The organism is Pedobacter zeae (assembly GCF_014196715.1).
GTDB lineage: Bacteria > Bacteroidota > Bacteroidia > Sphingobacteriales > Sphingobacteriaceae > Pedobacter > Pedobacter zeae.
In genome coordinates this window covers 691,469-803,151 of the sequence record NZ_JACIEF010000004.1, presented here as the reverse complement: position 1 = coordinate 803,151, position 111,683 = coordinate 691,469, and the positions used below count along the sequence as shown (strand labels likewise).

At 40.1% G+C, this 111,683-nt stretch carries 103 protein-coding genes and 1 tRNA gene (1 of these 104 cut by a window edge); 51 read left to right on the top strand and 53 right to left on the bottom strand.

What is annotated here, in order from left to right; all coding sequences use genetic code 11:
* Nucleotides 1-195 precede the first annotated feature (195 nt).
* Entirely contained in the window at nt 196-642 is a 447-nt protein-coding gene (locus GGQ60_RS22020) for a cupin domain-containing protein (RefSeq protein WP_229685185.1), read from the top strand.
* A 64-nt stretch (nt 643-706) separates the two neighbouring features.
* Nucleotides 707-1,312: a VIT1/CCC1 transporter family protein gene (locus tag GGQ60_RS22015; RefSeq protein WP_229685184.1), complete on the top strand. Its 606-nt coding sequence runs from the start codon at nt 707-709 to the stop codon at nt 1,310-1,312.
* Nucleotides 1,313-1,534: 222 nt separating this feature from the next.
* On the opposite strand, the gene rlmF is transcribed toward GGQ60_RS22015, so the two are convergent.
* From rlmF to truA, 5 genes are all read right to left on the bottom strand, one after another.
* Nucleotides 1,535-2,500, bottom strand: a complete 966-nt coding sequence (gene rlmF, locus GGQ60_RS22010) for a 23S rRNA (adenine(1618)-N(6))-methyltransferase RlmF (RefSeq protein ID WP_183768416.1) — start codon at nt 2,498-2,500, stop codon at nt 1,535-1,537.
* 142 nt (nt 2,501-2,642) lie between these two features.
* Nucleotides 2,643-3,911, bottom strand: a complete 1,269-nt coding sequence (gene dctA / locus GGQ60_RS22005) for a C4-dicarboxylate transporter DctA (protein WP_183768415.1) — start codon at nt 3,909-3,911, stop codon at nt 2,643-2,645.
* A 13-nt stretch (nt 3,912-3,924) separates the two neighbouring features.
* A complete protein-coding gene (locus tag GGQ60_RS22000; protein ID WP_183768414.1) occupies nt 3,925-4,950 on the bottom strand; it encodes an isoaspartyl peptidase/L-asparaginase family protein in 1,026 nt (341 codons plus the stop codon).
* Nucleotides 4,951-5,007: 57 nt separating this feature from the next.
* Nucleotides 5,008-6,777, bottom strand: a complete 1,770-nt coding sequence (locus tag GGQ60_RS21995) for an ABC transporter ATP-binding protein (RefSeq protein ID WP_183768413.1) — start codon at nt 6,775-6,777, stop codon at nt 5,008-5,010.
* A gap of 181 nt (nt 6,778-6,958) precedes the next feature.
* Nucleotides 6,959-7,711, bottom strand: a complete 753-nt coding sequence (truA, locus tag GGQ60_RS21990) for a tRNA pseudouridine(38-40) synthase TruA (protein ID WP_183768412.1) — start codon at nt 7,709-7,711, stop codon at nt 6,959-6,961.
* A gap of 192 nt (nt 7,712-7,903) precedes the next feature.
* Here truA and GGQ60_RS21985 point away from each other — a divergent pair, with 192 nt between their 5' ends.
* The 5 genes from GGQ60_RS21985 (at nt 7,904) to GGQ60_RS21965 (ending at nt 15,336) form a co-directional block, all read left to right on the top strand.
* Nucleotides 7,904-8,371: a DUF4293 domain-containing protein gene (locus GGQ60_RS21985; protein WP_183768411.1), complete on the top strand. Its 468-nt coding sequence runs from the start codon at nt 7,904-7,906 to the stop codon at nt 8,369-8,371.
* A 279-nt stretch (nt 8,372-8,650) separates the two neighbouring features.
* Entirely contained in the window at nt 8,651-10,501 is a 1,851-nt protein-coding gene (locus GGQ60_RS21980; protein ID WP_183768410.1) for a DEAD/DEAH box helicase, read from the top strand.
* A gap of 166 nt (nt 10,502-10,667) precedes the next feature.
* Nucleotides 10,668-12,512 carry an alpha-L-fucosidase gene (locus GGQ60_RS21975; RefSeq protein ID WP_183768409.1) on the top strand — a complete coding sequence of 615 codons (1,845 nt, stop codon included), beginning with the start codon at nt 10,668-10,670 and terminating at the stop codon, nt 12,510-12,512.
* A gap of 70 nt (nt 12,513-12,582) precedes the next feature.
* A complete protein-coding gene (bshC, locus tag GGQ60_RS21970) occupies nt 12,583-14,169 on the top strand; it encodes a bacillithiol biosynthesis cysteine-adding enzyme BshC (protein ID WP_183768407.1) in 1,587 nt (528 codons plus the stop codon).
* An 81-nt stretch (nt 14,170-14,250) separates the two neighbouring features.
* Nucleotides 14,251-15,336: an Ldh family oxidoreductase gene (locus GGQ60_RS21965; protein ID WP_183768405.1), complete on the top strand. Its 1,086-nt coding sequence runs from the start codon at nt 14,251-14,253 to the stop codon at nt 15,334-15,336.
* A 143-nt stretch (nt 15,337-15,479) separates the two neighbouring features.
* Here GGQ60_RS21965 and GGQ60_RS21960 read toward each other — a convergent pair whose 3' ends face one another.
* From GGQ60_RS21960 to GGQ60_RS21915, 10 genes are all read right to left on the bottom strand, one after another.
* A complete protein-coding gene (locus tag GGQ60_RS21960; RefSeq protein ID WP_183768403.1) occupies nt 15,480-18,158 on the bottom strand; it encodes a glycoside hydrolase family 3 N-terminal domain-containing protein in 2,679 nt (892 codons plus the stop codon).
* Nucleotides 18,159-18,160: 2 nt separating this feature from the next.
* Nucleotides 18,161-19,582, bottom strand: a complete 1,422-nt coding sequence (locus GGQ60_RS21955; protein ID WP_183768401.1) for an alpha-L-fucosidase — start codon at nt 19,580-19,582, stop codon at nt 18,161-18,163.
* Nucleotides 19,583-19,636: 54 nt separating this feature from the next.
* Nucleotides 19,637-21,229 carry a SusD/RagB family nutrient-binding outer membrane lipoprotein gene (locus GGQ60_RS21950; RefSeq protein ID WP_183768399.1) on the bottom strand — a complete coding sequence of 531 codons (1,593 nt, stop codon included), beginning with the start codon at nt 21,227-21,229 and terminating at the stop codon, nt 19,637-19,639.
* A gap of 19 nt (nt 21,230-21,248) precedes the next feature.
* On the bottom strand, nt 21,249-24,515 hold the full coding sequence (locus tag GGQ60_RS21945; RefSeq protein ID WP_183768397.1) for a SusC/RagA family TonB-linked outer membrane protein: 3,267 nt from the start codon (nt 24,513-24,515) through the stop codon (nt 21,249-21,251).
* Between the two features lie 121 nt (nt 24,516-24,636).
* Nucleotides 24,637-25,827 (bottom strand): ROK family protein, encoded by a 1,191-nt coding sequence (locus tag GGQ60_RS21940; protein ID WP_183768395.1) that lies wholly within the window; start codon nt 25,825-25,827, stop codon nt 24,637-24,639.
* A gap of 147 nt (nt 25,828-25,974) precedes the next feature.
* A complete protein-coding gene (lepB, locus tag GGQ60_RS21935; protein ID WP_183768393.1) occupies nt 25,975-27,168 on the bottom strand; it encodes a signal peptidase I in 1,194 nt (397 codons plus the stop codon).
* Nucleotides 27,169-27,288: 120 nt separating this feature from the next.
* Nucleotides 27,289-28,023, bottom strand: coding sequence for a 4-hydroxy-tetrahydrodipicolinate reductase (gene dapB, locus GGQ60_RS21930; protein ID WP_183768391.1), 735 nt, complete (start codon nt 28,021-28,023; stop codon nt 27,289-27,291).
* 246 nt (nt 28,024-28,269) lie between these two features.
* Nucleotides 28,270-28,980, bottom strand: a complete 711-nt coding sequence (locus tag GGQ60_RS21925; protein WP_183768389.1) for a DUF5683 domain-containing protein — start codon at nt 28,978-28,980, stop codon at nt 28,270-28,272.
* On the bottom strand, nt 28,980-29,888 hold the full coding sequence (locus tag GGQ60_RS21920) for a ParB/RepB/Spo0J family partition protein (RefSeq protein ID WP_183768387.1): 909 nt from the start codon (nt 29,886-29,888) through the stop codon (nt 28,980-28,982). Before GGQ60_RS21920 ends, GGQ60_RS21925 begins: the two co-directional genes overlap by 1 nt.
* 7 nt (nt 29,889-29,895) lie before the next feature.
* The gene (locus tag GGQ60_RS21915) at nt 29,896-30,699 is read right to left on the bottom strand and encodes a ParA family protein (RefSeq protein ID WP_183768385.1); all 804 of its coding nucleotides are present in this window, start codon (nt 30,697-30,699) and stop codon (nt 29,896-29,898) included.
* A 180-nt stretch (nt 30,700-30,879) separates the two neighbouring features.
* Between GGQ60_RS21915 and GGQ60_RS21910 the strand changes: the two genes are divergently transcribed.
* Nucleotides 30,880-31,401 carry an NADPH-dependent FMN reductase gene (locus GGQ60_RS21910; RefSeq protein WP_183768383.1) on the top strand — a complete coding sequence of 174 codons (522 nt, stop codon included), beginning with the start codon at nt 30,880-30,882 and terminating at the stop codon, nt 31,399-31,401.
* Nucleotides 31,402-33,198: 1,797 nt separating this feature from the next.
* A complete protein-coding gene (locus tag GGQ60_RS21905) occupies nt 33,199-34,950 on the top strand; it encodes a HAMP domain-containing sensor histidine kinase (RefSeq protein WP_183768381.1) in 1,752 nt (583 codons plus the stop codon).
* A 116-nt stretch (nt 34,951-35,066) separates the two neighbouring features.
* On the opposite strand, the gene GGQ60_RS21900 is transcribed toward GGQ60_RS21905, so the two are convergent.
* The 3 genes from GGQ60_RS21900 to GGQ60_RS21890 all read right to left on the bottom strand — a co-directional run bounded on the left by GGQ60_RS21900 (nt 35,067) and on the right by GGQ60_RS21890 (nt 37,456).
* Nucleotides 35,067-35,543, bottom strand: a complete 477-nt coding sequence (locus GGQ60_RS21900) for an acyl-CoA thioesterase (RefSeq protein WP_183768379.1) — start codon at nt 35,541-35,543, stop codon at nt 35,067-35,069.
* Nucleotides 35,544-35,733: 190 nt separating this feature from the next.
* Complete coding sequence (locus GGQ60_RS21895) at nt 35,734-36,987, bottom strand: DUF2130 domain-containing protein (RefSeq protein WP_183768377.1); 1,254 nt, start codon at nt 36,985-36,987, stop codon at nt 35,734-35,736.
* An 88-nt stretch (nt 36,988-37,075) separates the two neighbouring features.
* The gene (locus tag GGQ60_RS21890; protein WP_183768375.1) at nt 37,076-37,456 is read right to left on the bottom strand and encodes an OsmC family protein; all 381 of its coding nucleotides are present in this window, start codon (nt 37,454-37,456) and stop codon (nt 37,076-37,078) included.
* Between the two features lie 187 nt (nt 37,457-37,643).
* Here GGQ60_RS21890 and GGQ60_RS21885 point away from each other — a divergent pair, with 187 nt between their 5' ends.
* The 10 genes from GGQ60_RS21885 to GGQ60_RS21840 all read left to right on the top strand — a co-directional run bounded on the left by GGQ60_RS21885 (nt 37,644) and on the right by GGQ60_RS21840 (nt 44,209).
* Nucleotides 37,644-38,009: a YtxH domain-containing protein gene (locus GGQ60_RS21885; protein WP_183768373.1), complete on the top strand. Its 366-nt coding sequence runs from the start codon at nt 37,644-37,646 to the stop codon at nt 38,007-38,009.
* Nucleotides 38,010-38,100: 91 nt separating this feature from the next.
* Nucleotides 38,101-38,847, top strand: coding sequence for a YdcF family protein (locus GGQ60_RS21880; protein ID WP_183768371.1), 747 nt, complete (start codon nt 38,101-38,103; stop codon nt 38,845-38,847).
* A gap of 196 nt (nt 38,848-39,043) precedes the next feature.
* Nucleotides 39,044-39,538, top strand: a complete 495-nt coding sequence (locus tag GGQ60_RS21875) for a hypothetical protein (protein WP_183768369.1) — start codon at nt 39,044-39,046, stop codon at nt 39,536-39,538.
* A 14-nt stretch (nt 39,539-39,552) separates the two neighbouring features.
* Nucleotides 39,553-40,218 carry a hypothetical protein gene (locus tag GGQ60_RS21870; RefSeq protein ID WP_183768367.1) on the top strand — a complete coding sequence of 222 codons (666 nt, stop codon included), beginning with the start codon at nt 39,553-39,555 and terminating at the stop codon, nt 40,216-40,218.
* A complete protein-coding gene (locus GGQ60_RS21865; protein WP_183768365.1) occupies nt 40,199-40,996 on the top strand; it encodes a sensor histidine kinase in 798 nt (265 codons plus the stop codon). Before GGQ60_RS21870 ends, GGQ60_RS21865 begins: the two co-directional genes overlap by 20 nt.
* Nucleotides 40,997-41,123: 127 nt before the next feature.
* Nucleotides 41,124-41,777, top strand: a complete 654-nt coding sequence (locus tag GGQ60_RS21860; protein ID WP_183768364.1) for a response regulator transcription factor — start codon at nt 41,124-41,126, stop codon at nt 41,775-41,777.
* Between the two features lie 288 nt (nt 41,778-42,065).
* Nucleotides 42,066-42,368, top strand: a complete 303-nt coding sequence (locus GGQ60_RS21855) for a hypothetical protein (RefSeq protein ID WP_183768362.1) — start codon at nt 42,066-42,068, stop codon at nt 42,366-42,368.
* Between the two features lie 56 nt (nt 42,369-42,424).
* Nucleotides 42,425-42,976 carry a hypothetical protein gene (locus GGQ60_RS21850; protein WP_183768360.1) on the top strand — a complete coding sequence of 184 codons (552 nt, stop codon included), beginning with the start codon at nt 42,425-42,427 and terminating at the stop codon, nt 42,974-42,976.
* Between the two features lie 7 nt (nt 42,977-42,983).
* Nucleotides 42,984-43,805, top strand: coding sequence for an HTTM domain-containing protein (locus GGQ60_RS21845; protein WP_183768358.1), 822 nt, complete (start codon nt 42,984-42,986; stop codon nt 43,803-43,805).
* On the top strand, nt 43,790-44,209 hold the full coding sequence (locus GGQ60_RS21840; RefSeq protein ID WP_183768356.1) for a thiol-disulfide oxidoreductase DCC family protein: 420 nt from the start codon (nt 43,790-43,792) through the stop codon (nt 44,207-44,209). Before GGQ60_RS21845 ends, GGQ60_RS21840 begins: the two co-directional genes overlap by 16 nt.
* A gap of 73 nt (nt 44,210-44,282) precedes the next feature.
* Here GGQ60_RS21840 and obgE read toward each other — a convergent pair whose 3' ends face one another.
* From obgE to GGQ60_RS21825, 3 genes are all read right to left on the bottom strand, one after another.
* Nucleotides 44,283-45,278 carry a GTPase ObgE gene (obgE, locus tag GGQ60_RS21835; RefSeq protein ID WP_183768354.1) on the bottom strand — a complete coding sequence of 332 codons (996 nt, stop codon included), beginning with the start codon at nt 45,276-45,278 and terminating at the stop codon, nt 44,283-44,285.
* A gap of 172 nt (nt 45,279-45,450) precedes the next feature.
* A complete protein-coding gene (locus GGQ60_RS21830; protein WP_183768352.1) occupies nt 45,451-46,026 on the bottom strand; it encodes an adenylate kinase in 576 nt (191 codons plus the stop codon).
* Between the two features lie 384 nt (nt 46,027-46,410).
* Nucleotides 46,411-47,208, bottom strand: coding sequence for a DUF4382 domain-containing protein (locus GGQ60_RS21825; RefSeq protein ID WP_183768350.1), 798 nt, complete (start codon nt 47,206-47,208; stop codon nt 46,411-46,413).
* A gap of 255 nt (nt 47,209-47,463) precedes the next feature.
* Between GGQ60_RS21825 and GGQ60_RS21820 the strand changes: the two genes are divergently transcribed.
* The 4 genes from GGQ60_RS21820 to GGQ60_RS21805 are packed head-to-tail and all read left to right on the top strand — an operon-like array spanning nt 47,464 to nt 50,537.
* Entirely contained in the window at nt 47,464-47,697 is a 234-nt protein-coding gene (locus GGQ60_RS21820; protein ID WP_183768348.1) for a hypothetical protein, read from the top strand.
* A 10-nt stretch (nt 47,698-47,707) separates the two neighbouring features.
* On the top strand, nt 47,708-48,550 hold the full coding sequence (locus GGQ60_RS21815; RefSeq protein WP_183768346.1) for a hypothetical protein: 843 nt from the start codon (nt 47,708-47,710) through the stop codon (nt 48,548-48,550).
* Nucleotides 48,551-48,554: 4 nt separating this feature from the next.
* Complete coding sequence (locus GGQ60_RS21810; protein WP_183768344.1) at nt 48,555-49,229, top strand: response regulator transcription factor; 675 nt, start codon at nt 48,555-48,557, stop codon at nt 49,227-49,229.
* Entirely contained in the window at nt 49,230-50,537 is a 1,308-nt protein-coding gene (locus tag GGQ60_RS21805; RefSeq protein WP_183768342.1) for a sensor histidine kinase, read from the top strand. It begins immediately after the preceding gene.
* 167 nt (nt 50,538-50,704) lie between these two features.
* Here the strand turns inward: GGQ60_RS21805 and GGQ60_RS21800 are convergent.
* From GGQ60_RS21800 to GGQ60_RS21790, 3 genes are all read right to left on the bottom strand, one after another.
* Nucleotides 50,705-50,778: transfer RNA gene (locus GGQ60_RS21800), tRNA-Arg, on the bottom strand.
* A 99-nt stretch (nt 50,779-50,877) separates the two neighbouring features.
* Complete coding sequence (locus tag GGQ60_RS21795) at nt 50,878-51,342, bottom strand: redoxin domain-containing protein (RefSeq protein WP_183768340.1); 465 nt, start codon at nt 51,340-51,342, stop codon at nt 50,878-50,880.
* Between the two features lie 84 nt (nt 51,343-51,426).
* On the bottom strand, nt 51,427-52,335 hold the full coding sequence (locus GGQ60_RS21790) for an SDR family oxidoreductase (protein ID WP_183768338.1): 909 nt from the start codon (nt 52,333-52,335) through the stop codon (nt 51,427-51,429).
* Nucleotides 52,336-52,496: 161 nt separating this feature from the next.
* Between GGQ60_RS21790 and atpD the strand changes: the two genes are divergently transcribed.
* Both atpD and atpC read left to right on the top strand, forming a co-directional pair.
* Nucleotides 52,497-53,999 (top strand): F0F1 ATP synthase subunit beta, encoded by a 1,503-nt coding sequence (atpD, locus tag GGQ60_RS21785; protein ID WP_183768336.1) that lies wholly within the window; start codon nt 52,497-52,499, stop codon nt 53,997-53,999.
* Between the two features lie 81 nt (nt 54,000-54,080).
* Nucleotides 54,081-54,326: an ATP synthase F1 subunit epsilon gene (atpC, locus tag GGQ60_RS21780; protein ID WP_183768334.1), complete on the top strand. Its 246-nt coding sequence runs from the start codon at nt 54,081-54,083 to the stop codon at nt 54,324-54,326.
* Between the two features lie 118 nt (nt 54,327-54,444).
* Here the strand turns inward: atpC and GGQ60_RS21775 are convergent, their stop codons facing one another.
* A complete protein-coding gene (locus tag GGQ60_RS21775) occupies nt 54,445-55,398 on the bottom strand; it encodes an alpha/beta fold hydrolase (RefSeq protein WP_183768332.1) in 954 nt (317 codons plus the stop codon).
* A gap of 379 nt (nt 55,399-55,777) precedes the next feature.
* On the opposite strand from GGQ60_RS21775, the gene GGQ60_RS23080 reads away from it, so the two are divergent.
* From GGQ60_RS23080 to GGQ60_RS21695, 17 genes are all read left to right on the top strand, one after another.
* Nucleotides 55,778-55,912 carry a hypothetical protein gene (locus GGQ60_RS23080; RefSeq protein WP_260300631.1) on the top strand — a complete coding sequence of 45 codons (135 nt, stop codon included), beginning with the start codon at nt 55,778-55,780 and terminating at the stop codon, nt 55,910-55,912.
* A 173-nt stretch (nt 55,913-56,085) separates the two neighbouring features.
* The gene (gene ilvE, locus GGQ60_RS21770; RefSeq protein ID WP_183768330.1) at nt 56,086-56,976 is read left to right on the top strand and encodes a branched-chain-amino-acid transaminase; all 891 of its coding nucleotides are present in this window, start codon (nt 56,086-56,088) and stop codon (nt 56,974-56,976) included.
* A 286-nt stretch (nt 56,977-57,262) separates the two neighbouring features.
* Nucleotides 57,263-58,945, top strand: coding sequence for a dihydroxy-acid dehydratase (gene ilvD / locus GGQ60_RS21765; RefSeq protein ID WP_183768328.1), 1,683 nt, complete (start codon nt 57,263-57,265; stop codon nt 58,943-58,945).
* A gap of 47 nt (nt 58,946-58,992) precedes the next feature.
* Nucleotides 58,993-59,559 (top strand): ORF6N domain-containing protein, encoded by a 567-nt coding sequence (locus tag GGQ60_RS21760; protein ID WP_183768326.1) that lies wholly within the window; start codon nt 58,993-58,995, stop codon nt 59,557-59,559.
* A gap of 21 nt (nt 59,560-59,580) precedes the next feature.
* A complete protein-coding gene (ilvB, locus tag GGQ60_RS21755; protein ID WP_183768324.1) occupies nt 59,581-61,329 on the top strand; it encodes a biosynthetic-type acetolactate synthase large subunit in 1,749 nt (582 codons plus the stop codon).
* Between the two features lie 40 nt (nt 61,330-61,369).
* Nucleotides 61,370-62,008 (top strand): acetolactate synthase small subunit, encoded by a 639-nt coding sequence (gene ilvN / locus GGQ60_RS21750; RefSeq protein ID WP_183768322.1) that lies wholly within the window; start codon nt 61,370-61,372, stop codon nt 62,006-62,008.
* A gap of 116 nt (nt 62,009-62,124) precedes the next feature.
* Complete coding sequence (locus GGQ60_RS21745; protein WP_183768320.1) at nt 62,125-62,502, top strand: glyoxalase superfamily protein; 378 nt, start codon at nt 62,125-62,127, stop codon at nt 62,500-62,502.
* A gap of 7 nt (nt 62,503-62,509) precedes the next feature.
* Nucleotides 62,510-62,971, top strand: coding sequence for a DinB family protein (locus GGQ60_RS21740; protein WP_183768318.1), 462 nt, complete (start codon nt 62,510-62,512; stop codon nt 62,969-62,971).
* Nucleotides 62,972-63,073: 102 nt separating this feature from the next.
* Nucleotides 63,074-64,555 carry a ketol-acid reductoisomerase gene (ilvC, locus tag GGQ60_RS21735; protein ID WP_183768316.1) on the top strand — a complete coding sequence of 494 codons (1,482 nt, stop codon included), beginning with the start codon at nt 63,074-63,076 and terminating at the stop codon, nt 64,553-64,555.
* A 110-nt stretch (nt 64,556-64,665) separates the two neighbouring features.
* Nucleotides 64,666-66,078, top strand: a complete 1,413-nt coding sequence (gene leuC, locus GGQ60_RS21730) for a 3-isopropylmalate dehydratase large subunit (protein WP_183768314.1) — start codon at nt 64,666-64,668, stop codon at nt 66,076-66,078.
* Nucleotides 66,079-66,175: 97 nt separating this feature from the next.
* On the top strand, nt 66,176-66,478 hold the full coding sequence (locus GGQ60_RS21725; RefSeq protein WP_183768312.1) for an antibiotic biosynthesis monooxygenase family protein: 303 nt from the start codon (nt 66,176-66,178) through the stop codon (nt 66,476-66,478).
* Between the two features lie 120 nt (nt 66,479-66,598).
* The gene (leuD, locus tag GGQ60_RS21720; RefSeq protein WP_183768310.1) at nt 66,599-67,183 is read left to right on the top strand and encodes a 3-isopropylmalate dehydratase small subunit; all 585 of its coding nucleotides are present in this window, start codon (nt 66,599-66,601) and stop codon (nt 67,181-67,183) included.
* Nucleotides 67,183-68,643: an ATP-binding cassette domain-containing protein gene (locus GGQ60_RS21715; RefSeq protein ID WP_183768308.1), complete on the top strand. Its 1,461-nt coding sequence runs from the start codon at nt 67,183-67,185 to the stop codon at nt 68,641-68,643. Before leuD ends, GGQ60_RS21715 begins: the two co-directional genes overlap by 1 nt.
* Before the next feature lie 4 nt (nt 68,644-68,647).
* The gene (leuB, locus tag GGQ60_RS21710) at nt 68,648-69,739 is read left to right on the top strand and encodes a 3-isopropylmalate dehydrogenase (RefSeq protein WP_183768306.1); all 1,092 of its coding nucleotides are present in this window, start codon (nt 68,648-68,650) and stop codon (nt 69,737-69,739) included.
* A 10-nt stretch (nt 69,740-69,749) separates the two neighbouring features.
* Nucleotides 69,750-70,910 (top strand): 2-isopropylmalate synthase, encoded by a 1,161-nt coding sequence (locus GGQ60_RS21705; protein WP_183768304.1) that lies wholly within the window; start codon nt 69,750-69,752, stop codon nt 70,908-70,910.
* A gap of 212 nt (nt 70,911-71,122) precedes the next feature.
* Entirely contained in the window at nt 71,123-72,373 is a 1,251-nt protein-coding gene (gene ilvA / locus GGQ60_RS21700; protein WP_183768302.1) for a threonine ammonia-lyase IlvA, read from the top strand.
* 169 nt (nt 72,374-72,542) lie between these two features.
* Complete coding sequence (locus GGQ60_RS21695; RefSeq protein ID WP_183768300.1) at nt 72,543-72,893, top strand: cupin domain-containing protein; 351 nt, start codon at nt 72,543-72,545, stop codon at nt 72,891-72,893.
* 154 nt (nt 72,894-73,047) lie between these two features.
* Here the strand turns inward: GGQ60_RS21695 and GGQ60_RS21690 are convergent, their stop codons facing one another.
* Nucleotides 73,048-73,608 (bottom strand): DUF4230 domain-containing protein, encoded by a 561-nt coding sequence (locus GGQ60_RS21690; RefSeq protein ID WP_183768298.1) that lies wholly within the window; start codon nt 73,606-73,608, stop codon nt 73,048-73,050.
* 135 nt (nt 73,609-73,743) lie between these two features.
* On the opposite strand from GGQ60_RS21690, the gene GGQ60_RS21685 reads away from it, so the two are divergent.
* A complete protein-coding gene (locus tag GGQ60_RS21685; protein ID WP_183768296.1) occupies nt 73,744-74,154 on the top strand; it encodes a hypothetical protein in 411 nt (136 codons plus the stop codon).
* A gap of 91 nt (nt 74,155-74,245) precedes the next feature.
* Here GGQ60_RS21685 and GGQ60_RS21680 read toward each other — a convergent pair whose 3' ends face one another.
* The 14 genes from GGQ60_RS21680 to hemA form a co-directional block, all read right to left on the bottom strand.
* A complete protein-coding gene (locus GGQ60_RS21680) occupies nt 74,246-75,238 on the bottom strand; it encodes an ABC transporter ATP-binding protein (protein WP_183768294.1) in 993 nt (330 codons plus the stop codon).
* A 177-nt stretch (nt 75,239-75,415) separates the two neighbouring features.
* Nucleotides 75,416-76,231, bottom strand: a complete 816-nt coding sequence (locus tag GGQ60_RS21675; RefSeq protein WP_183768292.1) for an outer membrane beta-barrel protein — start codon at nt 76,229-76,231, stop codon at nt 75,416-75,418.
* A 65-nt stretch (nt 76,232-76,296) separates the two neighbouring features.
* Entirely contained in the window at nt 76,297-77,058 is a 762-nt protein-coding gene (locus GGQ60_RS21670) for a hypothetical protein (RefSeq protein WP_183768290.1), read from the bottom strand.
* Nucleotides 77,039-77,608 carry an RNA polymerase sigma factor gene (locus GGQ60_RS21665; protein WP_183768288.1) on the bottom strand — a complete coding sequence of 190 codons (570 nt, stop codon included), beginning with the start codon at nt 77,606-77,608 and terminating at the stop codon, nt 77,039-77,041. Before GGQ60_RS21665 ends, GGQ60_RS21670 begins: the two co-directional genes overlap by 20 nt.
* A gap of 357 nt (nt 77,609-77,965) precedes the next feature.
* The gene (locus GGQ60_RS21660; RefSeq protein WP_183768286.1) at nt 77,966-79,123 is read right to left on the bottom strand and encodes a lipid A deacylase; all 1,158 of its coding nucleotides are present in this window, start codon (nt 79,121-79,123) and stop codon (nt 77,966-77,968) included.
* A gap of 179 nt (nt 79,124-79,302) precedes the next feature.
* Entirely contained in the window at nt 79,303-79,863 is a 561-nt protein-coding gene (locus GGQ60_RS21655; RefSeq protein WP_183768284.1) for a CopD family protein, read from the bottom strand.
* Nucleotides 79,864-79,995: 132 nt separating this feature from the next.
* Nucleotides 79,996-81,021, bottom strand: a complete 1,026-nt coding sequence (gene hemE / locus GGQ60_RS21650; protein ID WP_183768282.1) for a uroporphyrinogen decarboxylase — start codon at nt 81,019-81,021, stop codon at nt 79,996-79,998.
* Nucleotides 81,022-81,224: 203 nt separating this feature from the next.
* The gene (locus tag GGQ60_RS21645; RefSeq protein ID WP_183768281.1) at nt 81,225-81,740 is read right to left on the bottom strand and encodes a hypothetical protein; all 516 of its coding nucleotides are present in this window, start codon (nt 81,738-81,740) and stop codon (nt 81,225-81,227) included.
* Nucleotides 81,740-82,444 (bottom strand): response regulator transcription factor, encoded by a 705-nt coding sequence (locus GGQ60_RS21640; protein ID WP_183768279.1) that lies wholly within the window; start codon nt 82,442-82,444, stop codon nt 81,740-81,742. The genes GGQ60_RS21645 and GGQ60_RS21640 overlap by 1 nt, the downstream gene beginning before the upstream one ends.
* An 8-nt stretch (nt 82,445-82,452) precedes the next feature.
* Nucleotides 82,453-83,319, bottom strand: coding sequence for a sensor histidine kinase (locus GGQ60_RS21635; RefSeq protein ID WP_183768277.1), 867 nt, complete (start codon nt 83,317-83,319; stop codon nt 82,453-82,455).
* A gap of 101 nt (nt 83,320-83,420) precedes the next feature.
* Nucleotides 83,421-84,791, bottom strand: coding sequence for a glutamate-1-semialdehyde 2,1-aminomutase (gene hemL / locus GGQ60_RS21630; protein ID WP_183768275.1), 1,371 nt, complete (start codon nt 84,789-84,791; stop codon nt 83,421-83,423).
* 147 nt (nt 84,792-84,938) lie between these two features.
* Nucleotides 84,939-85,907, bottom strand: coding sequence for a porphobilinogen synthase (gene hemB, locus GGQ60_RS21625; protein WP_183768273.1), 969 nt, complete (start codon nt 85,905-85,907; stop codon nt 84,939-84,941).
* Nucleotides 85,908-86,097: 190 nt separating this feature from the next.
* On the bottom strand, nt 86,098-87,678 hold the full coding sequence (gene hemC / locus GGQ60_RS21620) for a hydroxymethylbilane synthase (RefSeq protein ID WP_183768271.1): 1,581 nt from the start codon (nt 87,676-87,678) through the stop codon (nt 86,098-86,100).
* A gap of 362 nt (nt 87,679-88,040) precedes the next feature.
* Nucleotides 88,041-89,267 carry a glutamyl-tRNA reductase gene (gene hemA / locus GGQ60_RS21615; RefSeq protein ID WP_183768269.1) on the bottom strand — a complete coding sequence of 409 codons (1,227 nt, stop codon included), beginning with the start codon at nt 89,265-89,267 and terminating at the stop codon, nt 88,041-88,043.
* A gap of 584 nt (nt 89,268-89,851) precedes the next feature.
* On the opposite strand from hemA, the gene GGQ60_RS21610 reads away from it, so the two are divergent.
* A complete protein-coding gene (locus GGQ60_RS21610; protein WP_183768267.1) occupies nt 89,852-90,679 on the top strand; it encodes an alpha/beta hydrolase family protein in 828 nt (275 codons plus the stop codon).
* Nucleotides 90,680-90,689: 10 nt separating this feature from the next.
* The gene (locus GGQ60_RS21605) at nt 90,690-91,130 is read left to right on the top strand and encodes a UPF0158 family protein (RefSeq protein WP_183768265.1); all 441 of its coding nucleotides are present in this window, start codon (nt 90,690-90,692) and stop codon (nt 91,128-91,130) included.
* On the opposite strand, the gene GGQ60_RS21600 is transcribed toward GGQ60_RS21605, so the two are convergent.
* From GGQ60_RS21600 to GGQ60_RS21570, 7 genes are all read right to left on the bottom strand, one after another.
* Nucleotides 91,111-91,464 (bottom strand): hypothetical protein, encoded by a 354-nt coding sequence (locus tag GGQ60_RS21600; RefSeq protein WP_183768263.1) that lies wholly within the window; start codon nt 91,462-91,464, stop codon nt 91,111-91,113. The two genes, GGQ60_RS21605 and GGQ60_RS21600, sit on opposite strands and share 20 nt — an antisense overlap.
* Nucleotides 91,465-91,482: 18 nt before the next feature.
* The gene (locus GGQ60_RS21595) at nt 91,483-92,754 is read right to left on the bottom strand and encodes a mechanosensitive ion channel family protein (RefSeq protein WP_183768261.1); all 1,272 of its coding nucleotides are present in this window, start codon (nt 92,752-92,754) and stop codon (nt 91,483-91,485) included.
* Nucleotides 92,755-92,990: 236 nt separating this feature from the next.
* The gene (ispG, locus tag GGQ60_RS21590; protein ID WP_183768259.1) at nt 92,991-94,970 is read right to left on the bottom strand and encodes a (E)-4-hydroxy-3-methylbut-2-enyl-diphosphate synthase; all 1,980 of its coding nucleotides are present in this window, start codon (nt 94,968-94,970) and stop codon (nt 92,991-92,993) included.
* A 347-nt stretch (nt 94,971-95,317) separates the two neighbouring features.
* Nucleotides 95,318-95,929, bottom strand: coding sequence for an RDD family protein (locus GGQ60_RS21585; RefSeq protein WP_183768257.1), 612 nt, complete (start codon nt 95,927-95,929; stop codon nt 95,318-95,320).
* Between the two features lie 113 nt (nt 95,930-96,042).
* Complete coding sequence (locus GGQ60_RS21580; RefSeq protein WP_183768255.1) at nt 96,043-97,026, bottom strand: toast rack family protein; 984 nt, start codon at nt 97,024-97,026, stop codon at nt 96,043-96,045.
* A gap of 5 nt (nt 97,027-97,031) precedes the next feature.
* Nucleotides 97,032-97,730, bottom strand: a complete 699-nt coding sequence (locus GGQ60_RS21575; RefSeq protein ID WP_183768253.1) for a PspC domain-containing protein — start codon at nt 97,728-97,730, stop codon at nt 97,032-97,034.
* A gap of 19 nt (nt 97,731-97,749) precedes the next feature.
* Nucleotides 97,750-98,439: an SDR family oxidoreductase gene (locus GGQ60_RS21570; protein WP_183768251.1), complete on the bottom strand. Its 690-nt coding sequence runs from the start codon at nt 98,437-98,439 to the stop codon at nt 97,750-97,752.
* Between the two features lie 146 nt (nt 98,440-98,585).
* Here GGQ60_RS21570 and GGQ60_RS21565 point away from each other — a divergent pair, with 146 nt between their 5' ends.
* The 5 genes from GGQ60_RS21565 to msrA all read left to right on the top strand — a co-directional run bounded on the left by GGQ60_RS21565 (nt 98,586) and on the right by msrA (nt 103,109).
* Nucleotides 98,586-99,320 (top strand): MlaE family ABC transporter permease, encoded by a 735-nt coding sequence (locus tag GGQ60_RS21565; protein ID WP_113949422.1) that lies wholly within the window; start codon nt 98,586-98,588, stop codon nt 99,318-99,320.
* Nucleotides 99,320-100,072 (top strand): ABC transporter ATP-binding protein, encoded by a 753-nt coding sequence (locus GGQ60_RS21560; RefSeq protein WP_183768249.1) that lies wholly within the window; start codon nt 99,320-99,322, stop codon nt 100,070-100,072. The genes GGQ60_RS21565 and GGQ60_RS21560 overlap by 1 nt, the downstream gene beginning before the upstream one ends.
* Nucleotides 100,073-100,341: 269 nt before the next feature.
* Nucleotides 100,342-101,223, top strand: a complete 882-nt coding sequence (locus GGQ60_RS21555) for an RsmD family RNA methyltransferase (RefSeq protein ID WP_183768247.1) — start codon at nt 100,342-100,344, stop codon at nt 101,221-101,223.
* 89 nt (nt 101,224-101,312) lie between these two features.
* Entirely contained in the window at nt 101,313-102,362 is a 1,050-nt protein-coding gene (locus GGQ60_RS21550; RefSeq protein WP_183768245.1) for a hypothetical protein, read from the top strand.
* A gap of 204 nt (nt 102,363-102,566) precedes the next feature.
* On the top strand, nt 102,567-103,109 hold the full coding sequence (gene msrA / locus GGQ60_RS21545; protein WP_183768243.1) for a peptide-methionine (S)-S-oxide reductase MsrA: 543 nt from the start codon (nt 102,567-102,569) through the stop codon (nt 103,107-103,109).
* Here msrA and GGQ60_RS21540 read toward each other — a convergent pair whose 3' ends face one another.
* The 6 genes from GGQ60_RS21540 to GGQ60_RS21515 form a co-directional block, all read right to left on the bottom strand.
* Entirely contained in the window at nt 103,110-104,198 is a 1,089-nt protein-coding gene (locus tag GGQ60_RS21540; protein ID WP_183768241.1) for an acyl-CoA dehydrogenase family protein, read from the bottom strand.
* Nucleotides 104,199-104,210: 12 nt separating this feature from the next.
* Nucleotides 104,211-104,837, bottom strand: coding sequence for a nicotinamide riboside transporter PnuC (gene pnuC / locus GGQ60_RS21535; RefSeq protein ID WP_183768239.1), 627 nt, complete (start codon nt 104,835-104,837; stop codon nt 104,211-104,213).
* A 282-nt stretch (nt 104,838-105,119) separates the two neighbouring features.
* A complete protein-coding gene (locus tag GGQ60_RS21530; RefSeq protein WP_183768237.1) occupies nt 105,120-105,518 on the bottom strand; it encodes a hypothetical protein in 399 nt (132 codons plus the stop codon).
* A gap of 11 nt (nt 105,519-105,529) precedes the next feature.
* On the bottom strand, nt 105,530-108,337 hold the full coding sequence (locus GGQ60_RS21525) for a DNA gyrase/topoisomerase IV subunit A (protein ID WP_183768235.1): 2,808 nt from the start codon (nt 108,335-108,337) through the stop codon (nt 105,530-105,532).
* Nucleotides 108,338-108,534: 197 nt separating this feature from the next.
* On the bottom strand, nt 108,535-110,220 hold the full coding sequence (locus GGQ60_RS21520) for a PNGase F N-terminal domain-containing protein (RefSeq protein ID WP_183768233.1): 1,686 nt from the start codon (nt 110,218-110,220) through the stop codon (nt 108,535-108,537).
* A 206-nt stretch (nt 110,221-110,426) separates the two neighbouring features.
* The gene (locus GGQ60_RS21515; protein WP_183768231.1) at nt 110,427-110,915 is read right to left on the bottom strand and encodes a cytidine deaminase; all 489 of its coding nucleotides are present in this window, start codon (nt 110,913-110,915) and stop codon (nt 110,427-110,429) included.
* A gap of 147 nt (nt 110,916-111,062) precedes the next feature.
* On the opposite strand from GGQ60_RS21515, the gene GGQ60_RS21510 reads away from it, so the two are divergent.
* Nucleotides 111,063-111,683 carry the beginning of a translocation/assembly module TamB domain-containing protein gene (locus tag GGQ60_RS21510; RefSeq protein WP_183768229.1) on the top strand. 4,371 nt of this gene lie beyond the right edge of the window, so only the first 621 of its 4,992 coding nucleotides appear in the window; its start codon is at nt 111,063-111,065; its stop codon lies beyond the right edge, outside the window.

Below are 111,683 nucleotides of genomic sequence, written 5' to 3'. Positions count from 1 at the left end.
TTGAAAGAAAGGCCTTATAAGAAAGATCTTGGTATTGCTGCTTAAATATTTTAAAATTTATTTGCAAAAACCATAGAATACGGGTTTAGTAACAAATTTAGTAACAAAGTTTAGATGCTTTTGGCAACATCAATACAAAACACCTAAATTTATATTTGAAGGCTAAAGCTTAAGGACTAAAAATGTTTAAAACAGATGGCCGGATATAAAAATAAAACCATGATTAACAAAGCATTGGCTCTACTATTTTTTACATTCTTTATTTCAATCGCCGCAAAAGCCCAAATACCCGATACCAGTAAATACATTTTGCAAAACGATGTTGAAGTGGCCAAAACCGAACCGGGTACTCATAATGGTGGTGGCGAAACCATAGGCTTTAACTTTTTCGCCAATGCCAAAAACCTGAAAACAGCCTTTAGGAAAAGAATATTGAAACCGGGCTCATCAATCGGTTATCACCTGCAAAAAGAGGATGAGATTTATTATGTGATCAGTGGAAATGGAACCATGCAAATGAATGGAAAAACCTTTGCAGTGAAGCCTGGTGATGCGATATTGACCCGTCCGGGCAGCTCGCATGGCATTGCGCCAAATGCCGGCAATGACCTGACCATTTTAATTGTTTATGAAAAGAAATAGATATTGCCTTTCTATATAGGATGGCATTTACCTGATTTATCCAACATGAAAATTATTCGATCCTATGATGGAACTGGAAAAGCATTACACAAATAGAACAGGTTGGTTAAGGGCTGCCGTACTGGGGGCAAATGATGGTATTATTTCTACTACCAGTCTGGTTATCGGTATAGCTGCTGCAAGTGATACGAGAAGCCCCATCGTACTGGCTGCTCTGGCTGGTATAGTAGCGGGTTCATTATCTATGGCTGCCGGCGAATATGTTTCGGTAAGCTCTCAGGCCGACATTGAAAAAGCAGATCTCGCGCGTGAAAAAATGGAACTCGAAAGTATGCCCGAAATAGAACTACGAGAACTCGCAAAAATATACGTAGCCCAGGGATTGGATGAAGATTTAGCCATGCAAGTAGCCGTACAGCTTACGGACAAGGATGCTTTGACCGCACATGCCCGGGATGAACTCGGCATTAACGAAATTACGCAGCCTAAACCCCTCCAGGCGGCTTTTGCCTCGGGCGCATCTTTTATCAGTGGGGCTATTTTACCTTTTTTGGTTGCTTTTTTTGCCCCGATAAAATCAATGGTTTTTTATCAATATGGCTTTGCGATTGTATTTTTAGCCTTATCTGGCACTATCGCAGCCAGGGCAGGGGGGTTCAAATGTGGTTAAAGCGGTAATTAGAATCTGCTTCTGGGGAACAGTAGCAATGGTCGTAACCGCTTTAGCTGGATATATTTTCGGGGTTAAAACAGGTTAATTAATTTTTAGTTGGCAGTTCTATGCCTTCAGTACGGTGAATCTGGAATTGAAAAGAAAAAGCCGGATTAAAAATTAATCCGGCTTTACGCTTATTTATTTGAAACGATTGTTAGTCGACTAATGACTCCGAACTTATTTCCATCCCTTAGCCCAGGCTTCCTGTGCCCTTTCATCGTGGAAAGTCCAGGCGACGAACCGGCTTATTTTTTGCCCCTGGCTCATTTGAACGGTTCTTACTTCAAAAGCATTTACCTTAATCAAAGCATTATAAATACTTTTTAGGTTAGCACTTTTCGAAACCAGTGAGGTAAACCACAAAACCTGGTTTTTAATCTGTGCACTCTGAATAATCATCTGCTCAACAAAAGCACGTTCACCTCCCGGGCACCAAAGCTCTGCTTTGTTTCCACCAAAATTCAGTACGTGTTTTACTTCCTTTTCGCCACCGCCCAGGTTACGCCATTTTTGACGGGTACCTTGTTCGGCCTCTTTTAATGAAGAATGGAAAGGCGGATTGCAAACCACGGCATCAAAACGCTCTGTTCGGCCCACAATACCTCTAAAAATACCCATTTTAGAACCTTGCAAACGTGCTTCGATAGCTCCCTGCAATGATTTATTGGCTTCCACAATCCTTTTGGCAGCTTCAACAGAAAGCGGATCGATATCTGAACCTACAAAGCTCCAGCCATACTCCCGGTGACCAATAATCGGGTAAATGCAATTGGCTCCAATACCAATATCCAGCACATTTATATTGGGTCCGGTCGGGTTTTTCCCCTTATTGCTCGAGCCTAAAAGATCCGCAACATAATGAATATAATCGGCCCTGCCCGGAATAGGTGGACAAAGGTAATCTTTTGGAATATCCCATTGCGAAACATCGTAATAGTGCTTCAATAAAGCTCTGTTTAATGCTTTAACGGCATTCTGATCTGCAAAGTCAATAGAATCGTCGTTGTGTTCGTTTTTAAAAACGAAGCGTTTTAATTCTTTTGAAGTAGCGGTAAGTTGTTTGAAATTGTAACGTGCACGGTGTTTATTGCGCGGGTGTAACTCGCTTTTCTCTTTGCGGTTATTTTGTTCGTCCTGAGCCAATGTGATCTGGTTTAATTAAACATGCTGTGTTGCCTGTTTCTGCTGCAAAGATAGGTTAAATAGTTTGGAGTTGGGCGTTTTTAGTTGGGAGGACAACTCCTTTGACTAAACAAACTCCAAACTGACAACTGCAAACCCCTAGCTAAGCCTCTTCTCCTTTTTCGATTGTTGCAGGTTGTATGGCTTTTAAATATTTCTCCTGGTCGAACTGATTTTCGCTCTTGGCAATTACAATAGTAGCCACACCATTGCCTATTACGTTGGTGATGGCCCTGGCCTCGCTCATAAAACGATCTACACCAATTAAGATCGAAATGTGTTCGATGGGCATAATCTTTAATGCTGTAAGGGTGGATACCAATACAATAAAACCACTTCCGGTTACTCCCGCAGCACCTTTCGAGGTTACCATTAATACGCCTAAAATGGTTATTTGCTGCCCCAGGCTTAAGTCGACCTGGAAAACCTGGCAAAGAAATATCACGGCCATAGCCAGGTAAATGGCTGTTCCGTCAAGGTTAAATGAATAGCCTGTTGGGATAACCAAACCGACTACCGATTTATCGCAACCCATGTTTTCCATTTTCTGCATCATACTCGGCAGGGCCGATTCGGAAGAAGAAGTACCCAGCACAATCAATATCTCCTGGCGGATATATTTCAGATATTGCCATAAGCTAAAGTGGTAATACCTGCAAATCCCATTTAAAACCACAAAAATGAACAATATGCAGGTAAGGTAAACTGAGCCCATTAATTTGGCCATGCCGATTATGCTTTGTAAACCATGCGTACCAATGCTAAAGGCCATTCCACCAAAGGCACCAATGGGTGCTAAGCGCATAATCACTTTCATGATTTTGAACAGCACCTTCGAAATTTTATCAAAGGCATTTAAAACACTTGTTCCTTCACCGCCCAATTTATTAAGCCCGTAACCAAAAAGTATCGCAAATAACAAGATCTGTAAAATATTGCCCTCGGCAAATGAGGCGATAATATTGTGTGGAATAATATGAATAAAAAATTCTGCCCAGTTCATGTCCTTGGCTTGTTCGGCATAACCGGCAATTTTAGCAGCATCGCCCGCTTTAGCTACCGTATTGGCACCAGGCTTTAACAGATTGGCCACCAGCAAACCAATGGCAATGGCAACTGTGCTCACTATTTCAAAATACAACAGCGCCTTACCACCTACCCTCCCTACTTTTTTCATATCGCCCATGTGTGCGATCCCCAAAACAATGGTAAAAAATATAATCGGGGCAATTAACATGCTGATGAGGTTAATAAAACCCTGGCTGATTAATTTAGCCGTTGGCGCAAATCCGGGAAAATAAGCCCCAACTAAAATGCCTATGGTAATGGCCACCAAAACCTGAAAGGTTAAATTCGAAAAGATTTTTTTCATGAATGACCTTGCTTTACTTATAAATACTCACTTCAACTTTACCATCATCAGTAATTGCTCCCCTATACATGCCTTCGGTATTAAAAGGCATTGCTACGTTACCCTTTTTATCTAAAGCAATCAAGCCACCATCGCCTCCCATTTTACCTACTTTATCCAAAACAATTTTCGAGGCTTCGGCAACCGGCAATCCTTTATATTCCATTAAATCGGAAATGGTTTTAGCCACTACATTGCGGATGTAGAACTCTCCCCAGCCCGTACAGGAAATCCCTGCTGTTTCGTTATTGCAATAGGTGCCTGCGCCTATAACAGGTGCATCGCCCACACGGCCATATTTTTTATTCGTCATGCCTCCGGTTGAAGTTCCGGCAGCCAAATTACCCGCTTTATCGAGTGCCACGCAGCCCACTGTACCGAATTTATAATCGTGGTTTTTTATACCTAAAAGTTCAGACTTTTTATTCCCATGATCAAGAACAGCTTTTGTTGAATCCTCTTTAATTGCTTTTTGAAGGCCATCCCAACGCTCTTTTGTCCAGAAATATTTTGGATCTACGATTTCCAAACCCACTTCTTTGGCAAACTGCTCTGCACCTGCACCTACCATCATCACATGTTCTGATTTTTCCATTACAGCCCTCGCTGCAGAAATTGGGTTTTTAATGGTGGTTACCCCTGCAACCGAGCCTGCCATTAAAGTTTTTCCGTCCATGATGGCCGCATCAAGCTCATTTTTACCATCGTGCGTAAAAACCGCACCTTTACCGGCATTAAAATGCGGATCGTTTTCCATGACGTGAATGGTCGCTTCTACAGCATCAAGACTGGTTTTTCCTGCTTTAATTTCGGTATAACCGGCCTGTAAAGCCTGTGTTAAAACCGCTATATACGCCGCCTCTTTTTCAGGGGTCATATTTTTTTTGAGGATAGTGCCAGCGCCACCATGAATCACCATGACATATTTTTTCTGTTGGGCAGCAACCTTTAAGGTTATACCCGAAAGTAAAAACAAGGCAATCAACTTTAATAATTTCATCTTCCTGTTGGATTTAAGAAGCTGTTAAATTAACAAAATCCTTGAAAATAAATGAGTTTAAACTTTGGCTATCCCCTTTGATGAAAACTGCAGGTCGTAAAGCTTTTTATAATAGCCGTTTAATTTTAACAGCTGCTGATGTGTACCTTTTTCTTTGATCTCACCTTTATCCAGCACAATAATCTGATCGGCTTTCTGAATGGTTGATAAACGGTGTGCAATTACAATTGATGTGCGGCCTTCCATCAGGTTATCAATGGCTTTCTGGATGAGGAGTTCGGTTTCGGTATCAACCGACGAAGTGGCTTCATCCAACACCAAAATGGCAGGGTTATGCACCAATGCACGGATAAATGAAATAAGCTGCGCCTGTCCGGCCGAAAGCGTAGCCCCCCTTTCCATCACATCGTACTGATAACCGCCGGGTAAACGCTCAATAAATTCGTGTGCACCGACTTTTTTTGCGGCATTAACGACCTGCTCCAGTGTAATTTCGGGATTATTAAGGGTAATGTTGTTCAGAATCGTATCCGAAAACAGGAAAACATCCTGCAATACGGTAGCGATGTGACTGCGTAAATAGCCAAGTTCAAAATCTTCAATTCGGATACCATCTACCGTAATGTCTCCCTTCTTCACTTCGTAAAAACGGTTCAGGATATTAATGGTAGAAGATTTACCTGCACCGGTGGCTCCAACCAAAGCAACAGTTTCGCCGGTTTTTACCTCGAAGCTCAGGTCTTTCAGCACATAGTTATCATCATTGTAAGCAAACCAAACCTTTTCGAACCTGATGTTACCAACCAATGCAGCAGGTTTTTGTGTGCCGTTATTCGGGGTAGTTTCATCCGTATCTAACACTTTAAAAACACGTTCGGCACCCACCATTCCCATCTGCAACGTATTAAACTTATCTGCAAGCTGGCGAATTGGCGTAAACACCATGCCCAGGTACATAATAAACTGCGTAATGGTTCCGGGGGTTACATCCAAAGGCTTTGAAAGGATACTTTTTGCGCCATACCATATCAGCAGCCCCAAAGACATAGCCGAAATTAACTCCACTACAGGAAAAAAGATTGAATAATACCAGTTAGAACGGATGTTGGCATCCCGGTAACGTTTATTAATGGCATAGAATTTTCTGTACTCCTGTTTCTCCCTGGCAAAATACTGTACGATAGAAACACCCGAAATGTGTTCCTGCAAAAAGGTATTCAGGTTGGAAACCTCATTCCTGATTTCCTGAAAGGCAACTTTGATGGCCTTCTGAAATTTGCGGGTAGCTATAATCAGCAGTGGAATAGGCAAAAGCACTACTAAACTTAATTGCCAGTCGGTGTATAACATTACGCCTACAATAACCACCACCTGCAAACTGTCGCCGATCATGGAGATTAACCCTTCCGAAAAGATATCGGCTATGGTTTCCAGATCCGAAACAGTCCTGGTAATCAACTGTCCAATAGGTGTTTTATCGAAAAATTTCAGGCGGAGTTTGGTAATGTGGTTAAAAACATTGATCCGCAGATCGCGGATAACAGACTGGCCTAAGGTATTGGTTAAAAGGGTGTGGTTATATTGGATTAAGGTCTGTAAAATGAGCATAAAAATCATTAGCATGGTCATATTCACCAGGCCAGGGTAATTTCCGCTTAAAATATAATGATCGAGTGTGTATTTAATCAGGAACGGACGCACAGGCGAAATGGCCGCCAAAAGAATGGTTAAAATAACCGACCATATAAAGATAGTGCGATAAGGCTTTACGTATTGAAAAATACGCTTCAGTAATCCGGTGTTGTATACGTCGCCTGTAACTGCCATTTTTAGGGTTTAGGGTGTAAGGCTTAGGGTTTAAGCTTACATCATCTTAAAAATTAAATAATATTTATATTTATTCTAATAATGGTTTCGGATCTTATTTACCGTGCCTCTGCTATACTTCTGCCTTAAGCCTACACCACTCTATAACGGTTGGTACCTTTTACCTTAAACCTTCCGCCTTTTACCTTAAATAAGGGTATTCTACCTTTACTAAATACAAGCCGCAGGCAGGTACCGATTGCCCGGCATTGCTACGGTTTTTACTTTCTATTATTGCGCTAAAAGCTGCTAAATCTATTTCCTTTTTACCGATCGATACCAAAGTTCCAATAATGGCCCTCACCATATTCCGTAAAAAACGATCGGCCTGAATGGTAAAAACCAATCCATCTTCCTCATGTTCGAAAACGGCTTGGGTTACTTTACAGTTGTTTGTAAAGGTTTGTGTGTGCGACTTGCTGAAGCATGAAAAATCGGTATAGTTTAATAACAATGCTGCAGCACTATTCATTGCTTCTATATCCAGTTTGTCTTTAACCAGCCATGACCTGTTAAGTTTAAAAGGATCTTTTTCGAAATGGATATAATATTTATAGGCACGCGCCGTAGCATCAAACCGTGCATGCGCCTCGTTATGCACCGGGATAATCCGCTTTGCCGCAATTTGATACGGCAAAAGGGCATTGATTCCTCCCAAAGCATTTAAAACTTTGTTTTCATCCATTTCTTCGATATCAAAATGTGCATAAAAATCTTTAGCATGTACACCGGTATCGGTACGGCCACAACCCAGCGTTTCGATGGGTTGCCGAAAAAAAACAGACATAGCCTTGTCTAACAACTCCTGAACAGTTATTGCATTCGGCTGGGTCTGCCAGCCATGATACAGGCTGCCATCGTAAGCGATTTGGATGAAATATCTTTTTTTACTCAAAGTGATGCAAAAATAGTGTTTAACAAGCAAAGGGCAAAGTGCAGCATGAAGCGTTTGGAGCTGGGTATTGGTGTAAATTCCTCCTTTAAATTGCAGTTAGTGCTCCTTATCGGTCTGCGCTTACCTTCAAGAACCTTAATCTTTCTTTCTTTTCGCAAAAAAGGCTAGATTTGTTCCCATATATTTACATTCATGATACAAAGAATACAATCGATATGGCTTTTTTTAGCGGCTTTAACTTTGGTTTTAATGTTGTTCTTGCCAATTGCAACAAAAACAGTTGATGGTTCGGAAGCAAAGATCTATACAAATGGCCTGCATCATTACGTTGAAGGAAAAACTGGTAAGGTATTGAATATTGAAGTTACTTTACCATTATTGATTTCCAATATTGTGGTTGCCCTTATCTGTTTCCTAAATATTTTCAATTATAAAAAACGTAGTTTCCAAAAACGCTTCGCCATTGTTTCGATCATATTAGTCGGTGGTTTTGCTTTTTGGTGCAGCATTTATGCAAAGGAACTTCCGGGTGGCATAGAAGGCGCCAGTTTTGGTGTTGGGGCTTATTTACCAGCTCTCGCTATCCTGTTTATTGTACTGGCCATTTTCGGAATCAATAAAGATGAAAGATTGATCAGGTCAGCTGAAAGATTGAGGTAATGACATCGCTCGCTATTACTACATAAATTTAACCGTATCAGAAATAAGTACAATTAGGCTGAGGTGTACGTATATTTCTGATATGGTGTATTAAATATTATTGGCTCAAGCACTTTCTGCCGCTCTTATTACCTCTTCCCTCCTCCATCTTCCACTACCCCACCATTCATTACTTCCTTATTACCAAATAATTAAGCTTAAAAACTATTTACTTGATTACCTGTGAAATACGGAATATTAACCGTATCTTTGCGGCTCAATTAAAAAATAAAAAGACGAATGACAAACCCATTTCAATTATTGGGGATAAGTGATGACGTCGTTAATGCCGTAAAAGACCTTGGATTCGAAAATCCAACGCCGATTCAGGAGCAAAGTATTCCTGTACTGTTAGAGGGCACTAACGATTTTGTTGGTTTGGCCCAAACAGGAACAGGAAAAACAGCCGCATTTGGTTTGCCGCTGTTAGAACTAATCGATTTTAAATTAACTAAACCACAGGCATTGATTTTATGCCCTACCCGTGAGTTATGTTTACAAATCGCTAACGACCTTAAAAACTTTTCTAAAAACATTGCTAATGCTCACGTAGTTGCCGTTTACGGTGGTGCGAACATTATGCAACAACTACGCGAAATACGCCAAGGCGTTCAGATCGTAGTGGCCACGCCCGGCCGTATGTTGGATATCATTGGCCGTAAAGCCATTGATTTTTCAAATGTTAAATATGTTGTGCTTGATGAAGCTGACGAGATGTTGAACATGGGTTTCCAGGACGACATCAACGACATTTTATCAACTACTCCTGATGACAAAAAAACCTGGTTATTCTCGGCTACCATGCCGTCGGAAGTTCGCCGTATAGCTAAAAACTACATGGACAACCCGATCGAACTAACTATGGGTACCAAAAATACCGGTAACGTAAACATCGATCACGAATACTACATTGTTCGTGCACGTGATAAATATGCAGCCTTAAAACGTATTGTTGATTTTAACCCTGATATTTTTGGGGTAGTTTTCTGTAAAACGAAATTAGATACCCAGGATATTGCGGAGCATTTAATTAAAGATGGTTACAATGCAGATGCTTTACACGGCGATTTATCGCAACAACAACGTGATAAGGTAATGCAACGTTTCCGCGAGCGTAATATGCAGTTGCTGATTGCTACCGATGTTGCTGCACGTGGTATCGATGTAAACAATGTAACGCACGTAATCAACTATTCTTTACCGGATGAGATCGAAAGTTATACCCACCGTTCAGGCCGTACCGGCCGTGCAGGTAAAACCGGTGTTTCTATCTGTATCATCAATTCTAAAGAACTGGGCAAAATCCGCCAGTTAGAGCGCATTATCGGTAAACAATTTACCAAAGCCGAATTGCCTACCGGTTTCGATGTTTGCGAAAAACAATTGTTCTCTTTGGTGCATAAAGTACACAATGTAGAGGTTAACAACGAACAGATCGATCAGTACATTCCACGTATTATGGACGAATTTGCTGATTTGAGCAAAGAAGACGTAATTAAACGTTTTGCTTCTCTAGAGTTTAACCGTTTCCTGGATTACTATTCGAAAGCGCCAGATTTAAATGCGCCAGCAGGCGATGACCGTTTTGCCGACAGAGGCGAAAGAAGTGGTCGCGGACGTGGTAGCGAGGGTTATACCCGTTTGTTTATCAACTTAGGTTCGGTAGATGAGTTTACCCGCGGTGATATGTTATCTTTCATTTGTAACAACGGAAAAATTGGTGGTAAAAGCGTTGGTAAAATTGATTTAAAAGGTGTTTTCTCTTTCTTTGAAGTAGAAGATGCAGTTGCCGACAAAGTTTTTGAAGGTTTTAAATCTGTTGAATTTAACGGTCGCCAGGTTCGTATCGAAAGAAGTGGTGATGGCGGTGGTGAAAGACGCGGTGGCGGTGACAGACGTGGTGGTTTCGGCGGGGAACGCAGAGGCGGCGGCGGTGGTTACCGTGGTGGCGACAGAAGATCAGGCGGTGGAAGACGTGAAGGTGGAAACAGCGGTGGCGGTTTCAGGGATTTTTCCGGTCGTAGCCGTGAAGATAAAGGTGGCAGCGGACGCAGAGAAGGCGGAAGCGGTGAGCGCCGTAAAAAATGGTAAATCACTAAACCAAATATTTTGACAAGCCGTCCCGATTTTTCGGGGCGGTTTTTTTTGGGGCCGGCACATGCAATTATTAGTGTTTTTAGTGCAAATAAACCCTGTTTTCCCTGTAAAATCAGCCCATAAAGCCTTATATTTAACGCTTATTGCACAACCAAATATTATGCGTTATTTAAAGCTTTTTATTATTTTTTTCCTGTTATCAGCTGGTCTTAATTTATCTGCTCGGCAAGCTGCTTCAAATCCAAAAATGCAATGGTTTGCCGATGCCAAACTGGGTATTTTTATCCATTGGGGTATTTATTCGGTAAATGGTATTTCCGAATCGTGGTCGTTTTTTAATAACTATATTAACCACGATGCTTACATGAAACAGCTTAATGGTTTTAACGCAGCCAAGTACCAGCCTGCAGAATGGGTAAATCTGATTAAAGAAAGTGGCGCAAAATATGCGGTCATTACCACGAAACATCATGATGGCGTAGCGCTTTGGGACAGTAAAATGCCGAATGCCACCACAACAGTAAAACATAGTGCTGCTAAAAAAGATTTAATTAGCCCATTTGTTGCCAACCTTAAAAAATCGGGGCTCAAGACCGGCTTATATTTTTCATTACCTGATTGGAGCTACATTGATTATGATGGTTTTACGCGCGATCGCAAGCGTTACGATTATAAACAGGATCCGGCCCGCTTTAAAAAATTCCAAAATTACTTTCAGGGACAGCTTAATGAACTTTCTAACCAATACAACCCTGATTTAATTTGGTTTGATGGCGACTGGGAACATAGCGCTGAAGAATGGCGTGCCAAAAACATATTGGAAAACCTGCGTAAAGTAAATCCAAACGTGATCATCAATTCGCGTTTAAATGGCCATGGCGATTATGATACCCCTGAACAAGGTGTGCCGGTGGTTAGGCCTGCTTCGCCAGAGTGGGAATTGTGTTATACCATGAACGACTCGTGGGGTTATCAGCCTTATGATAAGCACTACAAATCGCCGAATATGATTATCCGTACTTTGGTTGATTGCATCAGTATGGGAGGTAATTTATTGCTCGATATTGGTCCCAAAGCCGATGGAACCCTTGCAACCGAGCAAGTTGAAATTTTAAAAGGCTTAGGCCGCTGGACCCAAAAACACGCTGAAGCCGTTTATGGTACACAGGCAGGGATCCCAGGTGGGCACATCGATGGGAAAACCACTTTATCTAAAAACAAAGATGTATTATACCTATACCTCGATTATAAAACCAAAAATGGCATTTTACTATCGGGAATTAAGTCTAAAATCAACAAGATTGAAGTGGTTGGCAACAAAGCACAGCCCTATACCATTAAATTAAATGAAACCGATTACCTGCTTAATTTAAAAGATACTGATTTCGATAGCGATGTGACGGTTATAAAAGTATCATTAAATGGCCCTATTCAGCTTGCCGACAACAAACCAGGAACCCTTTCGCTGGCAGACTTATATGCTGCCCCCAAACAGCGCGGTTTAACCAATTTAAACCTGAGTAAGCTGGCCATTAATTTAAATGCCGGCATCAATGTATTTCAAAATACCAGTTTACCTGCTGATGGTTTAGATTTTAATCCGGGAATCAATAATGTCGATCAAAAAATCAGCAATTGGGTAATCAAAAATGCCGAAGCACTTTATAAAACGGGAAAAGGCATCCCTGCCGGCCATTACCAGGGCAATACAGCCCTTTCTGCCGATAAACAAACCCTCTACCTTTTTGTTGAAGGGAAACCTACAGGCCCTATTGCCATTAAAGGTTTAAAAAATAACATCAGCCGCGTCAGGATCGTTGGCGAGGGTACCATGCTTAACCACGAAATTTATAACAAACTGTACTGGAGCAAAATACCGGGTATTGTTTACATCCCGGTACCGGAAGATAAATTAGATAAGGAACTAACGGTAATTGCAGTACTGCTGGATGGCCCGATTGATTTGTACCGCGAAAAAGTTGGGGCAATAGAAAGTAATTTATAATTTATTTAACGAATGTAAAATAGTTAACGGGCTTTACAATTATCCTTAAATTGCATTACTTTCGCACATCATGCAGGCAAAATATATCTCATATCAGGAAACCGGATCATTTTCAAAGCTGGTTTTAGATTATATTAACAACAAAGAACAGCTCAAGGCTTTTTACAGTTACCGCCCTGATATGGCAGGTTTAGCCAGTGCAATGGAGCATCGCAATTTCCTGGGTAACCGCACTACTTTAGTTGAAGTATTAGAGGATCAGTACCAGCATTTACACCCCAATAAATCGGTCACCAAAAATATCGAACTTTTAGGCCTCGATAATACATTTACGGTAACTACCGGCCATCAGTTAAACTTATTTACCGGCCCCCTTTATTTTATTTACAAAATTGTAACCACCATCAATTTAGCCATTGAGCTGCAAATTGCACACCCGGATAAAAACTTTGTCCCCATTTACTGGATGGCTACCGAGGACCATGATTTTGATGAAATTAACCACGTAAGTGTTGATGAGAAAAACATCAGCTGGATACAGCAAACCAATGGTGCAACAGGCAGGTTAAGTACCAAAACCGTTGCTGCAGCGGTAACCGCTTACAAAGGTTATCTGGGCATTTCTAGAAATGGAAAACGCATTGCCAAACTGGTTGAGCAGGCTTACCTGCAACATGACAACCTGGCCGATGCTACCCGTTTTTTGGTGAATAGCCTATTTGAAAAATACGGATTGGTAATTGTGAATGCCGATGATGCCCGCCTGAAAAAACAATTTGCCAATATTATTGCTGAAGACATTATACACCACAACAGTGCCCGCAATATTGAAACAAGTTCTCAAAACCTGGAGGATTTAGGTTATAAAACGCAGGTGAATGGCCGAGATATTAATTTCTTTTACCTGAACGATAACCTGCGCGAACGATTGATTTTTGAACAGGGCAAATACCGGGTAAACCATACCGATATCAGTTTTACTGAAGCTGAGCTTTTAGCTGAAATCGAATCCCATCCCGAGCGGTTTAGTCCGAATGTAGTAATGCGGCCCATGTACCAGGAAGTGATTTTACCTAACATTGCCTACATTGGTGGTGGTGCTGAGGTGGCTTACTGGATGCAGCTGAAAGCCAATTTCGATTACTACAAAGTAGATTTTCCGGTTTTATTATTACGTAATTCGGCTTTAGTGATCGACAAACGCAGTGCAGAAAATTTATATAAGCTGGGTTTTTCTTTGGAAGATATTTTTCTGCCGGTTGAAGAACTGAAAAACATTTGGGTAAAGCGGAATACCACAGCTCAACTCAGCTTAGCAGATGAAACCCGGGCCATTAACAGCATTTTCGACCAGATTAAGTTAAACGCCTACAAAATAGATAAAACGTTATCGGTATCGACTGATACGGCCAAACAGCGTACCAACCATCTGCTGGCCAACCTGGAAAAGAAACTGTTCAGGGCCGAAAAACGCAAACACGAAATGGCGCTTCTACAGATAGATAATGTTAAAAAACGGCTTTTCCCGAATGGTACATTGCAGGAGCGCATACTGAATATTGCACCGATGTATGTAAATTACGGAGAGGATTTTCTATCCTCGTGCATTGAAAACTTTGAACCCCTTGGCGGCGATTTTACTGTCTTGTTACCATAAAATTAGTCCGGAGTCGGAAGTCCGAAGTCCGGTTTATTTGAAACCTATACCTGCTACCTGGTTCTTGATACTTTAAAAATAATGAACTTCATCACCTTTTCTGAAACCAACCTAAGGGCCTTTACCTACAACGTTTTTAAAAAAATGGGCTGCTCTGATGCACATGCCGAACTGGCTACCGATGTTTTGATCCGCTCTGATCTGCGTGGCATCGATTCGCATGGTGTGGCCCGCTTAAGCGGTTACATCAGGCTTTGGGAAAAGAAACGGATTAATGCTACTCCTGACATTAAAATTGTACACGAAACCCCAACAACAGCAACGGTAGACGGAGATGCGGGATTAGGCTTGGTTGTAGCGCCCTTTGCCATGCAGGTAGCCATAGAAAAGGCCGAAAAATATGGCAGTGGTTGGGTATCGGTAAAAAATTCGAACCATTACGGCATTGCCGGTTACCATGCTTTGATGGCTGTAGAAAAGGATATGATTGGTATCAGCATGACGAATGCCAGTCCGCTGGTTGCCCCTACCTATGCCAACGAACGTTTGTTGGGCACTAACCCAATGTGCTATGCTTTTCCGGCAGGCAAATACCCACCGGTTATTGTTGATATGGCCACCTCAGCAGCAGCCAACGGCAAGCTCGAAATTGCACAAAGGGCCAATAAAAGCGTTCCTGATGGCTGGGTTCAGGATAAAACGGGCGAAAACTCCACTAATCCAAACGAATTAAAAAATGGCGGTTCGTTGTTACCCCTGGGTAGCGATAAAGACCACGGAAGCCACAAAGGTTATGGTTTAAGTGCAACGGTTGATATTTTATCGGCAGTGCTATCGGGAGCCAATTACGGCCCCTGGGTACCCCCGTTTGTTGCTTTTTTAGAACCTTCGGCAAATCCGGTTGGCGAAGGCTTGGGCCACTTTTTAGGCGCCATGCGCGTAGATGGTTTCAGGCTGGCAGCGGACTTTAAAAACCACCTCGATAATTGGGTAGAACGTTTTAAAAATGCGAAAACCATCGATCCGGATAAAAAAGTAATTATTCCGGGCGAACCAGAGTACGAATTTGAGCAGGAAAGGAAAATCAGCGGTATCCCATTGATTGATGTGGTGGTTAACGACCTGAATGAACTGGCAAACAAATTGGGAATTGAAGGGCTGAAATAATCATCCTGCATTAACCGCAATCTGCCCGTAGAGACGCTACGCTTAACTTTACAGAAGCGCATCAATAAAAAAGCCGCAAAACTAACCAGGTCTTGCGGCAACATGTATGGGTATACCCACCATACCTAGGCCGAGAATTATCTTTATGGTTTCACCGTTAACGTTTCTTTTAAATGGAGTTCGCGGCTTGATGATCCGATCATCACCCTGAAATCGCCGGGTTCAATAACCGTTTTCAGGTTAGCGTCAAGCATCTGCAGCATTTCAGGTGTAATTTTAAAGCTGATGGTTTTGCTTTCTCCTGCTTTAAGTTTAACGCGTTCAAATCCTTTAAGCTCCAAAACCGGACGGACCACACTGGCCAACATATCGCGCAGGTACAATTGTGCCACTTCTTCACCATCTTTAGTACCTGTATTTTTAAGTGTAAAGCTTACTGTAGTACCCTCATTCGCGTTAATTGCTTTTTTAGCCAATGCGATATTACCGTATTCGAAAGTGGTGTAACTTAAACCATAACCAAAGGGAAACAGCGGCTCGCCACTTAAGTTATTGTAATCGTCGCCCCTGCCGGTTGGCTTATGATTGTAAACCAGTGGCAATTGTGCCTCATGAACGGGATAAGTAATCGGAAGCCTGCCAGCAGGATTGTAATCGCCAAATAAAGTCTCGGCTACAGCAGCTCCTCCTTCCTCTCCAGGATACCATACATTCAGGATAGCTGAAGCATCGTTGATCCAGTTTCCCATGGTTATCGCACTGCCACCAACCAATAATACCACTACGGGTTTACCTGTTTTAGCCATTTCCTGAATGAGTTGTTCCTGATTGCCGGGTAAATTGAGCATGGCACGGTCTAAAAACTCTCCTTCTTTTATTCCTGCAGCAACTACAATAACATCAGCTTTTTTAGCCATTGTTTTGGCTTCTTCCAGTACCTGTGCTTCTTTATCTTCAACGCCGTAGTTCCAGACTAACTTAATGTAGGCATTACCTTTAGGTTCTTTAAACTCGATCTTAATGGAATAAGCTTTACCAGCTTCAAAATTAAAACTTTCAATACGAGTATGATAAGAAGCCTTTTCCCACTGATCGATAATCAATTTTCCATCTATATACAGGCGATAGCCATCGTTGCCGGCTAAACCGATTTGATAAGTGCCGGTTTTTGGGGCCGTAATTTCACCCTGCCACCTCACTGAATAATTATCGGTTGCCAGTTTCTCATTGGGCGAATAAAGTGTCCACATGAAATCGACTTGTTTATCGGTTCTGGTCAGTACCGGTTCTCCGGAAAGATCAGTGGTGCTAAAATATTCGCCGGTTAAGCCTTTACTGTTTTTTGTGCTGAGGAATGCAGAATCAACTACAATGTATTTTTTACTTTCCCTAAAGCTTCCCTGAGCATAATTTACCTGAGCTGATTCACCAGCCCTGGATTTAATTCCGTCTAAAATGCTGATTTTACCCTGACCTGTTCCACTATAGCCTCCTAAACGGGCCTCAATTGCGTCTTGTCCCAGTACCAGGATATTTTTAGGCTGCTTTAGCGGCAATACATTTTGATTGTTCTTAAGCAGCACGAACGATTCTAAAGCTGATTTTTTGGCCAAAGCCTTAGCCGATAGATCATTGAGCGAAGCTTCCGCTTCCTTTTCTGAAACATAGGGATTCTCGAACAATCCCAATTCGAACTTGGCCCTCAACACCCTCGCAACGGCATCATCGATACGTGCCCTTGGAATACTTCCGTCTAAAAACGGTGGTTTAAAAAGCTTATAATGTTCATAATCGACCTGAAAAATAACATCAAGCCCCCCGTTTAAAGCCTGTACGGTAGATTGTGCATAGTTTTTTGAAGTATTGTGCAACACATTTGCCCCACCTACTGCACCGGCATCAGAAATCACAAAACCTTTAAAGCCCCAATCGTGCTTTAAGGTTTTGGTTAAAAGCCAGTAATTGGATGTTGCAGGCGTTCCATCCACACTGTTATAAGAGGTCATTACCGAACGGATACCTGCCTTTTTTACTCCTTCTTCAAATGCCGGGAAGTGTATTTCGCGTAAAAATCTTTCCGTTTTCTGGATCGGATAACTGTCCCTACCCCCATCGCCAACATTCGCAATCAGGTGTTTCGGTGTTACCACTACATTTTCTTTTTCGACGGCATCCATAAATGCAGCACCCATAACTTTGGTCAGGTAAGGATCTTCGCCATAGGTTTCTTCTACACGTCCCCAGCGTACATCGTCGGCCATGTTGATTACCGGGGCAAGGATGTCTCTTATGCCTCTCACTTTAGCCTCGTATGCTATCCGTTTGCCAATCTGGCCGATGGTTAAGGGATCAAACGTTGCAGCTAAACCAATCGATTGCGGAAAAGCCGTTGCATTTTTCCGGACTAAACCATGTAGAGCTTCATCAAATACCAGCATCGGGATACCCAGCCGGGTATCGTTTACCAGATAACGTTGTAACTGGTTAACTTTTTTAGCAAGGGTTAAGGCATTCTCGGTGGTATTGTAGCTCAGTAATTGCTGGGCCTCTCCCGCACCGCCAGATTGGGCACTGATCTGTAAGCCAAAAATCCCATTTTTGTAGTAACCTTTAGCTATGCCATCAACATCGCCTGGTACCATAAATAACTGCCAGAATTTTTCTTCAGGCGTCATTCTCGATACCAGGTCTTTCACCCTTAAATCGATACTGAGCTTAGGATTTTTGTATGGCAGGTATTGCACATTTTTATTTTGTGCAGAAACGCCAGCCGAAAATAATAATGCTGCAATTAAAGAAGTATTTCTTTTGAGGTTAAACATCTTTACTCTGATTCGGGGGTAAAAGAAAAGGCAAGCGCAATTTTCTCCTCCGTTTTAGGGAAGTCGAAATGTACTTTTCCATCTACCAGTTTCCACTTTACTTTTTGGTTATTACTTAAAAGGGTAATGGTTGTTCCTTTTTTGGGAATGCTGCCTTTCCACGAAATTTCTTTGACAGGATTAGTATCCAATAAGCTAATGCCATAAACAGTTTTACCATCTTTACTTTGCGTAAACCAGTTTTGCCCGTCATGATAGTTTTTGGTGATACGTGTTCCATAAATGGCAGCACCATTTTTCGAAGTCCACTGTCCAATTTCCTCTAATTTTTTAATCACATCATCAGGCAGCGTTCCATCCGCTTTCGGCCCAACACCCAATAACAAACTTCCGCCTTTGGCTACAATTTCTACCAGTTTATGCACTACTTCAGCAGCAGGTTTATATTGATCGTTAGGGACAAATCCCCATGCACCGCCTAAGGTCATACAGCTCTCCCAGGGATAATCCAATTGTTTTTCGGGGATTTTCTGTTCAGGGGTCTGGTAATTTTCGAACTGGCCATGTACAGTACGGTCGACCATAATTAAACCAGGCTGTGCTTTCCTGGCATCAGCAGCAATCTTTGGCATATCAATATCCTGGCTCCACTCCGGAATTGGCGCACCCCATGAAAGTACTTCTTCATTTACCGATGCTAAAGGCCTTACCCAACCACCATCTAGCCATAAAATATCGATGCTTCCGTAATTGTTCATCAACTCGCCAATCTGGTTCTGGGTAAAGCTTTTAAACATGTTCCAGCGCCATGGATTCTTTCTGATGTCGTAATTGTTATTTCTATTGGCGGTAGCATATTTATCCCACCAATAGTATTGCGAATGCCAGTCGGGCTTTGAAAAATAAGCGCCGATCATGAAATTCTGCTTCCGGAAAGCATCGAATACGTATTTGGCAACATCTTTTTTAGGGTTATTGGCAAATGGACCTTTTGCAATGCTGAAATCAGACTGTTTGGTATCGAACATGGCAAAGCCATCGTGGTGTTTAGTGGTAAAAACCAGGTATTTCATTCCAGCATCTTTACCTGCCTTTGCCCATTGTTCTGGGTTAAATTTGGTTGGATTAAATTTTTCATTTAATCCCCAATACCATTTCTTGTAATCATCGTACTTTATTGTACTGTCTCTGTCAATCCAGTCTTCCGAACAGATTGACCAAGATTCAATAATTCCAGGAACAGCATATAAGCCCCAGTGGATAATCATGCCAAACTTTTGGTCTTGCCAGTGTTCCAGTTTCTTTTTTACAGCTTCATCTTTTGGCCATTCGTATTTCGTTGACTCTTTGAGGATATCATTTCGTTGTGCAAAAGCGATATTGATGCAACAGATAAAAGCAATTAAAAGGCTACGGAGTTTCATATTGATATAATTAAAAATCCCGGCAGAAGCTGCCGGGATTTAATTTAAGAGGGATTAAGGCATCCAGAATATTTTAGTTTTGCGGGTATCTTTAGCTTGTACAGCCTGATAATTTGCGCTATTTAAAGTTTTCTCTTTTGCCGGATAAACCAATCTGGTTGGTGGTGTTTCGAAACCAACCTGCTTTCCGTTTGTTGGAAAAGTTAGCACAGGAAAACCGGTTCTTCTATATTCAGACCATGCTTCAATCGACTGAAGAACTCCAAAATGTGCCCATTTTTGAGTAGCGATCTTAGCTAGTTTGTCAGTCTGAGTTCCACCATAACTCGCAGTAGAAGCATTTACCCAAGTATCAACTGTTGCTGTAGAAGGTACATCAGCTTTGGTATAAGCACCAGGGTTAACGCTATTAAGATAATAATAGAATGCTACTGACTGTTTTAGACCAAGATCATAGGCCGTTTTTGCATCGGTAGTGCTTCCCCATCTTTCGTAAGCCTCAGCTTTTAACAAATTAACTTCCGAAGCAGTTATCAGGATTCCTGGCAATTTAATGTTGAAAACAAATGTTGCAGAATCTAATACAGCATATTTTCGCCAATTAGTTTCTTGCTCATTAGTTGTGAAGGTATTTGGCATAGCTCTGTAAGTTGGGTTTTGTACAAACTTCCCATTAATGGTTTCACCAAATTTTTCATAGATAACAGGAATACGAGGGTCATTAGCAGGTACCATTAAGGTATTTAACATATAGTCGGTTGCATACCAGCTTCCTTCAAAAAATGCGTCATGTAAATCATTGGTATTATTTGTTAAAGGTTGCAGTAAAATATCAGAGCTACCTGGGTTATACGTACCGACATTGCCGCCATCTACGAGAGGGAAGTTAGTCTGATCGCTTAACATTTGTAGAACTGCAGTTTTAGCAGTTGTTTCATCTGTTTTAGAGATACGCATTAATAACCTTAAACGCAATGAGTTTGCATATCTGGCCCACTTATTTACATCTCCCTTCAATAAAATATCTGCCTTTGCAAATGCAGCTGTAGAGGTTGCCGTCTTAAAATATGTACCTGCATTTGCTAAATCTGAAATAAAGGATATATAAAGTGCCTTTTGATCATCGTACTTTGCATTCTTTATCAAATCTTTAGCAGTTAAATTACCGGCTTCGGAATAAGGAATATCACCCCATAAATCGACCATTTTCGCTGCCTGTTCAATCATCACCACTTTAGCCGCTTGTAAAATTACTCTTTGTGCTGCTTGATCAGTGCTTGAAAGTGTGTTAAACTTTTTTTCCATTGCCCTATATAAGGCAACGGTTCCGCTCCCATTACCACCCGGAGTATAAAAGTCATCCCAATATTGCTGCGAGTAGCTATCGCTTTGCTGATAAATCGTATTGCCGTTAGAAATATAGGTAGTTTGTGCATACACCCCCGGCATCTGACTTAAAAATGTACGCACATTCCAATATTTTGCAGCTACACGGTCATTATTGAGCATTCCGGTAAATAATCCCGGTAAGTTCGGGTCTAAAACGTTTTCAGGATTATTAAATTTATCATCAATATCCTTTTTGCAACCAACTGCAACAGTTAGCGACAATAGAAGAAAACTTGCTTTTATGATTAACTTTTTCATAATATCTTATTTGTTTTGGCTAAAAATTTGCATTTAACGAGAAACCAAAGTTTCTAGATGCAGCTGTTGAGCCAACATCTACACCTTGCGACCACCATTTGTTTCCAAGTGGTGCCTCTGGATCCAGATCTTTCAGTGTTCTGTGGATGTAAAACAAGTTACGTCCGATCAATGAAAATCTTACATTAGAAATTTTTAGTTTTTTAGTGAATGAAGGTGGAATTTTATAGCTCAATACAATCTCTCTCATTTTGATGTAATTGTTATCAAAGATCTCTCCCTCGGTCAATGAACCTTCACCCCAGTTATAGGTAGTTAAGTAATAATCAGCAGCAGAAAGCACCTTGGTATTTGGCAATCCGGTGGTTTGGTTTACACCTTTTAAAACTACACCATCGTTGTAGGTTTTACCATTACTGGTGTAAGTTAACCCGCCGTTAGCCGCATCTCTGAACTCCATTGAATTCTCCAACATACCAGCACCTCTCATATATTTAAGGTTAGGCGCAATCATTTTACCACCAAAGCGATAGTCAATTGTAAAATCTAAAGCTAAATTGCCATAGCTAAACGTGTTTGAGAAACCTCCTATCGCTTTAGGCATAATGTTGCCCGCTTTAACATACGTAGAATTATCCATTACATAGTAACCATCGTCGTTTATTAAGTAATTGCCATTTGCATCAGTTTTTCTTGGACGGATGTAAATGTTACCTAAATCTTCGCCAGCTCTCGCCACAATTTTAGCGGTAGCCTGGTCTGATGAATAGAAATTGATCTCAGAATTGGCATCATACAATGAATTTACTTTTGATTTATTGGTTGAGAAATTTAAACGGGTATCCCACCTGAATTTTCCTGAAACCGGTGTTGCATTTAAAGCAATCTCCCACCCTTTATTACCTACCTCACCTACGTTAACGATCTGTTTTTGAGCACCATTAGTTGATGTAACATCTAATGGCAAGATTTGATTTTTGATTTTATTATTATAATAACTCACATCTAAACCCAATCTTCCATTTAAGAACCTGGTTTCTAAACCAAATTCAGCTTCATGTTTCTTCTCCGGCATCAGGCCTAAGTTACCGTAAGAAGATAATGATACAATAGATGGAACTGAACCATTGATGGTTTGTAAAGAGATTTGTTTATAAGAAATATTGGCTTCATAGATAGGAGGAGCATTACCTACCACACCATAAGAAGCTCTTAATTTTCCGTAGCTCCAGAATTTTGGTAATTTCCAAAGGTCACTAAATACAAAACCACTGTTTACTGAATAATAAGAATATTGATTGTTTCCGGGAGGAAGCGAAGAAACATATTCTTGTCTGGCTGTACCCTCAGCAAATAAGAAATCTTTATAACTTAAATTCACTAAACCTAAATAAGCATATTTAAGTAGTTCTTTACGTGCCTCAGTAGTTTCCTGAACATTAAATGAGTTAGCTAAAGCAAAGAAATTCTCAGTTACCAAACCATCTTTTGTATTGGATTTTAAATCTTTATAAGTTTCTTTTCTACCCTGATAACCTCCACTTACGGAAATACCGAAATCTTCACCGATTTTGTTCGAATAAGTTAACAAGGCATCTCCGTAAAGTACAGCATATTGCCCTTGAGTGGTCGTATATGATCCGGTACTTGTATTCGTGTTAAGTGCACTAGGAATTTCAGTAAACTGACGGTTTTCCGTTTTGGCGCTGGTATAGTCGTTACCAATACGTCCCCTCAATTTTAAATTCTTAGCCACATCATAGTTTAAAGTAAAACTAGATAATAACCTGTTTTCGTTCTCATCGTATTGGTTCTTCAATTGTTGCCAATAAAAATCCAGTAAATTGGTTGCCCTGATATTGAATATGAAAGGCTCAGGACGGTTAACCTGATCGAAGGTTGCGTATTTGTATCCGTTACTGGTTTGGAATTTCTCTTTCATTAAGCCCATATCTTCAGCACGGCTGAAGAAACCTCCGAAAGACCCCAACACCTGACCTAATTGATATGGTCTGTTTTTAGTAATCGTGTTTACATAACTTACAATTACATCGGCCGATAATTTCGGTGCAAGTTTAATGGTAGAGTTTAAGTTAAAGGTATTTTTAGAACCGGTATTTCCTGGCTGAGTACCCTTATAATCCAAACGGGAAGCAGAGAAACGATAGTTAACACCTTCTGTTTGGTTAGAAATTGCAATGTTTGCATTAGAAGTATACCCGTTTTGGTATACATCCCTGTAGTTATCTGGTTGAGGAGAATACGAACGGATTGAACCATCCCACCATCTTACCTGCTGGCCTTCCATTTTAGGTCCAAAATTCGCATAAGCCCTAAAGTATGGTCTGAAACCACTAGGAGATGCAGCATCAGGAATCCATCCCTCTTCGGTTGCACCATTAGCTACGTTGGTTTCGCGATCATAACCCGGGCCATAAGTGTTTTGAAATCTAGGCAAGAAGGCTACCTGATCAATAGAACCCTGGTAATTAAAATCAACGCCTAATCCCCTATTTTTTGATCCTTTTTTGGTGGTGATTACCACAACCCCACTTGCTGCATCAGAACCATATAATGCCGATGCACTGGCACCTTTTAATACCGTTAAACTTTCAATATCTGCTGGGTTGATGTCCAAAATACCGTTACCACGAACACGCTGATCATCCCAATAGTTATTGTTATTTGCGCCTGCTGCACCGTTTTGCCCATCATTTCTGATCATCACACCATCCACAACATATAAAGGTTGCTGGTTGTAGTTAATAGAGTTAATACCCCTGATCTGAACGTTTACCGCACTGCTTGCACCACCCGGAGCAGTTGTGATTTTTACCCCCGCAGCTTTACCATATAACGCTGATGCAAAATTGGTATTACCCGCTTCGGTTAGCTGTTTAGCCGTCACTGTACTTACTGCGTAACCAAGAGATTTTTCCTGGCGCTTAATACCTAATGCTGTTGTTACTACATTCACCTCATTGAGCTGGTTGGCACTTTCAGTTAGGGTAACATTTATGGTGGTCTGGCCGTTTACACTAATTTCCTGCCTGGCATAACCTATAGCAGTGAAAACCAATATTTCACCTGAATTTGCCGTTAATGAGAATTTTCCGTTCCCATCGGTTTGAGTTACTTTTGTAGTGCCTTTAATGGAAACACTTACGCCAGGCAGAGGGCCTGATGCGTCTTTTACCGTACCGGTAATGCTCTTCTGTGCAAAAGCACTTATTGTTATAAGACATAACAACAATATACTTAAACACTTTAAGTACGTTTTTTTCATATTTTTTAAGTTTAGTTTAAGATTAGTTTAAATAATTTGCGGCTTTGTATTCAGCCTTTTTGTCTTGTCATGCAATATTGGTTTTGGTTAAATATTTATATTTTCTTTGTTGATGTATTTTTTAATCGAACTGATGATGTTCAATTGTTAAGCTTGCTGCAGCTAATAATTCGGCTTCATCTGTGAGGGTAGAAAGCTTTATCTGGGTTTGCTCTGCAATGCGGGGTATACAGAATTCGTGTATAGCTTGCTGGATTGGCGGCAATAACATTTTGCCTGCTTTAGCACCTCTACCGCTTAAAACAACGCATTGCGGATTTAAAAGATGAATCAGGGTAGCAATCCCCTTTCCCAATTGAAAAACAGCTTTGGCTAAAACCGATATGGCTACAGGATCCTGCTGGGTTACGGCAGTTAAAAAGTGATCAGCCGGATGCTTACTTTTATCCTTAAACAACACCTTCATACTCGATTCGGCTCCTGCAGCAATCGCTTCTTCGGCTCTTTTAGCCATAACAAGCAAGGAAGTATCAACCTCCAGGCAACCTCTTCTACCGCAGGAACATAAATTGTCGCTCTCAGATAAGGGAATGTGACTGAATTCACCAGCACTTCCGGCACTGCCACGGTATAATTTTCCATTGATGATCATGCCCAAACCTGTTCCCCACCCGATATTGACCACCATTACTTCTTTTAAATTAATGGCTTCTCCAAAATTTAGTTCAGCTAACGCAATTAAACTCGAATCGTTATCAATATGCACTGGTAAAGCAATGTTTGCAGAAAGATATTTCTGCAAAGTAGTACCGTCTTTAACTTTAAGAAAAGAATGATTTATACCTTCATCTGCGTTAACAAAACCCGGCATACCAATACCAACGCCCAATATATCATTCCGGCTGATTTGAGATTCATCAATACTTTTATTGATAAAGTGGATAAGATGATCTACGCTGCTGTCTTTTGACGATATGTCGAATTCTAAGGATTGGATCGGGACAACCATCTTTCTGGAGAGATCGTAAATGGTTAACCTCGAAGTAAGCTGATCCATGGCGATCGCCACTATGTATTTTTTCAGTTTGGGGTTGATTAAAAACATTGCCGCCCTTCTCCCTCCGGTAGATGGGGCAAAACCTTCCTCCAAAAGAAAGCCTTCGGCAATTAAACCATTAACAACAGAAGTAACCAACGGTAAGCTCTTTTGTGTCAGCTTACTTAAATCTGTAAGTGACAGCGACTTTTTATAGTATAAATGCCTAATAATATCAGCTTTAAGCCGCTGATTTTTCTCCACTATAACAGACATATTGTTTGATTATAGTCAAACTTAAAAAATATTTTTAAAACATACCAAATCTTTTTAATTTTTTTTTTAAGTTAATTTCAAATGGAATAGAAACAAAAAGGGCGAATAATGTTCGATTATTCGCCCTTTTTAAAAAATTATATTTTTTTAATGTATCCCCATAAACAATCTGCTCCATCTTATTTTGTGTAAGAAAGAAGCCGTGCTATCCCAGCTCATCCAAACAAACAGGGCCTTACCAACAATATGATCTTCGGGTACAAAACCCCAATAACGCGAATCGGCTGAGTTATGACGGTTATCCCCCATCATCCAGTAATAATCCATTTTAAAGGTATAAGTGGTGGCTGGCTTATCGTTAATATACCACACCCCGGCCTTTTGCTCTACTTTATTACCTTCGTAAGTCCTGATTGCCCTGTAATACAAAGGCATGGTATTGCTGTCTATTTTAACGGTCCATCCCTTTGCAGGAATTTTGATCGGCCCAAAGTTATCCCTGTTCCAAACCCTGTTTGGATCGTTCGGAAAAACACCGCCCTGTACCGGTCCCGGAGCATCAGGACTTAAGGTTACCGATTTTACGAAATCGAAGGTTTTCAGTTTCTCTACAATTTCTGGCGAAGCATCAACAATATAGGTATTGGTAGCAACAGCAGGTGTATTACCCAGGTTAAGGTTAAACTCATCCAATGCTGCGTAATTAAAATCCATGGTTTTAAATTCGATGCGGTAAGGCATCATTCCGGTGTTTTTTAACGGTTCGTCTTTACCATTTACATTGGCAATACCATTGCTCATCGAAATGACGTCGCCAGGAATACCGATACAGCGTTTGATAAAGTTCTCACGTTTATCAACCGGACGGTCTACTATTGTATAGGTACTTCTTACCTGCTGCCGGCCTAGGCTACGCTCCAGGGCGTAATAACTTTCAGCCTGGTTTTCAACCGCAACCGTATCGCCTTCCGGAAAGTTGAACACCACTACATCATTTCTTTTAATTTTTGATAATCCGGGTAAGCGGTGGTATTTCCACTGCACGCCATCCCAGTAGGCCTTGGTTGAAGTTGTTAAGGGCATCGTATGGTGCGCAAAAGGGAAAGCAACCGGGGTCATCGGTATACGTGCACCGTAGTTTACCTTACTTACAAAAAGAAAATCGCCGATAAGCAAAGATCTCTCCATCGAACCGGATGGAATCGTGTAGGCCTCGATAAAAAATACACGTATAATGGTTGCTGCTACTACTGCAAAAATTATTGCATCAAACCACTCGCGGGTTTTAGTTTTTTTCTTCTTTGGGGCATCTTTTTTTCGTTGCCAGAATTTGTAATTCATATACCTTAATTTTGGTTTCGCGATTTATTAATCGGTTCCCTGTTATCTGTACTTCTTAAGTATGGTTTTACGGATCAAATGATCCAATACATTCTATGATGCTTTGTTTTTTTTTAAACTTTACTCAAAAATATCAGTAATATTAAAAAATCCTTTTTTATCTCTTACCCATTCTGCCGCCACTACTGCACCCAAAGCAAAACCAGCCCGGTTATGTGCGGTATGCTTAATTTCTATTTCATCTACCTCACTACTGTAAATTACGGTATGTGTACCCGGAATATTTTCAATACGGTGCGACTCGATCAGCAATTGCTCAGGTTTCGGAAACAGCTCTACACCTGTTCCCACCACTTCGTTTAACCACTCTTGTTTGCGTTCCAGGTTTTCAACAATCCCTTCTGCCAATGTAATAGCGGTTCCGCTTGGTGCATCCAGTTTTTGTGTATGGTGAATTTCTTCTACCTGCACTTCATAGGCCGGATAATTATTCATCAGTTTAGCCAGCGTCTGATTAAGCTTAAAGAACAAATTTACGCCAATACTGAAGTTAGACCCATAAAGCAAAGTATTGTTACTTTTATCGCAGTCATCTTTTACTTCCTGTAATTTACCGTACCAACCCGTTGTTCCTACAACCACAGGTACTTGAGCATCAAAACAGACATCAATATTTCTTAAAACCGAATCAGGCGTACTAAAATCAATAGCTACATCCGCCGCCTTTAAATTTTCGCGGGTTAAATCTTCCTGATTATCAATGGTTATTTTTAATACAATTTCGTGGCCACGTTCAACCGCAAATTTTTCGATAATCTGCCCCATTTTACCGTATCCTAAAAGCGCAAGTTTCATCTGTTTATAGTTTAGTTTTGTAATAAAGCGATCAGATTTTTCACCACTGCAGATGGTTTAACGGTATTCAAGAAGGTTTAAGCCGTTTATTCACCCCAAATGCGGTTTAAAAAATCATCATCGTTTCATCGGTTTATGTTTATTTCAGTTTATATTCTAATTTTTTGCACTCAACCTTCGCAATCAGGTTGGCAGATTATCACAATTCGAATGTTTACCTTGTTGATGATCATGGTGGTTTTAACATTAAAATGTAAGTGATAATTTTAATGCCGGTGCTGCATTGAAACCATACATCGAATTGGTATTAATCATTGATGGCATTACCCTAAAAGAAAGGTTATCATCAATGTTAAAGAAATGCAAACGGGCTGCAACATAGGCATCGATAATATTGGCGGCATAAAGTAACCCGTAAGAGAAGTACACAATCTGCGAATTCCGTTTGTACAAACTTTTCCCATCCAAAATACCCTGGTCGCTGTATTGTCTTAAATCTGACTTGTCTCCAGGATGAGTCTCCCGGTATTGTGCCTCTGCCAAAAAACGTTTATAGTTTTTCCTGCTATCGATTAGAGATAAAGTAAGCGCTGTGGCACCACCATAAATAGCTGCAATTTTGCCACCAGTGTACAGCTTCTGAAAAAACTGGCTTTTTCCGGCTCTAGTGCCATAACCGTCGTTAAGTATCTGAATATTATACAATTGACCCCATCCCGGGATGATCATGGACCTGAAAACAGCTTTCCTACCGGCCACCTTACCCGGATTTACATACTTAGCTTTCACTGAATCCCTTCTCGTCATCGGTTTTTTAGCCGTATCTACCGGTTTGGATAATTTAATTTTAGCCGTATCAGCAGGTTTTGATACCGAATCCTTAACCTGTGCGAAGGCTAAGTTTACAAAAACAAATGTAAATGCAGCAACCAGTATTAAAAGCTTAGTCTTTTGCATTACCAATCTAATAACTCCAGAATTCGGTTTAAGTCATCATTACTCATAAAAGGTATTTCTATTGCCCCCTTACCGTTCTGACTTACTTTTAACTTTACACGCGTAGCAAATTTAGAAGCCAGATCATCCTGCAGTTTCTGGTATTGAAAGGAAACCGCTCTTTCTTTTTGCTTCTCGCTTGCGGGTAAGGGAATATGCTGCAGGTTGCGGACAATTTCTTCTACTTTACGTACCGAAAGATTTTTATCAAGGATTTCCTGGTGGATATATAACTGTTTATCAACGCCATCAACATTAATTAAGGCTCTTGCATGCCCCATGCTGATTTTCTGATCGCGGATAGAAGCCTGTATGGCTGGCGGAAGTTTTAACAAACGCAGGTAATTGGTCACCGTAGTACGGTTTTTACCTACCCGTTCGCCTAATTGTTCTTGTTTTAAACCTACCTCATCAATCATCCGCTGGAAACTCAATGCTACTTCAATGGCATTTAAGTTTTCGCGCTGAATATTTTCGATCAGGGCCATTTCCAACATTTGTTGGTCGTTAGCGCTGCGGATATAAGCAGGCACCTGTGTTAAACCAGCCAGTTTAGAAGCCCTGAACCTGCGTTCGCCAGAAATTAGCTGATATTTATTGGCACTCAGTTTCCGCACCGTAATCGGCTGGATCAGGCCCTGTACTTTTATCGAATCGGCCAGTTCATTTAAGGCTACCTGATCAAATTCGGTACGGGGCTGGTAGGGATTGGTTTCAACTTCAGTTAAATTGACGTGACTGATATTGCCAATCTGCTCGGTTTCGCTAACAGCATTTACCTGCTGTTTTGGTGGATGAGCAGATTCGCTATCATCTAAAAGCGCACTTAACCCTCTTCCTAAACCTGTTTTTCGCTGAAAAGATGTCATTTATAATTTATAAAGTTGCTGTTCCTATGTTTTCTTCTTCTTTTAACAAACCGTTCTTTTTCACAATCTCGCGGGCCAGATTAAGGTAGTTAATGGCACCTTTACAGTTTGCATCGTGCATAATTACCGATACACCATAACTTGGGGCCTCACTTAAACGGGTATTACGCTGAATAATGGTTTCGAAAACCAGTTCGTTGAAATGTGTTTTAACTTCTTCTACCACCTGGTTCGATAAGCGTAAACGCACATCGTACATGGTTAATAAGATACCTTCAATCTCCAGGTCGGTATTTAAACGGTTCTGAACAATTTTAATGGTATTTAAGAGTTTACCCAGCCCTTCAAGCGCGAAATATTCGCACTGAACCGGAATAATTACCGAATCGGCCGCGGTTAAGGCATTAATCGTGATTAAACCCAATGAAGGCGAACAATCAATAATAATAAAGTCGTACTGATCTTTGATTTTCTCCAGCACCGCTTTCATTTTATACTCGCGGTTGTTCAGGTTAATCATCTCAATTTCTGCACCTACCAGATCAATATGGGCAGGTAGCAAATCTAAATTGGGTGTATCTGTTTTTTGGATAGCCAGTGTAGGATCGATATCATTAATGATACACTCATAAATGCTATCTTTAATATTCCGGGGATCGAAACCGATTCCAGAAGTCGAATTTGCCTGAGGATCAGCATCTACCAATAAAGTTTTGTATTCTAGTACGGCCAAACTCGCAGCCAGGTTTATAGATGAAGTTGTTTTACCAACGCCACCTTTTTGATTTGCTAATGCAATAATTTTGCTCATCTATGTATCCGAAATTTACTTAACGTTTATTTGGGCTGTGTTATTTATGCGTTTTAATAGGCAAAAAGTTCTATTTTTGCGTTATTTACGGCCTTTTTCACAATCAGCTAAGATACAAACTATATGGCAATTTTAGCAAGAAGCGTGTTTGGGTTTTACACATCTTATTAACAATTACCCATGATCACAATTATAGCTGCTACCAACAGGCCCAATAGCAATACGCTAAAAGTTGCTAAATATTACCAAAGGCAACTAAAAGAAAAAGGCATTGATACCCATTTGTTCAGTTTGGAGCACCTGCCCGCAGATGTTTTGAATACGGATATGTATGGCAAAAGATCAGAAGCTTTCCAGGAAATCCAGAACATGATTAACCAGACCGAAAAATTTTTGTTCATCATGCCCGAATATAACGGGAGTTATCCGGGGGTGTTAAAAGTGCTGATTGATGCTGCTAATTTCCCCGATAGTTTTTATGATAAAAAAGCTGCTTTAGTGGGTATTTCTTCCGGTAAATATGGAAATATCCGTGGGGTCGATCATTTTACCGGTGTTTGTCATTACATCCACCTTAACATTTTGCCCCTTCGCCTGCATATCCCAAACATTAAGGCCGAATTGGACGCTGAAGGCAATTTCCATCAGGCTGATACAATAAAATTCACCAACGAGCAGATCGAAAAGTTTATCAATTTTTAATAAAACAGCTTATCTCTGAAAATCGTTAGGTCGTCCCTTCGTGATTCCTTGGTAGCCAATTGCAAATTGGCATTTTCGTCCCGTAAAAACGTTTGGAGTTTTACGCACTAATATCGCTAAAGACCGCGCCGCCTAAACCCGACGGAAGCGGCACGAAGTACAGCATAACCAAATCCTACTGAACCTGCTTGATAGAAAGATTATTTTCTTCTTGCTTTGGAAAGCAAAACCTGTGTTTCATAGCAGCGTTAGTCCTGCTCTTCGCTTTACTCCGTTACACGCCGTGTTCGCGCCGATCAGGTTTAGGTACAAAAGGAAGTGCCACGACCTTAAAAATCTTTCTTTTAAGATATTTTTTTCATTTTCTGTGCCCTGCAGTCCCCAATATTGTTACCGGCCGGGCCACCTAAACCCGATGGAAGCGGCACGAAGTACAGCGTACAGCGGGACTGCATTAACCCAAATACACTGAACCTGCTTTCCAAAAAAGAAAGATTATTTTCTTCTTGTCTTGAAAAGCAAAACCTGTGTTTCATGGGAGCGTTAGTCCTGCTCTTCGCTTTACTCCGTTACACTCCGTGTTCGCGCCAATCAGGTTTAAGAACAAAAGGAAGTGCCACGACCTTAAAAGTCTTCCTTTTAAAATATTTTTTTCATTTTCTGTGCCCTACAGCCTCCAATATTGTTACCGGCCGGGCCACCTAAACCCGATGGAAGTGGCACGAAGTACAGCGTACAGCGGGACTGCATTAACCCAAATGCCACTGAACCTGCTTTCCAAAAAAGAAAGATTATTTTTTTCTTGTTTTGGAAAGCAAAACCTGTGTTTCATAGCAGCGTTAGTCCTGCTCTTCGCTTTACTCCGTTACACGCCGTGTTCGCGCCGATCAGGTTTAGGCACACAGAACAGTGCTGTAAACCGCAAGAATAATTCAAGCTCATCGTATTTCGGCGCTTTGCAACCTCAAATATTGTTACCGGCCGGGCCACCTAAACCCGATGGAAGCGACACGAAGTACAGCGTACAGCGGGATTGTATTAACCCAAATGCCACTAAACCTGCTTTCCAAAAAAGAAAGATTATTTATTCTTGTCTTGAAAAGCAAAACCTGTGTTTCATAGCAGCGTTAGTCCTGCGCTTCGCTTTACTCCGTTGCACGCCGTGTTCGCGCCGATCGGGTTTAAGAACAAAAGGAAGTGCCACGACCTTAAAAATCTTCCTTTTAAGATATTTTTTTCATTTTCTGTGCCCTGCAGCCCCCAATATTGTTACCGGCCGGGCCACCTAAACCCGATGGAAGCGGCACGAAGTACAGCGTACAGCGGGACTGCATTAACCCAAATGCCACTGAACCTGCTTTCCAAAAAAAGAAAGATTATTTATTCTTATCTTACAAAGCAAAACCTGTGTTTCATAGCAGCGTTAGTCCTGCGCTTCGCTTTACTCTATTGCACGCCGTGTTCGCTGCTATCAGATGAACATAAACAGTGCTTTGAAATTCGAAACCCACAATTTCATTTTGATAAAAACCCTTCCAAAATGAAAAGGTTTTTTACTTAATATCATCATAAAAACGCCATATAAAATTAATAATCAACAACTTAAACAACAATCCGATCTATTGGCATAGCTATTGACTATGGGCTAAACAGATGCTATTTATTTAACCTTTGTTATGTAATTTAGTCCATCAGGAAACAGATTTAATTATAAGCTACTTTACCACAAAAAGAGAGAAATTGCTTTGCGCTTCTTTGCGAAAGACTTTCTGCTCTTTGCGGTTAAACTAAAACACCATGAAAATTAAAACCAAGCTCCGCCTCGGATTCGGGTTTCTCTTTATAATCGTTTTATCCTTCGGGCTGATTGCTCTTTTTTACTTAAACGAGCTATCTGATAAATCGAAGGTAATCCTTAAAGACAATTACAAATCGCTCAACTATGTTGCCGCCATGCGCAATATTGTAGATCAGTATCCTTTTCCTTTAAGTGGCTCGCAACAGGCCATCTTTACCGAAAATTTAAAAAATGAAGGTAAAAACATTACCGAAAAAGGTGAAAAAATGGCCTACCAGCAATTGGAAGAAGCTTTTAAAATGCTGGAAAACCCACAGCCGGCAGTTGTTAAAGCAGCCCGAATTCGAGATCTACGCCAGGCGCTCCAACGCATAGAAGAGGTAAATATGAAAGCCATCTATGATAAGAATGAGCAGGCCAACGAAACTTCGTCAAGAGCGAACCTGTATATTATGATCGCGGCTACTTTAAGTTTTATTATTCTATTCACTTTTATCGTCAACTTTCCGGGTTTTGTGGCTAATCCATTGGCCGAATTCAGTGCGGCCATTAAACAGATCAGCCGTAAAAATTACAAACAGCGCCTGCATTTCGAAAACGGCGATGAATTTACCGAGCTGGCCAACTCGTTTAATGGTATGGTGGTTAAATTAAACGAATGGGAAAACAGCAACCTGTCTAAAATTAAATCAGAAAAATCGCGCATTGAGGCTATTATTGCACAGATGCAGGATGCCATTATCGGTTTAAATGAAAAAGGCGAAGTGCTGTTTTTAAACCACCTGGCAGCAAAACTGATGAACCTGGATGAAAATAAAGTAATCGGACAGAATGTTGCTGAACTGGTGCAGAAAAACGAGCTGTTAAAACGCATCATCAAGCCTGAAACAGAAGACAATACCTTAAAAATTTATGCCGACGAAAAAGAGTCTTATTTCCTTTTAGAAAACCGCGAAATTATTATCCCAAATTACGAAGAACAGGAAGAAAAAGCTTTAATTGCTTCATCAAAATCGGCTGGGAGCGTTTATATTTTGAAAAACATTACGCAGTTTAAGGAACTGGATGAGGCCAAAACCAACTTTATTGCTACGGTTTCTCATGAGTTAAAAACGCCGCTGTCATCCATCAAAATGAGCTTGAAACTCCTTAATGATGAGCGCGTAGGCACGATGAACGATGAGCAGCACGAACTGCTCAACCACATTAAAGAAGATAGCGACAGGCTTTTAAAAATAACCAGCGAGCTGCTCGATCTTTCGCAGGTAGAAACCGGTAACTTAAAGCTCACTTTCGCTCTTACCAAACCTGAAGATATTGTGCAATATGCCTTTGATGCTGTTAAATTCCAGGCAGAGCAAAAATTTATCAGCCTTGAACTGAATTGTGAAAAAAACCTGCCGAGTGTGAATGCCGATATCCAAAAAACGGCCTGGGTACTGGTTAACTTTTTATCTAATGCATTACGTTACAGTGCTGAAAAATCGAAAGTAATCATCAGTATTTCACAAAAAGACCAGTTTATTGAATTCTCTGTACGCGATTTTGGAAAGGGCATTGAAGAAAAATATCAAAAAAGATTATTCGACCGGTATTTCCAGGTACCTACCGACGGACAGAATAAATCGGGATCAGGATTGGGCCTGGCTATTTCCAAAGATTTTATCGAAGCCGAAAACGGAAAAATTTGGGTAAAGAGCGCAATTGGCGAAGGCAGCCAGTTTTGTTTTAGCCTGCCGGTTGTGGTTTAAAATTTGCTTTCGCCACAGAGGGTGTTAAATTATTTGCCACGGCGGCACAGAGTTTCATTTTACCATAAAGCAAACGAAGTTTTTCACACAGCACAGAGAATTAAATACCGGCATGGCTATGCGATATACGGCTCCATTTCCTTATCAATACTTTTACGCAGTTCCATTAATTTAATGGCGTAACCATGCATGGCAATTTCTTTTTCGGTTTTAGGCTTAAAGGCAGGGATCGCCTTTGGTTGCCCATTGTCATCTACGGAGACAAAAACAATAATACAATGTGTATTTTTAACAAAATCGGCCTGATCTACGGGTTTAGAAAAAGCATCAACCGCAATATGCATACTGGTTTTGCCGGTATAAATAATACGTGCTTCCATTTTAACTAGGTGCCCGATATGAACAGGATGAAAAAAACGGATTCCACCAACATAAACGGTTACACAATAGGTTTGGCTCCACTGCAAGGCACAGGCAAAAGCAGCCTGATCGATCCACTTCATCATCGTCCCACCATGTACCTTACCCCCGTAGTTAACATCAGAAGGTTCGCTTAAAAATTGCAGTTCGATATGATTTTTGGTTCTGGGCATCGTAATGTTGGGCTTAAATTGCGTCTTAATGTATTCGCTAAGATATTATAAAATAAGATATTTTCCTGCAATAAGCCATTCTGATCTGTAAGGTTTACAAAAAATAGTGCGGCGGATTTAAAGATGATTTCCGCAAATCAATTCCTTTTTCTGCGATTATCAGTGAAATCTGCGGGGAATAACCCCATGGCTATTCTAATAATAACGTATCATCATCTTCATCTGTTAAACTCAATTGCACGCTATCGCTACCTGCAATTCCTTCTATAGAACCACGGATATGGGTGGCGTTCAGCAATACTTTCTCCAGTTGTTTTTCACGGGCTTTCCATAAACGTTCCATTGCATCGCGCTCACGTTGTATGGATAATTTCATGCTCATAAAACCTTCCCTAATGGCTTTCCATTGTTCAGAAAACTCTGCCCCCATTAAGTAATCGTATAACATGTGCATTTTTTCGCCGCGGTTTTCCTGCGATTTTACTGCTCCTGCCAAACGCAGAATACCTTCGCGCAATACATAGGCTACGGCATTTACCTCTTCAAAAGAACAGATCCAAACTCCATCTCGTTGCCCAAAACAGTTCATGCCTTTTGGATAACATTGACTCACGATTACCGCAACATCAATACCCATGCTACGCATGTCTTTTTTTAATTTTTCGATCCAGTCGCCGCCAAAATCTTTGGTCCGCTTGCTTTCATAAATAATTTTACCGCATTCCTGTCCAAATTGGTTACGCACCACCTGCACACAGTCTGCCCCACGCACCCCTTTACCTACCTCTTCAATTAAATCGAAAGGATAATTGGTCCGGAGCAATTCTTCCAGGATCAATTCCTGTACCTCTCCCTGCAATTGCATACTACCTTGCTCGGCTTTGCGTTTCATTTCTTCGGCCAGTTTTTTCTGGTCGTCGAGTTGCTTTTCCAATTCCTTTAAGCGCAGTTGATGCTCAGTATCTTTAATGCTGTTTTTTTCTGCCTCCTGTTTGCGGATCTGTTCTACCAATTCGTTACGCTGCTCTTGCAATTTGCGTTGAAAAGCAAGTTCCATTTCTTCTTCCTTTACCTTCAGGCTTTCTTCGCGACGTAAAAAATCCAGCTCCCTTTCCCGGGCCAACCTTAGTTTTTCGGCATTCTCTTTCGCATTACCTTCCAGCATTTGCAGTTTGGTTTCAAAATCGGCCGAAATGCTTTTACGCAGGTTTTCCTCGAGATTATCCTTAAGCTTGGTTTTCTCTTCGGCCAGCTTAGCTTCAAACGCTTTTAACTGCTGCTGTTTTTCTGACTCAAAAACCTGTAGTTTACGTTGATATTCCTCATCTTTCTGCCTGGCATAAGCAGCCGCTTTTTCACGTAACTCTTTCTTATAATCTTCGGCCATGGCTTCCTCCATCGGAAAAACATGGGCACAGTTGGGGCATTTTATTTCGGTAGGCATAACTTATTTTTTACCACAGCGAACACTGGGGGATTAACAAAGATATTAAAGCTTTTTATGATTGTATAATGGAGTTTTACACCATTGCCTAAAGTACTTTTGATCTGATTTCATGACCGGCAGCCAGAATTTTACTCACCGGGCATTTCGTGGCTATTTCTTCCAGCCTGATTTTCTGCTCTTCGGTGAGCACTCCGGTGCAGGTAATTTCTTCCAGGAATATCGTTTCGCCGTTTTCGGCATCAATGTTTACTTCTACCTCAATTTTATCAACCGGCCATTCTTTTCTATCCACATACATTCTTAAAGTAATGGCTACACAGGAAGCCAAAGAGGCCATTAATAATCCCTTCGGTGCAAACCCTTTGTGTGTTCCACCTAATTCTAAAGGCTCATCTACTATTATATCGTGGGAACCATTTGTAACCGAGCAGGCGTAATGTTCCTTATTTATCGTCGCTTTTACCATTGTAATTCGTTTTAGTACCCCCAAATATTGCGCTTTAACTTTAAACTTAGGTAAAAGTCCGGTCTTTTTTTTGCAACGATTGAGAATCCTGAGGGCATTACCCAAACCCTGTTACCAGCACTTTCAAAATCAAAAAAACATCAAACATTATTAAAAGCGGATTGTTCAACTGTAAAACCACATGATTATGAAATACAGAAAGTTAATAGGAAAATATTTAAAGCATAAGCCAGATAACAGTGCAAAAATTGCGCTTGCTTTAGTAGCAGGTTTAGCTGCGGGTGCAGTAATTAGCATATTATTTGCGCCTGACAGCGGCGCAGGTACCCGTGGAAAAATTGCAGGTGGGGCCAGAAACCTGAGATATGGATTTCAGGATAAGTACAATCTTTTAAAAGAAAAAATATTTGGCGTAGAAGCCATTGAAGAAGATATTGTTCAGCATGAAGTACCTCATTTTAAACATACGGTTACTAAAAAACGTAAATCAGATGTGAAAGAGATTCTGGAAAACGCCAAAGAAAACGGACAGGTACAGGAAGGACAAGGGTAGATTTCCGTATAGATTAATTAATTTAATTAATAAAGGCCAAAGTCCTTTAACGGTTAAACAATTTCTTAGTTTTACAGGATAATAGCAATACATGTTTTTTATCCTTTCCAAAATTTTACTTTTCCTCATTAAGCCTATAGTGTGGATTTTTGTGCTTTTAATCTGCGCAATTACCTCAAAACAAGCTAAACAAAGAAGAAGACATGCGGCCTGTGCCTTAATTATTTTCTTCTTTTTCTCTAATGGCTTTATTGCAGGCAAAATAATAAACAGCTATGAGGTCGGATATCCCCCATTGCAGCACTATGATATTGGTATTGTTCTCGGAGGTTTTTCAGGCCTGAATAAGCGCACCAACGAAATCGCCTTTACTGGTGCCAGTGACCGGTTGTTCCAGGCCATTGCCTTATATAAAAAGGGGCGTATTAAACAGCTCTTATTGAGTAGCGGAAGTGCAAACCTCATTGATAAAAAAGTAAAAGAGGCTGATTTGGCCCTAAACTATTTAAAATTGATCGGCATTCCGGATTCTGCCATACTGATGGAGAACCAAAGCAGAAATACGATCGAAAATGCCAGGTACAGCCTGGCGCTCGTCGGGAAAAAGAACCCTAAGGCCAAACTATTAGTCATTACCAGTGCATGGCACATTCCAAGGGCTAAGTTGATTTTTGAAAAACTGTCCAGGCAAAAAATAGACTATTATCCCACTAATTTTTCTGGAAATACCGGATTTGTACTCAGTGATTTCATTATCCCAAATGCCGGCGCATTGGGCACATGGGAAATGTTATTTAAAGAATGGATAGGCTTAATGGTAGACCGGTTCAGAAATTAATTGGCGAAAGGATAAATGCATAGTCCTCTTCTGCACCGGTTAATCCTTTATAATTCACACAGGCAATTATTATTTTATTGATAAAGACGATAAATTTCGATAATCTGTTGGCTCGGGATAGTATATTTAAATTTACAAATCAATCATGTTTTATATACGCATTTTGTATATCTTTATACCATAAAATCTATATAACATGCTCACAAAAGAAAAACAAACCCAAAAGTTTTACTGGTTAAAGTACGAAATCAGCGCAATCCAATCGTTAATCCAGAATTCACCCGGCATTGATCAATTTGTATTTTGTTACTTTTTCCCGGAAACAGACCAACCGGCCAAACCTTTACTGCTTATTGCTTACGGGTATATGGCAACAAGCAATCAGTACAGCAGTTATTTTGACAAACTTGAGGTTTATAACAATAGCGCCTTGGATTTAAGCGGTCCTATTATTATGAGTAATAATATTATTTCGCTTGCCGATATCCTGTTATTGATCAACACACCTGACGAGAATGGAGATAAACCTGACTACCTGGTTTTCATTCCAAATGTTAACCGCGGACATGTCTTTTATGACATCAAACGCTTTAAAAGGATTGATACAGGAGATGTTGAATTGCTCCATAATAATGATACCGGCCCGATTTTCACCAATCCTTCACCACCGGCTACCATAAGTGTGCATTAATGCCCTGATCCCGCATGCTTAAAATATTCCAACATATTATTGATTGGTCTGAAGTATGGGCATTATTTATCCCATTATCTGTATTATTTTTTAAAAAACAACCAGCCCGCTTTAAACTGGTTGTTTTTTATGTATGGATGGCATTGCTGATCAACCTTTCAATAGATCTCATCTGGAAATTCAGAAATCTATTGCCTGAAGCACATAATTCTAATAATTTCCTGTACAATGTACATTCAATTGTTCGTTTTTATCTGTTCAGTGCTTTTTTTATCCGTTTAAATCAGCCATTTTTAATTACCCTTAAAAGAGTCATCCCAATATGTTTTACCATTTTCCTGATTGTTAATTTCACTTTTTTTGAAAACTTTTTTGATTACTGGAAACTGAGCAGCCGCTTACTCTCTACCGAAGCCATTCTTCTTTTATTTTATGTGATCCAATATTATTTGTTCAAAATAAACGAGAATGTGGCCTCCAGGATTACCAACAGCGATTTCTGGATCATCACAGGATTGGGCATTTTTGTGGCGCTAAATTTCTTTATATTCCTTTCATACAACGAGCTTACTGCACATTTCCAAAAATTTGCCATTAGCTTGTGGAGCCTGCATAATATCTCTTATATCATTTTCAACCTGTTTATAGCCAGAGGATTTTATGAGTCAGGAAAACAATAAGATTACGCTGATTTTAATGGCGGGTATTGCAGTTATGCTGATGTTATTTATAAGCATATTGCTTATTTTTATTTTTATGCAGCGTAAGAAACTTCAGTACAGGCTTAATCTGCAAGCATTACAAAACGCCCAGAAAAATAAACTGATAGAAGCAGCTGTAAGAAGTGAAGAAATTGAGCGACACCGTATTGCCGAAGAATTGCATGATGAAGTTGGGGCCATCCTCGGATCATCGAGCCTCCATTTTTACGGGATCAATATTGATGATTGTGACGATATCAGCAAAGAAATGTACCAGAAAGGCAAAAGTTTACTGGACGAAGGCATTCAGAAAATCAGGGGCATTTCGCATAATCTTCATTCCAGTATTCTGCAGGAACTCGGCTTAAAAGAGGCCATTGCTCATTTCTGCGGAAAAATTAGCCACGACAGCATTGTTAAAATCGACTTAAACCTAACGGATAAACATTGCACAAAAGTAAGCCAGAAAAACATCAGTATCTACCGGATCATCCAGGAACTGATTCATAACATCATCAAACATGCGAAGGCTAACCATATCCACATAGAATCGTATTATGTTAACCATTACCTGATTTTCACGATTTCACATAATGGAAACGGCCTTACACAGGTGCAATTTGAAGAGCTGCGCTTTATTAAAGATGGTTTAGGACTGAAAAATATAGAGAACAGGATGATCCTGCTTAAAGCAGAACTCCAATTTTCACAGCATGCTGATCATTATCTTATCGAGATTAAAATCCCTGTTGATTGAGTAAGCTTATGTTATGATCACCAACCATGCAGCATAAATAAATCATACATAAAAGTAGTATTATAATTCAATTGATGTCTTTATTTTTTTATAAAAGATTGTTAATTTTAGGCATAATTAAATAGCGATGCTCAAAATAAGGATAGCCATAGCAGATGATTACAGCATTTTTAGGGACGGATTAAAGGTTGGCTTTAACCGTGATAAAAATCTGGAAGTACTATTTGAGGCATCAGATGGGCAGGAACTTATGCAAAAACTCGAGGAGGTACAGCCCGATGTGATTGTGATGGATATTAAAATGCCTTTAATGGATGGCATAGAAGCCATGAAGTTAATCCGGAAAAAATATTCTAATAACATTAAAATACTGGTTTTAACGATGTATGATGATGTTAAATTCATTATCCACCTGATGGAAAACGGTGCCAATGGCTACCTGCTAAAAAATACGGATCCAAAAGAAATCAGGAAGGCCATTTATTCGATATACGAAAGTGGCTACTATTTTAACGATGTTGTAACCAAGGCACTCTTAAAAAAACTTACCCTTAAAGGCCCGGTCAAACTTTCGCTAAATGGGGCCATAGCATTCTCTGAGCGCGAGCTGGATGTACTAAAGATGATCTGCGATGAGAAAACGGCCACAGAAATCGGCACTGAACTTTTTTTAAGTCCGCGTTCGGTTGAAGGCATCAGAATGCGTATGATCGAAAAAACCGGTGTTCGCAATACTGCCGGCTTGGTTATGTTTGCCATTAAAAATGGTGTAGTAGAATAACACCGTCCCACTCCTTTCCTGTTCTTAAGCTCGTAAATAAGGTAATTTCGTTTGGATAAAACGTTCGAAAAAACAGGCTATATTCCATATTACCGCTCATTTAAGCGTTTTAACTTCAATTATCGCAGCATTTTACCCTATTAACTACGTAGAAATACGCTGTTTTATGATTAGGTATTAACACGCTGTTATAAAAACATGGGGGTACCGACCTTTATGTTGTGCAAACGAAGCTTCAAAACCAAAGCACACTAAACATTATTTTATTTACCTCAAAAAAAAAACGAAATGGCAAAGTCAAGCTTAACCAAGGCAGAATTAGCAATTCTTGATGCCCTAATCGCCGACCTACAAGGCGATGAAATTGTTGAATCAAATTCAGCAGCCCCACTTTTTGTTACTGCAATTGCACGTACTGCAGTACAGGCAGTTAAAGTAACCGTAAGAGCTACCCCGGTAGTTACCCAGGTAGTTGATGCAATTGGCGCGGCCAGTTCTTTGAAAGAAGATGAAATCAGCAGTCTTTCTAAAGAAGCAGATAATGGCTTATCTTTAGATAAACTGATCGAACTTCGCAAAAAATTCAATTAACAACCCAGGGGAGGGCATGTATACATGCTCTCCTTTTTTCTAACCTATCTGAAATTATGATACCGAAATTAGACCCTGCAGTTATTTATGAAACCATAGTAGCTGTTTTTCTGGCCAGCTGGTTTCTGGCAACCGTATTGTGCCAGTTCAAAGAAACCAAAATATCCTGGTTCATCAGGTATAAAATAGATCTTTTCAATCTCATCCCCTTATGGACATTTTTTGCCCCCCACCCCGGTAAAAGGGATTACCACTTATTGTTTAGAGATAAAGTAACGGAGGTTGATTACAGCGAATGGCAGGAAATGGAGATTACCGAAGAACGCACTTTCTGGTCGTGGTTATGGAACCCTGAAAAGCGGGATAAAAAAATATTATCAGATGTGGTACAGAGCCTTGTAGCGAGTATCCCTTCCTACCGCGAAAAAACAGGCAACCTTAATTTATTGATGTTTTCTACACCTTATATTATCGTATTACACGCGGTTAGTCTATACCAAAAAAGATCGCAGCGCTGTTATCGCCAGTTTATGCTGGCCGAATCATCAGGTTATCAAAAAGAAACCAAACCGGCATTAATCCTATTATCTGTTTTCCACCAAATCTAAACTAGCTATGATTTTATTTAACGATATTTCGCAAACTGTGCTCCTCATACTGAGTGTGGGTTTATTAATTTCTACCCTGGAGTACCTTAAAAAAGTACAGATTTTTTCTCCAAACGGACTTTTATCCTGGAATGTAATGCAGCTTAAATGGACCAAACAGGACCAAAGATCATTTTTAAAGCCTTTTTTTAAATTATTTAATGCATCCGGACTCACGGTTCTCTTCCTCATTAGGTGTTTACTCATCATTGGCTTATTCTTTTTCCCGCTACAGAGCACAACCGGCTGGTTATTAATCAGTTTACTTGGCGCAAGTTTATTGGTGGCATCATTGGCTACCTATTATGGCAGCGATGGTTCTGACCAGATGAGTATGCTGATTATCATTACCCTGATTTTATGTAACCTGCCTGTTTTGGCCAGCAGCAACTTAAGAGACATCGGGTTATGGTTTATCGCCCTGCAGGCTTGCTTATCTTATACGGTTGCCGGTATTGCCAAACTGGTATCCTCAGAGTGGCGCTCGGGAACAGCCATAAAAGATGTTTTCTCTACCAAAACCTATGGCTCCAAAAAAGCTACGCTCTTTTTAAAGAAATATCCTGCAGCAAACCGTTTTTTATGCTGGAACGTAATTATTATGGAAAGTATATTCCCTCTGTGTTTGTTCTTACCCTGGGAATTTGCCCTTGTATTCCTGATCTGGGGATTTATATTTCACTTTTTTACTGCAGTAATTATGGGATTGAATTCATTCTTCTGGGCTTTTATGGCCACGTATCCCGCAATTTATTTTGTTAATCACCAAATGTCATGGCATCTTTTTTAAATAGGCAGAAAGATATTATCCTGTTTGACGGTGTATGCAATTTTTGCAACCGTTACATCAATTATATTATCAGATACGATCGGGCTAACAAATTTAGTTTCGCTCCTTTGGCAAGCAAAACTGCATCGCATTTAAGCCAGCACCATCAGGTTAATTTTAACGAACTCAATAGCATTGTGTTAATAAGTGGCGATAAACTTTTAACACAATCAGAGGCCGTGTTACACATCCTTAAAAACCTGGGCACCTGGTGGTCGCCCTTAATTAACCTGGGCTACCTTATACCCGGTTGTATACGAAACCGCTTATATAAAATATTTGCCCGTAACCGATATGCTTTATTTGGGCAAACAAACAGCTGCATGCTGCCAACAGATGAGATTAGAAGTAAATTTTTAATCTAGCAGGGATCAATTTTGTAAATGCAGAATATCGCATTGATGTTCTGCAAACCAATTTATTAAGGTAAATTAAAGATTATCCTTCAATTGCTTTCCAAAGCATATCTTTCAGCTCTAAAATATTTTTTTCTGCTACTGACGAAATAAATATAGATGGAATATCTGGTAAATCCTGCTTCATTTCTTCCATCAGTTCGTCATCTAACATATCTGATTTGGTAATGGCTAAAAGATGTGGCTTTTGCATTAATTCAGGATTGTAAGATGCTAACTCGCTTTTTAGAATTTCATATTCTGCTTTAATTGAACGGCTTGTATCGGCCGGAACCATAAACAGCAGTACCGAATTACGCTCGATATGACGCAAGAAACGGTATCCCAAACCTTTACCGCTCGATGCTCCTTCAATGATCCCGGGAATATCTGCCATTACAAAAGATTTTCCACCCCTGTAACTTACAATACCCAGGTTTGGAACAATGGTAGTAAAAGGATAATCGGCAATTTCTGGTTTAGCGGCCGAAACTACTGAAAGTAAAGTAGATTTTCCTGCGTTCGGGAAACCAACCAAACCAACATCGGCTAAAACTTTTAATTCTAAAATGTTCCAAACCTCTTGTCCCTGCTCGCCGGGTTGTGCAAAACGGGGTGTTTGCTGTACAGCGTTTTTAAAATGTGCATTGCCTAAACCTCCGCGACCACCAGGGGTTAAAATTTTGGTTTCGCCATCTTTGGTAATTTCGAAAAGTACTTCTCCTGTTTCGGCATTTTTGGCTATGGTACCCAAAGGAACTTCCAATATCTCGTCTTTGCCCTGTTTGCCCGATTTATGCGAGCTACCGCCTGCACCACCATCTTCTGCGATGATGTGTTTGCGGTATTTAAGGTGCAATAAGGTCCAGATGTGGATACTGCCTTTAACAATAATGTGGCCACCACGACCGCCATCGCCACCATCAGGGCCACCCATAGAGGTTAAAACATCACGGTGTAAATGTGCTGAACCCGCCCCGCCCTTACCCGAGCGGCAACAGATTTTAACATAATCTACGAAATTAGAACCCTGCGACATATTATTATGGTTAATGTTTTATGTTTTTAACGTTGAACGTTGCGATAACAATTCCGTTAAAATTAAAGAGTTATAACGTTTTAACATTATAACTCTTTGTCTATATTTTGAAATATTCGGCTGTAAAATCTATACCACCTTTTTCCTGATATTTTCTACAGTAATCAGTAAATTAATACTGATATTGATCGATTACGGCACAAAGATTATTGTACACCGTTTCAATTTCACCGATTCCGTTTACTTTGTTCAGTTTGCCCTGTGCCTCATAATAAGGTAGCACATGGATGGTTTTATCAAAGTATTCAGAAATGCGTTTTTTTAATTTTTCGGCATCATCATCAGGTCTGCCGCTTATTTTATGCCTTTCGGCAATGCGTTTGGTAAGCTCGTCCTGATCAACATCCAATGCAATCACCCCTGCAACTTTGCTGCCTTTACGTTCTAAAAATAAATCAAGCTCTATCGCTTGCGGTACAGTACGCGGAAATCCATCAAACACGAATCCTTTTGCATCAGGATTTTTATCTACCTCTTCTTCAAGCATGGCAATTGTGATCGCATCGGGAACCAATTCTCCATCGGCCAACAATTGACTTACTTTTTTCCCTAATTCGGTTTCCCCTTTAACGTGTGCTCTAAAAAGATCACCTGTTGAAACGTGTACCAACTGATATTTTTCAATCAGTTTTTCAGATTGGGTGCCTTTACCCGCGCCCGGAGGGCCAAAGAGAACTAAATTAAGCATTCAAGTTGTTTAGGTTGTCTTCAAAAAATTAAAAAGCCTTATTCCTATGGCTCTATCCAAGTAAAAATGCAAAACACGGTATGATAGGTCAAGACATTGTTCACTTTTCAAGGCTGCAAATATATAATTATTAATTTAGATGCCATTTATAATTAACAATTTATTTAAAAAAGAGCTATTTTAATGACATTTATCTTCTTCTAAAAAGAATCTTGTGCCATTTTCATATTTAGCAGAATATTCTTCAAACACCAACTGTTTTGACCAAACATACTCATGAATTTTAAAAGCCCATAAACAATCCTGCAGGCTGATGAATAACTAAAAAACCCTCCGCAAAGGAGGGTTCGTAAAGGGGATAACAATAATAAGAAATATTATTATTTACTGCTTTAAAGTAATGGTTCCCAAAGCCGTATTTTGGCCCAATGCAACTTTCACGGCCGTTAAGGTACTGTCTCTATAGCCGGCTACAGGAGCAAACTTCACATTATAAGTACCCGATGCTAAACCACCTACGGTAAATTTCCCGGTTAGCGGATCGGCAACAGTACCTACGGTATCAGTTCCGGCAATAACCAACACTTCCGGGTGGCTTGCCAAAGGCAATACGGTGCCCGAAACTAATCCGGTGGTTGCCGCTGTAATGCCCCGCACTACCGGTTTTAATAAATATTTACCATTTCCGGTACTCACAATCGATTTCGCCGCATCAAAATCTAAAAGAAGTGTATAATTAACTCCCTCAACCAAACTTGGATTAGCCGTTAATTTCACCTTCCAGCCTGAGGTTTGTCCGCTTGGTGTTTTCAGTTCCTGTTGGATACCGTTAACTACAATGGTATTTCCGGTTTCATTAAGTACCAACCTGATTTCGGTGATCTCTCCTGAAGGCATTTCACCTGAAGCCACCAGAATATCAGGGTTACTGGTTCCAATCCTAAAATCAAGAATATCGAATATGCCGGCACTTGCTGTAAATACATAAGGTTTATCTCCCGATATCAGTACCACTTCCTTTACGCTCAGGTTAATTTTATCGAAATTTCCAGGGGCATCAGTCATTTTGATCTGTACTTTAGTAGTCCCCTGGGTTGAATCACTTTTCTTACACCCATTAAAAGTAAGCACGCCTGCCAAAACCAGTGTCGCCAATAGGGAACGAATAAATTTTGTTTTCATAACTGTAGATTTTATTAAAGTTTTATTGCCCAAAATTGACTGCCGGAAATGAAATCAACATGAAATTTTTAATTTATTTTTTTCATCTTATTTTCATGTTACCCAACTACATTTGACAGCAAAGTACCGTTGTGGCAATGGTTTTAGGTAGAAGTTTACCTCGTGATGGGTTAAACTTTTTTTTATATTTATACGATGATGAGATACTGCCTTATTTTTTGTCTGTTGGTTTTCATGCGGGTAAATGTTTCTGCTATGCAAAATAATGCATTATCGAAAGGGATATTAGCGGGCAACAACCCTCAACAGGAGCTGCCACAGGATCCTGTAAAACCCGGTAACAAGGTTACGCCTAAACAAACCGGCCCCGATGATCCTATAATTAAGCAAGTACCCAAAGCCAAAAGGCAAGTAAAACCGATGACGGTTAAGCCTAATGTCAAAATCAAACCCATAAAGATTATTAAACCCAGAATTAAAAGGCCTTAAAGTACAATCTATGCGTTTCCGTCTCTTGATTTTTGTTTTGTTTTGGGCCATAACCCGGGTACAGGCCCAGCAGGATTCTGCCAAAACAACACTTACCCTTGCATCGATGTACAATAGCAACATTAACTATTACGGACAGGTAACAACCGAAAAATATCCTTATATCTTATTCAATGCCACACTAAGATTACCCTCTGGTTTATATTTTTCGGGTGGAGGGTATAAACTCCTTAATTTCGGCCCGATTTTATCAGAAACAGACCTTGGTATTGGTTACGACCACGATTTTAGCGATAAATTAACAGCTGGTATTGCCTATTCCCACTCCTTTTTTCCGAGCAACTCGCCTTTATTGCAGGCTGCCAACAGCAATAACATCAATGCATCCTCTGCTTACACCTGGCCATGGTTTAAAACCGATCTGAGTGTCGACTTCGCTTTTGGAAAGCAAAACGATATTTTCCTAAGTTTCGACAATTCAAAGGAAATCGAATTGGGAACCGTTTTCGGCAGCAATTTAATTTCTATTACTCCGGCATTCACAATTACCGCCGGCACCACCCGCTTTTATGAAAGTTATCTGGTCGAAAAAAGTAAAAAACAACATTCAAACGGTAACGGAAAGAGCAGTTCGGCGCCCGGGATTGTAAATGGTACAACAGTTGAAATTGTAGAAAATTCGACCAGCCAATTTAAGTTATTGGCCTATAGTTTTAAATTACCGCTGAATTGGAGTTCCGGAAATTTCCTTGCAGAGGCCAGTTACCAATTTTCTTTATTGGGAAATCGAAAGGAAGCTGAAGTGAAACACCAGCAGTCTTTTTTTGGTCTTGCAGTTTATTATCAGTTTTAACAACATGAAAGTATTAATCATAGAAGACGAAAAAACACTTGCCTACGAACTGGAAAAGTTCCTCAGAAAAGCTTTTTTCCTTTGCGATTTAGCCCACAGCTTTAAACAGGGTGCAGAAAAACTGGAGCTAAACCAATATGATTATATCCTTATCGATCTGGGACTGCCTGATGGAGATGGCTTCGATCTGCTTAAAAAAGCTAAAAAGACTAATCCCGATGCAGCCTATATTATTCTTACCGCAAGAGGAAAGCTCGAAGACCGTGTTGCGGGGCTGGATATGGGTGCCGACGATTATTTAGCCAAGCCTTTTTTCTTGCCCGAACTGCAATCGCGTATGCAGGCTATTGCCCGCCGCAAATTTAAAATTGCAGAAGAACTTCTTCCCCTCGGCCTTTTCAGTATCGATCTTCAAAAACGCTTTATCTTTTTTGAAAACGAACAGATTGAGCTTTCCCGTAAGGAATTTGACCTGTTGAGCTACCTCCTCCTCCATAAAAACAGGGTACTTACCCGCCTGCAATTAAGCGAACACATTTGGGGCAATTTTGCTGATGATGATTACGATTCGAATTATATTGATGCGCACATTAAAAACATCAGAAAGAAATTAAATATTTATGCACCTACCGAATGGCTGGAAACGGTTAGGGGCGTCGGCTATAGAATCAGGAAATAATTGAAACTATCAACAAAACTTACTTTATTTATAAGCGGATCTAAACTGGCCATTGTAGGCCTGTTTATCCTGCTACTCCCTTTTCTGATCAAGCAAATTGCCAGCAACTACACTAACTTTTCCTTACGCAGCCAGCAAAAAAAAGTAATCCAGAACATCAATAATAAAGGTATAAACTATTACCTCGAAGGGGAAGATAGTTATGGTAGTTATACCATGCTTAAAGACGAGTACATTGCCCTGGAAACTGCCGCCCCTGGTTATAAAATCGATACCATAAGAGATACCAAAAGAATTGTTGAACAGGATACACTGGCTTACCGGGTGCTGAGCTTTACTTTTCACCAAAACAACAGGAATTACCTGCTTGAAATTGGTAAAACCAATGCCAGTATTAACCTGTATAATGCCGCGCTTCAGCGTTTTGCGCTATATGTGCTTATTATCCTGATTGCTTTGAGTATCGTTATCGACTTACTTTTTACCCGCCAGCTGATTAAACCACTGGGGCAAATCATTAAACTCAGACTGGCCAACACCAGGTTTCCATTTAAAAAAAATCGGGAACCTATTCAAACCAGTACACAGGATTTCAAATACCTCGACCAGTCGCTCATCTCCTTAATGGACCAGATTAACGAAGCATTTGAAAAGGAACGCGAATTTACCGCCAATGCCTCACATGAGTTTATGACACCCATCAGTATCCTGCAAAACAAAATGGAAAACTTGCTGACGGAGGAATTGGAACCCGAAACCATAGCGGAACATATTGTTGATATGATGAAAACACTGGAGCGGTTAAAGAAAATTTCGCGTGCACTCCTGTTGATTTCCAGAATAGAAAACGAACAGTTTTCCAAACAGGATCAGGTTGAACCCAAAAAATTGCTGGACGAGCTGGTGGAGGAAATAAGCCACAGGCTGGAGGAAAAAAACATCCACATCGAAATTGATCTCAAGCACAACCAAACGATAAGCGGAACAAACCACGACCTGTTGTTCCAGCTTTTCTATAACCTGGTTAATAATGCAATAAAGTTTAACCGGGAAAACGGAGAAATCCTGATTTCAGATCAAGTTGAAAAAGACAGCTATTCCATTCAGGTAAGTGATAACGGCCAGGGTATAGAGTCAACGGAAATCCCTTATATTTTTAACCGGTTTAAAAAAACCGGTCAGGCCGAAAATACGGGCTATGGCTTAGGTTTGGCGATTGTAAAAAGCATTACGAACTATTTAAACCTGCACATCAAAATCGATTCTGCACCAGGCGAAGGAACACGTTTTAAAATTTTCTTTCCCTAGAGATTATAGTCAGAAGGTATAAGCCCCAGTGGGTTTTCTCCATACCTGACGAATCAGGACCTTATACGGGCCAACTGGAAAAACAGAAAAGATATAACTATTTAAAAATAAGTTAATGATATATTGAAATAACAAAAAAAGGGAAGACTTTTCAATCTTCCCTTTAGTGCACTCGTAGGGATTCGAACCCCAAACCTTCTCATCCGTAGTGAGATGCTCTATCCAGTTGAGCTACGAATGCGTTTCCGTATCGTTAACGGACTGCAAAGGTATAATTTGATATTTTAATTTCCAATTAAATTTTAAAAAAATCTTAAAATAATTCTTTACAGCTGATGTTTTATGCCTTTAATGTATCATTAATTGCTTTGAAATCAGGCAGATCTTTTGCATTTTCCAAAACTTCAGCATAAGCAATTTTTCCCTCTTCATCGACTACAAAAGCAGCCCTTTTAGAAACACCTTTCAATCCGAAAACAAATTCGTCGTAAAAAGCACCGTAAGCTGCTGATACCTCTTTATTAAAATCGGATAACAATGGGAACTGGTAATTTTGCACTTCTTTAAATTTACCTAAAGAAAAAGGAGAATCTACAGAAATACCGATAACCTGCGCATTTATTCCTTCATAGTAGCTAAAATTATCCCTCATGGTACATAACTGCTCGGTACATGTTCCGGTAAAAGCCATTGGAAAAAAATGAATAATAACTTTTTTGCCCTTAAAAGCAGACAGGGAAACTTCTGTTAATTCGGAACTGTATAATTTAAAATCAGGAGCGGTATCGCCAACTTGTAATGCCATTTGTGTTTTTTTTATAAGTTAAATATATTTAATTGCTTTAATAATTTACTGCATCATCTGCCCAATAAACCAATAACAAATGAACTAATTTGTTTTATTCATTTGCTGGTCCAAAATTAACAATCCTTCTTCAAAAGAATGTGGATTGTATCCTAAATCTTTAATTGCCTTATCCAGCACAAACCCCGTTTTAGCAGGCCGTTTGGCTGGTTGATTTAAACTTGCAGAACTCACTTCATTAATAAACGAATCATCCAGCTTCCAATATTCGGCAACTTTTCTCACTAAATCGGCAATACTCATGTAATCTTTACCCGATATATGGTAAATTCCCCTGACATCTTTCTCAACAGCCAGCAGGCAAGCCTCGGCCAGATCTTCAGCCAATGTTGGCATGCGCCATTGGTCGTTCACCACATTTATGGGTGATGCTTTTTGTAAAGCGCCCTTGGCCCACAGCACAATATTGCTCCGGCTCATGTCATTACTAATACCATATACCAATATTGTTCTTAAAATAACATAATTTGTTTTTGAGTTTTTGATCAGCTCTTCAGCCAGCACCTTTGATTTGCCATAATAACTGACCGGATTTACAGCATCTTCTTCTCTATAAGGTCCGTTTTGGCCGTCAAAAACAAAATCGGTGCTTAAATGGATCAACCGGATATTCTTTTCTTCACATATCGCTAACAGGGTTCCAACGGCACTTACATTTAACTGCAGACAACTTTCCCTATTCACCTCACAGGTATCAACATTCGTCATTGCTGCAGTATGTATAAGTGCATCAGGTTTGTATTTTTCAATAACTTCCCTTACGCGTTCAACATCCAGGATATCTATTTCTTCATATACATACCCCTTTTTAACAGGATAGCGATTTATACCTTTAGCTGTAGCAATGAGGTTTACCCGTCTTTCCTGCAAAACTTTTTCGGTTATTTTCTGCCCCAAAAGACCGTTGCTGCCTGTTGTTAAAATGGTTTTCATACTTCCTGGATAAGCCCCTAAATTAGCGCTTAAAACCTCATTAAAAAATTTTGTAATATATATTTAAAATTCAGCAAGAATAACTTAACTTTGCCAACCGAATTGGAGACCCTATAAACAGCTTTAATTCATTGACTGTAATAAATTTACTCACAACAGATATGCCTAACTTAGGAAAAATAGCACAAATTATCGGCCCTGTGGTTGACGTTAGCTTTGCTGATGATGCCCATCTACCTAAAATTTTTGATGCGTTAGAGATAACGAAAGAAAATGGACAAAAAATTGTTTTAGAAGTTCAACAGCACTTAGGTGAAGACCGTGTACGTGCTATTTCGATGGATTCTACAGACGGTTTAGTTCGTGGTATGCAAGTAGTTGATACTGGCGCTGCGATTAAAATGCCAGTTGGCGACCAGATTAAAGGTCGTTTATTTAATGTGGTTGGAGAAGCGATTGATGGTATCAACACCGTTGATAAAACAGATGGCCGCCCTATCCACGCAACTCCTCCTAAGTTTGAAGATTTATCTACCGAAACCGAGGTGCTTTTTACAGGTATCAAAGTAATCGATTTATTAGAGCCTTATGCTAAAGGTGGTAAAATCGGTTTATTCGGTGGTGCTGGTGTTGGTAAAACAGTATTGATCATGGAGTTGGTAAACAACATCGCTAAAGCTTATGCTGGTTTATCAGTATTCGCAGGTGTTGGTGAGCGTACACGTGAAGGTAACGATTTACTCCGTGAGTTTATCGAATCAGGCGTAATCAACTATGGTGATGATTTCTTACACTCTATGGAAAAAGGTGGATGGGATCTGAACGCAGTTGACACCGAAAAATTAAAAGAATCTAAAGCAACATTGGTTTTCGGTCAGATGAACGAGCCTCCTGGTGCACGTGCACGTGTGGCCTTATCAGGATTAACCGTTGCTGAATATTTCCGTGACGGTGATGGTGAAGGCGCAGGAAAAGATATCCTTTTCTTCGTTGATAACATCTTCCGTTTTACCCAGGCAGGTTCTGAGGTATCGGCCCTTTTAGGTCGTATGCCATCTGCGGTAGGTTACCAGCCAACATTGGCAACTGAAATGGGTTTAATGCAGGAGCGTATTACTTCAACCAAACGTGGTTCAATTACTTCAGTACAGGCGGTATATGTACCTGCGGATGATTTAACTGACCCTGCACCGGCAACAACATTTGCCCACTTAGATGCTACTACAGTATTATCACGTAAAATTTCTGAACTGGGTATCTATCCAGCGGTAGATCCACTGGATTCTACTTCACGTATCCTTTCTCCAGCAGTACTGGGTGATGAGCATTACAACACTGCTCAACGTGTTAAAGAAATTTTACAACGTTATAAAGAATTGCAGGATATCATCGCGATCTTAGGTATGGATGAGTTATCAGAAGAAGATAAATTAACTGTACACAGAGCGCGTCGTGTTCAACGTTTCCTATCGCAACCTTTCCACGTAGCAGAGCAGTTTACAGGCTTAAAAGGCGTATTGGTTGACATCAAAGAAACCATCAAAGGTTTTAACATGATCATGGATGGTGAAGTTGATGAGTATCCTGAAGCTGCATTTAACTTGGTTGGTAGCATTGAAGATGCGATCGAAAAAGGTAAAAAATTATTAGCAGAAGCGAACTAAGGGAGACGTGAGACACTAGATAGGAGATATGAGAGAGACTTTGTTTCAAATCTTGTATCTCAAATCTCAAATCTATTCAAAATGAATTTAGAAATATTAACTCCAGATAAAAAAGTTTTCGAAGGTGAAGTAACTGCGGTTACGGTTCCTGGTACTTTAGGTTCTTTCCAGATTTTAAAAGACCACGCTCCTATCATCTCTACTTTAGAAGATGGAGAAGTTATTATAAAAGCAAATAAAGCTGATGAGCAACGCTTTTTTATTAAAGGCGGTGTGGTTGAAGCTATCCATAACAAAGTTGTGGTTTTGGCAGAAGGTATCGCTTAAGCTAATTAGTTGCTCCTGCTGAATTTATTTCAGCACCTGTAAAAGGCCCTGAACCACATTCAGCGTGATGAAACAAAAAGCCTCCCGATTTAAAAATCCGGAGGCTTTTTTATTTCCGCTACTGCTTAACAAAACCACAAACTGCAGCGGTAAATGCTTCGTTATTTTCATAATAGAGCATGTGCGAACCCGCTAACTGTACCACTTTCTGATTAACAAATTTATATTTTTTGTAATAATCCGGTCCAACGGCATGATCCTCCTTACCTGTAATAATTAATGCCGGAGTTTTAATTTTATTGGTCAGTAAAGCATAATCTTTAAAATATTCAGGGTATTGCTGAACCTTTGTACTATCGATCAATGGCATGAAGAGTGTCATACCGAAATCCGATGTACGGCTGTAAGAATTTTCGATACTGTCCATTTTAATAATGGTATTTACATTATGGGCAATATATTTATATCCAAGATGTGCTGCACTCAACTTTTTCCTAACCACCGCCGCACCATTCATTAGCTTTTTAAAATCGGTTTCATTTATGGTAGTATCTGTATGCAACAACCGGTATCCGTATTCAATTTGCTCCCGAATCTGACCCGGATTCATAAAATGAGCTGTTGTATTCGCCATCATAATGCCCGATAAATTCCCTGGATATTTTAATGCATAATTAATGGCCAACACACCTCCAAAGGAATGACTGAGCAGGTATATTTTCTCTACACCCAATTTTAAGCGCAGCTCTTCTATATCCTGTATCACCCGGTTTAAACTGTAATTTTTGGCATTTTGAGAATGACCTGATCCCCTTTGGTCGAGGTACACCATGGTAAGGCATTTCTCCAGCTCCGATCCTCCCATTTTTTCAAAGGAAAGAAAATCCTGACCCGGACCGCCGTGCAAATAAATACAGACCGGTCCTTTGCCGGCAATCTTTACAGCCAGTTTTATACTATCGGATGTGATAAAAACCTGATCACCCATTTTCAGGTGCGTATTCCGGTCTGATGAGGAACAAGCAGTAAATAAAGTAGCAAAAACAGTAAAAATGATCGATGTTATTTTCATAGGAATATTAATAACATCAAATTACATACTTTTCAGTTAATAGCGAAAAAGACTTATGATCAGCCTCCAACGACTTCTGTAGTACTTCTGGTATTAACCCCAAAACACCCTCCGAATTTTCAATTTTCTAAGTGCTTATGGCCATTTTAGGCAGAATATTTAAAAATTTATAATGCAAGCATAATAAACATACCGTATACCGTTTTGATTTTTAGTCTACGACTGTCGGCATTAAATAGCCATTTTAACATCTATTAAGAATAATGTTTCGCAAAACAATTATAAACAAGAATTATATTCCGTTTGAACTTTTTTCTGATTTCTCTTGCATATTAATGAACCAAAAACTAAATTGGTTTTTATAAATTACAAGATGATTATGACAGTTCAGAACAACATATTTACAACAGGCTTAACCACAAACGTGGTAGGTAACGTTGTGCTGTTATTAGTCATTTTAATTAGCCTTCTACTTGCAGATATCCTGCTAGGGAAGAAAATGGGCAGCTTTTAAATAAATAAAAAAACGAATATTTAAAGCGTCCTGATATAAACGGGACGCTTTTTTTTAAATAAAAACACACGGTATTATGAGCCATCAAATGATTAAAAAATCAACAGAACAAAACGGAATGCTGATTTAATCATATTGGACACTATCTGACTGAAAAACAACGAAATAAACCGATGAAATACTATAATTCTAATACGATTATTTACCTCGACGGAAAGTTTGAAAAGGCTGTAAATAGCAGCACTGACCTTTACGGGCAGTCGTTACACTACGGTTATGCTGCTTTTGAGGGTATTAGAGCCTATAAAACGCATAACGGCAACCGAATTTTCAAAGCTGCAGCACATTTCGACCGCCTGGAGCGTTCCTGTCAGTTGGCCAATATTCCTTTCCCATGGGATAAACAGGAATTAATTGCGGCAACGTATAAACTACTTCAATTGAACAAACTGAAAGATGCTTATATCCGTCCCTTGGTATTTTGCCATCCGAATATGAAACTGAACGAACCTACCGGCGTTTCAATATTAATCTGCGTATGGGAATGGGATGCTTATTCAGGCAACAAACTGTTAAATTTAACCATTTCTGATTACGAAAGGCCAAACCCAAAATCGACTCCGATGGAAGCGAAATTGAGTGGCAATTATGTTAATTCCATATTAGCTACCACTGCGGCAAACATTAAAGGATACGATGAAGCATTGTTACTGGATATGCATGGCTTTGTTGCAGAAGCGTCGGGTGCAAATATTTTCATCGAAAAAGACGGTAAACTTTATACTCCATCATTAGGCAATATTTTACCCGGCATTACCAGGGCAACAGTTAAAGAACTTTGTGCAGTATTAGATATCGAATGCATCGAAAAAAAACTCACTGTTGAAGATTTAAAAAATGCCGATAGTGCCTTTTTATGTGGTACGGCAACAGAAATTGCCGGTATAGCTTCAATTGATGACATTGTTTACCGCCCTTTATGGCGCGAATCAATCGGCTACACCATACAAAGGGCTTATAAAAACCTGGTATTGGAAAAAGTAAATTACGAGGTAATTATATAACCAGAATCAGGAAAATCAGGAGCCCGAAGCTGAAAAATAGAAAAATACAATAAAATAGTTCTTTGCATTATTCAAGAAGTTAGTATGTTTGTGGTTCAGTCGAAGACATGAATATAAACGCAAACATTATTAGCAACCTAATTATTGTCATTTCTCAAAAGAGAGGTGGAAATCGTTGCGTATAATAATAAAAATATACCCTATCGAAACCGCCTCCCGAAATGAGGCGGTTTTTTTTTGCCTCAAAATATTACAACTAACAGAACCAGAATATACATTTTAAACAATGAGCGAATTAAACAAGTACAGTAAAACATTTACACAAGATCCAACACAACCGGCTGCACAAGCCATGCTTTATGGAATCGGCTTAACCGATGCTGACATGGCCAAAGCACAGGTCGGTATTGCAAGTATGGGTTACGATGGTAACACCTGTAACATGCACTTAAACGACCTTGCAAAAGACGTCAAAACCGGGGTCTGGAAAAATGATTTAGTGGGCTTGGTTTTTAATACCATTGGCGTGAGCGATGGAATGAGTAATGGTACCGATGGGATGCGTTACTCTCTGGTAAGCCGCGATGTAATTGCAGATAGTATCGAAACCATTTGCGGTGGCCAGTACTACGATGGCGTAATTGCTATCCCGGGCTGTGATAAAAATATGCCGGGTGCCATTATGGCGATGGCCCGTTTAAACCGTCCTTCAATTATGGTTTATGGCGGTACCATTGCACCAGGCCATTACAAAGGTGAAGAATTAAACATTGTTTCGGCTTTTGAGGCTTTGGGACAAAAAATCTGCGGTAACCTTTCAGAAGAAGATTATCAGGGCATCATCAAACATACCTGCCCTGGAGCCGGTGCCTGTGGAGGTATGTACACCGCAAATACAATGGCTTCGGCCATTGAGGCTCTAGGAATGAGTTTACCTTATTCTTCTTCAAACCCGGCCATCAGCCCGGAGAAAAAACAAGAATGCTTAGATGCCGGTAAATACATAAGGGTTTTACTGGAAAAAGATATTAAACCATCTGATATCATGACGCGGAAAGCGTTCGAAAATGCAATCCGTACCATCATCGTATTAGGTGGAAGTACCAATGCTGTTTTGCATTTTATCGCTATGGGCAAAGCCATCGGTGTAGAAATTACACAGGATGATTTCCAGAAAATGAGTGATGTAACACCGGTACTTGCCGATTTTAAACCGAGTGGAAAATATTTAATGCAGGATTTACACCAATATGGAGGTATCCCTGCTGTATTAAAATATTTATTGAATGAAGGTTTATTACACGGCGATTGCCTTACCGTAACCGGAAAAACCGTAGCAGAAAACTTAGCGGATGTAAAATCCATTATGGACTACGATCAGAAAATTGTTCAAAAATTAAGTGAACCCATCAAAGCAACCGGTCACCTGCAGATCCTTTACGGCAATCTGGCAGAAAAAGGCTCGGTAGCGAAGATCAGCGGTAAGGAAGGTGAAAAATTTGAAGGTCCGGCTCGGGTGTTCGATGGTGAACACGATTTAATTGCCGGCATTTCAAGCGGCCGCGTTCAGCCCGGCGATGTAATTGTGATTAAAAATGCGGGGCCGGTTGGTGCTCCCGGTATGCCAGAAATGTTGAAACCAACTTCGGCCATTATCGGTGCAGGTTTGGGTAAATCTGTTGCTTTAATCACCGATGGACGTTTCTCGGGTGGTACACATGGTTTCGTGGTTGGCCACATCACCCCCGAATCCTATAAAGGTGGTTTAATTGGCCTGGTAGAAGATGAAGACAGGATTCTGATCGATGCTGTAAACAACATCATCAGCCTGAAAGTTAGCGAAGAAGTAATCGCCGAGCGGAGAAAGAACTATGTTCAGCCAGCATTAAAGGTAACAAAAGGTGTTTTATATAAATATGCTAAAACAGTATCGGATGCGGCCAGTGGTTGCGTAACCGACGAATACTAAAATCAAAAAATCATCCCCTGATTCATTTGATTACTAAAAAATAGATTATGCAGATAATTAAAAGTATTCAGAACAGGATTTATGAGATCCGGGGAGAAAGAGTAATGTTAGATTTCGATTTGGCGTTGCTGTATGAAGTTGAAACCAAAGCACTAAATCAAGCCGTAAAACGTAACATTAAGCGTTTTCCTGATGATTTCATGTTTCAGTTAACTACGTATGAGTGGCAGGATATTGCTACACAAATGGATAGTTTGCTCAGCAACAACATCAACACGAACCGGTCACAAATTGTGACCGGTTCGCAAAAACACAGAGGTAATCTACCCTATGCCTTTACAGAGCAAGGTGTAGCCATGCTAAGTGGTGTTTTAAAGAGCGATAAGGCGATTAACATGAATATTGCCATTATGAGAGCCTTTGTGGATGTTCGGAGGGTTTTGCTGAAACAAAGCAACATAAACGAGCAACTAACAGAAATTAAGGAACGGATTGGTGAACATGATGTTCAGTTAAGTGAGCTTTACGATGCGATGGAAAATCTGATCGACGAAAAAATTGCTCAATTAAAATGGAACGATAGACAAAGAATTGGGTTTAAAATTAAAGAATAGTAGAACCGCAAAAACATAACTATGGAAACTGCACAAGAAACAATACAACAAACCGGGGCGAAAGCAGAAACCTCAAAAACCTTTAAAGGGACGGGATCTCAGGTTTTGTTGAATGGATTAATTGAAGAAGGTGTTACCACCATTTTCGGTTATCCGGGAGGCGCAATCATGCCAATTTATGATGCCCTTTACGATTATGCCGATAAATTAGAACATATATTGGTCCGCCATGAACAAGGCGGAATCCATGCAGCTCAAGGTTTTGCAAGGGCCAGTGGCGAAGTAGGTGTTGTATTTGCAACCAGTGGGCCAGGTGCCACCAACCTCGTTACCGGTTTAGCCGATGCCCAGATCGATAGTACACCATTGGTTTGTATCACCGGACAAGTTTTCGCTCATTTATTAGGTACCGATGCTTTTCAGGAGACGGATGTAATCAATATTACCACCCCGGTTACCAAATGGAATTACCAGGTTACTGATGCCAAAGAAATCCAGGAGGTACTGGCTAAAGCTTTTTATATTGCTAAAAGTGGCAGACCAGGTCCGGTTTTAATTGATATTACCAAAAATGCACAGATACAGGTAGAAGAATTTCCTGAATACGTAAAATGCAACCATATCCGTAGTTACCTTCCAAAACCAAAAGTGAGGGTCGAATATATTGAGCAGGCTGCTGAGCTGATCAATTCAGCAAAAAAACCATTTATCTTATTCGGACAAGGTGTAATATTGGGTAAGGCAGAACAAGAATTCAGGGCTTTTATCGAAAAAACTGGAATTCCGGCCGCCTGGACCATCATGGGTGAAAGTGCCATTCCAACTTCGCATCCACTAAACGTAGGTATGCTGGGCATGCACGGCAATTATGGCCCAAATGTATTAACCAACGAATGTGATGTACTAATTGCCATCGGTATGCGTTTTGATGACCGCGTAACCGGCCGATTAGATAAATATGCCAAACAGGCTAAAGTGGTTCACCTGGACATTGATCCCGCTGAAATTGATAAAAATGTTAAAGCCGATGTTGGCGTTTGGGGAGATTGTAAAGAAACGTTACCGCTCCTAACCAATTTGGTTAACGAAAACAAACATGAAGATTGGTTGGCAAAATTCAAAGAATATAACCAACAAGAAATAGATCAGGTCATTACTCCTGAACTGTATCCAACAGGCGATGAAATGACCATGGGAGAAGTATTACGCAACATCAACGAAATCTGTGGTGGTGATGCCGTAATCGTTACCGATGTTGGTCAGCACCAGATGGTAGCCTGCCGTTATGCTAAATTTAACAATACCCGTAGCAACATTACCTCCGGTGGTTTAGGTACCATGGGCTTTGGTTTACCGGCCGCAATTGGTGCTAAATATGGTGCGCCAGATAAAACCGTTATCGCCATTATAGGTGATGGAGGCTTTCAGATGACCCCGCAGGAACTCGGTACCATTATGCAGTTCGGTGCAGCGGTAAAAATACTGATCCTGAACAACCGTTTCCTGGGCATGGTTCGTCAATGGCAGCAGCTATTCCACGATAAGCGTTACTCTTTTGTAAACATTACCAGCCCTGATTTTGTAGCACTTGCCAAATCTTACTACATCGAAGCTGCTAAAGTAGACCAACGAGCAAACCTTAAAGCAGCATTGGAAACCATGATTAACCATGAAGGTTCTTATCTGCTTGAAGTTATGGTAGGCAGAGAAAATAATGTTTTCCCGATGGTACCACAAGGAATGGGTGTAAGCGAAATCAGATTGAAATAAAGGTAAAACCTAGAAGACCAAAGGTTAAAAAGAAATTATCATGAGTACTGAAAATACAATAGAATATAAAACAACAAAAGCCGACTTTGACGGAAAGCAGGAATACACCATCACGGTTTATGCCGAAAACCGTATCGGTTTATTAAACAGGATCGCGATTATCTTCTCGAAAAGGAAAATTAATATCGAAAGCCTTAATACCTCCCCTTCTGAAATTGATGGTATCCACCGTTTCAATATCGTAATTCATGAAAGTTACGAAGTAGTACGCAAACTGGCCCGTCAGATCGAGAAGCAGATCGAGGTATTGAAAGTTTATTTTAATACAAACGACGAAATTATATGGCAGGAACTGGCACTTTACAAAGTTTCTACCGATGAAATTGCAGAAAGGGTAACCGTTGAGCGCTTACTAAGGCAATATGGCGCCAGTGCAGTAGTAATCCGTAAAGATTATACTGTTTTTGCAGTTACCGGTCACCGCGAAGAAACTGATGCCCTGGTAAAAGCTTTGGAACCTTACGAATTGATTGAGTTTGTTCGTTCGGCAAGGGTTGCCATTATCAAAGATAGTGCTGGTTTCCACGAAAAGCTAAAAGAATTTGAAGCCGTTGAACCGGGTGAAGAACTGGTAGAAAACGAGTTTTTAGATAAAGGACAGAAGATTTTCACCATGTAATCCAAAAATAAATCCGTCATTGTAAGGAGGAACGCCGGAGCAATCTTTTTAAGAATTCAGAATAAGATTGCTTAGGCCAATACAACCCAGCCTCGCAATAACAGTAAACTAAAAATATGAAATGCAATAAGGCCATACCAGTTTTAAGAATATTCGATTACGATAAAGCAATCGAGTTTTATGTGAACTGGCTTGGCTTTAAAATAGATTGGGAACATACATTTGAAGAAAATGCCCCGGTTTATATGCAGATTTCGCTTAATGGCATCGAATTACATTTAAGTGAGCATCATGGCGACGCTTCTCCGGGTGCCAGTGTATTTGTAGATTGTACCGGGCTGAAAGAGTTTCATAAAACCATTATTGATAAAAAGTATAAATACAACCGCCCAGGATTGGAAAAAACATTTTACGGCACATGGGCGGTAACCGTAAACGATCCGTTTTACAACAAAATAATCTTTAACCAAACGTTAACAGAAGAAGAAAAATAACAGCAGAATGGATCAGATATTTGAATTTATTATCAGCTCAAGAACGGCATTTATTAAGTTGGTTGATAGCTTAACTATCGAACAATTAAATAAAATTCCGGATGGTTATAACAATAACATCATCTGGAACTTTGGCCACATTGTAGTGAGCACACAAACACTTTGCTATTTTCGTACCGGTATATGGCCGGATACAAGCGCTGTAAAGTTTAACGAGTTTTACAAAAAAGACACTAAACCAACTTATGCAGTTAGCGAAGCAGAGGTAGCAGAGTTGAAAACTATAGCTTTAGCAAGTATCGAAACCATTAAAGCTGATTATACAAATGGAACGTTTGCGAACATTACGCCCTTTTTAACGGCAACCTACGGTGTACAGTTAAACAGTATTGAAGAGGTACTGATTACCACAATCGGCCATGATAATGTACATTTTGGTTACGCCAATGCGTTGAAGAAAAAGGTATAAGGTAAAAAAAAGAATCGGTGAAATCGCTAAATCAGCGTAATTAAACCGAAAGAAAGAAAATATAAAACCCGATAAATAAATAGAAATTAACCAATAAAAACAATGGCAAATTATTTTAACACATTACCGCTTAGAGAAAAATTAAACCAATTAGGTGTTTGCGACTTCATGAACAGTTCTGAATTTTTAGATGGCGTAAACGCACTAAAAGGCAAAAAACTGGTAGTTGTAGGCTGTGGAGCACAAGGCTTAAACCAAGGTTTAAATTTAAGAGATAGCGGTTTAGATGTTAGTTATACATTGCGTAAAGAAGCGATTGAAGGTAAAAGAGATTCGTGGAAAAATGCTACCGAGAATAACTTTAAAGTAGGTACTTACGAAGAATTGATCCCTACTGCTGACGTGGTAATTAACCTTACCCCAGATAAACAGCACACTGCAGTGGTAAATGCCATTATGCCCTTAATGAAAGAAGGTGCAACTTTATTATACTCACACGGTTTCAATATCGTTGAGGAAGGCATGCAGATCCGTAAAGATTTAACCGTGATTATGGTGGCACCTAAATGCCCTGGTAGTGAGGTTAGAGCAGAGTATGTTAGAGGTTTTGGTGTACCAACCTTAATTGCGGTTCACCCTGAAAACGATCCTCAAGGTAAAGGTTTAGCGCAGGCTAAAGCGTATTGCGTAGGTACCGGTGGACACAGAGCGGGTGTATTAAAATCATCGTTTGTAGCAGAAGTAAAATCTGATTTAATGGGTGAGCAAACCATCCTTTGTGGTTTATTGCAAACTGGCTCTATCCTATCTTTCGATAAAATGATAGAAAAGGGAATCGATGCAGGCTACGCTTCTAAACTGGTTCAATACGGTGTTGAAGTAATTACCGAAGCCTTAAAGCAAGGTGGTATTACGGCCATGATGGATAGATTAAGCAACATTGCTAAAATCAAAGCTTTCGAAATTTCGGAAGAATTGAAAGATATTATGCGTCCGTTATTCCAAAAACACCAGGACGATATCATGAGTGGCGAATTTAGCCGCATCATGATGGAAGACTGGGCAAACGGAGATAAAAACCTATTAAAATGGAGAGCCGAAACAGGCGAAACGGCTTTCGAAAAAACACCAGCAGGTGATGTTAAAATCGGTGAGCAGGAATATTTCGACAACTATACTTTAATGGTTGCTTTTGTGCGCGCCGGCGTTGAACTGGCTTTCGAAACCATGGTACAGGCTGGTATTAAACCGGAATCGGCTTACTACGAATCGTTACACGAAACACCTCTTATTGCCAACACTATTGCACGTAAAAAATTGTTCGAAATGAACCGCGTAATTTCTGATACGGCTGAATACGGTTGCTATTTGTTCGATCAGGCCTGCAAGCCGCTTTTGGGTGATTTCATGAAAAAAGTAGACACCGATTTAGTTGGTAAAAACTTTAATGAAGGTAAAGACGGCGCAGTAGATAACAGAAAATTAATTGAGGTTAACGAAGCTATCCGTTCGCACCAGGTGGAGCAAATCGGTGCCACATTGCGTAAAGCAATGACTGCAATGAAAGCAATTAAAACTGCATAGAAACAAAAAAGCATGTTATCCTGAGCCTGTTGAAGGAATTCTTTTTGTTTCTATAAATAAAAAGTCTTCGACAAGCTCAGACTGACAAACATTAAATAATAATAGCAAAGATGTCAAAAACATTAGTAGAAAAAATTTGGGATGCACATGTGGTAAAAAGTGAGGAAGGGTTTCCTGATATTTTATACATTGATACACACTTAATACACGAGGTAACCTCTCCGCAGGCTTTTGATGGTTTGCGTAAAAGAGGCTTACCTGTTTTCCGCCCGAAACAAACGGTTGCTACTGCCGATCACAATGTACCTACCTTAAATCAGTTATTGCCGATTAAGGAAGAGCTTTCGCGTTATCAGGTAGATATGCTCACCAAAAACTGTGCTGAATTTGGTATCGAACTGTATGGTTTAGGCCATCCTTTCCAGGGCATTGTACACGTTATAGGTCCTGAACTGGGTATTACTTTACCTGGTAAAACAATGGTTTGCGGCGATAGTCATACCTCAACCCATGGGGCTTTCGGTGCCATTGCATTTGGTATTGGTACTTCGCAGGTTGAGCAGGTTTTTGCAACACAATGTTTATTGCAATCGAAACCTAAAACCATGAAAATTGAGGTAAATGGCGAGCTTGGGCCTGGTGTTGGGGCAAAAGATATTATCTTATACATCATTGCACAGATTTCTGCCGCTGGCGGCACCGGTTATTTCATCGAATATGCAGGTTCGGCAATCGAATCATTAAGCATGGAAGCCCGCATGACCATCTGTAACATGAGTATCGAAATGGGTGCACGTGGTGGTTTAATAGCACCAGATCAAACTACATTCGATTACATTAAAGGAAGAGAATTTGCTCCGGCCGGTGAAGAATGGGATAAAGCCCTGGCATACTGGAAAACTTTATACAGCGATGCTGATGCCAAGTTTGACAGCGTATTAACTTTCGATGCGGCAGATATTGCACCAATGATTACCTACGGTACCAATCCTGGTATGGGCATGGGTATTCAGGAACATATCCCGGCAACCGCAGCACAGCCCGAAACCGAAAAAGTATCGTACAAAAAAGCATTGGATTATATGGGCTTTGATGATAACGCATCGCTGATCGGAAAACCGATTGATTATGTTTTCATCGGAAGCTGTACCAATTCGCGGATCGAAGATCTGCGCGAAGTTGCCGATTTTGTTAAAGGCAAGCGCAAAGCAGATAATGTTACCGTTTGGATTGTTCCGGGATCGAAACAAGTAGAACAGCAAGCTAAAAACGAAGGTCTGGATAAGATTTTTGAAGCTGCTGGTTTCCAGTTACGCGAACCCGGCTGCAGTGCATGCTTGGGCATGAACGAAGATAAAATCCCGGCAGGTAAATATTGTGTATCTACATCGAACAGAAATTTCGAAGGTAGACAGGGACAAAATGCCCGTACGTTATTAGCCAGCCCGCTTACTGCCGCAGCAGCAGCGGTAACCGGAAAAATTACCGACGTAAGGGAAATGCTTGAAAAGGTAGAAGGTTAAAAGGCGGAAGGTTTAAGGCTAAAACCCATAGTCAAAAATCGTCATTGCGAGGCACGAAGCAATCTTAATGCTGTAGCAATGGCGAAAAAATTAAATTATGATTTTAGAAGTTGCCATACTTAATGTAAAAGCCGGGTTATCGGCCGATTTTGAAAAAGTTTTTCAGCAAGCGCAGAAAATCATTTCTTCAATGAAAGGTTACATTTCACACCAGCTTCAAAAATGTATTGAAGATGAAAACAAATATATTTTGCTGGTAAATTGGGAAACACTCGAAGCGCATACTGAAGGTTTCAGGCAATCGGCGGCATATCAGGATTGGAAGAGGTTATTGCATCACTTTTATGATCCTTTTCCTACAGTCGAACACTTTGAGATGGTAGAGCGTTGCAAAACCTAAAGTGGAGGATAGAAACATGGAGCATAAAAATACCACCCTTAAGCAAACGGCTTAAGAATAAAGATAAAAAGTGGAGTACAAGTCTTGCTGCTTAGTATTCCTTACTTGATACTAATTAACATGAAAAAATTCACGAAATTAACATCGGCAGTAGTGCCTTTAAACATAGAGAACATTGATACCGACCAGATTATCCCTGCGAGGTTTCTAAAAGCGACTACCCGCGAAGGTTTTGGCGAGAATCTATTCCGCGATTGGCGTTATAACGGCGATAATACACCAAAACCAGAATTTGTAATGAATAACCCCACCTATAGCGGGCAGGTTTTAGTTGCAGGAAAAAACTTTGGCTGTGGCAGTAGCCGCGAACACGCCGCCTGGGCCATACAGGATGCTGGCTTTGATGCCGTAATAAGCAGTTTCTTTGCCGATATTTTTAAAGGCAACGCATTGAATAATGGTTTATTGCCCATTCAGGTAAGCGACGATTTCCTGGCGCAGATTTTTAAAGCCGTAGAGCAAGATCCAAAGTCGGCACTTGAAGTTGATCTCGAAAACCAGACCGTTACCATTGTAGAAACCGGTGCTCAAGAATCTTTCGAGATTAATCCTTATAAAAAATCATGCCTGATAAACGGTTACGATGATATCGACTTTATCCTGGCACAAACTAAATTAATTGAAGAATTCGAACAGGCAAGGTAATGTTTAAACCATTCGTTTACATACAGGATTTAAATTTAAGTTACCACCACAAAGTGGTGCTAAAGGATTTGTATTGGGAAATGAATGTTGGTGAAAGCTATGCAATAGGAGGCCAAAGCGGAACAGGAAAAACATCTTTGGCAAAAGCCATTGCAGGCCTGGTTCCATACCAGGGGAGCATAGAAATTGATTTTAACGTACAGAGTAAACTTCCTCGGGAGGTACTTTATGTTGAAAGCTGGTACCAGTTCAAGAATTTAGAGGGTGTTGCCAACTTTTATTATCAACAGCGTTACACCAGCCAGCAGGCTAAAGAAACCTTAACCGTCCATGCAGAACTGGTTTCTTATGGAAAAGAAAAAGGGCTGCATTTAGATCAGGTTGAACCGATATTGGAAGCCTTGGGCTTTTCTACATTTGCCAGTTCGCAATTGATCGAATTATCCAGTGGCGAGCATAAAAAACTTCAACTGGTTAAAGCTTTATGGCTTAAACCACAATTGTTGATCATCGATCAGCCCTATACCGGTTTAGATGTTGCCTCACGCAAAAACCTGAATATTCTTTTAGATCAGGCTGCCGGGGAAGGAGTTCAGCTGATCCTGGTATGCAATGATCCAGAACTCCCGAACTGTATCCGTTCTTTTGCCGAAATAATTGATGGAAATCTGGTTAAAGTAGATGCCTTAGAAAGTTCTAACAGCATCGAAAATCCTTCAATAGAAATCCCCGATTTCCTAAAAGAATCGCCGGTTTATAGTTCTTACGACATTGTTAAAATGGTTAACGTAAACATTAGCTATGGCGAAAAACAAGTGCTTAAAAATATCAACTGGGAAGTAAAAGCCGGAGAAAAATGGCTTTTACAGGGACATAATGGCTCTGGAAAATCTACCCTGTTAAGCCTCGTAAATGGCGATCATCCGCAATCTTACGCCAACGAACTTTACTTGTTCGGCAACAGGCGCGGAAGTGGTGAAAGCATATGGGATATTAAACAGCATATCGGTCTAATCTCGCCCGAGTTTCATTGGTATTTCGATCCAACTGCTACCGTTTGGCAAAGTATCGCCTCCGGATTTTACGATACGGTAGGTTTGTTCCAACAGTTGCCTTATACAAAAAGCACACAGGTAGACGAACTGATAAAATACTTCGGCCTTACCGAAAATAAAAATGAACTATTAAATGCGCTGCCACTGGGTAAACAACGATTGGTATTACTGGCACGCACGATTATAAAAAATCCGGAATTGTTAATTCTGGATGAACCTTGCCAGGGCTTAGACCAACAGCAAACCAAGCATTTTAACCGGTTGGTTGATGAATTATGCAGCAATGGGATGACCCTGATTTATGTTGGCCATTTTGAATCGCAGCTGCCAACCTGCATAGAAAAAAGAATATTGTTAGAAAAAGGCGAGGTAAAAGTCGTCGAAACTATACTAGAAAGCGTTTAGTACAATGAAGAAGAACATTTTAGTAATACCTGGAGATGGTATCGGACCCGAAGTTACTACTTGGGGAAAAGCAGCCTTAGAAAAAATTGCTGAAATTTTTGGCCACGAATTTATTTTTGAAGAAGCTTTAATGGGCCATGCGGCTATTGAAGTTACTGGCGAGCCCCTGCCAGATGCAACTTTAGAAAAAGCAAGACAAAGCGATGCCATTTTATTTGGTGCCATTGGCCATGCCAAATACGACAATGACCCGAGTTTAAAAGTTAGGCCTGAACAAGGGCTGTTAAAAATCCGTAAAGAACTGGGGCTATTTGCCAACCTCCGCCCGATATTACTATTTGATGAACTTCTCCAGGCATCGAGCATTAAACCCGAAATTTTAAGGGGAACCGATATTTTGTTTTTCCGCGAATTAACTGGCGATGTTTACTTTGGCGAAAAAACACGTTCTGAAGACAGAAACACGGCTTCAGATTTAATGATTTATCACCGATACGAAGTAGAACGCATTGCCCACAAAGCCTACCAGGCTGCGCAGCAACGTAACAAAAGGTTATGTTCTGTAGATAAAGCCAATGTTTTGGAAAGTTCACGCCTGTGGCGCGAAACTGTTCAGGAAATTGCCAAACAATACCCTGATGTAGAAACCGAACACATGTTTATTGATAATGCCGCCATGCAACTCATCAAAAACCCTAAAAAGTTCGATGTGGTTTTAACTGCCAATTTATTTGGCGATATTTTAACCGACGAGGCTTCACAGATTGCAGGTTCAATGGGTATGCTGGCTTCGGCATCTGTTGGCGAAAGTACCGGTTTCTTTGAGCCGATTCACGGTTCTGCCCACGATATTGCGGGTAAAGACTTAGCGAATCCGCTGGCTTCCATCCTATCGGCAGCATTAATGCTGGAAATCGGATTCGGGCTAAAAGAAGAAGCCAAAGTATTGGTTGATACTATCGACCAGGTATTGAAAGAAGGCTTCAGAACACATGATATTGCCGATCAAAACACAAACCGCTTTAAAGTTTTGGGTACCGCCGAAATGGGAAAACTGGTATTAAAATTCTTATCACAAAAATTAATCACATCCTAAACCTAAGATTATGATTCACGACCCTAACAAAGTTTATATTTTCGACACGACTTTACGTGACGGTGAGCAGGTTCCAGGCTGCCAGTTGGATACAAACCAAAAAGTAGAAATCGCAAAATCACTCGAGCTTTTAGGTGTTGATGTGATTGAGGCCGGTTTCCCCGTCTCCAGCCCGGGAGATTTTAACAGCGTAATCGAATTATCAAAAGCAGTAACCAACCCGATTATCTGTGCTTTAACACGCGCAAATAAAAACGATATCGACGTTGCTGCAGATGCTTTACGTTATGCAAAAAGACCACGTATCCATACCGGGATCGGTTCTTCTGATTTCCATATCAAACATAAATTTAACAGTACACGCGAAGATATCTTAGCCCGTGCAGTTGAGGCAGTAAAATATGCTAAAAAATATGTAGAAGATGTTGAGTTTTACGCAGAAGATGCCGGCCGTGCCGATATCGAATTTTTGGCCAAAATGGTTGAGGCTGTAATTGCCGCAGGCGCAACCGTAGTAAATATTCCGGATACCAACGGCTATTGCCTTCCAGACCAATACGGCTCGAAGATCCTTTTCCTAAAAGAAAATGTTAAGAACATCGATAATGCCATTATTTCGGTTCACTGCCATAACGATTTAGGTTTAGCTACCGCCAACTCTATTGCCGGCTTACAAAACGGTGCCCGCCAGGTAGAATGTACCATTAACGGTATAGGTGAGCGCGCAGGTAACACCTCGATGGAAGAAGTAGTGATGATTTTAAAAACGCACAAAGTACTTGGCTTAAACACCAGTATTGATGCGACGCAGTTTTACGATATCAGCCACACGGTGAGAAACCAGATGAACATGCCCGTGCAGCCTAACAAAGCCATTGTTGGGGCCAATGCATTTTCGCACAGCTCGGGTATACACCAGGATGGTTTCTTAAAAAACCGCGAAAATTATGAAATCATCAGACCGGAAGATGTTGGCTTCCCTGATGCCACTATTGTATTAACAGCCAGAAGTGGCCGCCATGCTCTAAAGCACCATTTAGACCGCTTGGGTCATAAATTGGAAAAAGACCACCTGGATATTGTTTATAAACAATTTTTGGTCTTGGCAGATAGCAAACAGGGTATTAACGACCACGATTTAAATCAACTGGTTGCTTTGCATTTAGCTTAATGCGGTGAGGGTTTAAACTTAGGCGATTAGCATTTAGTTTAACGCATTTGACCTAAGTTTAATAAACCTGATTGAAATGAGCATGAAGCGCAGCGGAATAAAATGTAAAGCAGGACAGCTGCAACCGATAGAACACCGAACCCTGCTTTACAAAAATATATAAGCGAGATTTAAGTCTTGATGCTCATATCTCTCTATTTGATACTACAACAATGAATATAACAACACCGAAGACACTGGATTTTCAATCTGCATTTCAAAAACTGAAAGGTGTGGTAAAACGTACACCTTTAGAATTCAACGCCGGACTTTCTGCTCATTACAATGCCAATATTTATTTAAAAAGAGAGGATCTCCAAATTGTACGTTCATACAAATTACGTGGTGCTTACAATAAAATCAGTTCGTTACCGCAGGATGCTTTAACCAATGGCGTAGTTTGTGCAAGTGCCGGTAACCATGCGCAGGGGGTGGCCTATTCATGCAAAAAAATGGGAATTAAAGGTGTTATCTTTATGCCCGAAATTACCCCAAAACAAAAGGTTAAGCAAACTTACATGTTCGGTGGCGACAATGTGGAGGTCGTTTTGGTTGGTGATACTTTCGACGATTGTTTGAAAGAAGCCCTGGCCTACAGTGCAGAAAAATCGGCTACTTTTATTCCTCCTTTTGATGATGAAAAGGTAATTGAAGGGCAGGCAACCGTTGGTATGGAGATTTACGAAGACCTGCCGGATTTAGACATTATTGTAATGCCTGTTGGCGGAGGTGGTTTGGCTTCGGGCGTGAGCGCTTACATGAAAACCGTTAAACCAGATGTAAAACTGGTAGGTGTTGAACCACTCGGCGCACCATCTATGGTTGCTGCAATGGAACACGGTGGTCCTTATACTTTAGAAGAAATAGACCGTTTTGTAGATGGTGCCGCGGTAAAAAGGATCGGCCACATCACCTACGAATATTGCAAGGAACTTCTTGATCAGATGCACCTGATCCCTGAAGGGAAAATCTGTACCACGATATTAAAACTTTATAATGAAGATGCCATCGTAGTTGAACCGGCAGGAGCATTATCTGTAGCTGCATTAGACCAGCTTAAAGACCAGATCACAGGTAAAACAGTAGTTTGTATCGTTAGCGGTGGAAACAACGATATAGAACGCATGCAGGAGATCAAAGAGAAATCTTTACTCTTCGAAGGTTTGAAACACTATTTTATTGTACGTTTCCCCCAAAGACCAGGTGCATTAAAGCTATTCGTGAACGAAGTTTTAGGTCCGCAGGATGATATTACCCGTTTCGAATTCATTAAAAAAACGAATAAAGAAAATGGCCCTGCATTGGTGGGCATTGAACTTTCCAATAAAAACGATTATGCCAGCTTATTGCAGCGCATGAAAGACTTTAAATTTGATATTATTGAGCTAAACCAGGACCAGACATTGTTTGAGTATTTGGTTTAAGGATTAAATATATCCGTCATTTCGAGTGGAATGCAGCGAAGCATAGATCTCTTCATTACACTACGTTTCAGTCGAGATGACGATAGATTTAGTAATTCGTTAATCTTGGAGCCTGTTGAAGGACAAATGTAGTGTTTCAACAGGCTCAACATGACCTAACTTATAAAAAATGAATTTCAAAGACTTAAGCAACCAGGCATTAATTTCAGACAGCGATATCGATTGGGAAGATTTAGGTGCAGGCGTTAAACGCAAGATCATGGCTTACGATGATAACCTGATGCTGGTTAAAGTAGCATTTGAAAAAGACGCCATTGGCACCATTCACAATCACCCACATTTACAAATGAGCTATGTAGCCAAAGGAAGTTTTGAAGTAACGATGGGCGATGATAAAAAGGTATTGAATGAGGGAGACGTATTCTTTGCGCCGTCGAATGTATTCCATGGCGTGTTATGTTTGGAGGCAGGATTACTGGTTGATGTTTTTAACCCGCACAGGGAAGATTTTTTGAAATAGATTTTTAATCAATCGTCATGCTGAATTTATTTCAGCATCTATCATGCAGACCTGCGAAGCCTTAATATTATACCTTTCACCAGACCCTGAACTAAATTCAGGGTGACGATGCCTAAACCTACCTTTCTAACCCCTAAAACCCTAACCAATAGCCCTACTCAAAAGTAAACTTCACATTCTTGTACCCTAAGCCTTCAATAATCGGCTTAAGTACGGTTGTTGCATTAATTTTAGTCTGCGCTAAAATACTCGATTTCTTAACTTCAGCAGTAATTTGTTTTTCGGCTGCTTTATAGGCTTCATCTACCAAACTGGCCTCCCGGAAAAAAGCCATTTTGGTATCATAAACGCGCGAATTTTTATGGTCTATTTTTACATAACAGATTTCGGGCTGTGGTAAATTTACTACAGCAGTGTCCGCATCTATACCGATATCTTCCCTGGTAATTTTAGTCAGGTCGATACAACCTACCGCTTCGGCCTTAACAATTAATAAAACACTGGCTTCGGGCAAAAAATCAGTTTTATTTTTATGTTCCAAAACATCGCTGATCTGGTACCGGACCAGTTCCAATTTACCAATAGCCTCAATTTTTTCTACTAAAAGCTGATGTTTACTTTCGACCGTGGTATTGATGCTGAACTTTTTGGAGATAAATAAGTACCCTGCAACCGCCAAAATTAACCAGGGTAAGAGGCGAAAAAAGATCTTCATGTGATGGGAATAAATGCAAATTTACGATTGATATTTATAGCTAACTGTACAATAATTAATCCATAAATAGATTGTTGCATTTTTTGGCAGAAGATTTGTAATATCAAAATCACACACAAATAAAAACTAATCAACATGAAAAAACTTACCATCCTAATGCTTTGCATTGCCACACTAGGTCTGGCTTCCTGCAAAAAAGACACCATTGTTCAGCCTAGCAACGCGATTTTAACTGTAGTGAAAGATATATCAACTAACGCCTGGGTATTGAGCAATGATGGAAAAACATATTCAGCAGACATTTCTGTCCCTGAAATAGACCAATATCACATTGATAATGAGGGAACTTTGGTTTACATTTCTTACAATAGCGGGGCTAGTTACATCGCATTACCATTTGTTTATAACGTAGATGCCTATAGCTTCGAGGTATACAGAGGTGGCGTATCGATCGACGTACAAAGCTCAGATTATCAAGCAACAACTCCAATAAAACCAACATCAACGGTAAGGGTTAAAATAGTCCTGGTTGGAAACGATTTGTAGCCAATATTTAAAATGTATATTTATTTCGATTTAGATGCCATCAGGTATATTCATATTATAACTGTAATTATAGCTAAATCAGGGATAGGCATTAAAACTCTAAAAAACGACTAATGTTCAACTGAACGTAGTCGTTTTTTTTATGCTCGCCCCTGTTCAGCTGTATAGCGCGGATGGCTACACCATTTCTTTCTACCAGCAATTCATCATAAAAGCCTTTGTAATACACATCTTTTACTTCATAGCGCCTGCTGCTCCAGTTATTGCTCACCTCTGCCCATTCAGGATAGAACACCACAAATTCTTTTTGTGTTTTTAAACCAATTTTCTCGGCATCAGCAGCTGGTAATACCACGGCATTGCCTAAAATCTGGGCGGTATAAATATGGGCCGGATGCTGGTAAATATCTACCGGCCTGCCAGTCTGCAGTAACTCCCCACCTTTTAAAATCAACAGCTGATCGGCCAGGAATAAGCCATCGGCCGGATCGTGCGATACCAATATTACCGTTACGCCGGTTTCGGCTGCTATGCGCTTAATATCGGCACGTAACTGATTTTTAAGCAAGGCATCAACCTGGCTAAAGGGTTCATCTAAGAGTAAAACCTGTGTATCCGAAACCATGGCTTTGGCAATAGCTACACGTTGCTGCTCGCCACCACTCAGTTCGATAATTTTTTTATTCTGGAGCGGTAAAATCCGCAGGTGTTCCATAATGGCCAAAGTTTTTTCAGCTTTGGTTTTCAGGTCGGTATTTGATAACTGTGAGGCAATGTTATCGTACACTTTCGCATAAATATTAAGCGAAAAATCCTGCGTAACCATTTTCATTTGCTTATGGCCGGGTATCAGTTGTTCATCTGGCCCTTTAACATGCTTATCTTCGAAATAGATTTCTCCTTCATCCGTTTTTAACAGTCCGTATATGGATTTAAGCAAGGTCGATTTTCCACTGCCGCTCTCGCCAATTATAGCCACCACATCGCCTCTGTTGATATCGAAACTTATATTTTTAATGCCACCGGCCTGTTCTGCCTGATATTGCTTGGTTAAATTTTTAACGCTGATTAAGGTATTGCTCACGCAGTAAAGATAGTGAATAAGCTTAAAGCAGAAAGACTAAAGCCGAAAGCAAAATTACAAAGGCATATTAAACACATTGTTTAAGCTTAAAAAATGCTAAATAAAAAATCCTGCCTCGCCTAACCGAAACAGGATCTGTTCATTTGTGCAATAAGTCCGCTTGAGGAAATTTAGAGGCTAGTTTAATCCAAAAGTAACTCCGAAGCTCATGTTCTTTAAACCAGCCTGCTGTTCGGTAGTAAACATATCGTTGAAATAATATTTGGTAAACAGACCCAAGCCCCCGTAACCAAACCTAACTGTACCACCATAACGTGCTGACTGGAAGTGATAGCTATCGTACTGCTTTTCTTTGCCACGCTCAGCACTGATTTGTTTGATCTTTCCGTTCAGCAAGAAGCTTACTTCCGGACCTAAAACCAGGTAAAACCTTTTGCCGTGGCTGTTTTCTTTCGTACGGAACTCGAAATTTAGTGGGATGTGTACATAACTGCTCGAGAAACGGTTTTTAGAAAAATGTACCGGCGACTGATCGGTGTACACAAACTCATTCGTGTTTTTGGCAATGGTGATGTCTTTTCTCAAACGGATCAAAGTCCAATCGAAACCACCGGCTACATACACCTTAAAGTTAGGGTTAAAACGGTAGCCAAACTGTAAGATATCAAAAGAGAAAGTACTGGTTTTTCCACCTTTATAATCCAAAAAATCGTTATTAGGCGATAAATTAAAGCTTCCGTTATCAATTAACCTGGAGAAACCCCAATCAACCCTGGTAAAGGTAATCCCGCCTACAAAGCGGCCTTTTTTTGCTTTATCCAAAGAATCTGTTTTTTTCGTGATCAAATTACCACCACCAATATTTATGGTGTATTTTGCTTTCTTTTTGATCACAGTATCTTTTACCACTGTATCTTGTTGTGCAAAAGCACCTGTAGCCATAACACCGGCAAGCCCGCTTACCAAAAGTGTTGTTAATATTAGACGTTTCATATCTGTGTGTTTGTTATGTTTAATGTTGTAAAAATGGTTAACTGAAAACTGCCAGCTTATAACCGCTATTTCTTCCTTTTTCCAAATTTAAAAGGACCAATATTGATCGACGATAGAGAAGAATCATCATCGTCGGTACGGAACTGGATAAATTTATCCTTTCTTTTGTCCACTTTGTTAACAATGATGTTAATTACATCGCCCATATTACGGATGCCCTTATTGCTTTGTTCGTTATCGTTAATAGGTTCGTCAGCTTTAACAGTTGTGGCATTGCTTGCGGTTACAATATCCGTTTGAGGTTGCGAAAGTATCACCGCATCAATTTTTTCTTTGATATCATTCTTAGGGCTTTCAACCTGAGCAATCATTCTTTCCTGCTTCTGCATCTCGGGAGCAGTAATGATTGGTTGTTTTTCCATAACAGGTTCTATTTTCTTTTTTACCCTGGTTTTGGCCATAACATTTACGGCTTTAGGCTGAGCTTGCACAACCGGTTTAATATATTTAAATGGTTCAACCACAGTCGGTACACTATCTTTAACAACTGGTGCCGCTACCACAGGCTTAGCTGCTTCAATGGTATTAGCTGCCAGTTTCTTTCCGTTGCTTACGGCCACGTCCTGTTGCTGGTAAACCAGGATCCCGATGGTGGCAACAAGCAGTACCGCAGCTGCAGATAACCAATAAACTGGGATAATCCTTTTTTTCTTAGGAGTTATTTCATTTTCTATATTGCTCCATAAATCTTTTGATGGTGTTACTTCAGCATCAGCAAAAGCATTTTTAAACAGCTGATCAAAATCTTTATCCTGTATAGGTTGCATAACCAAATCCCTCCATTTTTATAATTTCTTCTTTTAATATTGCCCTTGCTCTAGATAATTGCGATTTACTCGCCCCTTCCGAAATGCCAAGCGCTTCTCCAATTTCTTTGTGCGAATAACCCTCTATTACGTACATGTTAAAAACCATGCGGTAACCATCGGCCAGTTTTTGTATTGCCTTCATCAGGTCTTGCATCCCTAAAGTGCCAAAATCAAAGCCGGTTGATGGTTGTTCATAAGCTTCATCTATTTCAACTACATTTAAGCTGCGTAAATTTTTACGGTAACTCTCAATTGCAGTATTTACCATTACCCTCCTCATCCAGCCTTCAAAAGAGCCATCGCCTCTATACTCTTTTATTTTTTGGAAAATTTTGATGTAGCCCATCTGCAGTACATCTTCTGCCTCCATCCTATCTTTGGCGTAGCGCATACAAACGGCCAACATCTTCGCTGCAGTTTGCCTGTAAAGCAGTTCCTGCATCTTCCGGTCGCCAGCTTTGCAGCCTTCCATCAAATCTTCTATCGTATAGCTTCGCGTCAATTTCATTGTGTGTTTGTATATAGAAGATGGCAGATTACAAACAATGGTTGCATGGGGTGAGAAAAAAAGTTAAATAATGTTAAAACAACAAAATAACCTATTGATTATCAAATAGATATTATCTAAATAAATTTCAGGAAAGATATAGATTTTTTATTTGAAAATGAACATACAGTATTTCATCGGGAGCAGCAGTCCCGCTATTCGCTTTAAAGCCTTCCCGAATCTTCGGGAGTCCTCACCTTCGTGTTTTCGCTGCTATCGGGTTTAGAAACACAGGCCAGTGGTTTAAAAACAATAAACCCCGCAGGTTCCTGAAACCTACAGGGTTTGAAATTTTAAGTCTAACCAGTTTATTGTCTTTTACTTCTCCTCCTTTTTCACTTTAAAAAGCTTGAAATCCTGCTTATAGGTCAGGAAAAATGAGTGGTTAAACTGAAGTTGTTTATCAGTGCGATCTAAATCGATATGTGGTTCGAAACGCACATCAAGATATAAATGCGGGATCAGTTCTTTCTGGTAGGCATAACGCAGCGAAACAATATTTCTCGATTGCTGCTTCAGGCCCGGACTATACAAATTATCAGAAACGGATTCATACAATGGCATACCCTTAATCGAAATAAAGTTATTGCCTTTCCAGTAAGAGGCGACCAAACTTCCCCATTTACTTTCTACACCGGCATTTAACCATAAACCAAAACCACCCTGGTAAGCCCTTCTTTTATCCGGGGAAAAATCTTTATAAACTGCAATGTAGTTATTGGTATATACCTGTTTAATATTGCCATTAATTTCTTTATGCAATTTTATACCTGTTGCGCCATTAAACATGGTAGTAATCGGGATTTCTTTCAAAACATCAATCTGGCCGCCCTGGTGGAAAGCCAAAAACTGGGCAGGGATGCTCAACTTCCAGTCGTCATTTTTAATTAAAAAACTTTCTGTTGATAAACCTCCGATGATCTCTTCTTTGGCAGGATCACCCTTATAGATCATTTTTTGCCAGGCAATCCAGGCATCCAGTGTAAATTTTTCGCGTTCAACCAATAATTGCGTGCCGTATTCGATCGGAGTAGTTAAAATTCTTTCAAAATCATATAAAGGCTCGATGTATTTATGTTGGATGTTTCCTTCTAAACTACCAAAAATTAACGTGAGATTCCGTTTATGGTATTTTACATTAAATAAGGGTTTTGCATCGGATATTCCGTTTCGCCCAAAATCTTTTCTGATGAAAGCACCAGCCGTAATGGCCAGGTTTGGATGCGCATAATAGACCAGCTGAGGTTGTAACTGTGTTCCGTACAAGGTATAACCGTCATGAAAATCGTTGGTGTACTCATAATTACGGACATAGTTTAAATTGTAAAAGTTGAAGTGAACTTCATTGGTTAAACTGCTATCTGGCCGAATCCTGTTTTCGAAAGCCGATTGGTTAAACTGTGCTGAGGCAAAATAAGAACTGAAAAGAAAAGTGATCAGTAGTATGGACTTTTTCAGGTCCGTGGTTGTAAACATGAGCTTGGATTTTATCGCCCAAATTTAGAATAGTTTTTGGTTTATTTAACTGAAGATTAAATGAAGTTTACGCAAAGGAAACAAAGTTGAGCACAAAAGCACAAAGACTAATAGCCTTTTACACTCTTTTTAATTACCAACAATATTCTTGGTTCCTTATTGTTTTTTTGATAAAAGATTTATTCACCACGCTTTTTACGGTAATTTTTATAGAGTTTAACGGCGATCATAATAGCCATGGCAACGCCCATAATGCCAATTAGTCCGTAAATCCAATTGATGGCATTTTTTAAGATCACCACAAACACTATAGCAATCATAAAAATGGTAGCCAGCTCGCGCCATAGCCTGAGTTGAAAGCTCGTTAACTTATACCGGTTGTTTTTAAGTTGTTTTACAATGTTCTGGCAGATAAAATGATAAATGAGCAGACCAACTACGAAGCTGAGCTTCACCCACATCCAATCGGTCTGAAGCAAGCCCGGATTTAAGGTCAGCATCGATGCACCCGCCAGAACAGAAATGATCATTGCAGGAGTGGCAATGATTTTCCATAAAGTAGCTTCCATTTTAACAAACTGTTTCTGAAGGATACTTTTTTCGGGTTCAGGTTTATCGTTAGCCTCGGTATGGTAAATAAAAAGACTTAAAATATAGAATAACCCAGCCATCCAGCTGATCACAAATACGATATGTACAGCAAGGAAGTAATGATAATATGGCAATAAGGTTTCTATCATTTTAGTTATCCTGAATTACGTCATGCTGAACTTATTTCAGCACCTGCCTTCTTGGAAGAGACCCTGAAATGAATTACTTCGTAGCTTTTCGCTTCGCTACAGGTCAGGGCGACGTATTTATAAAAAATTAAGTTAATACCTAAATTCTTTCACCACCTCAATGGCATATTTCACATTATCAAAAGGAATATCCGGCATAATGCCGTGGCCTAGGTTGAAGATAAAACCTTCGGTACCACGCATGCGTTCAAATAACTTATGGATCTGCGCTTTAATCACCGCTTGATCAGCATATAAAATATGTGGATCTAAATTCCCTTGCACGGCAATACCCTTAGGCAAAGCATTTTTAATGTTCAATAAATCAGCATTCCAGTCAACCGAAATTACATCCGGTTTAGCTTCGGCCATCATTGGGGCAAAAACTGAGCTTCCTTTACAGAAAGAAATCACCGGAATATCTTTTCTGTTTAGGTTGGCAATAATTTCCTTAATGTAACGGTGTGAAAACTCCTCATAATCGTTCCATGACAATGCCAGGGCCCAACTATCGAAAATTTGAAGGGCATTTACACCGGCAGCAATCTGAAGGTTCAGATAATCAGCCGTTACTTTTGCAATTTTAGCCAAAAGCTTATGCGCCAGCTCCGGTTGGTTGTGTATAAAAAGTTTGGTTAATTTAAAATCTTTAGAAGAACCCCCTTCAATTAAATAACTCATCACTGTAAATGGTGCACCTGCAAAACCAATTAAAGGAATACTACCATTTAAACGCTGCTGAATAACCTTAATCGCATCGGCTACATACGCTAACTCATCCAAACAATCAACATTTAAATTTTCGATGTCTTTTGCTGTACGTACCGGGTTGGCAAACTTCGGGCCAACACCCTGGGTAAAACTTAGATCGCCTCCCATGGCTTCACCGGTTACCAGAATATCACAGAATAAAATCGCAGCATCAATACCCAATAAATCAATAGGCAACATCGTTACATCAGCCGCAATCTCAGGAGTTTTACACATTTCTAAAAAAGAATATTTGTTTTTTATTTCCCAATATTGTGGCATAAAACGGCCTGCCTGACGCATCATCCACACAGGTGGGCGTTCGGTTTGTTTTGAAAATGCTGCGTCTAAAAATAGGTTATTCTTCATAATCTGTATGTGGTGTCACAATTATCGTCATCCTCTCCCGGTTCCCTATCAGAATCGAGGTCTAAGCAAGGAAGATGCTGAAACCAATTCAGCATGACGAACTGACTAAAATTTTAATTGCGCAAAGGTATAAATAAAAAAAAAACGAAGTACCTTTTTATTCCTAAACTGGTGCTTCGTTGTTCAAAATGACAATAGTAGTATTATAACTTGCTTATTTCTTTTTCAATTTTAACGATAATATCTTTTGATCGTTGTGTTTCGGCAAGTTCTTTTGCCAATTTGGTATAAGCTTCGGCTCTTTCCCTATCCTTTTTCCTTAAGGCGAGATTAGCTAAATGGATCAGCACATACGATTTTTCATTTTTACCGCCTACCGGGAAACGACTGGCCAGCTGAAAATGATATTCAGCTTTATCATAGTCCTGTTCTTTCAAGGCCATATTGCCCTGCATAAATTCGTAATAACCCCTCCGGCTTTTCGCCAATCGTTCCGGTTTTGATACCTCGGCCAATAAGGCCCTGGTTTTACCAAACTCGTTATTTTTGAAATGCTTCGAGGCCATTAACACCGAACTATGCTTAAAATGACTCCAAACAACAAAGGCAAACAACAACCCTGAAACCGCTGCCAACTGGTATTGGTCATAAAAAATGCAAACCACTGCGGCAAGCAGAAAAACTGCCATTAAAGCATACCTGCCTTTATTATTGTACATTAATGACTATCGGTAAATTTGTAGCCTACACCACGGATCGAGTGGAAATAAACCGGATTTTTTTGATCTGGCTCGAAATATTTACGGAACGTTAGAATGAAATTATCAATTGTCCTGGTTGACGGGTAAACATCATAATTCCAAACGGTTTCTAAAATCTGCTCTCTTGAAACAGCATCGTTTTTACGCTCAATTAACAGTTTTAACAACATCGTTTCCTTTTTGGTTAACGGTGTAATTGTACCATCATCGTGTTTTAATTCGAAAGAGTTAAAATAGATTGTTTTATCACCTATTTTGTAAGAATTCAATTCTTTTAAATCGTCTGATTTTAAACTGCGTTTAACCAGGATACCCACGCGAAGAATTAATTCTTCTAAGTTAAATGGTTTAACCAAATAATCGTCGGCTCCTTTTTTCAAACCTAACACTCGGTCTTCGGAAGTGTTTTTAGCCGTTAAAAACATAATCGGAATTTCGGCATTCTCTAAACGGATGGTTTCGCAAACCTGGAAACCGTCCATTTCTGGCAGCATAACATCTAAAATAATTAGATTGAAGCGTTCTTCTTTAAAAATTTTAAGAGCGGTTTTACCGTCTTTAACGGCGTGAACTTTATAACCCTCAAGTTCGAGGTTTAATTTGATAGCATCTAACAAGTGGTCCTCGTCTTCTACCAATAGAATTCTTAATTTTTGTGACATAATTGAGATTAACTAAATGTTACTTCAAAAATACTTCCCTGAGGCAAATTGTCTTTTACTGTAATATCTGCATCATGGTATTGTAAAACCTCTTTCACAATAAACAAGCCTAAACCTGTCCCTTTCGCTTTTCTGACATTCTCGTTACCAACGCGGTAAAACTTATCAAATATCAACATTTTTTCGGCATCTGAAATACCTGGTCCTTTATCAATCACACTTAACTGAATATGGCCGTCTACTTTGTTTAAATGCACATTTATCTCATCGCACGGACTCGAATATTTAACCGCATTCTCGATTAAATTGGTGACTACTGACGATAAGGCAAATTTGTCACCCATGATCTGCAAATTTGGCTGAATATGAGCATTTATCAATTGTTCATTGCCACAAGAGTGTACCTGAAGCCTGTCGGTAATTTTATAAACCAGCTCTGAAAAATTAAATTCTTCTTTCGGAAAAGTATACGAACGGTTTTCGATTTTAGTAGCCAGCAGCATATTCTCCACCAGATCGTCTAACCGCTCAATATCTTTTAAGGAATTGTTGAGCAATGACACCTGGCGCGCTTTATCCAAATCCCTTTTAACAATGGTCTGTATAGAAAGTTTTATGGCGGCTAAAGGAGATTTTAACTCGTGCGTTATCGACATTAAAAAATTCTGTTGCTGTTCCCGCAGTTTATCTTCGCGCTTTAATGATTGGTGCAGAAAATAACCGCCAAAGCACAGCAAAAACAAAAACACCGATCCCTCACCCATAATCATCGTCATGCGGCTGGGTTGCAAACGCACCACCAGGGTACCCCAAGAAATGAGCTGAACGAGCGCATAAAGCAATAATGCGTAAAATATGATGATTGATTTTTTCATTCGTCGATTTTCCCTTTGGGTTGACTACTCCGGCTATTTTTCTCCATGGTTTATGTTTCTGAGAACCATGATAGCGTTACAAATTAGTGTTTAAATACCTTTTATTTCTTAAATACCAGATCCAATGCTTCAAAAATGGCGCGTTTTGCTTTTTCCAGTTCGATCTTTGTATGTGCTGAAGATACAAAACCCACTTCATATCCCGAAGGGCCTAAATAAATTCCCCTGTTCAATAACTCGCGGTGCATAATCTTGAATTTCTCCATGCTGTTGGCATCAATATCATCAGCTGATTGGATTTTATCCTTGTCAGTAAAAGCAAACCAAAAAATAGAGCCAATGGTAAACACCTTAAATTTATAGTTGCGTGCCGTAGCAAAACGTTGAATACTGGCTACAAATTCCTGCGCCTTATTATTCAGATCTTTATAAAAACCGGGTTTATTCAATTCCGTTAAGGTTGCAATCCCTGCTGCCATGGCTACCGGATTTCCCGAAAGGGTTCCGGCCTGGTACACCCCACCATCAGGAGAGATATGGGCCATAATCTCAGCTCTTGCACCATACATACCCACCGGTAAACCACCACCGATGATTTTTCCATAAGTAACAATATCTGGTGTGATGCCATAGTGGGCAGCTGCACCTTCAAAACCAACCCTGAACCCGGTAATTACCTCATCGAAAATTAAAAGCGATCCGTTATCGGTACAAATTTTACGTAGAAAGTGGATATAGGCTTCATCCTGCATAATTAAGCCATTGTTAGCCGGGATTCCCTCGATAATAACCGCGGCAATCTGATCCTTAAACTGCTCAAAAGCCAGTTCGATAGCAGCCTTATCGTTCAATGGTACTACAATGGTTTCTTCGGCAAAAGATTTAGGTACACCAGCAGAAGAAGTTTCGCCAAAAGTAACCAAACCCGAACCTGCTTTAACCAAAAGCGAATCGCTGTGGCCATGGTAACAGCCTTCGAACTTTAAAATCTTATCCCGACCGGTAAAACCTCTTGCCAAACGTATTGCCGACATTACCGCTTCGGTACCAGAACTGGTGAAACGGATTTTCTCAACAAAACGGTTGTTTTTGATAATCAGCTCTGCCAGTTCATTTTCTAAAGCTGTAGGTGCGCCAAAACTCATCCCGTTCTGCATCACTTCTGCTACCTTTTCCCTGATCTTTGGGCTGTTATGTCCTAAAATCAAGGGACCCCAGCTACCACAGAAGTCGATAAACTGGTTACCATCGGCATCCCAAATAAAACAGCCATCGCCTTTTTCAATAAAAAGCGGCGTGCCGTAAACCGATTTAAAGGCCCTCACCGGAGAGTTTACCCCACCCGGAAAATAAGTTTTTGATTTTTCGTAAAGCTCGGCAGATTTTGCCCTCGAAATATCAGGTTTATTACCTGTATTTACCGGAATATCGGCTTCATTGCCTGAAAACATTTTTTTTAGTGAATCTAACATCTTTTGTTAAGGTATGCGGTAAAAGGCTTAAGGTTTAAGGCAAAAGCCAAAACTTATAAAACACTAAATACCTATTTGTTGCTTACAAAATGAAAATATTGGATTAGCCGGAAAAATCCTAAGCCTTAAACCCTCAACCTTCCACCTTTAAAGCCAATTGTTATTTAAAATATCTTTAATATGGTAGGTAGTGATGATACTCGCCCCGGCACGGGCAAAGGCATGCATGGTTTCCATTACAACCTTTTGTTCGTCGATCCATCCGCGTTCGGCTGCAGCTTTAACCATCGAATATTCGCCCGATACATTATAAACGGCAATTGGCAAATTAGTATCCTGTTTTAACCGCTGGATGATATCCAAATAAGCTAAACCAGGTTTCACCATTAACACATCGGCGCCTTCCTGTTCATCTAAAGCGGCTTCACGCAAAGCTTCTAATGGGTTTCTGAAATCCATCTGGTAGGCTTTTCTATCGCCTTTGCTTGGTGCACAATCTGCAGCTTCTCTAAAAGGGCCGTAATAAGCTGAAGCAAACTTGGTAGCGTGGCTCATAATAGCTGCGTTTATAAAACCATTTTCATCCAACAGGTTGCGTATGGCTTCGATACGGCCATCCATCATATCTGACGGAGCAAACATATCGGCACCTGCTTCGGCATGTGTTAAAGCCATCCTGGCAATTACCTCAACCGTTTTATCGTTCTGTACGTAATCATTTTCTAAAATACCGCAATGACCATGCGTGGTGTAAGAACAAACACAAACGTCGGTAATTACGTATAAATCGTCGCCGAATTGCTTTTTCAACTCCCGCACCGCTGTTGGCACTAAAGAATGATCGTGGTAAGCAGATTTTGCGTCTTCCGATTTTTCATCGCCAACGCCAAAAAGCATAATCTTGTTAAGCCCTTTTTTCATTCCGGCCTCCACATCTTTTACCAGGGTATCAACCGAATAATGGTTAACACCAGGCATGGCATCAATGGCATGCGTAACGTTACTGCCTGGCACTATAAAATAAGGGTACACAAACATATCTTTTGATAACCGGGTTTCGGCTACCATCTCCCTCACTAACGGATTTTTCCGTAATCTACGCGGACGATTTAACATATATTAATTTATTTAGTATCAAGACTTAAAGTATCACGATTTTAGTGTCGAGTATCAAGTATCAAGTCCTGAATATCTTTTATTTTTTCTTTCGGGGTGGTTACACAGTTGGATTTTTTAGTATCAAGATTATGGTATATAGCATCAAACCTGATTATTTTACACCTTAAACCCTAAACCGTCCTACCCTCTACCTTATTTCTATTCCAAATACCGCTTCGGCCAATCCAATTTCGTCCGGTGAGTATGGCAAAGCGTATTTCACGCCCATTTCATCAAATTTCTTCCCGGTAGAATTGCCGATGGCAATTACCTGCTGGCCCGGTTCCAACAAATTGTCGGCAAAATAGGCATCAACATTTGATGGGCTGGTAAAAATAAGCACATCGGCATAACTTTGATCGATATCTTCTTCGATTACCGTTTCGTAAATTGGCAGATCGATTATTTTAGCATCAGCCGGCAATGATTTTTGGATAGACTGCAAAGAATCCTGTGCTCTTGGGAACAGTACTTGCTGACCACCCACTAATTGTGCAAAATCTTCAGCAACTTCGGTAATATCACCGCTTTCACCAACAAAATCGGCAATATGCCCGAATTTACGTAAGGCATCTTCGGAACCTCTCCCCACTACACCAAATTTAGTTTTCTTTGGCAGTACCGGTTTTAAGTTGAAAAAATATTCAACACTGTTACGGCTACTGAAGAAAACCCAGTCTACATGCCTCAGGATAAACTGATCTAAAACCGTTACTATCGGGAATGTACGGATTAATGAACGGCCTTCTATTTCAATATTGTTATTTTCTAATGCTCTTCGAAAATAACTATGTTCGCCAATTTCTCGCGAAATAAAAACCTTCGCAGGTTTCTTTCTATCTTTATTAAACTTGTCAACAATTTTCTCGGCCAGCCCCTCTGTGCTTTCTGCGCGTAAAAACAGGCGTTCCGGAAAATCATCAGCAGTTTCTGCCTTAGAAGTCCAAATTTCGAATTTTCCATTCTCTTTTTTACAGTAACAACCCAGTGGCATGTGGCAACCGCCTTCAAAAAGGTTTAAAACCTTACGTTCTACTGTTACGGTTTCGGCCGTATCCGGATCGTGCAGTTTTTGCAGGGCATCGAAAAGCTCAGTATCGTTTGCCCGTATCTGGATTGCTAAAGCGCCTTGTGCCGGAGCAGGGATAAATTCAGTGGTTTCTAATTCTTCTACATGTAAATCGCTTACATCAAGATTTAAGCGTTTAACACCTGCTTTTGCAATCAGGATGGCATCATAATCTTCATCACGGAGCTTCTGGATACGGGTGGGTACATTACCGCGTAAATCTTCTACCTCCAGATCGGGGCGTAGCCCGAGTAACTGGGCTTTACGGCGATTAGATGAAGTGCCCACCATTGCACCTTTTTTTAGCGATAATTTCTGCGAAACATCTACGCAATCTTTTAAAATCAACAGGTATTCGCTTGCTTCTTCCCGTGGCGGCAAAGCAGCAATTATCAATCCTTCAGGATGCGTGGTTGGCAAATCTTTAAGGCAGTGTACGGCCAGGTCAATTGTTCCGCCCAGAAGCTCTTCTTCCAGTTCTTTGGTAAAAAAGCCCTTGCCTTCCAGTTTATCCAATCTTAAATTCAGGATTTTATCACCCTGAGTTTTAATGATTTTTATTTCTGCTTCAATTCCAATGGCTGCCAATTCATCTTTTATATGATTTGCTTGCCATAATGCCAGGTCGCTACCGCGTGTTCCGATGGTTAATTTCTTCACTATAAAGGTTAAATGAGTTACAAATTTAAGTTAATTCGTGATTTATACCATGAATTGTTTAAAAATGAGACAGTGAGGTTACAGAGAGAGTATTTAAAGGGATTTCTGTGACATTACGTAGATAGATATCGCAACTTTTTGTCATTCTGGAGACAGCGAAGAATCTATTCCGAAAGCATTATCCGTGGTGTAAGATGTTACCAGTTTGCATCACCACCATTCCTTGAACCATATAAGAAATATAAGATCAAGGTACTGACTAACAATGAAAGACCTTTCATTTTATTCAGGATGACAGAAAAAGGATGATAAAACTAAGTTTGGTATTCTTTGCACCCGCCCTTAGCGATCTTTGCGGTGAGTTAAGATTGGTTTACCAAAATTTCTTTGGCCATTACCATCGGAACGCTGATGTATTTTTTCTCCATGTAATTCATTACACGCTCCAGAACTTCGCGCGAGGCTTCGTCCATCTGGCTAATTTCATCAGCAAAAACACCATTAATAGCGGTATTTTTAATCTCCTTAATCTTTCTTGGCACTTCCTGCATGGCCAGTTCGATACGCCGTTGTTTCAACACAGAGAAAAACTCGGTAATGTTGTTACTGATGATCTCTTCTGCATGAACCAGTTCGTTATAACGTTCCTGGATATTTTTACGGGCTACTTCTTTGAGCGATTCTACTTCGATATAGTGTACCGGGTTATTGTGTATCACTGCAGGCGTAACATCATTGGGCACAGCAAGATCAACAATTACTTTTTTGCCCTGATCGCCATTCAATAGCTTAGCATATAATGCTTCAGTAATAATTGGCTCGGTAGAACCGGTACAGGTAATGATGACATCAAATCCCTCATTAAAATCTTCAAGCGCAGCTAAAGGATAAGCCTTACCACCTAGCTCTTCTGCCAACGATTCGGCTTTGGAGAGTGTACGGTTAAAGATTGAAAAATTAGAGTATTTATGCTTATTAAGGTATTTTGCAATATTCTGATTGGTTTCGCCGGCACCGATAATCAATATACGTGAGTTACCGCACATATTTAATTCTTTTAATTTACGGTAAGCCAATGAGACCACCGAAACCGGGTTTTTTGATATATTGGTATGCGTGTAAACCTCTTTTGCGGTTTTAACCACCCGATCCATAATCATCCGCATGTAATCGCCGGTAAATCCTGCATCGCGGCAGTTTTCATAAGCTTTACGGATCTGTGCAAGGATTTCTTTTTCTCCAACAACCAAACTCTCTAAAGAGCATGATGTTCTGAGCAGGTGATTGAAAGCCTCTTCATTTTCGTAAACAGAAACGTTATCAAGAAAACGCTCCATAAACTCAGGAGGCAGCCCCATTTCTAAAACGGTTAAGAATTTGGTTACAAACTCCTTGTCGGTTTTCTCTTTGGTCAGGAAAACAAACTCAACACGGTTACAGGTTCCAATATAGAAAATTTCGCTAACGGGAAGTTCTACTTGAACCCTTTTCAACCTGCTATCTAAACTTTGCTCACAAATAACTAATTTCCCTAAAGATTTCAGGTCGATGTGGTGATGCGTAAAAGCTATTACTTTTAAATATTCCAAGTGCTTCCGTTATTAACTATTATCGGGATACAAAAGTAACACGGTGAAGGCATGTCACTGTCATTAACCTGTAATTTACATCAATTTAGAACGGTTTTAAATAGTGGCTTTACCAAATCAATAATATCCGATCATGATAAACAGACCAATCTATCAAATTTTTCTTTGGATTTATGCCCTCTTTTACGTTCTGGCCGGATGTAACTACTTTTTATCCATTGCAGTATATTACGTAAGGATGCCAAAATGGTTGCCTGCTCCTGGCTTTTTAATTTATTTTTTTGGGGATATTGGATATCGTTTTTTGGCTTTTTATTGTTGATCAGTCATTATTTATTAGTCAAATTATAGGTGTTTTTTTGAAGCGCAGTAACAGTGCTAATGGGAAAGGTTCCGTCCTGCTGTACATTCCAATCCTTTGGATAACATCCCTAAATAACAATTTTATTATTTCAAAAGGGATTTCCATTTCCATCAGGGCTATTTAATAGGGGCTGTGATTAATATTTCCCTATTCTAGACATTAAACACCACAACAAATTTAGATTTCGTAGGTTTATACTTTATACCAATTCCCTTAAATTATGATTACACAAAGCAATTTTAGCCTTAGCGGTTCTGACGGAAAATTAATTATAGGTGATATCACTTTTGACGAAAAAAATCCAAATACGCCAATCGTACTTTTTGTGCACGGTTTTAAAGGGTTTAAAGATTGGGGTGCCCATAATTTAGTAGCCAGGTACTTTGCCGGTAATGGTTACCGTTACGTTAAGTTTAATTTGTCTCATAGTGGCGTACCTGTTGATGATCCTAAAGACGTGACTGATCTGGATACCTTTGCCAGCAATACCGTATCTAAAGAACTTTTCGATTTAAATGCGGTACTCGATTTTATTGAAAAAGCTTATGGTAAAGATACCAAAGTAAACCTTATTGGCCATAGCCGCGGCGGTGGTTTATCGATTATTGCAGCTGCAAACGATTTACGGATCAATAAACTGGTTACCTGGAGTGCTATTAATGATTTTGCCAGCCTGTGGAAAAAAGAGCAGGAAGCAGAATGGAAAAAGAATGGTAAAATATTCGTCACCAACGCCCGCACCAAAGAACAGATGCCTTTAAACGTAAGCTTATTGGAAGATCTGGAAGAAAATGCAGCGACATTAAATATTTTAGATGCGGCAAAGCGTGTAAATATTCCGTGGTTGATTATCCATGGCGATGATGACGTAAATGTTCCTTTCGAAACTGCACAAACCCTGGCAGAGGCCAACCCCGGTAGCAGGTTGGTTAAAATTGAAGGTGCCAATCATGTTTATGGGGCAACACAACCTTATACCAGCGAAACTTTACCACCGCTTTTGTTTAAGGTTTGTGAAAAGGTTTTGATATTTTTGGGTGAAGGATAATTTAAACATTATGACTGCTTTAACTTCAGAACAAATTAAAGAAATAGCAGAAACGATTGATTGTGGCCTTGTATGCCACTGGAATATTAAGAACAATAGATTGATTTTCCTACCAACCGATGAACTAATGCAATATAACGACTCAGATGCATGGGATGAAGATATTAAAGAAGTAGAGCAAAATTTTAACGATTATAAGGAAATTGAAAAACCAGATTCCACTGATTCTTTTAGATTTATGGAAGATTTCACAAATGAACTACCCAATAATACACGGATAAAAGTTACACTACTCGAAGCACTTAATAAAAGAAAACCTTTCAGAGAATTTAAATATGAAATAGATAATTCAGGAGAATACAGGCAGCTGTGGTTTGATTTTAAAAACCGCAAAATGATCGAGCATGTAAAAGACCGTATAAATTATATTATTAAACGCGAAACCGATTAGTACCTTTCTTGATCTTTATCAGGCCTTTCATAGCGTTGATTAGATTTTGATCGTGCAAATATTCGGGGATTCCATATTCTAATGTAAAGTTGAATTGTTCGGCAATTTCGTCCAATATTTCAGTAGTTGCTTTAATTTCTCCCTCGAACCAGTTGTTCCAAGCTAGTAATATGATTTCGGCATCTTTTTCAAACCTGTAAAAATCAAAATCGATTCCTTTGTCGAAAAGTTTTTCGTCGTATTCGGCAGTTAATCTCCAACTACTTTCTTTTAAGAAGTTAATTGATGCATAAAATATATCAGTGTCGATATTTGTTGCAATTTTTATCTCCATATCCTAGATCCAAAAATATTAATCAACTCTTCTTACAAAATTACGCATATCGCTTCCGCTAGGGCTTTGGAAAATTTCCAGATCGAAGTAGGGTACCGCAGCCAATAGGTGGTCAAAAATATCTGCCGCCACTTCTTCAAAACGTTTTAAGCCCTTTTCTTTCGAGAAAACGTAAATTTCAATAGGCAATCCGTTTTCTGTGGCCTGTAACTGGCGCACCATAAAGGTGAGGTCCTTGTTGATATAAGGGTTACTTTCAAGGTATTTTTCGGCATAAACCCTGAAAGTACCAATATTTGTCATATGGCGGCCATTAACCAGGTTATTGGGGTTTACTGTATTTTCGGCATTGTAACGTTCAATAAATGCCTGTGTTTCTTTGAGGTAGTCTTTTAAAAAATCGATGCTCTGCAATCTTCCTATCAATTCCTCATCACAAAATTTAATGCTCGAAATTTTAATGTTAATGTGCCGTTTAATCCTCCTGCCCTCGCTTTCTTCCATGGCACGCCAGTTTTTAAACGACTCGCTTACAATCGCATAACTGGGCACAATGGTTACCGTTTTATCCCAGTTGCGCACCTTTATGGTGGTTAAATTAATTTCGGTTACTTCGCCATCAGCACCATATTTTTCTACGGTAATCCAATCGCCTACCCTGACCAGATCGATAGCGCTCATCTGTACCGAAGCTACAAAACCCAAAATTGGGTCCCTGAAAACCAATATAAAAACTGCTGTAACGGCACCAAAACCACCGAAAACATATACGGGTGATTCGCCTAAAATAATCGAAAGGATCAGTACAAAACCAACAATATAAAATACAATTTTGGCTACTTGTTTATAACTTCTTACAGGTTTATCGGCATATTTCTTTGATGATTCCATGATAGAAACCACCGCATTCAGGAATGCATTTATGGCAAACATTACCGCCAAAACCATGTAGATTTTAGCAAAAATCAAGGCATAGAAGTGCCAATTTTTAAAATAGACAAAAAGATAGGGAACAACATTATAAATGATATAAGCACCAAATATTAAAGCAATTGCCCTAAAAACACGGAACTCGAACAATGCTTTCTGCCAGTCAGATTTGGTTTTGGCGCTTTTTACCATTACGATAAAAATCTGCCTGGTTACAAAAATGGTAATAAACAGAAATAAAATAACACCAGCCAATCCGATAAAAAAATAAGCATAAACCAGTTCGTTACCTGCAAGTCCTTTAGCAGCCAACCAGTTTCTTAGTTCATTAAACAGGTATTGAAACTCGAGGATATTCATCAAAGCAATTTAGTATTTATTGGTTATAAAATTAAATGGCATTTCATGCTTTTTTTCATTCTGAATGCAATGAATAATCTGCTACGAGGATAATGTTGCTATTAAAACTACGCTAAAATACTGATGCAATAATCCGTCATTGGGGTTATAAGATGTAAATTCTTCGCCGTGCTCAGAATGACAGTATTGTAGGTAATGACAAGACAGCCACAGCTCGCAGCCGGGATATAATTCGATTAAACCTTTTCTACCCAATTCCCATCGCCTTTGATGATATCGATCAGCTCATCTAAAGCATAAGCAGTAGTTACATTTTTCTTTACCACTTCTTTGCCACGGTAAAGGGTAATTTTATCTGGGCCGGTACCAACGTAACCATAGTCGGCATCGGCCATTTCGCCGGGTCCGTTTACAATACAGCCCATGATCCCTATTTTTATCCCTTTCAGATGATCGGTACGCGAACGGATCAGTTGAGTAGTTTCCTGCAGGTCGAAAAGGGTTCGGCCGCAGCTCGGGCACGAAATATATTCCGTTTTACTGATCCTGGTACGGGTAGCCTGTAAAATCCCGAAACTGGTTGAATTGATTAGTGAAAGGTTTTGTCCTTTCGCATCAATCCATACGCCGTCGCCAAAACCATCGGTAAGCAAAGCACCAAGATCTGTAGCTGCGTAAAGCATTAAATGACCGGCATCAGCATCCTGGTAAGTCCTTTTTATAATGACCGGAACCTGGCTGTTTTTTTCCTGCAAGGCCACAAAAAATGCCCTTTGCTCAGCCATTCCATGGGTTGAGGAGGTTTTCAGGATTAAAACAACGTTAGGTTGAAATGTTGGAATGTTAAAATGTTGGAATGTTTGGGCATCAACCTCAACAAAATTTAAGACCTCGTCTTTAACCTCAGCTTGACTAAATTCTTCGAATGAAAATAAAGGGTGGCAGTTATTCCTGTCTTTTAATTTTAACCAGGTAGCATAATTGTAAACCTGTTTTAAATTGCCCGGAAAAGAAAAAGAAGGAAGGTTATCGCCCAAAAAAGCCAAATCACATGCCTGATCGGCCAGGTTGTATTTATCTAAACCCGCACTATAATTATAGCCCACGGCACTTAAAAAGTAAGGATCTTTTAAATTTTCTTTCGAAACATCGATCATCACTACCGGGTGGTGGTGCCCTCCGATATGCTGTACCGGATCGGTAATGCGGCGGTTGTATTCGTAAGGAGAATAAGTGGAGCGGATGGCGTGGGATGTGGAGCGTAAATTAACCGACTCCGGACTTCCGACTTCAGGCTCCCGACTTCTTAAAGTATATCGATCGGCTAAAGCTTTAGCTACCGGTGCTTCAAATTCGGGATCTTCCGTTAAAGAAACACGGATGGTATCGCCCAATCCATCTTCCAGTAAAGTACCAATCCCAACTGCCGATTTAATGCGCCCATCTTCTCCGTCACCGGCTTCGGTTACACCCAAATGTAAAGGGTAATTCATCCCCTCCTTAGCCATGGTTTCGACCAGCAAACGGTAAGCCTGTACCATTACCTGGGTATTACTGGCTTTCATCGAAATCACCAGGTTGTAATACTGCTGATCTTCGCACATGCGGATAAACTCCATTGCCGATTCGACCATCCCACGCGGCGTATCGCCATAATGGCTCATAATCCTATCGGAAAGCGAACCATGGTTGGTCCCGATGCGCATGGCCGTACCGTATTCTTTACAGATTTTTACCAGGGGGATAAACTTTTTGTAAATCCGGTCTAACTCCGCATTGTAAGCATCCTGGGTATACTCTATATTTTCGAATTTCTTTTTATCAGCATAATTACCGGGGTTAACACGCACTTTTTCAACAATGCGGGCTGCCATTTCAGCTGCATTTGGTGTAAAATGGATATCGGCAATTAAGGGAACATTATAACCACGTAAACGCAGTTCTTTTTTAATATTGGCCAGATTTTCGGCTTCTTTAATGCTTGGCGCGGTAATACGGACATACTCGCAGCCCGACTCCACCATGCGGATGGTTTGTTCTACTGTGCCCAAGGTATCCATGGTATCGGTAGTGGTCATGGATTGGATACGGATCGGGTTGTGCCCGCCCAAAGCGATATCGCCGATGTTTACTTCTCGGGTTAAGTACCTAGAATAAGCTGTTAAACTGTTGCAATATCCGCCAGCCAAATCGTGTTTTGCCAATATTTTTTCCATTTGGGTGCAAAGATAAGGATTGTTGGAATTTTTGATGTTGTTATGTTGTAATTAAATTAGCTGATTTATAAAGGAGTTATTTGATTTTTTTGAAAACGGGGTGCAGCATCGCCTGGCAAATGCAGCCCCGCTTAACGCTTTACTTCATTGCACTTTGTATATGCTTTAATCGGGTTATTTTTTACGGTGGGTGGGTTTGTTGGCCATATTGCACCGGTCTACGTTCCATAAACGGGATGGAAGCGGCATCCTTTGGCTGTTAGCCTGAGCGTAATACAGGGCTAGCCAAAGATATAGCGTACAGCACGACTAACGATAAGAGAGACGCATTGTCCCTGCTTTCTAACTTAAATCAACCTGTCTTTTATCACCAGCGTATTGGCGGCAATATCGTGCCAGCACTGGTTCTTCCTGTTCAAAAAACTGTAGAGGTAGCCAAAAAAAACCGGGATTACAGATAATATTTTCGAAAAATTCCTGACCAGGGAAATACTGAAAGAAACCCGGCTTCCTTCTAAATCGGTTACTTTAATATTCAGTAGTTTTTTACCGATGGTAGCCTGACTTTTAGATGCTTCGGCAATACTGCCATAAATAAGTTTAACGATAAATATGGAGGGAAATGGCACCAAAAATGCCATAATGCGTTGATCTTTCCCTTCGATAAAAATATAGCTCGTTAAAATGATAACGGTGTAAAACCCAAAAATGATGAAATGATCGATTACCGAAGCAAGCAAACGCTGATCGAAAGCAGCAAAATATTGGGGTGCAGTTTTTTGATAACTGAAACCCAAAAGCTCACGCAGTTCGGGAATTGCGTGAGCTTCTTTATAATCGTCCATTCCGGGTTTGCGTATAAATGTATTCGCACTGATGTTTAAACCTTTCAGTTCGGTTAAATTATACGGCCCCTGGGGCTTACCGTTAATTACTACTGTGTATTGATCAGAATTCATTTAAAATCAGGATTGCTTGGATTTTAGGCTTTGCAGGATCAGGGCTTTATTAACAGCAAAGTTCATATTGCGTTTTTAACCTTACACCCTCCGCCTTAAAACCTTCTGCCTTCCTAATACCTGGTCACTTCAAAGTTACTCAATCCACCGTCTAAATTGATAAAGATTTTTTTAGTCGACGATTTATAGTTAGAAGTTTCGTAAACGCCATCGCTCAATTTTTCAAATCCATCAAAATCTTTTGCCGATAAACCAGTTTTGGTTTTGATCCTGCAGCCAGCGCCATTAGGTACTTTGATTTTAACATCTGCCACTCCCGATTTCACAACCACATCAGTGATAGGCAATAAATCGCCGATTTTAATATCCAGGGCGGCAGCTCCACCATCAAAGCGGAAAGTACGCACTTTGTAAGGAGAAAAATCGAAATCAGCTTCTCCAGCACCTAATTTCATCAATACATCCCAGGTAGCTTCTTTGTTTAACTTAAAATTTACCTCATTACCGTTATCGCCAAAATTCCATTTGCCTTTTTTGTCGTCCATACTAAAAGTGAGTATGGTTGCAGAATCGGTAACAAGTTTTTTCAAAGAGAAATTACCGCGTCTTTTTTTGACATCTGCATCAATTAACGAAGAAGTTTCTCCATCGAGCTTGAATGAGATACCACCGCCTGAAATATTCAGCACAGTTTTTTTAGCGTTATCGGCCACAATAAAAGGCTCCGATAATTTTAACTGGTGATAAGAGGAGTCGTTATTGTCATCGTCGTTATCGTTATCCTCGTCGTTGTGTTCAATATTAATATCGACATCTTTTTTAAAATGGCGGCCCCACCAGTTGCCACGTTCCGGAACCTGCTGCCCTTTGTAAAAAAGGAAGGCCAGTGCTAGCACTAAAACGCCAATGGAAATGATACTGCCTGTTTGCGAATTGTTCCTGTTAAAAAGGATATTTAAGCCTGCAATGATCAGGAATATAGGCCAAAAGCTCCAAACGTTGCGCCAGTAAAAATTGATCACACCAAAATTTTCGAGTAGGAGTACACCACCAATAAAAAGCAGGATGATACCCCATATTAATCTATCTAGTTTCATATTATTTATACTTGAGGGTTAGCGGATGTTGACTGATCATCTTTGTTGGCCGGTGCTGAGGGTTCATTCTCTACAATAACTTCAGAAAAATCGGCAGTTTTTTGCTGCTCTGCCTCCTGTTGCTGATGCTGAAAAGCGGCCCAGTCGTTTTTTCTTTTTGATTTGGCAATGATACTGATACCCAAAGCAATAAATATTAATGGCCACATGTACCTGAATAAATTACGGATACTAAACCAATCGGGTATAAAATCCATTTCGCGCATCAGGAAAAAACATCCCACAACCAATAGCACTAAACCACCTATGGTACGGCCGGTATCGTTCGGTTTATTAAATTTCGCGAAATCGGCATGTGTTTCGAACGGTGTTTTCTCTGTTCCGTCAACCGGTTGTGTCCAATTCTGATTTCCCGGGTTTGCTGGTCCTGCAAAAGGATCGGCAGTTCCAAATGGCTGTGCATTTGGGTTTTTCTTGTTAAAGTAATCGTTAAATTTAGAAAATCTTGCTGCCGGATCGTCATTAACCGGAACAATAATCCACATGATTATATAGGCAATTAAGCCACCTCCAGCCATAAATATGGCAGATAATGCAAACAATAACCTAATTATGGTAACCTCCACCTGCATGTAATCTGCAAGTCCCGAAGCTACACCGGCAATCATCTTATCGTGTTCGTTTCTAAAAAGCTTCTTTTCCATAACGTTGTTCATTTTGTGTTTAAAAATCGAGCGGTGTAATTAACACTTCATCTACGTTTACACCTTTACTTAAGTTTAAAATGGTGAATAAAGTTTCGGCAATATCTTCAGGCTGTACAAATTTTTCATCGGGGATGCTTGTTCCTTCCCAGGATGAAGTTTTGGTAGAGCCCGGCAAAAATGCCGTAACTTTAACGTTGTGAGGGGCTAACTCTTGCCGCAATACATGATTAAGACTTAACATCGCTGCTTTTGTTACACTATAACTGCCAGCATTTTTTACCGGGGTTTTGCTGGCTACCGAACAGATGTTAAATATGTGGCCCTGCTTGGCTGAGCGCATTTTTTTTCCAAAAAACTTACTGATGTAATAACTGGCGTTCACGTTTAAATGCTGCTGCTTTTCGAAGGTTTCGTCATCCTCGTCGAGCAAACTGCCGGGTAAAAATATCCCCACATTGTTAACCAACACAGCTACATCATCAAAATCTATAGCTGTCGAATTTAAAAAAGCATACACTTCTTCTTTAATTGAACAATCGGCTGCCTGGATAAAAACAGCATTCCCATAAAGGGTTAATTCCTGTCGAAACTTTTCAAGTTCATCTAAACCCCTAGCTACCAAAACTAAATCGTACCCATGTTGGGCAAATTTAATCGCAATAGCCCTACCAATTCCTTTAGTTGCTCCGGTAATTACAGCTTTCATTATTTATGGTTTAATTTTTGTTAACAAAAAACCATATTTATATTCAAAACCACGAATATTTTTTGCAATAAGCAAAGAGCGACAAATTTTTATTGTTTCTTTGTAGTAGTATAGAACGATCATTTAAATTAAGCAATATATACGGAATGAATTTTACGAATTTCGGCAGATACATCCTGCTACTCAAATCTGTATTCAGAAGGCCGGAAAAACTGAAAATATACCTGAAAGAAATTGCCAAACAGATGGATTATGTTGGCGTAGGCTCTTTAGGTCTGATTGCCATTATTTCTACCTTTATTGGTGCGGTTATGACTTTGCAGATTGCTTTCCAGCTGGTTAGCGATTTTATACCCAAGACCATTATCGGCTCGGTAAACCGCGATTCGAGTATTTTAGAGTTAAGCCCAACCATCAGTGCAATTGTGCTGGCAGGAAAGATAGGCTCGGCCATTTCATCGGAGATTGGCTCCATGCGGGTAACTGAACAGATTGATGCATTGGAAATTATGGGTATAAATGCACCGGGCTACTTAATCCTTCCGAAAATTATTTCGGGCATCACCATGGTACCCATGCTGGTTATTATCTCCATGTTCTTAAGCATTACCGGTGGTTATATCGGCGGTTCGGTTTCGGGAGCGGTAACACCAGCCGAATATATTCAGGGTATTACCACTGATTTTAATCCTTACACCATTACGGTTGCCCTGGTAAAGGCATTTGTATTTGGCTTTATCATTACATCTGTTCCGGCATACGAGGGTTTTTATGTTCGTGGCGGTGCTTTAGAAGTTTCGCAGGCCAGTACAAGGGCTGTTGTAATTAGCTGTATTTCTATTTTAGCTTGCGATTATATCGTGACCCAATTGTTATTGTAATGATCGAAATTAAAGATATATATAAATCGTTCTACGGAAGTGAAGTGTTAAAAGGCATTTCCGGAAAGTTTGAAGAAGGCGTAACCAATTTAATTATCGGTGGTTCGGGTTCCGGAAAAACAACGTTGCTTAAATGTATGGTGGGTTTACATCAGCCTGATTCGGGCTCAGTAATGTATGATGGACGCGATTTTACACCGATGACCTACGAGCAGCGTATCGAAGTGCGTAAAGAAATCGGCATGTTATTTCAGGGATCAGCCCTTTTTGACAGTATGACTGTTGAAGAAAACATCATGTTCCCATTAAATATGTTTACCGATCAAAACAGGAAAGAAAAACTCGAAAGGGTTGATTTTTGTCTTGAACGTGTTAACCTTGCCGGCAAAAACAAGTTATTTCCAGCTGAATTATCGGGTGGTATGAAAAAACGTGTGGGCATTGCCCGTGCCATTTCGATGAATCCGAAGTATTTATTCTGTGATGAGCCCAACTCAGGCCTGGACCCAAAAACTTCGATCGTTATTGATGAACTGATCCAGGAAATTACGGAAGAATATAAAACCACCACCATAGTAGTGACGCATGATATGAACTCTGTGATGGGTATTGGTGATTACATTCTGTTCCTGCATGAAGGAAAGAAATTCTGGGAAGGCAGCAATAAAGAAATAGCACATACGGATATTAAAGAGCTGAACGACTTTGTATTTGCCAGCCGCTTTATGAAAGCTGCTAAAGATAAATTTTAAGAAAACCCGTATATTTGTATATAACTAAGGCTACTGAAATATCAATCGCAAATTGGAAAATCGGCAGGTAAAAAACAAATGTAGTTGAAGAACAAAAAAGCCTGTACGCGCTGCAAAAAACCTGTTTGCCGTTACTAAAGATTTTAATGAGCCTATAAATTTCTACTAAATAAAATCATCATTGCGGGGCACGAAGCGATTTCCTTCTGTCTAGTTATCGCACGAAGATTGCTTCGTGCCACGCAATGACAGACCATACCTAATAATACATGATACAATTACTAGCCCCCACCCACTGGAAAGATTATGAACTGATTGATTGCGGGGATTTTGAAAAATTAGAACGTTTTGGCAATGTGATTTTAATCCGTCCGGAGCCCCAGGCTGTATGGAAAAAAATACGATCTGATCAGGATTGGAAGAAAACTGCCAATATTACATTTAGGGGCCGTTCGGCAACGTCGGGCGAATGGGTTAAAAAAAACCAGTCTATTCCCGACCGTTGGCATGTAGAGTATAAGAACGATGATGTAGCCATTAAGCTCCGATTAGGTTTAACTTCTTTTAAACACGTGGGTGTATTTCCTGAACAGGCTGTAAACTGGGATTTTATCTCATCATCGATCAAAAAATTTAAAACGCCGCAACCCAAGGTTTTAAACTTATTTGCCTATACCGGAGCTGCCTCATTAATAGCTAATGCGGCTGGAGCCGAAACTACCCACGTAGATTCGATTAAACAGGTAGTTACCTGGGCCAATGAAAACCAGGAGCTTTCAGGCCTGAAAAATACGCGCTGGATGGTGGAGGATGCATTGAAATTTGTAAAGAAAGAATTAAAAAGAGGTAAAAAATACAATGGTATTATCCTGGATCCACCGGCTTATGGCCACGGCCCTAACGGCGAAAAATGGAAACTCGAAGATCATATCCAGGAAATGATGCAGGATGTAGTGCAGTTGTTGGATGAAAAAGAACATTTCCTTATCCTGAATACTTACTCGCTTGGCTTTTCGTCAGTAATTGTAGAGAATCTTATCCGTACTTCTTTTCCTTCGGTTAAAAATCTCGAAACGGGTGAACTTTATTTACAGGCTACTTCAGGCGTTAAATTGCCATTGGGCGTATTCGGTAAATTCTGTAATGTGTAAATGTTAATTACTTTATTTTAAACTTTCAAATTTCCATCCTACTTTCATCGGTCCGGAAAAAGACTAAACTTTAACTATCTAATATATTTATGAAATTCCCTCAATTAGCAGGCACTATACTACTTGGTTTTGCCGCAATCAGCTTATTCGCCAACTGCAATTCAGACGGTAAGGGCAAAAGCGGCATCGGTAAAATCTTCTCTTCTGATACCACAAAAAAGAAAACCGACTCAGCAGCAAACGTGATGAAACCTGTTGATCCGAAGCTTTACGATTCATTGGTAAAGAAATTGGCCAATGGAGATACAACCGGAAAATGGCCGGTAAAAAAACAACCATACCCTTTGGCCGGAGCCATTCTGCCATTTAAACGTATTGTTGTTTATTATGGAAACCTGCACTCTAAAAAAATGGGGGCACTGGGCGAATATGCACCTAAGGAAATGTGGCAACGCTTAAATGCCGAAGTAAAGCATTGGGAAAAGGCTGATCCAACCACCCCGGTACAGGCCGGATTACACTATATTGCTGCAGTAGCCAGTGGCACGCCCGGAAAAGACGGAAAATATATCAACAGGATGGGTGATAAACAGATCGATTCTGTTTTAAAAATTGCCAAAATGCAGCCTAATACCATCGTATTTCTAGATCTCCAGGTAGCTTTAAGTACCATTAAGGCAGAATTGCCGCGTATCGAAAAATACCTTGAACTGCCTTATGTACATTTAGGTATCGATCCAGAATTTTCGATGAAGGATGGTTCGTTGCCTGGCAAAAAAATCGGTACTTATGATGCTGCCGATGTAAACTATGTAACCCAATACCTGGCCGATATAGTTAAAAAGCACAACCTGCCTCCGAAAGTATTTGTACTGCACCGCTTTACGAAGAAAATGGTAACCAATGCTGCAAACATTAAACTCCGTCCTGAAGTACAGGTAGTGGTTCATATGGACGGATGGGGCGAACCAGAACTGAAAAAAGGAACTTACCGCCATTTTGTACAGGGGGAGCCGGTTCAGTTTACAGGTTTTAAACTGTTTTACAAAAACGACCTTAAAAAGGAGCCAAAACGTTTAATGACCCCTGAAGAGCTGTTAAAGCTTACACCCAAACCGATATATATTCAATATCAATAAAATTTCTAAAGCCTGTAATTGTAATTACAGGCTTTTTTGTTTCCTTTTAGATTGGGGGAAATCGTGAAAGATTGGTGCAAACTGCACACAGAACAATGCCTGCTTAAAACTTATAGGAATAATCGGTATTAAACTAGTCTTTAATATCAAAAAAATGTCTTTTTTTGATATTAAAGACAGGGAATAGATTTTATACTGTAGGATATGCAAACAGCAACACTTGGCGGAGGCTGCTTCTGGTGCACCGAAGCCGTTTTTCAGACGTTAAATGGAGTGAGCCGCGTTACATCAGGCTACATGGGAGGAGATTTGAAACACCCTACCTATATGGAAATTTGTAATGGGGATACCGGCCATGCAGAAGTAATTCAAATTGAGTTTGATGAACGTATTATTTCGTTTAATGAGCTTCTATTGGTATTTTTTAAAACCCATAATCCAACCACTTTAAACAGGCAGGGGAATGATGTTGGTACACAATACCGTTCGGTAGTTTTTTATGAAAATGAAGATCAGAAAAAACAGACGGAGGATATGATAGCAAACTTAACGAAACAGGACATTTTTGAAAAGCCAATTTTAACAGAGGTTTCGCCAATAGCTGAATTTTATGAGGCAGAAGACTATCATCAGAACTATTTTAACAACAACCAGGGGAAACCTTATTGTGCATTTGTAATACAACCCAAACTTAATAAGTTTGCTGCTGATTTCAGAGCGAAAATTAAACCGGAGTTACTCGAATAATTAAACCTCAAATGTAAGCAGGCCGTGCTGGCTGGCCGTGTGTATATCCCTCCATACCCGATTAATCTCCGATCCTTTTTTGGCCGCCTCTAAACCGCAATACGGAAACAAAATACCTGCAGTACGCCAACAGGCGTGAGCCAATTTACGGCTGATTGCGCTGACCTCGGTCAGTTTGGCATCGCTGATTTGACCATTCTCCATTAACTCAGCCCACGATTTATCAAACGTAGTAAAGAACTGCTCACGTAAGGCCTGTACTTTACTTTTACAACGGTTTAACTCCGCTGTAAAAAACTCGATTTGTACGTCGGTAAATCTCTTCATGCTGGACCGCGCATGGAAAGATTTTTCTACCAGCCGGATAAAATGCTTGGTCATGCCCAGGCTGTTAACGGCCAAAGTTGTTTCGGCAAGCTGTAAAAAGGGATAATCAAAGCCCGAATCTGTTAGTTGGATGCCCTCATTAATGGTAAAAGTCCTGTTTTCGGGTACCTCAAGGTTTTTTACTTCAAAAGCATGACTACCTGTGGCTATTAAACCAAAGTAAGACCAACCGGGTAAAATACGAACTTCTGCCTTTTTCAGGATAAATGATTTGATAATGGATTCGTCCTTTTCATCCAGAATATCCTTACCGTTTTCATCTTTAAGGAAACAGTTGGCCGTAAATATGGTGGCGTGCAATGCACCACTGGCATAGTTCCATTGTCCGTTAATGAGATAGCCCTTGCCAGTTTTAACAGCCTCACCACCTACTGCCCCACTCCCTGCAAAACAAACCTCATTATCGGCAAAAATTTCGGTTGCCAATCCGGGATCTAAAAAGCCTGCAAACCATCCCGCACCGGCACATAAGGTAACGGTCCAGCCAAGGCTCCCATCAGCTTCGGCAAGTTGTTCTTCTAAACGCAGAATTTCAGGCAGTTTTTTATTGGCGCCTCCATAAACTTCAGGCACAAAAAGTTTAAACCAGTTTTCCTGGTAAGCCAGCGCTAATATTTCGGGATGCAACTTGCCCATTTCTTCAGAAAGGGCGGCATATTTGGCAACTTTTTCCTGCCAGTTAAGGGTTAAGGTATCATCCATTGTATGCCTGCTTTAAGATTGGGCCAATTTAAGCCTGCTTTTGTTGATGATTTTTTTCCAGTCAAAGAAACCAAAAATGGCCACTGTAAATAGAAAGGTAGTTAAGCAGGCCATTAGCGGCAGTTTTTTATGGAACAATAAGGGGATAGCTACGATGTTGGAAATATTAAGGAAAATCCAGTTTTCTATTTTACGTTTGGCCAGTAACCACATCCCTGCCCAGGCAGTAGCCGAAACAAAGGCATCAAAAAGAGGTACATCAGAATCGGTAAAATGTCTTAATACCAGAAATAATACGCCAAAACCAATTACTGAAATCAGCACTGCAATGGTTAATTCATTATTATTTGACCACGATACCTGGCTTTCGGCTTCCTGTTTCCTTTTCTTCCAGATGATCCAGCCATACACGCTCATGATCAGATAGTAAATACTTAAAAGTGTTTCTGCATATAGCTTTACATTTAGCAACAGGAACATGGATAAGAGGATAGAAATGATACCGGTTGGGTACAGCCAAATGCTATTCTTTTTGGCCAGCAAAACCTCTGCTACACCAAAACCCACAGCCAGCCACTCGATAAAAGAGGTGTGTACAATCTGCTCCTGAAAAAGCTTAAACCAATCCTGAAAATTCATTTACAATCTTTAAAAATTATTAAAAACTGCTTTCAGGGCGAAACAGTATGGTAAATGCTAACCTCTTTCCTACGTCGGTATTATCCGCATCAGGTACATTAAAGGCGGAAGGTTAATGGTTTAGGGTTTAAGGTTAATAACCTCATACCATAAGCCTTTTACCTTAAACCTCTAAATGGGTGTAATCTCAGCAAACTGATTTAAAAGAATTTAAACCCGTAAGCACCCCTTTGAGCAAGGCAAATATAGGTTTAAAAATGCTAGATCGGTATAATTTCAATATTATTGTTTCATTTTACCGACAGGAGGTGGATCCCCTTTTCCTCCTATTCTTTTAAATGTTAAATATTCAAATTTACCATCAGAATTAATTACACACTGAAAATCAGCATTTATTTCTTTATCCTTACAGGTAAAAAAATACATAAATTCTTTTCCTTTTTGAGTTTTGAATGTGGCCGACCTAAATCCTCGAACCATCCCGTGGATGTAGTCTAAATATTTAACCATATTCTTTTTGGATAACTTTTTTTGATAGTCTGCAGAAAGTGTACTATAAATCTGGTCGTATTTGGCGGCATTAAATTGCACTAAAAAATTCTGCACCGTTTTCTCCGCTACTTGGTCTTGAGCAAATGAACCTGTGGAAATTGAAAGAAATAATAATAAAACCAGCCTCATATCCATAAAATCTAAAACAGCCCAATTTGCCCCTTATCATCAATATCGATATCATCGGGGTTAGTAATTTCGAAATCTATTTTTTTTACGGGTTTTTCTTCAGCTTTTGGTGCTTCTGGTTCGGCTGGTGCTGGTTTTTCTGTTTTAGGTGCAGGTGCTTCGGTACGCTCAAATTTTGGTTTCACTTTCTCTACAGCCGGCTCATCAGTAACCTTTTCTGTTGTGTCTGAAGATTCATTTGCCTCTTCAGTGGTATCTGCCGCTCCGTCGTTGCTTTCGTTATCACCTTCAGCCGGTGTTTCTTCTACTTCCTCTTCTTCAATCTCCGGTTCTTCTAATACAACCTTTTGCACATCGTGTGGCGATAAGCGGTTACCGTTAGCCTTTAACCCTTTAACATCAATCATTTCGGCCAGTACAAGTTCAAGGGTTTCCGGAACCTGTGTTTTACCTTTTAATACATCGACTATAATTTTGGCAGCGGGGTTACCTGTTAAATGCAATAATTTCGATTTCGGCTCCTCACTGATGAAGATCGTTTTCTTACCGTTAGCCTGCAATTCGAATGCAAAACGTTTAATGAAATAGTTCTGCGCCTTACCTTCAAAATGAACTGCTGCAAAGATCCTTTCGGGATCAAACTTCTCGATCAGCAGCAGGTTATCGTCAAAATGGTTGGTTAAATCGAAAGAGCTCAGTTCATAGTAACCGTCTTTGTGTACCTGTAAAATGCGGTCGTCGCCATCAAATTCGCCCAGGTATTTACCGCGACCATCAACATTGAGGCGTTTTAACAAATCATCGTACCAGATTTTAAGTCCTGATAAGGTAGAAACGCCTTTGCTTTTTAAAACGATCTTTTTAACCGGGTATTTCGATACAATATTTCCTTGCGAACCGCGGCCTTTAATGGCCACTTCGGCAAAATCAAGATCGAACTGGAGTTTACGTAATTTAGAGTGCGGCTTTAAGGCTACATTGATCACTTCAGCCTCTCCGTTCGGGTTAGCGGTAAAGTACAGTACTTTAGAACCTTTTGATCCTTTAGTTAAATCGTATTCCTTATCGCGGGTTACACCCACCACCGAAAATCTTTTAATATACGATGTTCCGCTGGCACCATCTTTATAAACCATGTTGTAAACGGTACGTTCATCGTTTTTCTTGAACACCTGTACATGGATAATGCCTTTGCCCACAAAGGTTTTATCGGCCACTTTGGTAATGATGCATTTTCCGTCTTCACGGAAAACAATTATTTCATCGATATCCGAGCAATCGGCTACGAATTCATCTTTACGTAAACCCGAGCCCACAAAGCCATCGGCGCGGTTTACATATAATTTTACGTTGGCCAAGGCAACTTTAGAAGCTTCAACACGATCAAACAGGCGGATTTCTGTTTTACGCTCCCGCCCTTTTCCGTACTTATCTTTCAGCTTCTGAAACCAGGCAATCGCATAATCAGTAAGGTGTTTTAAATGGTTTTTAACTACTTTAATTTCCTCTTCCAGATTTTTCATCTGCTCATCGGCCTTTTTCACATCAAAACGGGTAATGCTACTCATCGGCTTATCGATCAGTTTTTTGAAATCTTCGGGTTGGATTTCGCGGTAAAGCGAGGGTTTAAAAGGTTCGAACAACCTGTGTAAAACCTCCACAACCGTTTCAAAATTACTCGAATTTTCGTAGTCAGGGTTTTTATACATCCCTTCCTGAATAAATATCTTTAACAGGGAGCTAAAGAAAATTTTCTCCTGTAATTCATTTAAACGGATTTCAAGCTCTTTTTTAAGTAAGCCTTTCGTGTGTTTGGTGTTTTCGATCAGGATATCATTCACACTTAAAAAGTGTGGTTTATCATCCTGGATGATACAGGTATTGGGTGAGATAGAAACTTCGCAGGCAGTAAAAGCATAAAGCGCATCAATGGTCACATCGGGCGAAATACCCGGGGCCAGGTGCACTACAATCTCTACATTGGCCGCAGTATTATCCTCAATTTTTTTGATTTTGATCTTTCCTTTATCGTTAGCAGATAAAATACTATCGATAACGGAACCCGTGGTGGTACTGAAAGGCACCTCACTGATGATCAACGTTTTCTTATCTTTTTCAGTAATTTTTGCCCTTATCCTAATTTTACCGCCACGCTGACCTTCGTTATAGTTCGAAAAATCGGCCATACCGCCCGTAAAGAAATCGGGCAGGATATTCGGGCGTACGCCGCGCAATGCTTCCATCGATGCATCCAACAATTCGACAAAATTATGCGGCATTACTTTGGTGGCCAAGCCTACCGCAATACCTTCGGCACCCTGGGCGAGCAAAAGCGGGAATTTAACCGGTAAGGTAACAGGTTCATTATTACGCCCATCGTAACTTAACTGCCACTCGGTAGTATCGGGATTGAAAACCACTTCGTTGGCAAATTTCGATAAACGGGCCTCGATGTAACGGGGAGCAGCAGCGCTATCGCCCGTAACCGGATCGCCCCAGTTCCCCTGCATATCTATCAGCAGGTCTTTTTGCCCGATTTGTACCATCGCATCGCCGATTGAAGCATCGCCATGCGGGTGATATTTCATGGTATTACCAATTACGTTGGCAGCCTTGTTAAAACGCCCGTCGTCCATCTCTTTTAACGAGTGCATAATACGGCGTTGAACAGGCTTTAATCCATCGTTAATGTGTGGAACCGCCCGGTCGAGAATTACATAAGACGCATAATCGAGAAACCAGTTTTCATATAAACCGTTAATTGGCGTTATGGTATGTTTGTGTTCTTCGTTGATGTTTGGGTCTAGTTCTTCACTCATTTATATACAAAAATTGGCAGCGGTAAATATAATAAAAATGATTGCACAGAATGAAGACAGGTTATTCACATTTCGATCCTTCTACTATGCGCAGGATGACAAAAATTATTCATGCACAAAATAAGTACCTCAAATAATCTGGTTAAATCTCAAGTCGGCAGGCTCTGGCTGACAACAGATGAGCAATGGTAACTTGTTTATTCCGTACCGAGCAGTACGCCCGAAACATTCCAGGCGCTTGAGCTCGAACCTTCGGGCTTACCCATCGGAATCGTAACCTTAATGGTATGCTGTCCTGCTTTTAAATCGCCCAGGCTAATCCATTCCGGGTTGGTCACCGTTCCGGGGCACCAGTTAGACCGGCTTAGATCGGATGATGACAGACCGTTTTCAAAATTACCTGATGCCGGGTTCGATAAACGGTAAGAACCGCAATCCTGGCGCCACGGGGTAAAGGCAAAAGCCTCCTTATTATCCAGCCATATGGTATTTTTACGTGGAACAAACTCATCGCCATTTCCCCAGCCTCCATGGCCTGTGGTAATGTACCGTAACCTGGCATCTTTTATATCTTTATCGAGCGTAAAGGAAACCTCCAGGCCTTTTTCAATGCTAAACATGGTGGCATACTCTTGTCCGGCCATTTCCATTACATTGGTCGAATTGAACAATGGCAGGATAAGCTCTTTATGATGCTCTCCCCGGCCGCTGTTATGCAGCGTGATGTTCATCGAAACTTTATGGCCGCCTTTATCATAATTACCGATAAAAACGGCTACCCAGGCTTCCTTTCCGTTTACCAAAGGAAAAAGTTCCGAAATATCCTGACGGTAATACACTTTCTCGGCCCAGTTTTTATCTTTTAGTTTTAAAGTATTGTATTTCCCTACACCAAAAGGCGTAAAAAAGCGCATCAGTTCAATTACCGGGTTATAATTGGCCGTAGCTACAACCCCCTGGTACGTTTTCCCGTTACCATTATCATAAACGGGCAGTTCTTTTACCGAGTTTTTCAGGGCATCCATCAGGCTGATGGTTTTATCTGTGGGGATTACAAATACTGAACCCGTTCTGTCGTAAGCATCGCCATTCGATTGCGCTGTTAAATCGACAAAAACATTTGGGCTGCCTGGGTAAGCTGGAAATTTAACTTTCCGCGCTATCACTGTTCCACCGGCAAAACGAAAAACCGAATCGTTTGACTGCGGCTTATCTACAAAATTGATGACTTCGTTATTAAAGACAGCCAATGTAGTAAACCGGCTTTTCCACAATAAATCTTTATAAGTTAACCCATCACTCAGGTTTGCACTTATTTTGGCTACATCAACCGGGTTTACATTTTTAACCGTTTCTATTTTAGTTGCGGTCAGGTAGCTGTTGCCGTTCCGAACCTGCTCTAACACTAAACCCAGGTTTTGGCCTAAAACCGTAGGTGCAGCTTTTATTCCCGCTTCAACAGTATACCACAAATCTATCCGGTTGGAGTTAACAATAGTAGTGGCCCTTTTGCAGGTATACCCCATTATTATTTTGGTTTCGTTACCGTATTCGAAAACCTGTTTGCCGATGGCCGTGCTATCAACCGTTGCCAGCTGGCTGCCGGTACTCAGATCAGCTAGCTGATATAAAAGCAGTGCGGGTTTGGTTACCAGGCTTTGCTCGTAGGGATATCTGGCTTTATGATCCAGGATGCTGGCATTACTGATTAAATTCTGTGTGGCAGTGGCAATCACCACCGTAGCGTTGCGATCTTCTTTGGGTTTGCCATCCGCAGAGCGGAAATAAGTAATTTTATAAGCTGCATTGCTTTTAAGTATGCCCTGGGCTTGCAGGTTAAGTGAAATAAAAACCGAAAAAATGAGGAGGTATAGCTGTTTCATAATGGCTAAAAAACCAAATATAGGGAATAAAGTCGGAGGTCCGGGGTTGGAAGAAAGGGCGACTTCCTGAAAGACCTTAGTAAATAAACCTGACAAAGCGGTTAGCCCGCCGTGAAAAGCAACGAAACGAGGACTAAAAGCGATGGCGGGATAAAAGCACCTATGCAATACAGAAGGTTGCACTTCGCTCAAAATGACGTTCCATCTTACCGCTCCAACCTATCCTCTACAAACGCAAAAGGCATCAAACTTTTTACGCTGGGTACTTTCAATACCTCACCGTTTAAACAATAAAAAATTACCTCAATCGGTCTTTGTTGCTTGCGCTCAAACTCGATCATTACCTGCAAACAGCCCCCACAGGAGGTAACAGGTTTTAAAATTTCAAAATGATCAGTCTGTGCGGTAATGGCCATACTTTCGATTACCGCATCGGGATATTTAGTACCGATAGCAAAAAGCGCCACCCGTTCGGCACAAAGCCCTGACGGATAAGCGAGGTTTTCCTGGTTGCTGCCTAAAATTATTTCGCCTGAAGCCAGGCGGATGGCTGTTCCTACTCTAAACTTAGAGTAAGGGGAATATGAGGTTGCCAAAGCTTGTTCAGCCTGCTGACATAATGTGCGGTCCTTTGCTGTTAATTCATCAATACCTGAGTATTGTTCAAAAGATATATTTAGATTTATTGAATTCATTTTAAACTTTTTTACGCCGCTAATGTTAAATTTTTATAACGGGCGAACAATTTAAGTTATTTTTTGTATTATTTTAGTAAAAAGTGCCTTAAAATTAATTTCGTGGCATACTCTTAACATTTATAAAAACACCAAACAGGCTTAGCTTTGAATAAATACGTACGCAAAAGTTTCAAAATTTTACTGTGGTTCATTGCCTCGATTATCATACTAGTGGTTGGTTTAGCACTGTCGTTAAATATTCCAGCCGTTCAAAATTTTGTTAAGGATAAAGCTATTAATTACCTTAAAACCAAAACCAAAACCGAGGTTAGCCTCGAAAGCATTAAGATTGCACTGCCTAAAGATGTTGTATTAAATAAATTTTATCTCGAAGACCGAAAAGGTGACACCTTATTATATGCCGAAAAGCTAGCGGTCGATATCAGCTTGTTTAAACTTTTAAAAAACACGGTTGAAGTCAACAACATCGAGCTTAAAAACATTCGGGCCAATGTTAAACGCATTAATCCCGATACTACATTTAATTTTTCTTTCCTGGTTGATGCTTTTGCCAGCGACCAGAAAAAACCCGAAGAGAAAGTAAAGAAAGATACGACCTCAACCCTAAAGTTCTCTGTCGACCGGATTTCGTTCGAGGATATAGGCCTCACCTACCGCGATGATGTGGCCGGCAATAACGTTAAACTTTACCTGGGTGCTTTTAAAACCAAAATCAAGGATTTCGACCTCGCCAACCAACACTATGTGATTAAGGAGCTAAGCTTA

Coding starts and splice junctions, on each gene's coding strand:
- GGQ60_RS22020 (WP_229685185.1), top strand. CDS start 196: ATGGCCGGATATAAAAATAAAACCATGATTAACAAAGCATTGGCTCTA.
- GGQ60_RS22015 (WP_229685184.1), top strand. CDS start 707: ATGATGGAACTGGAAAAGCATTACACAAATAGAACAGGTTGGTTAAGG.
- dctA (WP_183768415.1), bottom strand. CDS start 3,911: ATGAAAAAAATCTTTTCGAATTTAACCTTTCAGGTTTTGGTGGCCATT.
- GGQ60_RS22000 (WP_183768414.1), bottom strand. CDS start 4,950: ATGAAATTATTAAAGTTGATTGCCTTGTTTTTACTTTCGGGTATAACC.
- GGQ60_RS21995 (WP_183768413.1), bottom strand. CDS start 6,777: ATGGCAGTTACAGGCGACGTATACAACACCGGATTACTGAAGCGTATT.
- GGQ60_RS21985 (WP_183768411.1), top strand. CDS start 7,904: ATGATACAAAGAATACAATCGATATGGCTTTTTTTAGCGGCTTTAACT.
- GGQ60_RS21980 (WP_183768410.1), top strand. CDS start 8,651: ATGACAAACCCATTTCAATTATTGGGGATAAGTGATGACGTCGTTAAT.
- GGQ60_RS21975 (WP_183768409.1), top strand. CDS start 10,668: ATGCGTTATTTAAAGCTTTTTATTATTTTTTTCCTGTTATCAGCTGGT.
- bshC (WP_183768407.1), top strand. CDS start 12,583: ATGCAGGCAAAATATATCTCATATCAGGAAACCGGATCATTTTCAAAG.
- GGQ60_RS21965 (WP_183768405.1), top strand. CDS start 14,251: ATGAACTTCATCACCTTTTCTGAAACCAACCTAAGGGCCTTTACCTAC.
- GGQ60_RS21960 (WP_183768403.1), bottom strand. CDS start 18,158: ATGTTTAACCTCAAAAGAAATACTTCTTTAATTGCAGCATTATTATTT.
- GGQ60_RS21955 (WP_183768401.1), bottom strand. CDS start 19,582: ATGAAACTCCGTAGCCTTTTAATTGCTTTTATCTGTTGCATCAATATC.
- GGQ60_RS21950 (WP_183768399.1), bottom strand. CDS start 21,229: ATGAAAAAGTTAATCATAAAAGCAAGTTTTCTTCTATTGTCGCTAACT.
- GGQ60_RS21945 (WP_183768397.1), bottom strand. CDS start 24,515: ATGAAAAAAACGTACTTAAAGTGTTTAAGTATATTGTTGTTATGTCTT.
- GGQ60_RS21940 (WP_183768395.1), bottom strand. CDS start 25,827: ATGTCTGTTATAGTGGAGAAAAATCAGCGGCTTAAAGCTGATATTATT.
- lepB (WP_183768393.1), bottom strand. CDS start 27,168: ATGAATTACAAATTCTGGCAACGAAAAAAAGATGCCCCAAAGAAGAAA.
- dapB (WP_183768391.1), bottom strand. CDS start 28,023: ATGAAACTTGCGCTTTTAGGATACGGTAAAATGGGGCAGATTATCGAA.
- GGQ60_RS21925 (WP_183768389.1), bottom strand. CDS start 28,980: ATGCAAAAGACTAAGCTTTTAATACTGGTTGCTGCATTTACATTTGTT.
- GGQ60_RS21920 (WP_183768387.1), bottom strand. CDS start 29,888: ATGACATCTTTTCAGCGAAAAACAGGTTTAGGAAGAGGGTTAAGTGCG.
- GGQ60_RS21915 (WP_183768385.1), bottom strand. CDS start 30,699: ATGAGCAAAATTATTGCATTAGCAAATCAAAAAGGTGGCGTTGGTAAA.
- GGQ60_RS21910 (WP_183768383.1), top strand. CDS start 30,880: ATGATCACAATTATAGCTGCTACCAACAGGCCCAATAGCAATACGCTA.
- GGQ60_RS21905 (WP_183768381.1), top strand. CDS start 33,199: ATGAAAATTAAAACCAAGCTCCGCCTCGGATTCGGGTTTCTCTTTATA.
- GGQ60_RS21900 (WP_183768379.1), bottom strand. CDS start 35,543: ATGCCCAGAACCAAAAATCATATCGAACTGCAATTTTTAAGCGAACCT.
- GGQ60_RS21895 (WP_183768377.1), bottom strand. CDS start 36,987: ATGCCTACCGAAATAAAATGCCCCAACTGTGCCCATGTTTTTCCGATG.
- GGQ60_RS21890 (WP_183768375.1), bottom strand. CDS start 37,456: ATGGTAAAAGCGACGATAAATAAGGAACATTACGCCTGCTCGGTTACA.
- GGQ60_RS21885 (WP_183768373.1), top strand. CDS start 37,644: ATGAAATACAGAAAGTTAATAGGAAAATATTTAAAGCATAAGCCAGAT.
- GGQ60_RS21880 (WP_183768371.1), top strand. CDS start 38,101: ATGTTTTTTATCCTTTCCAAAATTTTACTTTTCCTCATTAAGCCTATA.
- GGQ60_RS21875 (WP_183768369.1), top strand. CDS start 39,044: ATGCTCACAAAAGAAAAACAAACCCAAAAGTTTTACTGGTTAAAGTAC.
- GGQ60_RS21870 (WP_183768367.1), top strand. CDS start 39,553: ATGCTTAAAATATTCCAACATATTATTGATTGGTCTGAAGTATGGGCA.
- GGQ60_RS21865 (WP_183768365.1), top strand. CDS start 40,199: ATGAGTCAGGAAAACAATAAGATTACGCTGATTTTAATGGCGGGTATT.
- GGQ60_RS21860 (WP_183768364.1), top strand. CDS start 41,124: ATGCTCAAAATAAGGATAGCCATAGCAGATGATTACAGCATTTTTAGG.
- GGQ60_RS21855 (WP_183768362.1), top strand. CDS start 42,066: ATGGCAAAGTCAAGCTTAACCAAGGCAGAATTAGCAATTCTTGATGCC.
- GGQ60_RS21850 (WP_183768360.1), top strand. CDS start 42,425: ATGATACCGAAATTAGACCCTGCAGTTATTTATGAAACCATAGTAGCT.
- GGQ60_RS21845 (WP_183768358.1), top strand. CDS start 42,984: ATGATTTTATTTAACGATATTTCGCAAACTGTGCTCCTCATACTGAGT.
- GGQ60_RS21840 (WP_183768356.1), top strand. CDS start 43,790: ATGGCATCTTTTTTAAATAGGCAGAAAGATATTATCCTGTTTGACGGT.
- obgE (WP_183768354.1), bottom strand. CDS start 45,278: ATGTCGCAGGGTTCTAATTTCGTAGATTATGTTAAAATCTGTTGCCGC.
- GGQ60_RS21830 (WP_183768352.1), bottom strand. CDS start 46,026: ATGCTTAATTTAGTTCTCTTTGGCCCTCCGGGCGCGGGTAAAGGCACC.
- GGQ60_RS21825 (WP_183768350.1), bottom strand. CDS start 47,208: ATGAAAACAAAATTTATTCGTTCCCTATTGGCGACACTGGTTTTGGCA.
- GGQ60_RS21820 (WP_183768348.1), top strand. CDS start 47,464: ATGCAAAATAATGCATTATCGAAAGGGATATTAGCGGGCAACAACCCT.
- GGQ60_RS21815 (WP_183768346.1), top strand. CDS start 47,708: ATGCGTTTCCGTCTCTTGATTTTTGTTTTGTTTTGGGCCATAACCCGG.
- GGQ60_RS21810 (WP_183768344.1), top strand. CDS start 48,555: ATGAAAGTATTAATCATAGAAGACGAAAAAACACTTGCCTACGAACTG.
- GGQ60_RS21795 (WP_183768340.1), bottom strand. CDS start 51,342: ATGGCATTACAAGTTGGCGATACCGCTCCTGATTTTAAATTATACAGT.
- GGQ60_RS21790 (WP_183768338.1), bottom strand. CDS start 52,335: ATGAAAACCATTTTAACAACAGGCAGCAACGGTCTTTTGGGGCAGAAA.
- atpD (WP_183768336.1), top strand. CDS start 52,497: ATGCCTAACTTAGGAAAAATAGCACAAATTATCGGCCCTGTGGTTGAC.
- atpC (WP_183768334.1), top strand. CDS start 54,081: ATGAATTTAGAAATATTAACTCCAGATAAAAAAGTTTTCGAAGGTGAA.
- GGQ60_RS21775 (WP_183768332.1), bottom strand. CDS start 55,398: ATGAAAATAACATCGATCATTTTTACTGTTTTTGCTACTTTATTTACT.
- GGQ60_RS23080 (WP_260300631.1), top strand. CDS start 55,778: ATGACAGTTCAGAACAACATATTTACAACAGGCTTAACCACAAACGTG.
- ilvE (WP_183768330.1), top strand. CDS start 56,086: ATGAAATACTATAATTCTAATACGATTATTTACCTCGACGGAAAGTTT.
- ilvD (WP_183768328.1), top strand. CDS start 57,263: ATGAGCGAATTAAACAAGTACAGTAAAACATTTACACAAGATCCAACA.
- GGQ60_RS21760 (WP_183768326.1), top strand. CDS start 58,993: ATGCAGATAATTAAAAGTATTCAGAACAGGATTTATGAGATCCGGGGA.
- ilvB (WP_183768324.1), top strand. CDS start 59,581: ATGGAAACTGCACAAGAAACAATACAACAAACCGGGGCGAAAGCAGAA.
- ilvN (WP_183768322.1), top strand. CDS start 61,370: ATGAGTACTGAAAATACAATAGAATATAAAACAACAAAAGCCGACTTT.
- GGQ60_RS21745 (WP_183768320.1), top strand. CDS start 62,125: ATGAAATGCAATAAGGCCATACCAGTTTTAAGAATATTCGATTACGAT.
- GGQ60_RS21740 (WP_183768318.1), top strand. CDS start 62,510: ATGGATCAGATATTTGAATTTATTATCAGCTCAAGAACGGCATTTATT.
- ilvC (WP_183768316.1), top strand. CDS start 63,074: ATGGCAAATTATTTTAACACATTACCGCTTAGAGAAAAATTAAACCAA.
- leuC (WP_183768314.1), top strand. CDS start 64,666: ATGTCAAAAACATTAGTAGAAAAAATTTGGGATGCACATGTGGTAAAA.
- GGQ60_RS21725 (WP_183768312.1), top strand. CDS start 66,176: ATGATTTTAGAAGTTGCCATACTTAATGTAAAAGCCGGGTTATCGGCC.
- leuD (WP_183768310.1), top strand. CDS start 66,599: ATGAAAAAATTCACGAAATTAACATCGGCAGTAGTGCCTTTAAACATA.
- GGQ60_RS21715 (WP_183768308.1), top strand. CDS start 67,183: ATGTTTAAACCATTCGTTTACATACAGGATTTAAATTTAAGTTACCAC.
- leuB (WP_183768306.1), top strand. CDS start 68,648: ATGAAGAAGAACATTTTAGTAATACCTGGAGATGGTATCGGACCCGAA.
- GGQ60_RS21705 (WP_183768304.1), top strand. CDS start 69,750: ATGATTCACGACCCTAACAAAGTTTATATTTTCGACACGACTTTACGT.
- ilvA (WP_183768302.1), top strand. CDS start 71,123: ATGAATATAACAACACCGAAGACACTGGATTTTCAATCTGCATTTCAA.
- GGQ60_RS21695 (WP_183768300.1), top strand. CDS start 72,543: ATGAATTTCAAAGACTTAAGCAACCAGGCATTAATTTCAGACAGCGAT.
- GGQ60_RS21690 (WP_183768298.1), bottom strand. CDS start 73,608: ATGAAGATCTTTTTTCGCCTCTTACCCTGGTTAATTTTGGCGGTTGCA.
- GGQ60_RS21685 (WP_183768296.1), top strand. CDS start 73,744: ATGAAAAAACTTACCATCCTAATGCTTTGCATTGCCACACTAGGTCTG.
- GGQ60_RS21675 (WP_183768292.1), bottom strand. CDS start 76,231: ATGAAACGTCTAATATTAACAACACTTTTGGTAAGCGGGCTTGCCGGT.
- GGQ60_RS21670 (WP_183768290.1), bottom strand. CDS start 77,058: ATGCAACCTATACAGGATAAAGATTTTGATCAGCTGTTTAAAAATGCT.
- GGQ60_RS21665 (WP_183768288.1), bottom strand. CDS start 77,608: ATGAAATTGACGCGAAGCTATACGATAGAAGATTTGATGGAAGGCTGC.
- GGQ60_RS21660 (WP_183768286.1), bottom strand. CDS start 79,123: ATGTTTACAACCACGGACCTGAAAAAGTCCATACTACTGATCACTTTT.
- GGQ60_RS21655 (WP_183768284.1), bottom strand. CDS start 79,863: ATGATAGAAACCTTATTGCCATATTATCATTACTTCCTTGCTGTACAT.
- hemE (WP_183768282.1), bottom strand. CDS start 81,021: ATGAAGAATAACCTATTTTTAGACGCAGCATTTTCAAAACAAACCGAA.
- GGQ60_RS21645 (WP_183768281.1), bottom strand. CDS start 81,740: ATGTACAATAATAAAGGCAGGTATGCTTTAATGGCAGTTTTTCTGCTT.
- GGQ60_RS21640 (WP_183768279.1), bottom strand. CDS start 82,444: ATGTCACAAAAATTAAGAATTCTATTGGTAGAAGACGAGGACCACTTG.
- GGQ60_RS21635 (WP_183768277.1), bottom strand. CDS start 83,319: ATGAAAAAATCAATCATCATATTTTACGCATTATTGCTTTATGCGCTC.
- hemL (WP_183768275.1), bottom strand. CDS start 84,791: ATGTTAGATTCACTAAAAAAAATGTTTTCAGGCAATGAAGCCGATATT.
- hemB (WP_183768273.1), bottom strand. CDS start 85,907: ATGTTAAATCGTCCGCGTAGATTACGGAAAAATCCGTTAGTGAGGGAG.
- GGQ60_RS21610 (WP_183768267.1), top strand. CDS start 89,852: ATGATTACACAAAGCAATTTTAGCCTTAGCGGTTCTGACGGAAAATTA.
- GGQ60_RS21605 (WP_183768265.1), top strand. CDS start 90,690: ATGACTGCTTTAACTTCAGAACAAATTAAAGAAATAGCAGAAACGATT.
- GGQ60_RS21600 (WP_183768263.1), bottom strand. CDS start 91,464: ATGGAGATAAAAATTGCAACAAATATCGACACTGATATATTTTATGCA.
- GGQ60_RS21595 (WP_183768261.1), bottom strand. CDS start 92,754: ATGAATATCCTCGAGTTTCAATACCTGTTTAATGAACTAAGAAACTGG.
- ispG (WP_183768259.1), bottom strand. CDS start 94,970: ATGGAAAAAATATTGGCAAAACACGATTTGGCTGGCGGATATTGCAAC.
- GGQ60_RS21585 (WP_183768257.1), bottom strand. CDS start 95,929: ATGAATTCTGATCAATACACAGTAGTAATTAACGGTAAGCCCCAGGGG.
- GGQ60_RS21580 (WP_183768255.1), bottom strand. CDS start 97,026: ATGAAACTAGATAGATTAATATGGGGTATCATCCTGCTTTTTATTGGT.
- GGQ60_RS21575 (WP_183768253.1), bottom strand. CDS start 97,730: ATGGAAAAGAAGCTTTTTAGAAACGAACACGATAAGATGATTGCCGGT.
- GGQ60_RS21570 (WP_183768251.1), bottom strand. CDS start 98,439: ATGAAAGCTGTAATTACCGGAGCAACTAAAGGAATTGGTAGGGCTATT.
- GGQ60_RS21565 (WP_113949422.1), top strand. CDS start 98,586: ATGAATTTTACGAATTTCGGCAGATACATCCTGCTACTCAAATCTGTA.
- GGQ60_RS21560 (WP_183768249.1), top strand. CDS start 99,320: ATGATCGAAATTAAAGATATATATAAATCGTTCTACGGAAGTGAAGTG.
- GGQ60_RS21555 (WP_183768247.1), top strand. CDS start 100,342: ATGATACAATTACTAGCCCCCACCCACTGGAAAGATTATGAACTGATT.
- GGQ60_RS21550 (WP_183768245.1), top strand. CDS start 101,313: ATGAAATTCCCTCAATTAGCAGGCACTATACTACTTGGTTTTGCCGCA.
- msrA (WP_183768243.1), top strand. CDS start 102,567: ATGCAAACAGCAACACTTGGCGGAGGCTGCTTCTGGTGCACCGAAGCC.
- GGQ60_RS21540 (WP_183768241.1), bottom strand. CDS start 104,198: ATGGATGATACCTTAACCCTTAACTGGCAGGAAAAAGTTGCCAAATAT.
- pnuC (WP_183768239.1), bottom strand. CDS start 104,837: ATGAATTTTCAGGATTGGTTTAAGCTTTTTCAGGAGCAGATTGTACAC.
- GGQ60_RS21530 (WP_183768237.1), bottom strand. CDS start 105,518: ATGAGGCTGGTTTTATTATTATTTCTTTCAATTTCCACAGGTTCATTT.
- GGQ60_RS21525 (WP_183768235.1), bottom strand. CDS start 108,337: ATGAGTGAAGAACTAGACCCAAACATCAACGAAGAACACAAACATACC.
- GGQ60_RS21520 (WP_183768233.1), bottom strand. CDS start 110,220: ATGAAACAGCTATACCTCCTCATTTTTTCGGTTTTTATTTCACTTAAC.
- GGQ60_RS21515 (WP_183768231.1), bottom strand. CDS start 110,915: ATGAATTCAATAAATCTAAATATATCTTTTGAACAATACTCAGGTATT.